The sequence below is a fragment of the Rhodobacter sp. SGA-6-6 genome, from assembly GCF_011043545.1.
Lineage (GTDB): Bacteria > Pseudomonadota > Alphaproteobacteria > Rhodobacterales > Rhodobacteraceae > Pseudogemmobacter.
In genome coordinates this window covers 164,009-264,366 of record NZ_JAAKGP010000006.1, presented here as the reverse complement: position 1 = coordinate 264,366, position 100,358 = coordinate 164,009, and the positions used below count along the sequence as shown (strand labels likewise).

Here is a 100,358-nt window from a genome sequence, read left to right as displayed (position 1 = left end):
GTCCTCCCCTCCCGCCGCTGGCTCATTTTCAGAAAATGGTCGGGGCGAGAAGATTCGAACTTCCGACCTACGGTACCCAAAACCGTCGCGCTACCAGACTGCGCTACGCCCCGACGAGGCCCCCTTAGCGCGGAACGGGGCGGAGGGAAAGCGGCTCTTGCGGGTCAGTCGCAGGGCCAGGCGGCGCCTGGGCCGATGGCGGGATGGCGCAGCTCGGCCCCCGGGGCCAGCCCCAGCCTTCCGGCCAGCCCGCCGTTGATCTCCAGCACGAAGCGCACCCCCTCGCCGCCGTCGATGGGGGTCTCGTCCAGCGGCACGGCCATGGAATGCACCGCCGTCACCCGCCCCGCCGCGTCGGCGAAGACCATGTCCAGCGGGATCAGCGTGTTCTTCATCCAGAAGCTGACCCGCCGCGGCGCCTCGTAGACGAACAGCATCCCGGCCCCGGGATCGAGGCTTTCGCGGAACATCAGCCCCTGCGCCCGCTCGGCGGCATCGTCGGCGACCTCGACGGCAAAGCTCTCGCCACCGCCGTCCCAGCGGATGTCCACCCGTCCGGGCGCACAGGGCGGCGCGGCCGGCGCCGGGGCGGCAAGCGCAAGCGCGGCCAGCAGGGGCAGAAGACCACGCCCCGCTGCCCGCTGCCCGCGCATCAGCCCTGCGCCTCGCGCCCGCGCAGGGCCGATTCCCAGGACGCCACCTGCACCGCCATCCGCCCGCGCTTGCCCTCGGCGATCCGCAGCGCCACCGCCTCGCCCGAGGCGAGATCGGCGAAGCCCGAGACCCGCAGCACCTCGATGTGGATGAACACGTCCTCGGGCTTGCCGAAGACATTGGCGAAGCCGAATCCCTTGGCCTTGTCGAACCACTTCACCCGCGACGGCTCCAGCGGCAGGGCCAGAAGCTCTTCGGGCGACATCTGCCCGGCCTCCTCGCCCAGGGGCACGACGATGCCCTCCGGCGGGTCGATCTTCAGCACCTCGACCGCCTGCACCCCGCGCTGCGTCTGCTGGACGCGCACCGTGATTCCGGCGCCGTCGGCGACGGAGCTTTGCCCGAAGTTACGCAATACGTTCGCGTGAAGCAGGATGTCGGAGGCGGAGCTGTCGGAAACGATGAAACCAAAGCCCTTGGCCGGATCAAACCACTTCACCCGGCCCTGCAACACTTGCATGGCCTTGTCATCTTCGCTCATGGAAGAGCCTTCTCCCCAGAATAAGCCCTGCCCAAGGAATGCCGGATTTCGCGGGAGAGGTTCAAGCACAAAAAGCTGCATACGCAAACAAACCTGTCCGGACAGGTAGCCGCTAGGGGCAGAGCCGGGCGACGCTCCAGCTTTCCCCCGCGGAAGGCCGGGTCCAGCGGAAGCGGTCGTGCAGGCGGAAGGCGCCGTCGGCCCAGAATTCGATCTCCAGCGGCCGGATGCGGAAGCCGCCCCAGAACGGCGGGCGGTGCGGCGCGGTGCCGTGACGCAGGGTCATCTTCGCCACCTCGGCCATCAGCGACTCGCGCGAGGCGAGCGGCTGCGACTGCCGGCTGGCCCAGGCCCCGAGCCGCGACTTCAGGCTGCGGCTGGCGAAATATTCGTCGGCCTGCGGCCCCTCCTCGCGGCTGACGAGGCCCCGCACCCGGATCTGCCGCCGCAGCGATTTCCAGTGCAGCACGAAGGCGGCCTTGCCCGCGCCCTCGATCTCGGCCGCCTTGACCGAGCCGTAGTTGGTGTAGAACACGAAGGCGCCGTCCGGCGCGCCGGAGGCATCGCCCCAGACCTCGATCTCCTTCAAGAGCACCATGCGGACATTGGGCAGGCCCGCCGCATCCACCGTTGCCAGCGCGATGGCGTTGGGGTCGTTCGGCTCCGAGGCCGTCGCCTCGTCCAGCCAGCGCTGCGCCAGGGCGAAGGGATCGTCGCCCGCGAAGATGCCCTGCCGGTCCGCCGCCCCGTTCCTCAGCTTGTCCATCCTTCTCTCCCGCCTCCGCCGAAGGGGCCGCGCCGGCGCGGGCCTGCCCTTGCGGCATCCCGGCTTTCCGCCTATTCGTCAGCCTTACCAGCGACAGGGTGGGCGGGGGAACGGGAATGTCAACCGGACTTATGGCAGGGAAGCGGGGCCTCATCATGGGCCTCGCCAACGACAAGTCGATTGCCTGGGGCATCGCGCAGGCGGTGGCGGCGCAGGGGGCGGAACTGGCGTTCTCCTACCAGGGCGAGGCGCTGAAGAAACGGGTGGAGCCCTTGGCGGCCAGTCTCGGCAGGCCGCTCCTTTACGAATGCGACGTGGCCAGCGACGACAGCATCGACGCGCTTTTCCAGGCGCTGAAGGCCGAATGGGGCCAGCTGGACTTCGTCGTCCATGCCATCGGCTTCGCCGACAAGAACGAGCTGCGCGGCCGCTACGTCGACACCTCGCGCGCGGGCTTCGCGCTGGCGATGGACATCTCGGTCTATTCCTTCACCGCGGTCTGCCAGCGCGCCGGCGCGCTGATGGGGCCGGGCGGCAGCCTGCTGACGCTGACCTATTACGGCGCCGAGAAGGTGATGCCGCATTACAACGTGATGGGCGTGGCCAAGGCCGGGCTGGAGGCCTCGGTCAAGTATCTGGCCGAGGATTTCGGCAAGGACGGCATCCGGGTGAACGCCATCTCCGCCGGCCCGATCAAGACGCTGGCCGCCAGCGGCATCGGCGACTTCCGCTATATCCTGAAATGGAACGAGCTGAACTCGCCGCTGCGCCGCAACGTCACGCAGGAAGAGGTGGGCAAGGCCGCGCTGTTCCTGCTCTCCGACCTCGGCTCCGGCACCACCGGCGAGAACCTGCATGTCGACTGCGGCTACCATGCCGTCGGCATGAAGGCGATCGACGCGCCGGACATCGACATCGTGTCCGGCAAGAAGGAAGGCGGCGCGTGACGCCGGCGGCCTTCCTGGCCTTTTCCGGGCTGGTGACGCTGGCCGCGATCTCGCCCGGTCCCGCGGTGCTGATGGCCGCGCGCACCGGCCTGACCGAAGGGTTCCGCACCGGCGCCATGCTGGCCGCGGGGATCGGCCTCGGCGCGGTGGTCTGGGCCTCGGCGGCGATGTTCGGGCTGAACATCGTCTTCGCCGCCGCCCCCGCCCTGCTCTGGGCGCTGAAGCTCGGCGGCGGGGCCTATCTGGTCTGGATGGGCTGGCACCTCTGGCACGGCGCCCGCACGCCGCTGGTGACCGAGGATGCGCGGCCGGTGCCGCGCTCGGCGCTGTCGGCCTTCCGGCTGGGGCTGTTCACCCAGCTGGCCAATCCGAAGCCCGCGGTGGTGTTCAGCGCCATCTTCCTCGGCACCGTGCCGCGGGGCACGCCGCTCTGGGTCTATGCCGCGCTGCTGGCGGTGATCTTCACCGCCGAGACCCTGTGGAACAGCCTCGTCGCCCGTATCTTCTCGCTCGACCGGACCCGGGCGCGCTATATCAGCCTGAAGACCATCATCGACCGCAGCTTCGGGGCGGCGCTGGCCGCGCTCGGGGTCAAGATCGCCGCCACCTGAGGAGAGCACCCATGTCCGCCGACCGCCTGCCGCACGAGAAGGGCTTCCACGTCAGCTGGGACCAGATCCACCGCGACGCAAGGGCGCTGGCCTGGCGGCTGGACGGCAAGGGCCCGGGCGAGGGCGGGACCTGGAAGGCTGTGGTCGGCATCACCCGCGGCGGGCTGGTCCCGGCGATGATCGTCTCGCGCGAGCTGGACATCCGGGTGGTCGACTCGATCAGCGTGAAGTCCTACCACTCCGGCGGCGGCAAGGCCGACCAGCGCCGCGAGGCCCAGGTGATCAAGTTCCCCGACGCCACGGTCATGGGCGACGGGACCGGCATCCTGATCGTCGACGACCTGGTGGACAGCGGCAAGACGCTGGAGCTGATCCGCGGCCTCTACCCCAAGGCGCATTTCGCCTGCGTCTACGCCAAGCCCGAGGGCGAGAAACAGGCCGACACCTATATCACCAGCGTCAGCCAGGACACCTGGATCTTCTTCCCCTGGGACATGGCGCTGCAATACGTGCAGCCGTTCCGCGGGCAGGATTGACCATCAGTCGTGCAGGTTCCGTTCGGTGTCCTGCGCGGAGTGGAGAACGCGGACGACTTCCAGCGCGTCACCCGTGTCGCGGAGCCAGATGATGTGCGACCCGGACGTGCATTTCATATATCCTGGTCGAACGGTGGATGGGCGGCCTCTCTTCTGCCCATTCGCAAGCGCGCGGCACACATCGCGTATGGCGGCGGTGTAACGCTCGGCCTGATCCGGGCCCCATCTGTCTGCGCTGTAGTCCCAGATTGCGCCGACATCCTCCGTGGCTTTCAGTGAGCAGGAAAGGACCTTCATTTCCGTTCATACTCGGCCCGTTTCTTTGCCAGAAAGACATCGAAATCGAAATCTCGCGCCGGTCCGGATTCCTCTCCCTCGATCAGCGCCGCCTCCAGCGCCTTCACCTTCGCCTCGTGCTCCTGCAACAGCCGCAGGCCCGCCCGCACCACCTCGCTGGCCGAGCCGTAGCGGCCCGCCTTCACCTCCGCGTCGATGAAGCTGGTGAAATGGTCGCCGAGGGAGACCGAGGTGTTGCGGGGCATCGGGTCAGCCTTTCCTTGTCCGCGGCCGAGGATATACCAACAGATACCGATATTCAATACACCCTGCCTGCCCGGAGGGGCTTGCCCCCCTGCCCCGGAACCTGCGATCAATCGGGAAAGCCCGCAAAGGACCGCGCCATGACCCTGCCCCTGAACCCCGCCTTCGCCGCCACCGAGCCGCCGCCGGTGATGGAGGCGCGGCGCTGGATCGCGGGCAAGAGCTTTCCGGCCGGCCGCCCGCTGATCAACCTCAGCCAGGCCGCGCCGGTGGACAGCCCGCCGCTGGCGCTGCGGCAGGCGATCGCCGAGGCGGCGCTGAACGACCCGCAGGCGCATCTCTACGGCCCCGTCCTCGGCCTGCCCGCCCTGCGCGAGGAGATCGCCGCGCAATGGTCCTCGGCCTATGGCGGCGCGGTCCGGCCCGGGCAGGTGGCGATCACGCAGGGCTGCAACCAGGCCTTCACCGCGGTGATGGCCACCCTGGCCGGCCCGGGGGACGAGGTGATCCTGCCCACCCCTTGGTATTTCAACCACAAGATGTGGCTGGACATGGCCTCGGTCACCGCGGTGCCGCTGGACACCGGCGCCGGCCTGATCCCCTCGGCGGAGGCCTGCGCGGCGCTGATCACCCCGAAGACCCGCGCCATCGTGCTGGTTTCGCCGAACAATCCCGGCGGGGTGGAATATCCGGCCGAGACCCTCGCCGCCTTCCGCGACCTCGCCCGCGCCCATGGCCTCGCGCTGGTGGTGGACGAGACCTACCGCGATTTCGACTCCCGGCATTCCATCGAGACGGGGGGGCGCCCGCACGACCTGTTCGCGGACCCGGACTGGGACGGCGTGCTGATCCAGCTTTACAGCTTCTCCAAGGCCTACCGGCTGACCGGCCACCGGGTGGGCGCGATCTGCGCCTCCGAGGCGCGGCTGGCGGAGGTGGAGAAATTCCTCGACACCGTGGCGATCTGCCCGGGCCAGCTGGGCCAGATCGGAGCGCTCTGGGGGATGCGGAACCTGTCGCAATGGCTGGCGGGGGAACGCGACGAGATCCTCGCCCGGCGCAAGGCAATGACCGGCGGCTTCGCGGCGCTGGAGGGCTGGAAGCTCTTGGGCTGCGGGGCCTATTTCGCCTATGTCGAGCATCCGTTCGGAATGGGCTCCGAGGCCCTGTGCAAGCGGCTGGTGGACGACTGCGCCATCCTGATGCTGCCCGGAACCATGTTCCAGCCCGAAGGCAGCGCCGCCGGGCAACGCCAGCTGCGCATCGCCTTCGCCAATGCCGACGCCGCCGGCATCGCCGAGATGTTCCGCCGCCTCGCGGCCTTCCGGCCCTGACCCCACCCGATCCGTAGGGCGGGGTTCACCCCGCCGCCCCTTCGGTATCCGCGGGCGGGAACAGGCGAGGCACTGCCTCGCCCCGCCCGTGCGCGGCGGTTGTAACCGGAAACATGTCGGCAGGAGACCCCGAGAGGCCAGCGCCCGACCCGGCGGGCGAGAAGCGCCTGGCCCAAGGGGGGGGCGGGCGCTGGCCGGGACTTATGGTCCCGGCCGGGACAAGGGGAAGCGTGACGCTGTGGCGAAGGCGGCGGCCTTCGCCAAGGCAGCGGGGTGGAACGACAGGGAAGCAGAACCCTCCCACCATCCCGACTTGCCCCCTGCCCCCCTTCCCACTAGACAGGCGGGCAACCCTAGAAACGCAGGCTCCCGATGTCCAAGAACGCCCGCCCCCACACCGACGAAGACGAGCGCCGCAAGCCGCGCAACAAGGGGCAGCAGGTCGCCACCTGGATGATGATGGGGATGCTGATCGTCGGCCTCGGCGGCTTCGGCGTCACCAATTTCTCCGGCTCGGTCTCCTCCATCGGCTCGGTCGGACCGGTCGGCATCCCGACCCGCGACTATGCCCGCGCCCTGCAGCAGGAGGTCGCCGCCTTCTCGCAGCAGGTCGGCACCCAGATCGGCATCAGCGAGGCGCTGGCGCTCGGCCTCGACCGCAAGGCGCTGTCCTCGGTCGTCACCCGCACCGCGCTGGACGCCGAGGCCGCCCGGCTGGGGCTGTCGATCGGCGACGCCTCGGTCGCCGCCGAGATCCGCAAGTCGGATGCCTTCCAGGGCGTTTCCGGCGGCTTCGACCGCGAGGCCTATGCCTTCGTGCTGAAACAGGGCGGCTGGAGCGAGGCGGATTACGAGACCGCGCTGCGCCGCGACGTGTCGCGCCAGCTGTTGCAGGGCGCGGTCGGCGGCGGCGTCAGCGCGCCGCAGGGCATGGTGGACGCGATCTACCGCTATGTCGGCGAACGCCGCAGCCTGTCGATGATCCGCCTGACCGCGGCCGACCTGACCGCCCCGCCGGCCGAGCCGACGGAGGAGGAGCTGAAAGCCTGGTATGACGGCCATATCGCCGATTTCACCAGGCCGGAGGCCAAGCGCATCGCCTATGCCGCGCTTTTGCCCGAGGACATCGCCGCCGACCAGCCGGTGGAAGAGGAGCTGCTGAAGAAGATCTACCAGGACCGCATCGACGAATACGTCCAGCCCGAGCGGCGGCTGGTGGAACGGCTGGTCTTCCCCGACCAGGCCGCCGCCGATGCCGCGAAGGCGAAACTGGACGCCGGCGAAAGCTTCGAGGCTCTGGTGCAGGAGCGCGGGCTGGAGCTGACCGACATCGACCTGGGCGACGTGTCGAAGGAAGACCTCGGCCCGGCGGCCGAGGCGGTCTTCGCCGCGGCCGAAGGCGCGGTGGTCGCCGCCGAAAGCACGCTCGGCCCGGCGCTCTACCGGGTGAACGGGGTGCTGGAGGGCGAGGAAGTCCCGTTCGAGACGGCCCGGCCGGAGCTGGCCGCCGAACTGCAGGCCGAGGCCGCGCGCAAGGTGATCGCCGACAAGGTGGACCAGATCGACGACCTCTTGGCCGGCGGGGCCGAGCTGCAGGACCTCGCCGCCGAGGCGGGGATGACCCATGCCACGCTGGACCACGTGCCGGGGCAACAGGGTGCGGAGAAGCTGGAAGGCTATGCCGCCTTCCGCAACGCCGCCGATGCGGTGACCGCCGAGGACTTCCCCGAGGCGATCCTGCTGGATGACGGCGGCGTGGTGGCGCTGCAATTCGTCGAGACCGTGCCCGCCGCGCCGATCCCCTTCGACGAGGCTCGCGAGACGGTGGCCGAGGCCTGGCGCAAGGCGCAGCTGGACACGGCACTGGCCGAGCGCGCGGTGGCGATCAAGGCGACGATCGAGGGCGGCGCCTCGCCCGGCGCGCAGGGGATCGTCGACCAGACCCCGGAAATCGCCCGCAACGGCTCCATCCCCGATGCGCCGCAGGCGGTGGTGGCGACCGGCTTCGAGATGCAGCCCGGCGAGATCCGCGTGGTCGAGGAGGGCGATTTCACCGCCGTGCTGATGCTGAACCAGGTCATCCCCGCCGAGGAGACCGGCCCCAACGCCGATGCGCTGAAGGCCGGGATCGCGGCGCAGGTGACCCAGGCGCTGTCGGGCGACCTGTTCGCGGCCTATGCCGACGCGCTGATCGCGGCGACGCCGGTCACGCTGGACCAGAACGCCATCACCGCGGTGAACACGAGCCTGCAATGAAGCTGGAACCCTCTTTCGAGGTCTTCGAGGCGGCCTGGGCCCGCGGCGAGAACCAGGTGCTCCATGCCCGGCTCGCCGCCGACCTCGACACCCCGGTCAGCCTGATGCTGAAGCTGGGCGAGGCGCGGTCGGACACCTTCATGCTGGAATCGGTGACCGGCGGGGAAATCCGCGGCCGCTATTCCATCGTCGGCATGAAGCCCGACCTGATCTGGCGCTGCCGCGGCGAGGCGTCGGAGATCAACCGCGAAGCCCGCTTCGACGCGCAGGCCTTCCACCCGCTGGAAGGCCACCCGCTGGATACCCTGCGGGCGCTGATCGCGGAGTCGCGGATCGCCCTGCCCGAGGGGCTGCCCGCCATCTCCGCCGGTCTCTTCGGCTATCTCGGCTACGACATGATCCGGCTGGTCGAACACCTGCCCGGCGTGAACCCCGACCCGCTCGGCCTGCCGGATGCGGTGCTGATGCGGCCCTCGGTGGTGGCGGTGCTGGACGGGGTGAAGGGCGAGGTGACGGTGGTCGCCCCGGCCTGGGCGGCCTCGGGCCTTTCCGCCCGGGCGGCCTATGCCCAGGCGGCGGAGCGGGTGATGGACGCGCTGCGCGACCTCGACCGCGCGCCGGCGGCGGCCAGCCGCGACCTCGGCGGCGCGGCGCTGGTGGGCGAGCCGCGGTCGAACTTCACGCATGAGGGCTACAAGGCCGCGGTGGAGAAGGCCAAGGAGTATATCCGGGCGGGCGACATCTTCCAGGTGGTGCCCAGCCAGAGATGGGCGCTGGACTTCCCGCTGCCGCCCTTCGCGCTCTATCGCTCCTTGCGGCGCACCAACCCCTCGCCCTTCATGTTCTTCTTCAACTTCGGCGGCTTCCAGGTCGTCGGCGCCTCGCCGGAAATCCTGGTGCGGCTGCGCGACGGCCAGGTGACGGTGCGCCCCATCGCCGGCACGCGGAAACGCGGCGCCACCCCGGAAGAGGACAAGGCGCTGGAACAGGACCTGCTGGCCGACCGCAAGGAACTGGCCGAGCACCTGATGCTTCTGGACCTCGGCCGCAACGACGTCGGCCGGGTGGCGAAGGTCGGCACCGTCAGGCCGACCGAGCAGTTCATCATCGAGCGCTATTCCCACGTCATGCATATCGTGTCGAATGTGGTGGGGGACATCCGCGAGGGCGAGGATGCGCTGTCCGCCCTGCTGGCCGGCCTGCCGGCGGGCACCGTCTCGGGCGCGCCGAAGGTGCGGGCGATGCAGATCATCGACGAGTTGGAGCCCGAGAAGCGCGGTGTCTACGGCGGCGGGGTGGGCTATTTCGCCGCCAACGGCGAGATGGACTTCTGCATCGCGCTGCGCACGGCGGTGCTGAAGGACGAACAGCTCTACATCCAGGCCGGCGGCGGCGTGGTCTACGACAGCGACCCCGAGGCCGAGTATCAGGAAACCGTGAACAAATCCAACGCGCTCCGCCGCGCGGCCGAGGACGCGGGCCTCTTCACCCGCCGCGGCAACTGACCCGCTGCCGGATTGCGCCGCGGCAAGCGGCCTTCCTTTCGTTGTGGCTGGCGGAGTCTCCTGCGGCTGCTGTGGCTGATGGGGGCATTCTGCCCCCAAACCCCCTGAGGATATTTAAGTCCAGAAAGAGGATAAGACCTTCCCTCTTTCTGGATGATAAATATCCCCGCCGGAGGCAAGCCCGAGCCGGTTGCGCCTGAAAGGCGCAGAGGCGAGACGGAAGGCTTGCGGCGAAGCCGCTCCATTTCGCAACGGCGGCACCGGGCGCCGCCGCCCCTTGCGCCTGCCCCCTGCCCCGCATAAGACACCGGCGGATTTGAAGGGCCGTGGGAGGGCTCCATGCCGCTTCTGGTGATGAAATTCGGCGGCACCTCGGTCGCCGATCTGGCGCGGATCGAGAATGCCGCGAAGAAGGTGCAGGCCGAGGTCGAGCGCGGCTATGACGTGATCGTCATCGTCTCCGCCATGTCCGGCAAGACCAACGAACTGGTCGGCTGGGTCGAGCAGACCTCCAAGCTCTACGACGCCCGCGAATACGACGCCGTGGTCGCCAGCGGCGAGAACGTCACCGCCGGGCTGATGGCGCTGCGGCTGCAAGAGATGGGCGTGCCGGCGCGCAGCTGGCAGGGCTGGCAGGTGCCGATCAACACCACCTCGGCCCATGGCTCGGCCCGCTTCGTGTCGATCCCGCGCGAGAACATCGACCGCAAGTTCGCCGAGGGCATGAAGGTCGCCGTAGTGGCGGGCTTCCAGGGCATCAGTCCTGAGGGCCGGATCACCACGCTCGGCCGCGGCGGCTCCGACACCACCGCGGTGGCCTTCGCCGCCGCCTTCGGGGCCGAGCGCTGCGACATCTACACCGATGTGGACGGCGTCTACACCACCGACCCGCGCATCACCTCGAAGGCCCGCAGGCTGGACCGCATCGCCTTCGAGGAGATGCTGGAACTGGCCTCGCTGGGCGCCAAGGTGCTGCAGACGCGCAGCGTGGAACTCGCCATGCGCTACAAGGTGAAACTGCGCGTCCTCTCCTCCTTCGAGGAGACGGACGAGACTTCTGGAACCCTGGTCTGCGACGAGGAGGATATCGTGGAATCGAAAGTCGTCTCTGGTGTCGCCTACAGCCGCGACGAAGCGAAAATGACGCTGATCCGGGTGGCCGACCGCCCCGGCGTCGCCTCCGCCATCTTCGGCCCGCTGGCCGAGGCCGGGGTGAACGTCGACATGATCGTGCAGAACATCTCGGAAAAGGCCGCCGGCCATTCGGGCGCCACCACCGACATGACCTTCTCGGTCCCGATCAACCAGGTCGCCCGCGCCCGCAAGGCGATGGAGGAGGCCCGCGCCTCGGGCATCATCTCCTACGACGAACTGGTCGAGGACACCGAGGTCGCCAAGGTCTCGGTCGTCGGCATCGGGATGCGGTCGCAGGTCGGCGTGGCCGCGCGGATGTTCGCGGCGCTGGCGGCCGAGAACGTGAACATCAAGGTCATCGCCACGTCGGAGATCAAGATTTCCGTGCTGATCGACCGCAAATACATGGAACTGGCGGTGCAGGCCCTGCACGACGCCTTCGAGCTGGAAAAGGGCTGAGGGAAGCCTCAGGTCACGCCAGACAGCGCGCCCCGAGGCTTGGCCCGGGGCGTTTTGCTTTTGCGGCGACGAAGCGGTTTGCAGGACATTGCGGTCATCCGCGCGCAACGGAGGCCGGTGCCCGACCGCGGGTGGGCGCCTCCAACGGTTCGCGGACAGCGCTTTATGGTGCGGCCTCTCCTTCGGGTGGAGCGGAGAACCGGCGGCGCAGAAGCGCCCGCCCGGGGGGCGGTCGGGCCGCTGGCCGGGGGCGCTGACGCGCCTGTTGACCCGGCTGGGCAACTCCTGCGGCGCGCGCAGGCGCCCCGTTCCTGATGGCGGCCATGGCCTCATCCCGACAGCCCTTCGGCAGACACCACCCCTGCCGCTTTCCCCGGCATCCCCGCCCCCCGTGCCGCTTTTCCCGGCAACCGCGTCGAAATCCCGCGCTTTCTCCTCTCCCCAACCCGGGACCGCTCGCCTATAGAGGAGGGGCGCCCCACAAGCGGATCATGATGCCCGAACGGACCGAAAGCGAAAGCCGCAAGCTCCTGCGCCGCCTGCGCGATGTCCTGGCCGTGCCCGGCAAGGGCCAGGACCGGCTGGACGCCATCACCCATCTGATCGCCGATTCGATGGGGACCGAGGTCTGCTCGATCTATCTCTTCCGCGACGAGGACACGCTGGAGCTCTGCGCGACCGAGGGGCTGAAGAAGGCCGCCGTCCACCAGACGCGGATGAAACTGGGCGAGGGGCTGGTCGGCCGCGTCGCTCGCACCGGCCAGCCGGTGAACACCGCCAATGCCCCGGCCGAGAAGGGCTTCCGCTACATGCCGGAGACGGGGGAGGAGATCTTCTCCTCCTTCCTCGGCGTGCCGATCCAGCGGGTGGGCGAGAAGCTGGGCGTCCTCGTGGTGCAGTCGCGCACCGGGCGGCTGTTCTCGGAGGACGAGGTCTATGCCGTCGAGGTCGTGGCCATGGTGCTGGCCGAGATGACCGAGCTCGGCGCCTTCACCGGCGACGACGGCGCGATGCGGGCGCTGCACAAGCAGCCAGCGATGTTCCGCGGCGCCACCGGGCAGGAGGGCGCGGCCGAGGGAAGGGTCTGGCTGCACGAGCCGCGGGTGGTGGTGACCAACCCGGTGGCCGACGACCCGCTGACCGAGATCGACCGCATCCGGGGGGCAGTCGGCGAATTGCGGGTCTCGATCGAGGACTTGCTGGAAGCCGAGGAACTGGACAAGGAGCAGAAGCAGGTCCTGGAAGCTTACCGGATGTTCGCCCAGTCCCGCGGCTGGCTGCGCCGGATGGAAGAGGACATCATGCGCGGCCTCTCGGCCGAAGCGGCGGTGGAGAAGGAACAATCCGCCGCCCGCGCCCGGATGGAACAGGTGCCCGACGCCTATCTGCGCGAGCGGTTGCAGGACCTCGACGACCTGTCGAACCGGCTCCTGCGCATCCTGACCGGACAGGGCGCCGATACCGGCGCGCAGATGCCCGACAACCCGGTGCTGGTGGCGCGCAACATCGGCCCGGCGGAACTGCTGGACTACGGCCGCAAGCTGAAGGGCGTGGTGCTGGAAGAGGGCTCGGTCGGCAGCCACGCCGCCATCGTGGCGCGGGCGCTGGCGATCCCGCTGGTGATCCACGCCGCCCGCATCACCGGCGAGGCGCTGAACGGCGACCATATCCTCGTGGACGGCGACCAGGGCATCGTCCACCTGCGGCCCGAGGAGACGGTGGCCCGCGCCTTCCGCGACAAGATCGCCATGCAGGCCGAGGCGCAGAAGCGCTACGCCTCGCTCCGCGGCCTGCCCGCCCAGGCGAAATGCGGCACCACCATCCACCTGCACATGAACGCCGGCCTGATGGCCGACCTTCCCTCGCTGGAAGGCTCGGGGGCCGAGGGCGTGGGCCTCTTCCGCACCGAGTTGCAGTTCCTGATCCGCAACAAGATGCCGCAACGGGCGGAGCTGGCGGCGCTCTATGCCCGGGTGATGGATGCCGCGGGCGGGCGGCGGGTGGCCTTCCGCACGCTGGACATCGGCTCGGACAAGGTGCTGCCCTACATGAAGCCCAACGACGAGCCGAACCCGGCCATGGGCTGGCGGGCGCTGCGGGTGGGGCTGGACAAGCCGGGCGTGCTGCGGATGCAGGTGCAGGCACTGATCCGGGCGGCCAACGGCCGGCCGCTGACGATCATGTTCCCCTTCGTCACCGAGCACGGCGAATTCGCCGAGGCCCGCGGCCATGTGCTGCGCGAGATCCACCGCGAGAAATCGCTGGGCCACCGGGTGCCCGAGCGGCTTGAGATCGGCGCGATGTGCGAGACCCCCAGCCTCGCCTTCGCGCCGCAAGCCTTCTTCGAGCTGACCGATTTCGTCTCCATCGGCGGCAACGACCTGAAACAGTTCTTCTTCGCCGCCGACCGCGAGAACGAAAGGGTGCGGCGGCGCTACGACACGCTGAACCTGTCGTTCCTGGCCTTCCTCGAACAGATCGTGGCGCGCTGCGCCGTCTCGGACACGCCGCTGTCGTTCTGCGGCGAGGATGCCGGCCGGCCGATCGAGGCGCTGGCGCTGGCCGCGCTCGGCATCGGCACGCTGTCGATGCGCCCGGCCTCGGTCGGCCCGGTCAAGGCGCTGATCCGCCGGGTGGACCTGACCGAGGCCCGCGCCGTGATCGACCGCGCCCGGGCCGAAGGGGCCGAAAGCGCCCGCCCGGCGCTGATGGACTGGCTGGCCGCCCAGCCGGAGTGAAGCAAAGGCGCGGCTGCCGCCGCATTGCTTTATCGTTGTGGCTGGCGGAGGCTCCTGCGGCTGCTGTCGACCGATGGGGGCATTCTGCCCCCAAACCCCCTGAGGATATTTATGGCAGGTGAATTTGAAGAAGACCTCTTCTCCATTTCACCTGCCCCAAATATCCCCGCCGGAGGCACCTCCGAGCCGGTTGCGCGCTTGCGCGCAGAGGCGAGACAAAAGGCTCGCGCCGCAAGGCGCGCAATTGCTTCCCGCCGCTCAGGCCCGGGTGACCGGGGGCGGGGCAGCGGCGGCGGTGAAGGCCAGCAGCACCGGCTCCACGCCATGCTGTTCGGAAAGCCGCAGCAGCGCGAAGCGGATTGCCGCCAGTTCGCGGTAGTAGCGCAGGTAGGCCGCATTCAGCGCCGCGCCCGCCGCCGCGCCGAGCACCGGCACCGCCTGCGCCGCCAGCTTCTGGCTCAGGGCCGTCGCCAGTTTGGGCGCCACGCGCTGGATCAGCTGCTGGATCGCCGGGCCGGTCAGCGTCAGCCGCGCCGACAGGAAAGAGGTGTCCACCCCGTCATCCGCCGCCAGCGGGCTGCCGGCGGCGAAGACTTTCAGGCATTCGGCGCGGATCGACGGCTCCTCCGGGTCGTAGCCCGCCGCCACCGCCTCGGCGCGGATGGCGTGCAGGATCACCGTCACCGTGACCGGCAGTTCCGCCACCGAGGTCGCAAGCCCCCCGGCCCCGCCCGCCGCGCCGGAGGCGACGGCGGCAACCATCGACCCGCGCCGCCCGGCCCCGGGCAGCGCCCGGCCGCCGAGGTCGGCCAGGGTCCAGGAGGTGAGCAGCGCCTTCTCGGTGAGCTCGCCGATCCGGGTCCGCAGCCCGGCGGGCAGCGCCGCCAGATGCCGCTCCAGCCGGCCGCCGAGCCGGGTCATCACCGCGATCACCGGGCCGCCGGCGCGGCGGTAGCGGCGGGCCAGCGCCGCGATCTCGGCGGCGAGGGCATCGGGGTGAAGCATCGGCAGGGTCTGGTCCATGCCCCTCATATCGGGACCGGGGGCGCCTTCTGCAATCCCCCCTCAGGTCGCCTTGGACACCCGGCCGGTCACGCCCTTCCAGGCCCCGGCCTTCAGCTCCAGCCCCAGCACCCGTTCGGGGTTGGTGGGGGGCGGCATCTCCACCCCCTCCAGCTTCCTGAACCCGAAGCGCGAGTAATAGGGCGCGTCGCCGACCAGCAGCACCCGCTCCCACCCCAGCCGGCGGGCCTCGGCCAGACTCTCGTTGATCAGGAGGCCCCCCAGCCCCTCGCCCTGCCGGGTCGGGTGGACCGCGACGGGGCCCAAGAGCAGCACGTCCTCCTCGCCGATCAGCGCCGGCCAGTAGCGGATCACCGCCGCCAGCGTGCCGTCGTCGTCGCGCAGGGTCAGGCACAGCGGCGCCACCGTCGGCACCCCCTCGCGCAGCCGGTAGGAGGACAGCGCCGTCCGCCCCGGCGCGAAGCAGAGGTCGTAAAGCGCCTCCACCTCCCACCAGTCGGCTTCGGTTTCCTCTTCAAGACGATAGGCCACGCCGCGCTGCCCCCCGAAGCTGCCCCCGAATCTTTCCGCCCCGGCCGTAACATGCGCCAACCGCCTGTGGTAGGGGCCACCGGACCCGCTTGCGCCCGCGCGCCGCGCCGCCGATAGTCGCGCCACCATGCTGGTCCTTGCCGAGATCCTCGCCGCCCCCACCGCCGCCGAAGCGGCGCTGCTGGCCCATGCCGGGGCGGGCACGCCCTGCCAGTTCGGCACCGCCCTGCCCGATCCCGCCGATGCCGGCGCGCCCCGCATCCGCGCCGCGCTGCTGGCCCATCTGGTCACCGGCGGCTCGGCCGAGGCGCCGGTCGCGCCGCAGGGCCTGCGGCTGATCGGGGCGGTTGTGGAAGGGCCGCTGAACCTGTCCTTCCTGGAGGCCCGCGGCGAGACCGACCTGCGGCTCTGCGCCTTCACCGATGCCATCGCCGCCCGCCGGGCGCGGCTGGTGCAGCTGGTGCTTTCCGGCTCGTGCTTCCCGGCGCTGACCTGCGAGGGTGCCACCATCGAGGGCTCGGTGTTCCTGATCGGCATCGCCTGCCCCGGCCGCATCTCCTTCGCCACCGCGCAGATCGGCGGCCAGCTGGCGCTGCACGGTGCCGAGACCGGCCCCTTCACCGCCCAGGGCGCGCGGATCGGCGCCTCGGTCTACCTGCGCGCCAGCCGCGAGGCGCCGTTCCGGGCCCGCGGCGAGGTCTCGCTGGCCAATGCCCAGATCGACGGCCAGCTGGCGCTGGACGGGGCGACGCTGGACAATTTCGACGGCATCGCGCTGAACGCCCAGGGCGCGCGCATCGACGGCGACGTCTTCCTGCGCGACCAGGGTCCGCACCCGTTCCGCGCCCGCGGCGAGGTCCGGCTGGCCGCGGCCGAGATCGCCGGCCAGCTGGATTGCTCCACCGCCGCCTTCGCCGCGCCCGAGGGCCGCGCCGCCTTTGCCGCGCAGCGGATGCAGGTGGAGGCCGAGTTCTTCTGGCAGAAGGTCGACATGCCCTCCGGCAGCCTGCACATGCCCTCGGCCAAGGTCGGCGATCTGGTGGACGATCCCGCCTCCTGGCCCGGGGCGGGGCGCAGCTACATCGACGGCTTCGGCTACGACCGCATCACCCGCGACGCGCCGGTGGATGCGGCGACCCGGCTACGCTGGCTGGCGCAGGTCAGCAGCCACGACGGCCGCTTCCTGCCGCAGCCCTATGCGCAATGCGCCGCCACCCTGGCCCGGATGGGCCACGAGGCCGAGGCGCGCGAGATCATGGAGGCGCAGGCCCGCCGCAAGGGCATCCAGCGCCGCCGGACCCGCGCCGCCCTGCCGGACGGCAGCCCCCGCCGCGGCGCCTCCCGCGCATGGGCCGAGGCGGAGAACCTGATCGACTGGCTCTGGGACCGCGCGGCCCAAGGGATCGTCGGCTACGGCTATGCGCCCTTCCGCGCCCTCGGCTGGATCACCGCGCTGGCGCTGCTGGCGGGCTTCCTGGCGATGCAGGCCTGGAACGAGGGCTCGATGGCGCCGAACAACGACCTGATCGCCGCCTCGGAGGGCTGGCAGGAGCTGCTGGCGCAGGACTGCATCCCCGATCCCTTCCCCGGCTGCACCGCCAATCCGGCCGCGCTGTGGAACGGGGTGACCGGGCCGGGGCTGGACTGGGAGAGCTTCCACCCGCTGGCCTATGGCGTGGACACGGTGCTGCCGGTGGTCGGCATCGGCCAGACCGCGGCCTGGTCGCCGTCGAAGGACCGCGGGCCTTGGGGGTTCACGCTCTGGTGGGCGCGCTGGCCGCTGATCTTCGCCGGCTGGCTGGTCTCGGCCCTCGCCGCCGCCGCCGCGACCGGGATCATCCAGCGCGGGACGCCGACCTGAGCGCAGAGCGAGGTTCAGCCTTGTTTCCGGCCTCCTTGGCGAAGGCGCGTGCCTTCGCCACAGCGCAACGGTTCGGCATGGACCGGCCGGGCCCCCAAGGCCCGGCCAGCGCCCGCCCCGCCCTCGGCGGGCGCTTCTCGCCCGCCGGGTCGGGCGCTGGCCTCTCGGGGTTTCGCGTGACCGATGTCTCCGGGTGCCGCTGCTGCGCACGGGCGGGGGCGAGGCAGTGCCTCGCCTTCTCCCGCCCGCCGAGGCTTCGGGATCGCGGGTGCCTCCGCCCCCGGCGGGTTTCCGCCGCGCGGCCCCCTTTCGCCCTCTGCCCCGCCGGTCTATCTTCCGGCCCGGCCCGCCCCCGAAGGAGACCCGATGCAGACCCTGGCGAAATCCGGCCTCCTCCGCCGCGCGCGGCAGGCGCTCCGCGCCCTGCTGCTGGCGCTGCCGCTCGCCGCCGCGGCAGGGGCGCAGGAGAGCGACGGCATCGCCGCCGACCGGCTGCTGTCGGACCGCGAGTTCTTCCGCCTCACCACCTGCGGCGCCCCGCCCGGCGGCGACTGCGCCGGCCCGGTGCTGCGCTGGCCGAAGCGGCTGGTGACGGTGTCGCTGCTGCCCGGCGACGTGCCCCTTCCCGAGGGCTTCGCCGAGAACCTCGACGCGGCGGTGGAGGCGGCCATCGCCCAGATCAACCGCGCCGGCGCCGGCATCCGCCTGCGCCGGGTCGAGGGGCGGAAGGCGGACATCCGCATCATCCCCACCGCGGCCATCGACGGCGACCTGCTGGAGGACGTGCCCGGCATCTCGGCCGCCGGGGTCATGGGGGTGGGCTACATGACCTACTGGTGGAACGGCCGCAGGCAGATCACCGAGGCGACGATCCTGATCTCCACCGCGATCATCCCCTCCGACATGCGCTCGGTGGTGCTGGAAGAGACCTTCCAGACCCTCGGCCCCCGCTTCGACATCGAGGGCGAGCCCTACGAGGGCGTGTCGATCCTGTCGCAGACCTCGAACGAGACGACCGTGATCCGCGGCCAGGACGCCCGGCTGCTGCGCTGGCTCTACCCGCCCGAGCGGCCATGACGCGCTTGTGGCGGCGATCCGGCTGATGGTATCGAAACCTGCGCTTTTCCGAGGGGACCATGGCCAAGACCGTCAAGGACTACATCCGCACCATCGTCGACTTCCCGCATGAGGGAATCCTGTTCCGCGACGTGACCACGCTCTTCGCCGATCCGCGCGGGTTCCGCATGTGCGTGGACCAGCTGCTGGCCCCCTATGCCGGAATGCGCATCGACAAGGTGGCGGGGCTGGAGGCGCGGGGCTTCATCCTCGGCGGCGCGGTGGCGCACCAGCTGTCCACCGGCTTCGTGCCGATCCGCAAGAAGGGCAAGCTGCCGGGGCGCACCATCGCGCAGAGCTACCAGCTGGAATACGGCGAGGCGGTGGTCGAGATCCACGACGACGCCCTGCAGCCGGGCGAGAAGGTGCTGCTGGTCGACGACCTGCTGGCCACCGGCGGCACCGCCGAGGCCGGCATCCGCCTGATCGAGGCCCTGGGCGGCGAGGTGGTGGGCTGCGCCTTCGTGGTGGACCTGCCCGACCTTGGCGGCCGCGAGAAGCTCGTGTCGCTGGGGATGGAGGTCCACAGCCTCTGCGCCTTCGAGGGGCTTTGAGCGGACCTTGTTGCGCGGCTGCCGCCGCAAGCCTTTCGTGGTGGCCGGCGGAGTCGCCTGGGACTGCTGTCGGTCGATGGGGGCATTCTGCCCCCAAACCCCCTGAGGATATTTATAGGCAGGTGAAAGGGAGAGGCGCGCTCCTCCAATTCACCTGCCTATAAATATCCCCGCCGGAGGCAGCCCCGAGCCGGTTGCGCGCTTGCGCGCAGAGGCGAGACGAAAGGCTTGCGGCGAAGCCGCGCGATGTCTCAGCCGGTCCGCAGCACCGCGCCGGGGTTCATGATGCCTGCCGGGTCCAGCGCCGCCTTGATCGCCCGCAGCGCCGCCAGCCGGGCGGGATCGCCATAGCGCTCCAGGTCGGCCACCTTGGCCCGGCCGATGCCGTGCTCGGCCGAGACCGAGCCGCCGAGGCTGTCGACCAGATCGTGGACCAGCAGCTGCACCCCGGACCGGAGGGCGTCGTAGTCGGACCGGCTGCGGCCGGGGGCGGGGAAGACGTTGTAATGCAGGTTGCCGTCGCCGAGATGGCCGAAGGCGTTGATGCGGAACGCCCCCAGGGCGGCCAGCCTTTCCCCCGCCTCCTCCAGGAAGCCGGGGATGGCCGAGAGCGGCAGCGAGATGTCGTGGCTCGCCACCGCGCCGATGCGGCGGTTGGCCTCGGGGATCGCCTCGCGCAGCGTCCAGAGGGCATCGGCCTGGGCCTCGGAGGCGGCGATCACGCCGTCCAGCACCAGGCCCGCCTCCGCGGCCTCTTCGTAGAGCCCGGCCAGGGCGGCCTCCGGCTCCATCGCCTGCGGCAGGCCGAGTTCCAGCAGCACCGACCAGTCCGGGCGGTCGGCGAAGGGCATCCGCACCTCCGGTCCCGCCTCGGCGAGGAAGTCCAGCCCCACGCCCGAGATCAGCTCGAAGGCCGAGACCAGCCCGGCCAGCCGCGCCTCGGCCAGCGCCAGCAGGCGCTGCGCCGCCTCCGGCGAGGGCACGGCGAGCAGCGCCACCAGCCGGTGCGCCGGCCGCGGGAACAGCCGCAGCGAAGCGGCGGTGATCACCCCCAGCGTTCCCTCGGCCCCGATCAGCAGGTTCCGCAGGTCGTGGCCGGTGTTGTCCTTCCGCAGCCGCTTCAGCCCGCGCCAGACCGAGCCGTCGGACAGCACCGCCTCCAGCCCCAGACACAGGTCGCGGGCATTGCCGTAGCGCAGCACGCCGGTGCCGCCGGCGTTGGTGGAGAGGTTGCCGCCGATCGTCGCCGTGCCCTCGGAGGCCAGCGACAGCGGGAACAGCCACCCCGCGCCTTGCGCCGCCTCCTGCACCGTCCGCAGGGTCGCGCCCGCCTCGGCCACCAGCACGCCGTCGGCGGCGGAGACCTCGCGCACCGCGGCCATCCGTTCCAGCGACAGCAGCAGCGGCAGCGGGCCTTCGGTCATCACCTGCCCGCCCACCAGCGAGGTGCCGCCGCCCCAAGGCACCACGCCGACCCGCGCGGCGGCGCAGGCGCGGATGATCTCGGCCACCTCCTCCACGTTTGCCGGCCGCGCCACCGCGCCTGCGCGGCCCTGCCAGCGGCCGCGCGGTTCCTCCAGATAACGCGGCTCGGGCGGGCGCAGGCAGCCCGCGGGCAGCCGGGCGGCCAGCGTATCGAGGAAAGCGGCGTCGCAGGGGTTCAGCATCGGGGCCTCCAGTCCTGCCCCTTCCCTAGCGCCCGGGGGATCAGTCGTCCAGCAGCCGCGGCTCCAGCACCAGGATGGTGGGCTGCGCAGGCAGGCTGTGGCGGTCGAAGACCATCTCGTTCAGCCCGGTTTCCACCACGTCGAACTCCCCGGCCATCTCGTCCAGGAACACCCGCAGCGAGGCGCCCGAGAACCAGTGCATCGGGATCACCACCGAGGCCTTCAGCCGCCGCACCACGCCGATCATGTCCTCCAGCCGCAGGGTATAGCCGCCGTCCACCGGCACCAGCAGGATGTCGACCCGGCCGATGGCGGCGTATTGGGCCGGCGAGGGGATCTGGTGCAGGTGGCCGAGATGGGCGATGCAGAGCCCCGCCGCCTCGAAGACGAAGATCGAGTTGCCGTCGGCCCGGGCGCCGTCGCCGAAGGGGCCGCGGGTGTCGGTGGTGACGTTCCTGACCAGCATGGAGCCGAGGTCCAGCCGGTGGTCGGCGGGGCCTTCCGCCCCGGGCCAGCCGTCCAGCACATGCGGGATGCGCGGGTCGGGGTCAGGCGTCCAGTGGGTGGAATGGGAATTGTTCATCGTCACCACGTCGGGCACCAGATCGGTGGCGCCGAGCCGCCCGGTGTAGTCGGTGACCGCGACGATACCCTCGGGCGTGACGATGGCGAAGCTGGCGTGGTGCAGGTAGCGGATCAGCACATGGTCGGCTTCCAGCCCCTCGCCCAGCCTGACAGGGATCGCGGCGGCCGGACCTTCGGCCAGGGCGATGCAATGCGAGGCGAGGCGGTCCTGCGCCAGGCCCGGCAGGGGCAGCGTCAGGGTCACGGCCAAGATCAGCTTATGGGCGGCGGCAAGGCGGGTCATGCTTCGGCCTCCCGGGAGGATGGCGAAGTGTAGCCCGGCGTCACCCCGCCCCGTCTTCACGGCTGCGCGAGCGGAGCAGGCCCGCCAGCGCCGCCACCGTCTTCAGGTTGCGCGCGGTCTGCGGCGTCCTCAGCGCCCGCGGCAGCGCCGCGGCCGGCTTCGACCGGCCGAGGCCGGAGGGGGTGTGCAGCAGCAGGAGGCCGGGACGCAGGCACCAGGCCTCGTCCTGCCGCAGGGCCAGCAGGCGGGCCTCGTCGAAGGCGGGGGCGGGGTCGGCGAGAAAGACCGCATGGATGCGGGCGGGATCGGCCTCCGGGCCGAACGGGTGGTCCAGCGCCGCCTCCAGCGCGGGGAGGCGGAGGAGGAAGACCTCCGGCGCGAAGCCATGGGCGGCCCGGATTGCCTCGCGGATGGCCGGGGCAAGGGCCGCGTCCGGCGGGCCGCCGGCGAAGACGGCGTTGCCGGACTGGATGAAGGTTTCGACATCCCGCAGGCCGAGCGCTTCCAGCAGGCCGCGGAACCCGGCCATCGGCAGCCGGTTGGCGCCGCCGACATTGACGCCGCGCAACAGCACGGCCCGCGCTTCGGTTTGGTTCATCCTTGCCTCCGCTTCGCCTTGGCGGGCAGCATAGCGGGCTTGGGGCGATTCTTCAGGAGGCGGACATCCCGCCGTCACCCATGGGGAAATGTCACCCCGCCATCCCGGCCTCCGCGGGCGGGAGAAGGCGAGGCATTGCCTCGCCCCCGCCCGTGCGGATGGGTTCACCCGGAGACCTGTCAGCCCCGAGAGGCCAGCGCCCGACCCGGCGGGCGAGAAGCGCCCGCCGAGGGCGGGGCGGGCGCTGGCCGGGCCTTTGGGGCCCGGCCGGTCTCAGTTGAAAACGGTGCGCTATGGCGAAGGCACTTGCCTTCGCCAAGGAGGCCGGGAACGCCCTCAGGCCTGCCCCACGTCCGTCCTTCCCCGCCGGTCGCCGCGGAGGTTGGCGTAGAGGACGTGGTTGCGCCAGCGGCCGTTGATCTGCAGGTAGCTCTGCGCCACGCCCTCGTATTTGAAGCCGCATTTCTCCAGCACCCCGCGGGAGGCGGCGTTCTCCGGCAGGCAGGCGGCCTCGATCCGGCTGAGGTCCAGCACGGTGAAGGCGTGGTGGACCACCGCCTGGATCGCCTCGCGCATGTAGCCCTGGCGGGCGTGGGGCTGGCCGACCCAGTAGCCCAGCGTCCCCGCCTGCGCCGGGCCGCGGCGGATGTTGTCCAGCGTGATCGCACCCAGAAGCGCCCCGGTCTCGCGCAGGAACAGCAGGAGCGGCAGCGCGGTGCCCTGCGCCTCGGCCCGGGTGGCCCAGTAGACGCGGGAGGTGAAGGCGCGGCGGGACAGGTGGTCGGTGCTCCAGACCGGCTCCCAGGGTTGCAGGAAGGCGATGCTGTCGCGGCGCAGGCCGGCCCAGGCGGGCCAGTCGGCATGGGCGGGCAGGCGCAGGGTCATCCGCTCGGTCTCGATGCGGATACGGCGGCGCAGCCCCAGCATCACGCCGCAAGTCCCTTCAGGATTTCCTCCACGCCCGGGGCGCCGGCGACGGGGCCGTAAAGCGCCAGCGCAGCCTTCGGCGCCAGCAGTCCGCCGCCATAGGCGCGCAGGCCCGGCACCGTCACCGCGTCGATCTTCGCCACCGCCTCGTCGAGGTCGGGCACCCTGCCCCAGATCGACAGCAGCCGCGCGTTGCGTTCCGCCCGCGAGGAAGGGCTTTCGAGGCCCATCAAGAGGCCGGCCTTCAGCTGCGCCTTGGCGCGGTCGACCTCGGCCGCGGTCATGTCCCCGGCGGCGCGCTTCATCTCCTCGACCGTCAGCCGGGTCAGTTCGGCGATCTCCTCGGCGGAGGTGCCGGCGTAGATGGTGATCTGGCCGGTGTCGTCATAGGCGGCCGACTGCGCGTAGATGGTATAGCAGAGCCCCCGCTCCTCGCGGATCTTCTGGAACAGCCGGCTGGACATGCCGCCGCCCATCGCCATCGACCAGACCTGCGCGGTGTAGACCGCATCGTCGCGGTAGCCCGGGGCCTCGAAGGACAGCGCGAAGTGCACTTGCTCCAGATCCTTCACCTCGCGCCTTTCGCCGCCGACGAAGCGGGCGGCGTCGGCCGGGCGTTCGCCCACCGGGGCGAGGCCGCCGAAGATCGCCTCGGCCTGCGCCACGATGGCGTCGTGGTCCACTCCGCCGGCGGCCGAGAGGATCATCCGGTCCGGCCCGTAGTGCGCGGCGGTGAAGCCGCGCAGGTCCTGCTCGCGGAACTTCGACACCTTTTCCTCGGGGCCGAGTATGGTGCGGCCGAAGGGCTGGCCGGGGTAGGAAACCTCGTGCAGCCAGTCGAAGATGATGTCGTCGGGCGTGTCGGCGGCCTGGCCGATCTCCTGCAGGATCACATGGCGCTCGGTCTCGATGTCGGCCTTGTGGAACACCGGGTTCAGCACGATGTCGGAGATGACGTCCAGCGCCCGCGGCACGTCCGGGGTCAGGCAGCGGGCGTAATAGGCGGTCATCTCGCGCGAGGTATAGGCGTTGATGTAGCCGCCGACATCCTCGATCTCCTCGGCGATCTGCAGGGCGCTGCGGGTCGCGGTGCCCTTGAAGGCCATGTGTTCCAGGAAATGCGCGATGCCGTTCTGCGCCGCGGTCTCGTGCCGTCCCCCTGCCCCGACCCAGAGGCCGCAGGAGGCGGATTTCAGGCCGGGCATGGATTCGGTGACGATGCGGAAGCCGTTGGACAGGCTGTGCAGGCGCAGGCTCACGCGGGGACCCTCCCGGCGATGCGGTCGCGGATCAGGGTCTTCAGCGCCTCCAGGTCGTTCGGCACCCGCGTCACCCGCTCGGGCCGGTCGAACAAATCGGCCATGCGGGCGGGCAGCGCCGGGCGCAGGCCGGTGGCCTGCTCCACCGCATCGGGGAACTTCGCCGGATGGGCGGTGGCGAGGGTGATCATCGGCACGGCGCCGAGGTGTTCCCCGGCCACCTTCACCCCCACGGCGGAATGCGGGCAGAGCAACTCGCCGGTCGTCTGTCGCAGCGCGGCGATGGTGGCGCGGGTCTCCTCCTCGGAGCAGCGGCCGCTGTCGAACTCGGTCCGCAGCTTCTCCATCGCCGCCGGCGGGATGGTGAAGCCACCGGATTGCTTCAGCCCGTCCATCAGCGCCTGCACGGCCGCGCCGTCGCGGCCGAGGGCGTCGAACAGCGCGCGCTCGAAGTTGGAGGAAACCTGGATGTCCATCGAGGGGCTGATCGAGGGGCGCACCCCGACGGTGCGGTAGTCGCCGCCCTTCATCGCCCGGTCGAGGATGTCGTTCTGGTTGGTGGCGATCACCAGCCGGTCGATCGGCAGGCCCATCCGCTTGGCGATATACCCCGCGAAGATGTCGCCGAAATTGCCGGTCGGCACGGTGAAGCCGACCCTGCGGTGCGGGGCGCCCAAGGACACGGCGGCGGTGAAGTAATAGACCACCTGCGCCAGCACCCGCGCCCAGTTGATGCTGTTCACCCCCGCAAGCCGCACCCCGTCGCGGAAGGCGAAGTCGTTGAACATGTCCTTCAGCCGGGCCTGGCAATCGTCGAAATCGCCATCCAGCGCCAGCGCGTGGACATTGGCCTCCGACGGCGTGGTCATCTGGCGGCGCTGCACCTCGGACACGCGGCCATGCGGGAAGAGGATGAAGACATCGACGTTGGAGAGGCCGCGGAACGCCTCGATGGCGGCGCTGCCGGTGTCGCCCGAGGTGGCGCCGACGATGGTGATCCGCTCGCCGGTCCGGGCCAGCGCCGCCTGCATCATCTGGCCGATGATCTGCATGGCGAAGTCCTTGAAGGCCAGCGTCGGGCCGTGGAACAGCTCCAGCAGGAAATGGTTGGGACCAAGCTGCACCAGCGGCGCGCGGGCGGCGTGGCCGAAACCGGCATAAGCGCGGGCCAGCAGGGTCTTCAACTCGTCGTCGGAGAAGAAGCCGGCGACGAAGGGGCGCATCACCCGGAAGGCAGCCTCCTCATAGGGCAGGCCGGCGAGGGCGGAGATCTCGGCGGCACTCATCTGCGGCACGGTTTCCGGGACGTAGAGCCCGCCGTCGCGCGCCAGCCCCGTCATCATCGCCTCGCCGAACCCAAGGGCAGGCGCCTGGCCCCGCGTCGAGATGTATTTCATGTCTTCCCCTCAGCCCCTCAGACCGTCCGCTGCCTGATACGCCACAGAAGGTAGAGAGTCATCACCCCCCAGACGACCGCCAGCGAAAACCACTGGATGGCATAGCCCCAATGGTCGTTGGGGATCGAGGAGGTGTCCACCGGCACCGGCGCGATGCCGTCGCCGGTGGGGGCACGGGCGACAACCAGCAGCGGCTCTGTCCCCAGCTTTTCCGCCATGGCGGGCAGGTCGCGGGCAAACCAGAGCCCGGTCTTCGGATCGGGCGGCGGGGTGAAGCTGTCGCTGTCGTCGGGCCAGAGCAGGTTGCCGGTGACCTGCGTCGCCCCCCCGGTCCGCGGCGCGGCGCGGGCGGCGTCTTCCAGGAAGCCGCGGTCCACCAGGATGCGGCGGCCATCCGCGGCGGCGAAGGCCTCGATGATGCGGACGCCGGGGCTGGTGCCCTTCTGGCCGGCCAGCAGTTCGATGAATTCGCCGGTGAAGCCGCCCTCGACGATGACGGCGCGGTATTCGTCCTCGGCCTCGGTCAGCCCGGCGCTGGCCGGCAGCGCCACCGGATCGCCGTGGATCTTCGCCTCGATCCGCGCCAGCACGCCCTCTTTCCAGTGCATCCGCTGCACCTGCCAGACTCCCAGGCCGATCAGGAAGGCGCAGCCCACGATCCCCATCAGGATCGGAAAGAACATCCGGCGCAGCATTCCGGTCTCCTTCAACGAAAACGCGGGCCCGGGGGCCCGCGCAGCGCCCTTGCGGGCAGGTCGCCGGGACTAGCGGCCCCAGACGTAGATGGCGAAGAACAGGAACAGCCAGACCACGTCGACGAAGTGCCAATACCAGGCGGCGGCCTCGAAGCCGATGTGCTGCTTCGGGGTGAAGTCGCCCTTGATCGCCCGGATCAGGCAGACGGTCAGGAAGATCGTGCCGATGATGACGTGGAAGCCGTGGAAGCCGGTCGCCATGAAGAAGGACGCGCCGTAGATGTTGCCGGCGAAGCCGAAGGCGGCGTGGCTGTATTCATAGGCCTGCAGCAGGGTGAAGATCGCGCCGAGGACGATGCCGATGGTCAGGCCGGTGATCATGTCCCGGCGGTTGTTCTCGTGCACCAGCGCGTGGTGGGCCCAGGTCACGGCGCAGCCCGACAAGAGCAGGATCAGCGTGTTGATCAGCGGCAGGTGCCAGGGGTCGAAGGTCTCGATCCCGGCGGGCGGCCAGACACCGTCGGTCCAGGGGGAGTCCGGCCCCATCGGATACATGCGGTGCTTGAAGAAGGTCCAGAACCAGGCCAGGAAGAACATGACCTCGGACATGATGAACATGATGAAGCCGTAGCGCAGGCCGATGCGGACGACCGGGGTATGGTCGCCGGTATTGGCCTCGTGCACCACCTCGGACCACCAGGCGAACATGACGTAGAGCACCAGCGCCAGGCCGATCAGGAACACCCAGGGCTGGCTCAGCGCGCTGGAGCTGTCGATCTGCGGCGAGATCCAGAGCACCAGGCCGAACAGCATGATGAAGGCCCCGAGCGAACCCATCAGGGGCCAGATCGAGGGCGGCAGGACGTGGTAGTCGTGGTTCTTTTCGTGGGCCATGGCGTCTTGGGTTCCCTCGTTTTCCGTCTTGTTCTCAGTTGGCGGCGGCCGCGGCCGCGCCCTCATCCGTTTCCGGGTCGGTTTCCAGCGCCGCCTGCCGGTCCGGCAGCGCGGTGTCATGGAAGGTATAGCTCAGCGTGATCGCCTTGAGGAAGCGTGCATCCGGGTCGTCGACGATGGAGGGGTCGACGTAGAAGCTGACCGGCATCGACACCCGCTCGCCGGGTTGCAGCACCTGCTGGGTGAAGCAGAAGCAGTCGATCTTGGTGAAATAGCCCCCGGCGGAATCGGGCGAGACGTTGAAGCCCGCGGTGCCGGCGATCACCCGGTCGGTGGGATTGTAGGCCTCGTAGAAGGCGAGGTTGGTCTCGCCGATCCGCACCTCCATCTCGCGCTGGACGGGGCGGAATTCCCAGGGCATCCCGGCCTCCAGCGAGGCGTCGAAGCGGATCTTGATGGTGCGGTCGAGGACGACCTCGGACCCGGCGGCCGAGACCGAGGTGGTGCCGGCGTAGCCGGTGACCTGGCAGAACCAGCGATAGAAGGGGACGGCGGCGAAGGACAGCGACACCATCACCGCCACCACGCCGACCAGCAGGGTCAGGGTGCGGTTCTCGGGGCGCATCCGGGCCAGGACGCCGGGCATCCTCATGGCTGGCCCTCCGCTTCGGCGGGCGTCTCGCCCCCCTTCGCCGGCAGGTGGGCGGCCGAGGGCACATGGTCGTAGCCCTTCATCGGGTCGCCGCGGGTGATCTTGACCACGCTCAGCGCGAAGACCAGCACCGCGAAGGCGGCCAGCACCAGGCCGAGGCCGACGTTGCGGCTGAAGCGGCGCTGATGCATCTCGTGCGGCGGGCGGAAGTCCATCTCACCAGCCTCCCAAGCCGTAGGGCCGCAGCAGCGCATCCGCGAGGAACGCCCCGAACTGCAGGAAAAGGTAGAGGATCGAGAAGGCGAAGAAGCGCTTCTCCACCCGGTAGCCGTCGGCCTGCGCCATCTCTTCGTCGCGGCGCCAGATGCGGACCGCGCCGATCACGAACCACAGGTTCAGCGCGCCCGCCACGGCCAGCGACAGGGGCCCGCCGATCGAGGTCAGCGCGGCGGCGACCGGCACCGGGACCAGCGCCAGCGTGTAGCCGAGGATATGCGCCCGCGTCACCTTGCGGCCATGGGTCACCGTCAGCATCGGCACCCCGGCGGCATGGTAGTCCTCCTTCATGAACAGCGCCAGCGCCCAGAAATGCGGCGGCGTCCACATGAAGATCAGCGCGAACATCAGCACCGCCTCGATCCCGACATGGCCGGTGGCGGCGACCCAGCCGATCATCGGCGGGAAGGCTCCGGCGGCGCCGCCGATCACGATGTTCTGCGGCGTCCAGCGCTTCAGCCCCATGGTGTAGATCACGGCGTAGAAGAAGATGGTGAAGGCCAGGAGCAGCCCCGCGGCGATATTGGTCGCCAGGGCCAGCATCATCACCGACAGGAACGACAGCGCCAGGCCCAGCATCATCGCCTCGCCCGCCGGGATGCGGCCCGAGGGCACCGGGCGGCTGCGGGTGCGCTTCATCACCGCGTCGATGTCGGCGTCCCACCACATGTTCAGCGCGCCGGAGGCGCCGGCGCCGAGGGCGATGAACAGGATCGCCGCGAAGCTTTCCACCGGATGCAGCCGCACCGGGGCCACCATCAGCCCGACGAAGGCGGTGAAGACCACCAGCGACATCACGCGCGGCTTCAGAAGCTGCACATAGTCGCCGAAGCCCGCCTCGTGCGGCAGGCTGTCGGGCTTGTCATATGCGCTGATGTCGCTCATTTCCTACCTCGGTTCGCTGCGGGCCGCATCCCGAAGGACCCGCCCGCCGCCTGCCTTGGATCGTGAAGCCCGGGCCTCAGTCGGCCGCGGCCACCTGCACCGGCGAGGCGCCGGCTTCCATCGTCTCGGCGGTCAGCACCACGTTGCCCGCCTTGGCCTGCTCCAGCCATCTCGCATAGGCCTCTTCCGACACCACTTTGACGGTGATCGGCATGAAGGCGTGGTCCTTGCCGCAAAGCTCGCTGCACTGGCCGAAGTAGATGCCTTCGCGGTCGGCGCGGAACCAGGACTGCGCCAGGCGGCCGGGCACGGCGTCCTGCATCACGGCGAAGGCCGGGATCTTCCAGGCGTGGATCACGTCGGCGGCGGTGATCTGCAGCAGCACGGTCTTGCCCACCGGCACCACCATGGCGGTGTCGGTCGCCAGCAGCCACTGGTCGCGGCTGTAGCCGGCTTGGGTCAGCTGCGTCTCGACCTCGGGGGTCAGGGTGTTGTTGCCGTCCAGCGGGATGCCGCCGATCATGTAGCTGTCGAAGGCGATCCCCTCGTCGGGATATTCGTAGTTCCAATACCACTGATTGCCGGTGATCTTGATCACCACGTCGCCCTCGGGGAACTCCTGCTGGTTGAACAGCGCCGGCAGCGAGAAGAAGCCGATGAACACCAGCACGATGATCGGGATCAGCGTCCAGGCCACCTCCAGCGGGGTGTTGTGGGTGAAGGTGCGCGGCGTCGGGTTGGCCCGGCGGTTGAAGCGGACGATGACGTAGAGAAGCAGCGCGCAGACGAAGACCACGATCACGGTGATGATATAAAGGATCATGTGGTCCAGCCACTGCTGCTCGACCGCGAGGCTGGTCGAGGCGGGCTGGAAGCCGACCGCCTTGTCCTGCGGCTGGCCGACGATCTCCAGCCCCTGGGCCAGGGCGGCCCCGGCGGAGGTGGAGGCCGCAAGGGCCGCAGCCCCGAATCCCTTGAGGTAAGTCGAAAGGCGCATATCTCTTCCCGTTTGCAGGCGCGACCTTGTGCCGCTTGTCCCTTGGTATCCGGGGAATCCCCCGGAATCCCGTAGTTTCCTGCTGCGTTCAAACCATATCGGGCGGGGAACGACAAGAGAAACCGTTGCGACAGATCGGCGCTGCTTGATCCAGATCAAGGACGATGCTGCGGGTGCGAAAAGGCCCCCTCGGCCGGCCCCGGCGGTTGCAACCGCGCCGCCCTGCCGCAATATGCCTGTCCCGTCCTGCCGGAGCCGCCCATGCGTATTGCCCTCGTCGCCCTTGCCGTTCTTCTCGGCCTCTACCTCGCCGCCGTGGCGGCGATGTTCGCCTTCCAGCGGCAGCTGCAATATTTCCCGACCCACCGCGCGCCCTCTCCCGCCGATGCAGGCTTCGAGGGTGCCGAGGAGCATGTGCTGACCGCCGCCGACGGCACCCGCATCCTGCTGTGGTATGCGCCGGCGCCGGAAGGGGCGCCGACGGTCCTCTTCTTCCACGGCAACGGAGGCGAGGTCGCCGACCGCGGCGACCGCTGGGCCTTCTACCGCGACGCCGGCTTCGGCACCGCCTTCCTGTCCTGGCGCGGCTACGGCGGCAGCGAGGGCAGGCCGACCGAGGCCGGGCTGCATCAGGACGCCGCCGCCGCGCTGGCCTTCCTGTCGGCGCAGGGCGTGGGGCCGGGCAGCATCGCGCTGGTCGGTGAATCCCTAGGCACCGGGGTGGCGGTGCGGCTGGCGGCCGGGCAGCCCGCGGACGCCCCCTTCGCGGCGCTGGTGCTGGAGGCGCCCTATACCTCCACCGCCGATGTGGCGGCGCGGGCCTATCCCTGGCTGCCGGTGCGGCTGCTGATGCTGGACCAATACCGCTCCATCGACCTGATCGGCCGCATCGACGCGCCGCTCTTCGTCTTCCACGGCGAGGCCGACCGCACCATCCCCTTCGACCTCGGCCTCGCGCTGTTCGAGGCCGCCCCGGCGCCGAAGGAATTCTCCCCCGCCCCCGGCCGCGGCCACGAGGCGATCTACGACCCGGCGACCTGGCAGCAGGAGGCGGGGTTCATCTGGCGGGCCTATCTGAGCCCTTGATCGCCGTCTTCACGGCCAAGGCCGGGCGGGAACAGGCGAGGCATTGCCTCGCCCCGCCCGTGCGCAACGTGCCAACCGGAGACGCTGGCAGCGCGAGACCACGGGAGGCCAGCGCCCGCCCGGGCGGGCGCTGGCCGGGCCTTTGGGACCCGGCCGGTCAGGTTTGAACCGTTGCGCTGTGGCGAAGGCGATGGCCTTCGCCAATGGGAACGTCGGGGTGCCCCTCCCCGCCTTGCGGCCCGCCCGCCCGCGCCCTACCTTGGCCCCGACCCTGGCCCCTGCCCAGAAAGGCCCGCCATGACCGACGCCCCCTTCCGTCCCTTCGACAGCCATCTCGACGAGGCCGCCGCCCTGCGCCTGCTGCGCCAGGCCACCGCCGGGGCCGAGGATGGCGAGCTGTTCCTGGAACGCCGCCGCGGCGAGAGCCTGGTGCTGGACGACGGCCGCATCCGCACCGCCAGCTACGACGCCTCGGAAGGCTTCGGCCTGCGCGCGGTGAAGGGCGAGGTGGCGGGCTATGCCCATTCCACCGAGATCAGCGAGAACGCCCTGAAGCGCGCCACCGACACCGCGCGGCTCGCCGTGGGCGACGGCGGCGGCATTCTGGCCGAGGCGCCGCCGCGCACCAACCGCCATCTCTACACCGACGCCGACCCGCTGGCCGACGCCACCTTCGCCGCCAAGATCGACATATTGCGCGAGATCGACGCCCATGCCCGCGCCGCCGATCCGCGGGTGGTGCAGGTGACCGCCAGCCTCGCGGCCTCGTTGCAGGAGGTGGAGATCCTGCGCCCCGAAGGCCTGCGCTTCGCCGACATAAGGCCGATGGCGCGGCTGAACGTCTCGGTGATCCTGGAACAGGACGGGCGGCGCGAGACCGGCACCGCCGGCAGCGGCGGGCGGCACGGGCTTGCGGGACTGCTGGATCCCGCCCGCTGGAAGCCGATGGTGGAAGAGGCGATCCGCATCGCCCGCGTCAACCTGACGGCGCAGCCGGCGCCGGCGGGGGTGATGGACGTGGTGCTCGGCCCCGGCTGGCCCGGGATCCTCTTGCACGAGGCCATCGGCCACGGGCTGGAGGGCGACTTCAACCGCAAGGGCACCTCGGCCTTCGCCGGGCTGATGGGACAGAGGATCGCCGCCCCCGGCGTGACCGTGCTGGACGACGGCACCATTCCCGACCGTCGCGGCAGCATCACCTTCGACGACGAGGGCACGCCCTCGGGCCGCAACGTGCTGATCGAGGACGGCATCCTGACGGGCTACATGCAGGACCGCCAGAACGCCCGGCTGATGGGGGTTTCCGCCACCGGCAACGGCAGGCGCGAAAGCTTCGCCCATATCCCGATGCCGCGGATGACCAACACCTACATGCTGGCCGGCAAGGACGACCCGAAGGACATCCTTGCCGATCTGCGGGACGGCATCTGGGCCGTGGGCTTCGGCGGCGGCCAGGTCGACATCACCTCCGGCAAGTTCGTCTTCTCCTGCACCGAGGCCTACCGGGTGCGGAACGGCCAGGTCGGCGAGGCGCTGACCGGCGCCACGTTGATCGGCGACGGCGCGACGGCGCTGAAGGGCATCCGCGCCATCGGCAGCGACATGGCGATGGACCCCGGCATCGGCAATTGCGGCAAGGCCGGGCAATGGGTGCCGGTGGGCGTCGGCCAGCCGACGCTGCTGATCGGCGGGTTGACGGTGGGCGGCCGGTCGCTGGGCGCCGCATGAGCCTGCTGACCTCGCCCGCCGACGGCTTGCAGCAGATCGGCTGGCGGCGGATCGTGGTGACGGCGCTGGCCTTCTGCCTTGCGCCGGCGGCGATCGGCGGGGCGGCGCTGGCGGCGATCATGCTGACCGGCATCGGGTCGCTGCAGGCCGAGGGGCTGGCGACCTTCGCCCTGATCTCGCCCCTGGTCGGCCTGCCGGTCTGGGGCGCCATCGCCGCGGGGGCGTTCTGGCTGTTGCGGAGGGGCAGCTTCGGCTGGCTTCCGGCGGCCTTGCTCGGCGGGCTGGTCTTCGGCGTGCTGATGCGGGCGGGGCTGAGCAGCATCGTCCTGCCGGTCGGCGCACTCTCGGCGCTGCTCTACCGCATGGCGCTGGCGCTGCAACGGCCCGAGGCGATCTGAACCCCGGCCCGCAAGAGCCCGATTTTTCGGCGAAAAATCGTCAGCGGCCGAACTTGCCTTTCAGCGCATCGGCAAAGGCATTGCCCCCGCCGCCTTTCGGCGCCGCCTCCATCCGCCCCTTCGGCGCCGGCCCCTTGGCCCGCTCCTCGCGCGAGGGCGCCGGCCCGCCGCCGTCCTTGCGCATGGTCAGGCCGATGCGCTTTCGGGCCGCATCCACCTCGACCACCCGCACCTGCACCACATCGCCTGCCTTCACCACCTCATGCGGGTCCTTGACGAAGCGGTCGGCCAGCTGGCTGACATGCACCAGCCCGTCCTGATGCACGCCGATGTCGACGAAGGCCCCGAAGGCCGCGACATTGGTCACCGTGCCCTCCAGCAGCATCCCCGGCCGCAAGTCGCCGATCTCGTTCACCCCTTCGGTGAAGGTCGCGGTCCTGAAGCTGGGCCGCGGATCGCGCCCGGGCTTTTCCAGCTCGGACAGGATGTCCCTCACCGTCGGCAGGCCGAAACGGTCGTCCACGAAGCGCGCCGGGTCCAGCTTCTTCAGCGCCGCGCCGTCGCCCATCAGGCTGCGGATGTCACGCCCGCAGGCGGCCACGATCCGCCGCGCCACGTCATAGGCCTCGGGGTGGACGGAGGAGGCGTCCAGCGGCTCCTTCCCCTCCGGGATGCGCAGGAAGCCCGCCGCCTGCTCGAAAGCCTTGGGGCCGAGCCGCGCCACCTTCAAAAGGTCACGCCGGCTCTGGAACGGCCCGTTCTGGTCGCGATGCGCGACGATGCTTTCCGCCAGCCCCGGCCCGACGCCGGAAACCCGGGCCAGCAAGGGCGCCGAGGCGGTGTTCAGGTCCACCCCGACCGCGTTCACCGCATCCTCGACCACGGCGTCCAGACTGCGGGCCAGCCGGTGCTGGTCCACGTCGTGCTGATACTGGCCGACGCCGATGCTCTTCGGTTCGATTTTGACAAGTTCTGCCAGCGGATCCTGCAATCTGCGCGCAATCGAGACCGCGCCGCGTAGCGAAACGTCAAGTCCGGGAAACTCCCGCGCCGCCAGTTCGCTGGCGGAATAGACCGAGGCCCCGGCCTCGCTGACCACCACCTTCACCGGCTTCTCCACCCCCGCCGGCAACAGCGCCAAGAGGTCGGCCACCATCTTCTCGGTCTCGCGGCTGGCGGTGCCGTTGCCGATGGCGATCAGCTTGACGCCATGGCTGCCGATCAGCTTCGCAATCGTCCCCTGCGCCCTGCGCAGGTCGTTCTTCGGCTGGAACGGATAGACGGTATCGGTAGCGACCAGCTTGCCGGTGCCGTCCACCACCGCGACCTTGACCCCGGTCCTGATCCCCGGGTCCAGCCCCATCGTCGCCTTGCCGCCCGCCGGCGCCGCCAGCAGCAGGTCCTTCAGGTTGCGGGCGAAGACCCGGATCGCCTCGGCCTCGGCCGCCTCGCGCAGCTCCGCCATCAGGTCCAGTGTCAGCGAGGTCTTCAGCTTGACCCGCCAGGCCCAAGCCGCCGCCTCGCGCAGCCAGCGGTCGCCGGCCCCCTGCCCGCCCGCCGAAAGCGCCGCCCCGCAGGCCCGCTCCGCCGGGCTTTCGCCGCGCGGGGCCTCGGCGTCGACCTCCAGATCGACCGACAGCACCTCCTCGTTCCGCCCCCGCAGCATCGCCAGCACCCGATGCGAGGGCGCACCGGCGAAGGGCTCGGAATGGGCGAAATAGTCCGAGAACTTGGCCCCCGCCGCCTCTTTCCCCGCCACCACCTTCGCCACCAGCCGCCCGGCCTTGCGCATGTGGTCGCGCAGCCGGCCCAGCAGGGCGGCATCCTCGGCCAGCCCCTCGGCCAGGATGTCGCGCGCGCCCTCCAGCGCCGCCTTGGGGTCAGTGAAGCCCTCGGTCACGAAGCCCGCGGCCAGCGCCATGGGATCGGCCGAACGGTCGGCCAGGATGGCATCGACCAGCCCCTGCAACCCGGCCTCGCGGGCAATCATCGCCTTGGTGCGGCGCTTGGGCTTGTAGGGCAGGTAGATGTCTTCCAGCTCGGCCTTGGTCCCGGCCCCGGCGATGGCGCGGGCCAGATCGTCGGTCAGCTTGCCCTGCCCGGTGATCGACTCGAGGATCGCCGCCCGCCGCGCCTCCATCTCACGCAGATAGGCCAGCCGCTCCTCCAGCTTGCGCAGCTGGGTGTCGTCCAGGCCCCCGGTCGCCTCTTTCCGGTAGCGGGCGACGAAGGGGACGGTGGCGCCGCCGTCCAGCAGCTCCACCGCGGCATTGACCTGGCCGGGGGCCGCGCCGATCTCGGCGGCGATGATCTGGGAGATGCGGGACGAAACTGCGGCAACCGACATGCGAATCCTCTGGGTCCGGGGGCCGCGACCTTAGCCGCCCACGCCGGCCGGTTGAACCCCTGCCGCTTCGGCAGGCCGGGCCGGGAAGATCACGATGTCGGGGAAGGATGGTACAGCCTCCCCGGCTCGAACGGGGGACCCCCAGATCCACAATCTGGTGCTCTAACCAACTGAGCTAAGGCTGCACTCGGGGCGGATTTAGCCCCCCCGGCCCGGGATTGCAAGGGCATCCTGCGATGGCGGCCGGGGCATTTTCCCTTGCACCCGGGGGGAGGCCGCGCTAGCCCCGGCAGGACCCCGGAGGCGAACATGGGCATCAACAAGCAAAGCGACATCGCGGCGGACATCCAGATCGGGCCGACCGACCAGGGCATGGTGCGGATCTACATCGAGGCCGAGGGCGGGATCGAACTGCCGCTGGACTTCGACCCGGAAGAGGCCGAGGAGATCGCCGAGGAACTGCGCGCCGCGGCCGAAGCCGCGCGCGAGATGGCCGGCAGCCGCGGCAAGCGCCGGTAAGCCCCGGATTTTCGGCGAAAATCCGTTACGGGTTTTCGGCGAAAACCCGCCCCGGGTCGCGCAGGCCCTGCAGCCGCAGCGCCGCATGGCGGGCGAAACGCTGCGTCACCGCCTTGCGCCGCGCGCCGGCCAGCGGCACCTCCGGCCCCATCCGCAGCACCTCGCCGCCCCAGGCGTCGGCGACGATCAGCCCGGTGCCCTCGGGCAGCAGCTCGGCCGGGAAATCGGCGTCCACCGCCCAGAAGAAGCGGTCGCACCAGTCCAGATAGCCCTGCCACTTGCGGTCCGCCCGGTAATCCGCCCGGCAGGACTTGCATTCGATCACCCAAAGCTCCCCCCTGGGGCCGAGCGCCATCAGGTCCACCCGCAGGCCGGTGGCCAGCACCATCTCTTCCACGCAGGCGAAATCCAGGTCGCGCAAGGCGCGCGCCACGCCGCGGGCGAGCTTCTGGCCCGGCATCGGCGGCAGGGGTTCGGGCGGAATCTCGACGGATTGATCCATGGCGGAAACATGAACGAAAGGGAAACAGATGTCCAGCCCGGGCGACCCGGCGATGGCGGTCCTTGCGGCGCGCCGCCCCCCGCCCTACATTGCCTTTCGGCGGGTGCTGCTCCTCGCGTGGCAAGGGCCCAATTTCCAGTGGCCGATAAGCAAGCGAACGGGGGCTGGCTCTGCCCGGATCCTGGTCCGGGTATCTGGCGCCCACCTGAGACCTCTGGCTCTCGGGAAACCCCGGCCCTCACGGTTGCTGCGGGCCCGCCACCCCGAAACGAAAAGGGGGACAGGTTGCCCTGCCCCCAAGTTCATATCCTTGAATCGACGGTCGTCGGTCGCCGGCCCTAGAAGCCCATGACCAGCGAGATGCCCACCCGGTTGTCGGTGCGGATCGGGCGGCTGTCGTTGTATTCGGTCAGATAGCTGACGCGGGTCGACAGGGTGTCCGTCAGCTTGACGTTGACGCCGAAATCGTTGTTGGCCCGCAGCGCGGTGTCCGAGGACAGGATGTCGGTGTCGTTGGTCAGGAAGACGTTGTCGTTGATCCGGGCGTAGAAACGCGAGGCTGCCAGATAGCCCGTTTCGGTGTAGGAGGTGTCGTCACCGTATTTCAGGTAGCTGACTCCGATGCCGGCCTGCACACGCCAGGTCATGTCCGGCGTGTTGATGACGCGGTAACCCGGACCGATGCCGACATAGGCATCGCGCTGGACCTTGTCGGCCAGCACCACGCCATTGGCGATGTCCTCGGTGGTCAGCGTGTCGCCCAGGCCGTCCTGCTCCAGCCGGGCCAGACCGAAGACGTAGAAATTGTCGTTCAGGTAGTAGTTGGCGTCATAAACCACGAAGATGTCTTCCTTGGTCTTCTCGACCGAGTTCTCGGAGAAGTCGAGAACCGCACCGATGGTCTGCACGAAGGGCCCGGAGGCATTGCGCAGCCGGAAGCCGATCGCCAGATCCTGGCTTTCGTTGTTGCCGGTCTTGCCCGAATAGCCCAGCGAGACGCTGCCGCTCAGCCCCTCCTCATACTCCGGCGATCCGAAGCGGGCGGAATCCTCGGCCCGGGCCATGTCTTCGTTCACGTCCCGCTCGATGTCCTCGATCCGGTCGTTCAGCGCATCGGTCCCGGCGAGGTTGTCCTGCGCCAGGGCCGGCACGGCCACCGAGAGGGCCAGGACGGAGGCGGAAACAAGATTGAGAGCTTTCATCTCGTCATTCCTTTCACTCATCATCAGCGAGCCAGGCAGCGGCGCCGCTTTCGTGAGGCAAGAGGTAAGGCCATGATCCGACGAAGAAAAATTTGGAATACTTGAGACGGTCTCAAGTATTTCTCGTGACCTGCGCCCCTTGAAATCCGCAAGCGAAACCCCCTGCCGCGGCGGGCGGCAGGGGGTGCGGCACATTGTGCAGGAAAACGGGCGGGTTGCGCGGCGGGGCCGGCCCCGCCGCGGAGGGGTCAGAGCTGGTCCAGCACCTCGGCGGTCTCGCCCTCGGCCTTCGCGACGGCCTCGAGGAGTGTCCGGGAGGCAACATCGCGCATCTGCTGATCCATGTCCTCGCGCCAGGTGGCCCAGGCGGTGTGGGTGAAGGTGGGGGCGTCCTTCACCAGGAACAGCGTCCCCTCGGCGATCGGCTTCCGGGTGTAGCGCGCCGGCAGGAAGGCGGCGAGGGGCCGGTTGCGCAGATACCAGGCGGCCAGCGTGCCCATCCCCAGCACCAGCTGCGGCTCGGCCAGGCCGGGCAGCGCATCGTCGTGGAAGCGGCGGAACTCCGGCCCCCAGTCGATCAGCGCATAGCGGCCGGCCAGCCCGTCCACGGCGGTGTCCTCCCAAGGGCTGACCAGCACCAGATGGTCTTCCATCAGCCGTTCGTTGGCGAGGCCGGGGCGGGTGACCGGATCGTAGCTGAGCACCGCCTGCAGCGCGCCGGACAGCAGCAGGTCGGTCAGCGCCTCGGGCCGCGCCATCTCGGCCCGGATCGCCACCTCGGGCAGGGCGGCGCGCAGCCGGTCCAGCCAGCCGAAGCCGAAGCGCGGCCAGAGCGAGGGCTGCGCCCCCACCGCCAGCGCGAGCGGCATCCCGTCCAGCGCGCTGACCCGCTGCCGCGCCTGTTCCCAGTTGCGCAGGATCGCGGTGGCGAAGCCGCGGAACTCGCGCCCCGCCGGGGTCAGGGCGACGCCGCCCTTGCCGCGCTCGAACAACGGGCGGCCGAGCTGTTCCTCCAGCCGGTGGACCCGCAGCGAGACCGCCGACTGGGTGACGAAAAGCCGCCCCGCCGCGGCGCCGAAAGAGCCGGTGGCGGCGACTTCAAGGAAGGTTCTCAGCAGTTGCAGGTCCATGACGCATCCCCCTTTGCCGGCACCTCGGGCGCCGGCCCATCGTTACCGGGGGCAACAACTCATCCCGCGGGGGGAATGCCAAGGGGAAGAAGCGGCGGAGGCCGGACCCGGTCGGCGGACCGCCCATCGGGGCGGGCACGGGTTCACGAAGACGCCGCCGCCTGCAACCGGAGTTCGCAATGCGTGATCGGAAGGCGCGTCAGCGCCGCGCGCCGCGGGCCTCCACCCGCACGGGAACCGGCGCGGGCACCGCCGCGTCGTGCTGGCGCAGTCCGCCCTTGGGGCCCTCGTCCTCGGCCATCAGCATCACCCGCAGGCCGAACTGGACGCCGGCGAAGATGATGCCGTTGAAGACGAACAGCATCAGCGCCGCGATCCAGCCCTGCGGCGAGGCCAGCACCAGCCGGCCGATCCCCATCACGTCCTGCCAGACCAAGAGCACGGCGAAGCCGGCCGAGATCGCGAAGCCGATCGCCACGGACTGGATGTAGAGGCGGATCAATGCGGGCATCGGCTTCTCCTTGTCGCCGGAAACTCTAGGCCGCGCGGCGGGCGCTGACCAGCCCCCTGCGACAATCCGCACCTTTCGCCGGCCAAGGCCCGCCGGTCAGACCGAGATCCGCGCGAACCCCTCGCGCAGCGCGTTCGACCAGGCCTCGGACATGGCGCGGAACTGCGGGTCGCCGGCCTCGATCCGGCGGCGGTGGCCGACGCGGCAGGCGTCGCGCTCGATCACGCAGAGGTCGAGCGGCATCCCCACCGACAGGTTCGACCGCAGCGTCGAATCCATCGACAGCAGCACCGCCTTCTGCGCATCGGCGAGGCTGGTGTCCGGCCGCACCACCCGGTCGAGGATCGGCTTGCCGTATTTGTGCTCGCCGATCTGCAGGAAGGGGGTGTCCTCGGTCGCCTCGATGAAATTGCCCTCGGGGTAGATCAGGAACAGCCGCATCGCCCCGCCCCGGCGCTGGCCGGCGACGATCATGCTGGCGCTGGCGCCCTGGCTGGCCGAGAGCTTGTGGTCGATCTCCTCGCGCACCGCCGCCAGCCGGTTGCCGACGATCCCAGCCACCTGCAGCAGGGTCGGGGCCAGCATGATGCTGGTCTCCTCGGTCGCGTCCGGTGCCTCGATCGCCTCGCGCAGCTGCGCCAGCGTGGTCTGGCTGACCGAGAGGCTGCCCGCGGTCATGATGACGATGACGCGCTCGCCCGGGTCCTCGAAGGTGAACATCTTGCGGTAGGTCGAGATGTTGTCCAGCCCGGCATTGGTGCGGGTGTCCGACAGGCAGACGATGCCGGCGTTCAGAAGAAGTCCCACGCAATAGGTCATGTCGCCTCCCGGTCCGGCGGGATTCCCCCGCGCGGCCCCTTGCTAGCGGCTGGGGCCGGGCCTGAAAAGCCCCGGGCCCGCCGTTTCCGCCGCGGTTTCCGCCAAAGCGCGCGCGCCGCGGCCACTATTGCTCTCCCGTCAGCACCGCGACCCGCACGTCCAGCGCCTCCCGCCCCGCGGGCCCGCGGGCGATGCCGCGGATCGGCGCTGCCGCCTGCGCGTCGAAGCCCGAGCCGAGGCGGATGTAGCGTGCGTCCGGGCAGCAGCGGTTGGCCGGATCGAAGCCGACCCAGCCGAGGCCGGGCACATGCAGCTCGGCCCAGGCATGGGCCGCCTCCTGCGCCGCGCCCTCGGCATCGGCGAAGAGATAACCCGAAACGTAGCGCGCCGGGATGTCCTGCGCCCGGGCGCAGGCGATCAGGGCATGGGCGTGGTCCTGGCAGACCCCCTCGGCCAGGGCCAGCGCCTCGGCCGCGGTGGTATGGGCATGGGTCGCGCCCGGCGCATAGGCGATGGCGCCGGCCACCGCGCCCGCCAGCTGGTGGCAGAGGTCCAGCCGGTCCGCGGCCTGCACCGACAGCGCCAGGTCGCGCAGGCCCCGGTCCAGCGCCGTCGCCGGGGTTTCGCGCAAATAAGCCTCCGGCGGCACGCTTTCGCGCAGGCCGCGCAGCACGCCGGCGGTGTCGCGGGTCTCCACCCTGCCCCGCACCGTCACCGCGATCTCCGAGACCGGCCCGGCCACCGTCCAGCCCTGCACGAAATCCCCCGCCCCGTCGCGGAACCCCGCCCCCGGGGTGCCGCCGGTCACCGTCACCTCCCAGTCCAGCACCCGCTGCCCCTCGCAAAGCGAGGGCGTCAGCCGGTGGCTCTGCACCGCCGAGCGCACCGGCGCCTCGTAGCGGTAGGTGGTGACGTGGTCGACGTGCAGCAGCATCAGCGCATCTCCCCGCTGAAATAGGCCTCGTGCACCGCATGGCCCAGGGCCGCGGCCTCGCCGATGAAGCGGGTCAGGTATTCGTGCAGGCCCTCCTCGAAGACCCGCTCCACCGTCTCGCCCTCCAGCCCGGCCAGCATGTCGCCGGCCCGCGCCTGCACCGGGGTCTCGCGGCCATAGGCCTTGGCGATGCGGGCCAGGTGGTTGGCGATGCCGCCGACGCAGGTGATCAGCGAGCGCGGGCTCTGCGGGTTCAGGATCAGGAAATGCGCGATCTTCGCCGCCGTCACCTCGCCGCCATAGGCCCAGTGGAAGGCCCGGTGCGCCCCCATCGCGCGCAGAAGCGTGGTCCACTGGTAGTTGTCGAGACCGGAGCCGACGAATTCCACCCGCGGCAGCAGGACATAGTATTTCACGTCCAGCAGCCGGGCGGTGTTGTCGCCGCGCTCCAGGTAATAGCCGATGTTCAGGAAGTTGAAGCCGTCGTTGCGCAAGAGCGTGGCGTCGATGGCGCCGCGCAGCATGGCGGCATGGCGCATCACCCAGTCGGTCAGGCGGCTGAGGTCCAGCCGGGAACGCTCCTCCCGCTCCAGCTGCTTCAACTCCTGGAAGGCGGTGTTCAGCGCATCCCAGACTTGGGTGGTCAATGCCGTGCGGACGATCCGCCCGTTCTCGCGCGCGGCGGTGATGCAGCTGGCGACCGAGGAAGGGTTGTCGCGGTCGAAGAACAGCCAGCTTTCCAGGTTGCGCTGCACCGGGTCGCCGTATTTGGCCGCGAAGCCGGCGGCCATGCCGGTGGCCTGCAACAGGCTGTCCCATTCGCTGCGGTAGCCGTGGGCGGTGGGGATCAGGCTGATCCGGCTGCCCACCTCCAGCAGCCGGGCGGCGGTGTCGGCGCGCTCCATGTAGCGGGCGATCCAGTAGAGGTTCTCGGCCGTCCGGCTCAGCATTGCAGATCACCCCTCACGCAAACCCCCGATTTTTCGCCGAAAAATCGTGCCATCATTCCGCCAGCACCCAGGTGTCCTTGACGCCGCCGCCCTGCGAGGAGTTCACGACCAGCGATCCCTCCTTCAGCGCCACCCGGGTCAGCCCGCCGGGCACCAGTTCGATCCGTTCGCCCACCAGGCAATAGGGCCGCAGGTCGACATGGCGCGGCGCCACGCCTTCCTCGACGAAGGTCGGCACGGTGGACAGGGCCAGCGTCGGCTGGGCGATGTAGTTGCCCGGGTCGGCCGTCAGCAGCGCCCGGAACCGCTCAACCTCCTCGCGGCTGGCCTTCGGGCCCACCAGCATCCCGTAGCCGCCGGAGCCATGGACCTCCTTCACCACCAGTTCGGGCAGGCGGTCCAGCACATAGGCCAGGTCCTCCGCCTTGCCGCATTGCCAGGTCTGCACGTTCTCCAAGAGCGGCTCCTCGCCCAGGTAGAACCGCACCATCTCGGGCACATAGGTATAGACAGCCTTGTCGTCCGCCACCCCCGCCCCGGGGGCCGAGCAGATCGAAACGCCGCCCGAACGGTAGACATCCATCAGCCCCGGCACGCCCACCATGCTGTCGGGGCGGAAGCACAGCGGATCGAGGAAGGCATCGTCGATCCGGCGGTAGATCACGTCCACCCGCTTCGGCCCCTCGGTGGTGCGGGCGTAGACGTATTCGCCCTCGACGAACAGGTCCTGCCCCTCGACCAGGTCCACCCCCATCAGGTCGGCCAGCAGGGAATGCTCGTAGTAGGCGGAATTGTAATGGCCGGGCGTCAGGATCACCACGTTCGGATCGCCGTCGCATTTCAGCGGCGCGACCGAGGCGAGTGTCCGGCGCAGCACCTCGGAGTAATTGTCCACCGGCTCGATCCGGTTTTCCCGGAACAGGTCCGGGAACATCCGCATCATGATCTCGCGGCTCTCCAGCATGTAGCTGACGCCGCTCGGCGTGCGGCAGTTGTCCTCCAGCACATGGAAACGGTCCGGCCCGGTGCGCACGATGTCGATGCCGACGATGTGGGAATAGACCCCCTTCGGCGGCACGAAGCCCGCCACTTCCTTCTCGTAGGCCTCGTTCCGGTAGACCAGCCGCGAGGGGATGCGCCCGGCCCGCACGATCTCGCCCCGGCCGTAGACATCGACGAGGAAGGCGTTCAGCGCCCGCGCCCGCTGCTTGATGCCGCGCTCCAGCCTTGCCCATTCGGCGGCGGAGAAGACGCGGGGGAACATGTCGAAGGGGATCAGCCGGTCGGGGTCGCCGCCCTCGCCATAGACCGCGAAGGTGATGCCGATGCGGCGGAACAAGGCCTCGGCCTCGGCCTGCTTCAGGGAGCGGAGTTCGACCGGCATCGCCTGCACCCAGTCCTGCAGCCGGGCATAGGGTTGTCGCAGATCGCCGCCGGTTCCGGTCATCTCGTCGAAGCCGTCACGCCTGCCGATGCTGTCCACCCCGAACCCCCTTGCACTTTTCCCCATCCAACCGCCCCGCCCGGTGCCGGTAAAGCCCTTTCCGCGCCGGAACGCCCCGATTTGCCGCCCGGGGGCTGCGCAACTGCCCAATCCTTGGGCATTCCCCGCCGCCGGCGCCCCCGGGGAAGTGAAGCGGGCGGGGTTGAAGCCGGGGCATCGCCGGGCCTAGATGGCGGCAGAGCCAGAAGAGGATGTGCCGATGACCCTGCCCCTGCCCCGCCCCGTCTTCGACGCCAACAGCTCGGCCGGGGGCTTCGGGCGCCTGCCGGAATGGGACCTGTCGGACCTTTACGCCGGCCCCGACGCGCCGGAATTCGCGGCCGACATGGATTGGCTGGAGAAGGCCTGCGCCGATTTCGCTGCCGCCTACGAGGGCAAGCTGGCGACGCTGGACGCGGCGGGCCTGCTGGGCGCCGTGCAGGCCTACGAGCAGATCGACATCGCCGCCGGGCGGATCATGTCCTTCGCCGGCCTGCGCTACTACCAGAACACCATGGACAGCGAGCGGGCGAAGTTCATGGCCGATGCCGAGGGCCGCGTCACCGACGCCACCACGCCGCTGGTATTCTGGAGCCTGGAGTTCAACCGGCTGGAGGATGCCCATCTGGCCCGCCTGCTGGCCGCGAATGCCGACCTCGCCCGCTACAAGCCCGTCTTCGACCGGCTGCGGGCGATGCGGCCGCACCAGCTGTCGGACGAGTTGGAGCGGTTCCTGCACGACGAGTCGGTGGTGGGGGCTTCAGCCTGGAACAAGCTGTTCGACGAAACCCTAGCCGGGATGATGTTCAGCGTGAAGGGCGAGGAGGAGGCGCTAAACCCGGAGGCGACGCTGAACCTGCTGACCGACGCCGACCGCACGAAGCGCGAGGCGGCGGCGCGGGCGCTGGCGGAGGGCTTCGGCAAGCAGATCAAGCTGTTCTCCCGCGTCCATAACACGCTGGCGAAGGAGAAGGAGATCCACGACCGCTGGCGCAAGATGCCCTCGCCCCAGCACGGCCGCCACCTGTCGAACCATGTGGAACCGGAAGTGGTGGAGGCCCTGCGCAACGCCGTGGTCGCCGCCTATCCGAAGCTGAGCCACCGCTACTACCGGCTGAAGGCGAAATGGATGGGGCTGGACAAGCTGCAGGTCTGGGACCGCAACGCGCCGCTGCCGATCGAGCAGCCGAAGACGGTGGACTGGGCCAGTGCCGAGCAGACGGTGATGGAAGCCTATGCCGCCTTCGCCCCCGAGATGGCCGAGATCGCCCGGCCGTTCTTCCAGAAAGGCTGGATCGACGCCGGGGTGAAGCCGGGCAAGGCGCCCGGGGCCTTCGCGCACCCCACGGTGACCACCGTGCATCCCTATGTGATGCTGAACTACCTCGGCAAGCCGCGCGACGTGATGACGCTGGCGCACGAGCTGGGGCATGGCGTGCATCAGGTGCTGGCCGCGGGCCAGGGGGAACTGCTGTCCGCGACGCCCTTGACGCTGGCGGAAACGGCCTCGGTCTTCGGCGAGATGCTGACCTTCCGGCGGCTGCTGGCGGCGGCGAAGACTCCTGCCGAGAAGAAGACCCTGCTGGCCGGCAAGGTCGAGGACATGATCAACACCGTGGTCCGCCAGATCGCCTTCTACGATTTCGAGTGCAAGCTGCACGCCGCGCGGGCCGAGGGCGAGTTGACCCCGGACGACATCAACGCGCTGTGGATGTCGGTGCAGGCGCAGAGCCTGGGCGATGCCTTCGAGTTCATGGACGGCTACGAGACCTTCTGGGCCTATATCCCCCACTTCGTCCACTCGCCCTTCTACGTCTATGCCTATGCCTTCGGCGACGGGCTGGTGAACGCGCTTTACGCGGCCTACGAGGGCGGGCTGCCCGACTTCCAGGCCAAGTATTTCGAGATGCTGAAGGCGGGCGGGTCGAAGCACCACAAGGAGCTGCTGGCGCCCTTCGGGCTGGACCTTTCCGACCCGGCGTTCTGGGGCAAGGGCCTGAACATGATCGCCGGCTTCATCGACGAGTTGGAGAAGCTGGAGGCCTGAGGCGGGGCAGAACCGATCCGCGATATGGCCGGGCGGGAGAAGGCGAGGCACTGCCTCGCCCTCGCCCCTGCGCGACATGTCACCCGGAGACGGCAGTCACGAGAACCCCCGAGAGGCCAGCGCCCGACCCGGCGGGCGAGAAGCGCCTGGCCCAAGGGCGGGTCGGGCGCTGGCCGGGCCTTGAGGGCCCGGCCGGTCTAGGCTGAACCGTTGCGCTGTGGCGAAGGCACACGCCTTCGCCATGGGGATGGCAGGAGGAGGCTTCCGCGCGGGGAACCCGGCGTCAGATCTCCACCGCCCCCTCATAGGCCATGTCCATCATCCGCTGCGTCCCCCGCACGAATTCCAGTGGGCAGGGCCAGGGCGCGCCGTCGCGGATCGACCGGCCGAAGGCTTCCACCTGCAGCCGGTATTGCGGCGCGGCGGGGAAGCGGTCCACGGTCACGCGGTTGCCCTGCACATGCAGCTCCACCTCGGCCATGTCGTTGACATTGGCGTTGAACGGCCCGCCCTCCAGCCGGATCATCCCCCTGTCGCCCTGGAACGTCACCACCTGCCGGTTGTAGAGCCGCATCGAGGTGGTGGAATGGTAGGTGAAGGCACGGCCGTTGCCCGCCATCGTGCCGAAGACCAGCGCATAGGTGTCGATGCCGTTCTCGCGCACCACCCGCGCCTCCATCGCCACCGCCTCCGCCCCGGTCACGAAGCGGGCCGAGCCGAAGGTGTAGACGCCGATGTCGCGCAAGCTGCCGCCGCCGGTCTCGGGCCGGTTGCGGATGTTGCCGGCATCGGTCAGGTTGAAGGAAAAGGCCGCATCGACATGGCGCAGGGTGCCGATCTCGCCCGCCTGCAGCCATTCCTTCGCCCGCTGCCATTGCGGATGGTGGACGATCATATAGGCTTCGGCGGCCAGCAGGCCCGTCCGGTCGCGCTCGGCGATGATCGCGTCGATCTCCTCGGCCTTCAGGGCTATGGGTTTCTCGGTCAGCACATGCTTGCCCGCCCGCAGCGCCTTCAGCGTCCATTCGACATGCAGATGGTTGGGCAGCGGGATGTAGACCGCGTCGATGCCCGGATCGGCCAGCAGCGCCTCGTAGCTGTCGTGCAGCCGCAGCGCGGGGCAGAAGGCCCGGAAGCCCTCGGCCTTGGCCGGGTCCGAGGTCGCCAGCGCCGCCAGTTCCGCGCCGTGGGCGGCATGGATCGCCGGCCCCATATGCTCGCGCGCGAATTTCGCCGCGCCAAGGATGCCCCAACGGATGGTCTTCATGCGCGCTCTCCCCGGTTTTGATGGGCGAAGGCTAGGGCCTATCGGCATTCTCCGCAACCAAGGGGTCGGGCGGGAAAAAGGCGAGGTATTGCCTCGCCCCCGCCCGTGCGCGGCGGTGGCATCCGGAGACCTGTCGGCACGAGACCACGAAATGCCAGCGCCCGCCCGGGCGGGCGAGAAGCGCCCGCCAGGGGGCGGGCGGGCGCTGGCCGGGCCATTGAGGCCCGGCCGGTCCGGTTGACATGGTGCGCTGTGGCGAAGGCGATGGCCTTCGCCAAGCTCAGGCCCTTTCCCCGCCCTTGCGCAGCCCGGCCAGCGCCAACGCCAGGATCGCGGCCAGATAGGCCAGCGACAGCACCAGCAGGGTCAGCCAGGGATAGGTGATCAGCGCCGCCACCCCGGCCACCGCCGCCACCAGCGCATAGCGCGCCCAGGAGGCCGCGATGGTCATCCGCTTCAGGCTGGGGGTGCGCAGGCGGCTGATCATCAGCGCCCCCGCCGCCACCATCCAGGCCGCCACCACCAGCGGCGGCAGCTGGACGTCGGTCACGTTGCTGAGATAGATCGGCAGCAGCGCCAGCATCGCTCCGGCGGGGGAAGGCACGCCGATGAAGGCGGTCTTCTCGGCCGGATCGGCGGTGCGGCTGCCGACGTTGAACCGCGCCAGCCGCAACATGCAGCAGACGGCATAGACCAGCACCGCGATCCAGCCGATCTCGATTTCACTTCTCAGGCCCCAAAGGTAGAGGACCAGCCCCGGAACCACGCCGAAATTGACGAAATCGCACAAGCTGTCCAGCTCGGCGCCGATGGCGCTCTCGCTTTTCAGCATCCTGGCCAGCCGCCCGTCCAGCCCGTCCAGCGCCGCGGCCAGCGCGATCAGGAACACCGCCTCGGCGATGCGGCCCGAGATGGCGAGGCGGATCGCGGTCAGCCCGGCGCAAAGCGCGAGGATCGAGACCAGGTTCGGCAACAGCTTCAGCAGGTGAAGCTGGGGGTCCGAAGGCTTGTCCCCTTGCAGGGCCGGGTCGCGCGGGGCCTTCGGCGCGCGGGCCATCAGTCGATCCTCACCGAACGGGCGGGGGCCTCCTGCCCGATCAGCGCGATCACCGTCTCGCCGCCCACCATGGTCTGGCCGAGGGCAACCTGCGGCTGCACCCCCTCGGGCAGGTAGACGTCAAGCCGGCTGCCGAAGCGGATCAGGCCGAAACGCTCGCCGGTGCGCAGGGTCTGGCCGGGTTTGGTCCAGCAGACGATCCGCCGCGCCACCAGCCCGGCGATCTGCACCACGGCGATCTGGCGGCCGTCGTCCAGCCGGATCGCCAGCGCGTTGCGCTCGTTGTCCTCGGACGCCTTGTCGAGCGAGGCGTTGAGGAACTTGCCGGGCCGGTAGGCGACTGCCGTCACCTCCCCCGCGATGGGGGCACGGTTCACATGGCAGTTGAACACCGACATGAAGACCGAGACCCGCAACAACGGCTGCGGTCCGAGGCCGAGTTCCGGCGGCGGCACCGCGGGGCCGATCAGGCTGACCACGCCGTCGGCGGGGCTGACCAGCAGGCCGCGGTTCTGCGGCACCGCCCGCTTCGGATCGCGGAAGAAGTAGTAGCACCAGACCGTCAGGCCGAGGCCGATCCAGCCGAGCGGCTGCCAGATCAGGAACAGCACCAGCGTCACGGCGGCGAAGACGGGAACGAACTTCCACCCCTCGGGGTGCATCGGCTTCAGGAAGGTTTCGGTCATTTTCATGACGCGCCTCCTACAGTCCTGCGGGCGGCGGAGCAAACGAAAAGCCGCCGCGCGGAGGCCGGGAGGGCGGAGTTTTCGCAAACCCCGCCGCGGAGCCTTCAAGGGCTCCGTCCCGATTTCGGTGCAGGCTTACGCCGGCACCGCCATGCCCTTGCCCTTGGCCAGCTCGCGCATCTTCGCCTGCAGCTTCTCGAAGGCGCGGACCTCGATCTGGCGGATGCGCTCGCGGCTGACGCCGTAGCTTTCGGACAGGTCCTCCAGCGTCTTCGGCTCGTCGGCCAGGCGGCGCTGGATCAGCACGTCCTTCTCGCGGTCGTTCAGCACCGACATCGCCTGCGCCAGAAGCGCGCGGCGGGTGTCCAGCTCGTCCTTCTCGGCATAGGCGCCGGCCTGGTCGCTGTCCTCGTCCTCCAGCCAGTCCTGCCATTGCGCACCGCCGTCCTCGGACCCGACGGTGGCGTTCAGCGAGGCGTCCGAGCCGGCGAGGCGGCGGTTCATCGCGATCACTTCGTCTTCCGACACCGACAGGTCATGGGCGATCTTGGCCACATTCTCGGGGCGCAGGTCGCCTTCCTCCAGCGCGCCGACCTTGGCCTTGGCCTTGCGCAGGTTGAAGAACAGCTTCTTCTGCGCCGAGGTGGTGCCCAGCTTCACCAGCGACCACGACCGCAGGATGTATTCCTGGATCGAGGCGCGGATCCACCACATCGCATAGGTCGCCAGCCGGAAGCCCTTCTCGGGATCGAAACGCTTGACCGCCTGCATCAGGCCGACGTTGGCCTCGGAGATCACCTCGGCCTGCGGCAGGCCATAGCCGCGGTAGCCCATGGCGATCTTGGCGGCCAGCCGCAGGTGGCTGGTCACCAGCCGGTGGGCGGCGGCGCTGTCCTGCCTGTCGACCCAGGCCTTGGCCAGCATGTATTCCTCTTCCGGCTCCAGCAGCGGGAACTTGCGGATTTCCTGAAGGTAGCGGTTCAGCCCCTGTTCGGGACTGGGCGCGGGAAGGTTTGCGTAGGTGCTCAATTCTGCCCCCTATTGTTCGCCCCGGTGCCATCAGCCCCCGGGGACCGGATTACCTAAAGTGACATCTTCCCCTTTGCAAGGGCAGGGCCTTCGTGCCCGTATCACCAAGGTGTCAACGGGATATGTGGGCGGAACCGTCGCCCCGCCAGAATTGTGACCTTCCCATCACGGGAATGTCAGCGCAAACATCGACGGGCGACGGGCAGATCATCGGAGCCTGCAGGGACACAACCGCTCAGATCGCAACACGTTCCCCAAGTTCCACAACGCGGTCGCGCGGCAGGTGGTAGAAGTCGGTCGGATCGGCGGCGAAGCGGCTCATCGCGACATAGGCGCGGTCCAGCAGCAGCTCCAACCCCTGGCCCGTCGCCACCGCCCGGCGGCGGCCGAGAAAGAAGGTCGAGGCCATCACGTCGAACCTCAGCCCGGCGCGGCGGGCATGGGCCATGGCGCGGCTGACGTTCGGCGTCTCCATGAAGCCGAAGCGCAGGGTCAGCCGCAGGAAGCAGCCGCCCAGCAGCTCGACCGTGGCGCGTTCCTCGGCGGTGGCATAGGGGACACGCAGCGTCTCCACCGTCAGGAGCACGGTCTGCTCGTGCAGCACCCGGTTGTGCTTGAGGTTGTGCAGCAGCGCCGAGGGCACGATGTCGGGGTCGCCGGTCAGGAAGAAGGCGGTGCCGGGGATGACATGGGCGGAGCTGTCACGCATCATCCGCACGAAGGAGGGGACGGAAACCGCCATCCGGTGGACCCGCACCCGCACCGCCTGCGCGCCCCGCCACCAGACCCACATCAGCGCGCCGATCCCGGCGGCCACCAGCACCGGCACATAGCCGCCATCGGCGAACTTGGTCAGGTTCGAGGACAGGAACACCGACTCGACCGCCAGGATCGGCGCGGCCAGCAGCACCGCCAGCGGCGGCGCCAGCTTGCCGGAGCGGATCAGGTAGAGCACCCCCAGGATGGTGGTCAGCACCATGGTGCCGGTGACGGCGATGCCATAGGCCGAGGCCAGCGCCTCGGAGGACCGAAAGGACACCACCAGCCAGACCACCCCGGCCAGCAGCAGCCAGTTGACCGCGCCGATGTAGATCTGGCCGCTTTGCCCTTCCGCCGTGTGCAGGATGCGCAGCCGCGGCAGGAAGCCCAGCTGGACCGCGGCGCGGGCCATGGAATAGGCCCCGGTGATCACCGCCTGCGCGGCGATGACGGTGGCGGCGGTGGCCATGGCGACAAGGAAGGGCAGCGCCGGCTCCGGCGCCATGGCGAAGAAGGCATTGCCCGCCCGCTCGGGGTGGGCCAGCACCATGGCGCCCTGGCCGAGGTAGTTCAGCACCAGCGCCGGCAGCACCAGGCCGAACCAGGCCCAGGTGATCGGCCGGCGGCCGAAATGGCCCAGGTCGGCATAGAGCGCCTCGCCCCCGGTCACCGCCAGGAAGACCGCGCCGAGGACGACGAAGGCGACGCCGGGGTGGTTCAGCAGGAAGCCGACGCCCCAGACCGGGCTGAAGGCCGAGGTGACCCAGGGCGTCTCCATCAGGTGCCAGAGGCCGAAGCCGGCGAGGACCAGGAACCACAGCACCGTCACCGGGCCGAACAGCCGCGCCACGCTGGCGGTGCCCCGCCGCTGCACCGCGAAGAGCGCCACGAGGATGCCCAGCGTGACCGGCAGCACATAGCTTTCCAGCGCCGGCAGGACGAGGCCCATCCCCTCCACCGCCGAGAGGACCGAAATCGCGGGGGTGATCGCCGCATCGCCGGCGAAGAGCGCGGCGCCACCGACCGCCAGCAGCAGGATCGGGATCGACCGCCGCCCCACCGCCAGCCGGACCAGGGTATAGAGCGAGAGGATGCCGCCCTCGCCCCGGTTGTCGGCGCGCAGGAGGAAGAAGACGTATTTGACGGTGACGATCAGGATCAATGTCCAGATCAGCAGCGACAGGATGCCCAGCACCTCGGGCGGGCCGGGGCGGGCGACGCCGGTGGCCCGCAGCGCCTCGCGGAAGGCATAGAGCGGCGAGGTGCCGATGTCGCCGTAGACGACGCCGACCGCGCCGAGCGCCAGCGCGGCAAGGCCCTGGCGGCGGGTATGGTCCTGGTGGATGTCGGCCTCGGCATCCGCCTCGGCACGGAGATAATCGGCGATGTCCAGCGCCTCTTCGTCGAACAGCGGAAGCGAGGGCTGGTCCGCGATGCGGACGGGATCATGGATCATGGGTGTCACCGGCGCGTGGGGCGACCGGGTCCTGAATGCTGGGGATGGGGGTCGAAGGGGGACGGGGGCAACGGCAGGCGTCGCTGATGTCCGGTCTCCCGCCTGGCAGGGGGGATGAGCTTTGGCTCCGAAACCATGCCGAACGAGTCGGCGATGGCGGGAGGTTACGCTTCCGTGATCGCCCGCGCAAGATGCTGCACCTGCACGGTGGGGGTGTCCGCCGATCCCGAAGGCGCCGCTGCCGCGGCATTGCTTTCGTGGCAGCTGGCGGAGTCGCTTGCGGCTGCTGTCGAGTGATGGGGGCATTCTGCTCCCAAACCCCCTGAGGATATTTAGGGACAGATGAATTTGAGGAAGAGCGCATCTTCCATTTCACCTGTCCATAAATATCCCCGCCGGAGGCACGCCCGAGCCGGTTGCGCGCTTGCGCGCAGAGGCGAGACAAAAGGCTTGCGCCGCAAGGCGCTCGACAAGGCGACGGTTCAGCCCGCGCGCAAGGCGGCAAGGAGGGATTCCATGTCCTCCGGCAGGGGTGCTGCGAATTCCAGTCTTTCGCCAGTCGCCGGATGCACGAACCCCAGCGTCGCCGCGTGCAGCGCCTGGCGGGGGAAGGCGTTGCCGAGGGCGGCGCCCTGCCCCAGGGCGCGCTCCGACAGCCGGCGCTTGCCGCCGTAGGTCTGGTCGCCGAGGAGGCCGTGGCCGGCATGGGCCATGTGGACGCGGATCTGATGGGTGCGGCCGGTCTCCAGCCAGCATTCGACCAGCGCGGCCTGGTCGGCGAAAGCCTCCAGCACCCGGAGCCGCGTCACCGCCGGGCGGCCCTGCCCGTCCCAGACCACCGCCTGCCGCTGCCGGTCGGTGCGGTGGCGGGCGAGGCCGGTGGCGATGCGGATCACCCCGCCGGGCTCGAAGGTCACGCCGCGCACCCCGCGCAGGCGGGGGTCGGCGGGTTGCGGCACGCCATGGACCAGCGCCAGATAGCGGCGCGTCACCGTATGGGCGGCGAATTGCGCGGCAAGGCCGTGATGCGCCCGGTCGGACTTCGCCGCGACCAGAAGGCCGGTGGTGTCCTTGTCGATGCGGTGGACGATGCCGGGCCGCCGCTCGCCGCCGATGCCGGAAAGGCTGTCGCCGCAATGGTGCATCAGCGCATTGGCCAGCGTGCCCGAGGGGCTGCCGGGGGCGGGATGCACCACCATCCCCGCCGGCTTGTTCACCACGATCAGGTCGGCGTCCTCATGCACCACCGCCAGCGGGATCGCCTCCGGCCGCAGGTCGGCCTCGGCCGAGGGGGCGAGGCGCAGGGTGAAGACCTCGCCCGGCAGCACCTTCTCCTTCGGGTTGGTCACCGCCTGCCCGTCGCGGAAGACCGCGCCTTCGGCGATCAGCCGGGCAAGACGGGACCGCGACAGCGCCGCCGCCTCTGGCACCGCGGCGGCAAGCGCCTTATCAAGGCGCTCGGGCGCATCGCCGGCAAGGGTGACGCTCAGGGCCGTGGTCTCGTCCTCGTTCCCGTCATCGAAAGGGTCCTGCATGGAAGAAGCTCCGGCCGGGGAAGGCCTGCCGCCTTCGCTGAGATTGCTGAAAGCACTGGTGATCGTGCTGACGCTGGTGATGATCGGCGGTGTCATAACCGTGGTGGCGCTGCTTGTCACCCGGATGCCGCAGGTGCTGCAGGGGGTGCCGAAGCTGCCGGAGGGGATCGAGATGCCCGAAGGGACGCAGGCAGAGGCGGTGACCTTCGGCAAGGGCTGGATCGCGGTGGTCACGCAGGACGGCCGTATCCTCGTGTTCAATGCCGAGGGGCGGCTGCGGCAGGAGCTGCGGCTGGACGCGGCCGATCCCTGATACAATCTCGCCGGACTGCCTCTCGCGCGCAACAGAGGCCGGTGCCCGACCGCGGGTGGGCGCTTCCGACGGCGCGTAGCCGGCGCTTTATGGGGCGGCCCCTCTCATGACCCGAGCGGAGAACCGACGGCGCAGAAGCGCCCGCCCATGGGGCGGTCGGGCGCTGGCCGGGGGCGCGTTCCGCGCCTGTTGACCCGGCCGGAGCTTCATCGGGTAGGTGGCGCGAAGGCTCATCTCGGCAGGGCTCACCCCCTCGAGCGCCGCGCCCGCTCCGCATCGCGCCAGGCCACCCAGTCGGCCGCGGCCGCTTCCACCGCCTGCCGGACGCAGGCGCCGATGGCCTCTCCCACCGCGGTGTGCAGGCCGGCATAGCGGCCCTGCCCCGCCTTGCAGGCCAGCGCCAGGCAGTCGGTCCCCGTCCCGGTCGCCTGCCCGGTCGCCAGCATCAGCCCCGCCGCCATCACCCCGGCGGTGCGGGCCTGCACGGCGATGGTCAGCGCCTCCAGCTGCGCCGTCTCGGTCAGGGCAGCGTCGGTGGCGGCGAGGATGTTGATGGTGCCGTAATCCGCCGGATGCCAGGGTAGCCGCCGCCCGACCGATTCCGCGTTGGAAAGGCCCAGCGTCACCACGCAGGCGGCGCGGATGTCCTGCACCTGCGCCGCGGCCTGCCGCCAGGTGCCGACATCGCGCGAGGTCAGCATCCCCACCGCCCCCGGCGCCCGGGCCATCTGGTCGGCGAACCAGTCCTCGACCGGGAAATCCGGGGTCAGGTCGGCGTTCCGGACCTCGCGCCACAGCACCGTGTCGGTGGTGCGGTAGCCGGCGCCATAGGGGGCATGGGACAGGATGCGCATCGGCGCGGGCAGGCGGGCCGCCAGCCAGGGCCGGTCCAGCGCGACCTCGATCACCGCACCACCCCGGTCGGCTGGAACACCGGGCCGTCGGGGGTGTCGGCGTGGAAGCCGCGGATGCCAAAGACCTCGGCCAGCCGCCGGTCGGTCAGCACCTCGGCCGGCGGCCCGTCCGCCACCAGCTGCCCGCGGTGCAGCATCAAAAGCCGCGAGCAATGGCGGGCGGCGAGGCCGAGGTCGTGGATCGAGGCGACCACGGCGCGGCCCTCGGCGGCGAGCCCCGCGAAGACCTCCATGGTGCGGATCTGCGCCTCGGGGTCGAGGCCCGCCACCGGCTCGTCGGCCAGGAGCAGCGGCGTCTCCTGCGCCAGCGCCCGGGCGATCAGCACCCGCGCCTGTTCGCCGCCCGACAGCGCGGTGGCGATGCGGTGGCGGTAGGCGTGCAGGGCCATCCGGTCCAGCGCATCGTTCACCGCCGCCGCACCCGTCCCGCCATGCGGGGCGCGGCCCAGGGCGACCAGCGTCTCCACCGTCACCGGCCAGGCGATGTCGCGGCCCTGCGGCAGGAAGGCGGCAGCCTTGGCCCGCGCCTTCGGCGGCAGCGCCGACAGCGAGGACCGGCCCTGATGCGGCAGCAGGCCGAGGGCGCCGCGCAGCAGGCTGGTCTTGCCGGCGCCGTTGGGGCCGATCAGGCCGACGAATTCGCCCTCGCCGATGGTCAGGGTGACGCCATCCACCACCGGGCATTCGCCGCGGCGCACGGTCAGGTTCTCCAGCGCCAGCAGGGTCATGCCTCCACCCTCCGCATCCGCCAGATCAGGTGCAGGAAGAAGGGTGTGCCGACGATGGCGGTCAGCACCCCCAGCTTCAGGTCCTTGTCCGGAGCGATCAGGCGGGTGGCGATGTCGGCAGCCAGCAGCATCGCCGCGCCCCCGAGCGCCGCCGCGGGCAGCAGCCGCGACGGCCGCGCGCCCACCAGCGGCCGCAGGATATGCGGCACGACGAGGCCGACGAAGCCCACGGCGCCGGCCACCGCGACCGAGGCGCCGATGGCGGCGGCGGTGCCGAGGATCAGCGTCCAGCGCAGGCGGCCGAGGTTCACCCCCATCGAATGCGCCGCATCCTCGCCCAGCGTCAGCGCATCGAGGCCGGGACCAAGCGTCAGCAGCGCGCCCATGCCGATCAGGATGAAGGGCGCGGCCAGCCAGACATGGGTCATCGAGCGGTCGGCCAGCGAGCCCATCATCCAGTAGACGATCTCCATCGCCGCGAAGGGGTTGGGCGAGAGGTTCAGCACCAGCGAGGTCAGCGCCGCGGCCAGCGCCGAGATGGCGATGCCCGCAAGGATCAGCGCCAGCGCGCCGCCGCGGGGACCGGCCAGCAGCAGGATCACCAGCACCGACCCGGCCGCCCCGGCCAGCGCCGCCAAAGGCAGGGCCAGCGCGAAGCTGGCGGCAAGGCCGGTCTGCAGGGCGAGGACGGCGCCCAATGCAGCGGAGGAGGAGACGCCGATCAGCCCCGGCTCCGCCAGCGGATTGCGCAGGTAGCCCTGCATCGCCGCCCCGGCCAGCCCGAAGGCCGCCCCGGTCAGCAGGCCGAGGATGGCGCGCGGCAGCCGGATCTCCTGCATCACCAGCACCACCGGCCCGCCCTCGCCGCGGAACAGCGCCGCGAGGCTTTCGCCGAGGCCGAGGCCCGCGGGGCCGATCAGCAGCGAGGCGGCGAACAGCGCCGCGACCAGCAGGGCCAGCAGCGGGAAAAGCATCTTCATTCCAGCGCCTCCCGCGCGGTCCGCATCGCCCGCATCGCCCGCAGGACATGCGGGGTGCCGCAGATCCAGTCGGCATCGGTGGTGGTGGCGATCCCCGCCCTCTGCCGCAGCACCGCCAGCGCCGGATGGGTCAGCAGGTCCTCGGACCGCGAGGCGCCGGGATAGGGGGTCGAGGTGACCACCACATCCGGCTCGGCCAGCACCAGCCGCTCCAGCGGCAGGGTGCCGCCGCCGGTCAGCCCGGCACTGGCGGCGACGTTGCGGAATCCGGTATGGGCCAGCACGTCGTCCGCCAATGTGCCCTCGCCGGCGGTATAGCCGTTGGGGTAGTAGAGCGCCGCGGTCGCCTCCGGCCCGGTCCAGTCCAGCGCGGCGACCCCGGCGCGGAACTCCTCGGCCAGCGCCTCGGCCTGCGGCTCGCGGCCGAGCGCGCGGCCGATCAGCAGGATCTGGTCGGTCACCTCGTCCAGCGAATTCACTGGCGCGACCTGCACCACCGGCACGCCGAGGCGGCGCAGCAGTTCCACCGAGGGGACCGAGGTATAGGTGCCGGCCAGCACGAGGTCGGGCTTCAGCAGGAAGATCTGCTCGGCCTGCCCGCGGTTCTCCGGGTAGGCCGCCGCCTCCGCCACCATCGAGGAGGACAGCGGGTCGCGGGCCAGATGGCTGACCGAGACCAGCTGCCCCGGCGCCGCCAGCAGCATCGCCAGCTGGTCGGTGCAGAGGTTCATCGAGACGACGCGGGCGGGGGCGTCGGCGAGGGCCGGGGGGGCGAGGAAGGCGGCAAGGGCCAGCGCGCGGAGAAGGCGCGGCCCGCTCCCTGCCCTGCCTGCCCGGCCCTTGCCCATGATATCGCCCTTTCGTGAGACGGGGCCGGAACGCGATGGCATCCGGCCCGCGGGGGATCAGAACTTCATCTGCAGGCCGAGATAGGCTGCCCGCCCGGAAGTGCCATAGCCCGGCAGGATCTGGTAGTCGCGGTCGAAGACATTCTCGACCCGCATCGAAAGCTCGGTGGTTTCGGTCAGGTCGTAGCTCGCCCCGACATTGACGACCGTATAGTCGTCGAGCGGCGTGCCGAACTCGGCGGGCCGCCCCGAGACGTGCTGCAGGCCGACATGACCCGACAGCCGGTCGGAGAGGTCGCCCGTCAGCGTCAGGGCAAGGCTGTGGAACGGCACCCGGCCGAGACGCGCGCCGGTCGGGCCGCGCGCATCGGTGTAGGTGTAGGACAACCCGAGGCTGGCCGCATCCGACAGGGCGACATCGCCCGAAAGCTCGATCCCGCGGCGCTTCGAGGTGCCGGGGACGTTTTCATACATGTTCGTGCTGCCGGGGGGCAGCGTGCCCAGGCAGGCCGGAGCCCAGTCCCCGCAGTAGGTGATCGCGTCATCCGTATCGACGGCGAGCAGGGTCACGCTCAGATCGGCCCTCTCCCCGACGCGGTAGTCGGCTCCGATCTCGAAACTGCGGCTTTCCTCTGCTGTCAAATCAGGGTTGGGACCAATGCTCCAACTGGGATCACCATAGAGTTCGTAGAGGGAAGGTGCACGGAACCCCGTGGACGCGGCGGCGCGCAGGGTCAGGTCGGGCATCGCCTGCCAGGCCAGCGCGATCCGCCCGCTGGGCTGGCTGCCAAAGGACGAATGCTCGTCATGGCGCAGGCTCAGCGACAGGTCCAGCACGTCCGAGGGCGACCAGATGCCCTGCAGGTAGATCCCGCCGATACGGGTAGACTCGCCGGCGGGCAGCGCGGCGTTGGTCGCCGTCTCCTCCATCCAGTCCGCCCCGTAGACCAGCGTCAGCGTCTGCGAGATTTCGGTGGTGCCGCGATAGCCGAAGCCGAGCCTTTCGCCGGTGAAGGTGCTGACAAGCCCTGCAGCTTCGTCGTCCCGGGAAATCCGGTAGCGCGTCGCCTCGAACAGATGCTCGGAGTTGCCCATTTCGTATTCGGCGAATAGACGGCCGCCGAACTCACGGCGGTCCTGCCGTTCTGTGGTCGTATCGGTAAACTCCTCCCAGCCATCGCCGTCGATATCGGCATAGCCATCATACTCATTCTCGGCATCCTGCCCGAACACCGAGAAGCCGATGGCCAGCGTGTCGCTGACCCGGTAGCGGGTCGAGAACGACAGCCGGGTGGCGTCGTAGCCGTCGGCTTCGAGCGAAGGATCGCGCGGCTTGGTGTCGTAGGAGGAGAAGCCGTCGCTGTGGATGCGCGAGGCGGTGAAGGCGGTCTCGATCCGGTCGTCCTTGTAGCCCAGCGAATAGCGCAGGCTGGCGGTGCCGTAGCTGCCCCCCTCGACGGCGACGGACTGGTGCAGCCCGCCTTCCAGCGCGGCGCGGGTGGTGATGTTGATCACCCCGCCCACGGCCGAGCCGCCCCAGAGCGCGGATTGCGAGCCGCGCAGCACCTCCACCCGGCCGACATCGGCGGTGGAAAGCGCGCCGAAGTCGAACTCGGTGGCGATGCCGGTGGGATCGTCCACCCGGATGCCGTCGATGTAGACGGCGACGTAGCGCGAGGAGGCGCCGCGGATGCCGAGTTTGGTCTGCGTTCCCATCGGGCCGTTCTGCACCACGCTGATGCCGGGCAGGCGCGAGAGATAGCTGGAAAGCTGGATGTCGCCGGCCTCCTCCAGGTCTTCCTCGGTCACCACGGAAACGGAAACGCCGGTGCGGATGTCCTCGAAGGCCGTGCGCAGGGCCGTCAGCGTGATGGTGCCGAGAAACGTCTCCTCCTCCTGCGCCAGGGCGGGAGTGGCGGCAAGCGCGGCCCATAGGGCCAGTCTGGAGATGCCTTGCATGTGGCGTCCTTTCCCTTGCGGGACCATCCGGCCCCTGCGATGCGTTTTCCGGGAAAGGTCGCCCCTTCCGCCGGCGGTGAACGTCACCTCTGGCGGAAGCCGCCTGCCTCCGCGCCCCTCGCGCGGAAGAAAGGGTGATCACCCGGGCAGGTCTCCTGGCTCGCGGGTCGGGGCGCGGACGGGCCTTCCCGGTTTCCCAGTGGCATATGCCGTCCTTGCTCGCCGCTTACAGTTGCGGGGGCAGCTGCGGAATCGCACCGCATTCCCTTTTCATCCGGGGTGTGACGCCCGGAAACCAAGGCAGGTTCTCCATATCCGGGGCGCCGGGCCTGTCAAGGGAAAGCTGCGCCCCCGGGTCGGGGAGCGTCATCGGGATGTCGCAAAAGCGCGGAGAGGCTGGACGGCGCGGCGCGGGGCGGCCAGCATGGGGCGGAAGGCTTGGGAGAATCGGATGATCGGCGACCTTGGCGCGCGGGATGCGACCGCGCTGGCGGAAATGGTGGCGGCGGGCGAGGTCTCGGCCACCGAGCTGCTGGACGCGGCGCTGGCGGCGGTCGAGGCACGCAATCCGGCGATCAACGCCGTGGTGCAGATGCAGGAAGGGGCGGCGCGCAAGGTGATCGCGCAGGGCCTGCCGCGGGGGCCGTTCCGCGGGGTGCCGTTCCTGTTGAAGGACCTCGGCGCCGAAGCGGTGGACTATCCCGGCCACAACGGCAGCCGGCTCTTGCACGACACCCGCTGGACCAGGGATTCGGCGATCTGGGAGCGGATACGGGCCACCGGCGTGGTCTGCTTCGGGCGGACCACCAGCCCCGAGGGCGGCATCGGCGCGGCGACCGAGGCGGCGGTCTACGGCGGGCCGACGCGGAACCCCTGGAACCTCGACCATACCTCTGGCGGCTCTTCCGGCGGGGCGGGCGCGGCGGTGGCGGCGGGGATCGTCGCCATCGCGCACGGCTCGGACGGCGGCGGGTCGGTGCGGATACCGGCGTCCTCCTGCGGGCTGTTCGGGTTCAAGCCGACGCGGGCGCGGCTGCCGGACGGGCCCTTCGTCGGCGAAGGCTGGGCCGGGATGGCGATCGACGGTTTCCTGACGCGGAGCGTCCGCGACACCGCGGCGATGCTGGACGCCTGCGAGGGCGCCGACCTCGGCGCGCCCTACTGGGCGCCGCCGCTGGGGCGCGGGCACATGGCGGCGATCTCGCGGCCCGTCGCGCCGCTGCGGGTGGGGATCGTGGAGGGCACCTTCACCGGAGAGCCGATCCACCCGGAGGTGGCGGAGGCGGTGCAGGCGGCGGGCCGGCTGCTGGAAGACCTCGGGCATGCCGTGGAGCCGGTGACGGTCGGGGCCGACATCGCCGGCATGATGCGGGCCTGGACCGACATCGTGGCGGTGGGCACCGCTCTGGGCATCCGGCGGGCGCTGAAGGGGCGGCCGCTGACCGGGGATCTGGTCGAGGGCGTCGGCCGCGGCGCCTGCGCCCATGCCGAGACGCTGCATCCGACCCGCTATCTGGAAGCCGTGGGTGCGATCCATGCCTTCGGCCGCGAGATGGCAGCGGTCTTCGCCCCCGAAACAGGCAGCGGCCCCGACATCCTGCTGTCCGCCACCCTGGCCGAGCCGCCGGCGAAGGTGGGCCGCTTCTCGCACACGACCGAGGATTACGTCGGCTACCGCATGGGGCCGCAGGGAATCTTCGCCTATTCCCCCTTCTGCGCCGTCTTCAACGCCTCCGGCCAGCCCGCCGCCAGCCTGCCGCTGGGATGGTCGAGAGAGGGCCTGCCCATCGGCGTGCACCTGGCCGCGGCCTTCGGCCGGGACGAGCAATTGATCGGCCTTTGCGCCGATATGGAGCGAGCGGCGCCCTGGGCGGGACGGCGCGCGCCGATGGCGGGATGAGGCCCGGGCTCGTCGGGAACTTCGTTCCTCCTCGCACGATGCGGCGACGAGGAGGCGAAGCCGAACGAGGAGCGGGGGCAAGAATCGCTTGTCAGGCGGGAAGACCCCTGCCCAATATGATCAAAACGAAAACGACGGGGGACTGGCGGAGTGACCGATGACGTGACGATCTCGGCAAGGGGCGTGGTCAAGGCCTTCGGGCAGGGGGCCACGACGGTCCGGGCGCTGGACGACGTTTCGGTGGACATCCGCAGGGGCGAGTTCTTCACCCTGCTCGGCCCCTCGGGCTGCGGCAAGACCACGCTCCTGCGGCTGATCGCCGGGTTCGAGATGCCCACCGGCGGCACCATCCTGCTGGACGGGGCCGACATCACCACCCTGCCGCCGAACCGGCGGCCGGTGAACACGGTGTTCCAGAGCTATGCCCTCTTCCCGCACCTGACGGTGGCGCAGAACGTGGCCTTCGGGCTGCAGATGCTGGGCAAGCCGGCGGCGGAGGTGAAGGATCGCACCGAAAAGATGCTGGCGCTGGTCAAGCTGGCGGCGATGGCGGGGCGCAAGACCGCGCAGCTGTCGGGCGGCCAGCAGCAGCGGGTCGCACTGGCCCGGGCGCTGGCGCCGCAGCCGAAGGTGCTGCTGCTGGACGAGCCGCTGTCGGCGCTGGACCTGAAGCTGCGCAAGGAGATGCAGATCGAGCTGAAGCGGCTGCAGACCGAGACCGGCATCACCTTCGTCTTCGTCACCCACGACCAGGAAGAAGCCCTGACGATGAGCGACCGCATCGCGGTGATGTCGGCGGGCAAGATCCAGCAGGTCGGCACGGCCAAGGAGATCTACATCCACCCGAGGAACCGCTTCGTCGCCAGCTTCATCGGCGAGACCAACTTCCTGACCGGCGCCGCCGAGGACGGCGCCTTGCGGCTGGCGACCGGCGAGCGGATCGACGCCCCGGGCCTGCGGGCGGCGCCTGGGGCCACCACGGTTTCGGTGCGGCCGGAACAGCTTCGGCTGGGCAATCCGGCCGATGGCGGGTTGCAGGCGGTGGTGAAGGCGCTGGTCTATTTCGGCACCGACACCCATTGCCACCTGCATCTGGCCGACGGCACCGAACTGGTGGCGCGGCTGCAAAGCCCCGCCAGCGGCGAGGCGGGCCTGACCGAGGGCGAGGCCGTCGGCATCCGCTTCGCCTCCGGCGCGGTGCAGCGGGTGGAGGACTGACGATGAGCCCCGCCGAGGAAACCGCGATCAGGACATCGGCCCGCAACGGCTGGCTGCTGTCGCTGCCCGCGCTGGTGCTGCTGATCGGCGCTGCAGCGGGGCCGCTGCTGATCGTGCTGGTCTATTCCTTCCTGTCGTCCGGCCAGTATGGCGGGGTGATCTGGGAATTTTCCACCAACGGCTGGCGCGGCATCCTGTGGTCGAAGGACATCTTCACCGAGGAATGGGTGCTGGCCGATGCGCATCTGACGATCTTCTGGCGTTCGGTCAGCCTGTCGCTGCTGACCACGATCTTCACCTTCATCCTGGGCTTCCCCACCGCCTGGTTCATCGCCACCCGGCCGCCGCAGCAGCGGGCGATGTGGCTGTTCCTGATCACCATCCCGTTCTGGACCAACCTGCTGATCCGCACCTATGCCATCAACGAGGTGCTGCGGAAGGAAGGGCTGGTCAACCTGGTGCTGCTGAAGCTGGGCGTGATCGAGACGCCGCTGGACATGCTCTACGGCCCCTTCGCCATCTTCGTCGGCATGACCTATGTCTACCTGCCGCTGATGGTGCTGCCCTTGTTCGCCGCCATCGACCGCTTCGACATGAAACTCCTGGAGGCCGGATACGACCTTTACGCCAGCCGCTGGCAGGTGCTGCGCCGGGTGATCCTGCCGATCGTCAAGCCGGGGATCATCGCCGGCTCGATCCTGGTCTTCGTGCCCTCGCTCGGCGCCTATGTCACCCCGCGCGTCCTCGGCGGCGGCAAGCAGATGATGATCGGCAACTTCATCGAGCTGCAGTTCCTGCAGGGCAAGAACTGGCCGCTGGGTGCTGCTCTGTCGATGCTGCTGCTGATCATCGTGACCGTGGCGCTGCTGGTCTATGTCCGCTACGCCAACCGGGATGCGAGCCATGGCTGAGCGGTCCTTCCACGTCGCCCGCCTGCCCGGCTTCGCCACCATGGCGGTGGCGGTCTTCCTGGCGCTTTACCTGCCGATCTTCACCCTGGTCGCCTACAGCTTCAACGCCTCGGTCTCTGTCGCGGTCTGGGGCGGGTTCAGCCTCGACTGGTATGCCAAGGCCTGGGCCAACACCCAGGTGAAGGATGCCACGATGCGGTCGCTGATCATCGCCTGCTTCGCCGCCGCCATCTCGACCGTCGTCGCCACGATGGCGGCGCTCGGGACGACCCGGCGCAGGGCGTTCCGGGGCCAGACCTTCATCTACGTGATGATCAACCAGCCGCTGATGGTGCCCGAGATCGTCACCGCCGTCGCCCTGATGATCCTGTTCGGGGTGATCAAGCAGGCGACCGGCATCCACGGCCTGGGCTATCTGGTGCTGGCGCATTCCGCCTTCTGCATCCCCTTCGCCTATCTGCCGATCCGAGCCCGGCTGGAAGGCATGGACAACGCGCTGGAGACCGCGGCGGCCGATCTCTACGCCACGCCCTGGCAGACCTTCCGCCGCGTCACCCTGCCCCTGCTGGCGCCGGGGATGGTCGCCGGCGCCATGCTGGCCTTCGTGATCAGCCTCGACGACGTGGTGATCACCGAATTCGTGAAATCCGGCGGCGAGGACACCCTGCCCACCTACATGCTGGGCCAGCTGCGCCGGCAGATGACGCCCGAGATCAACGCCGTGTCCACCATGCTGCTGGCGGTGACCGTGGTGCTCTTGACCGCCTTCTTCCTGCTGACGCGCAAGAAAGACTGAAACACCAACCTGGGAGACGACAATGAAAAGACTGCTGACCGCAACCGCGCTGCTTCTGGCATCGACGGGCCTCGCCTCGGCCGAAGGGGTGCTGCAACTCTACAACTGGGGCAACTACACCAGCCCGGAGCTGCTGGAGAAGTTCAAGGCCGAGACCGGGATCACCGTCACCGTGACCGACTACGACGCCAACGACACCGCGCTGGCCAAGATCCGCGCCGGCGGCCACGGCTTCGACCTGGTGGTGCCCTCGGCCAACTACATCCCGATCTTCCGCGACGAGGGCCTGATCGCCGAACTGGACCATTCCCGCCTTGCCAACATCGGCAACATCGACCCGCAATGGGTGGATGTCGCCTGGGATCCGGGCCGCAAGTTCTCGATCCCGTGGCAGTGGGGCTCCACCGGCATCGTGGTGAACACCAAGGTCTACGGCGGCGACATCAACACCTCGGCGGTGTTCCTCGACGTGCCGGACGAGTTGAAGGGCAAGATCAACGTCACCCCGGAGATGAACGACATCGTCAACCTCGCCATCTGGTATGTCGGCGGCGAGGCCTGCACCGAGGACACCGAGGTGCTGAAGAAGGCGCGCGACGCGCTGATCGCGGCCAAGCCCGACTGGCTGTCGATGGACTACGGCGCCACCGAGCGGATGTCGAACAACGACTGGGCGGCCTCGGTCTACTGGAACGGCGCGGCGATGCGCATCCGGCTGGCCAATCCCGACGTGGCCTATGGCTACCCGCGCGAGGGCTATCCGCTGTTCATGGATTCGGTGGCGCTGCTGAAGGATGCGCAGAACGTCGACGAGGCCTACAAGTTCCTGGACTTCATCATGCTGCCCGAGAATGCGGCGATGATCTCGTCCTTCGCGCGCTATGCGAACGGGATCAAGGGGTCCGAGGAATTCATGCCCGAGGACATGAAGACCGCGCCGGAAGTGGTCGTCCCGGAAGAGTTCAAGGCGGCCGGGCATTTCCTGCCCACCTGCTCGCCCAAGGCGCAGGAATACATGACCGCGATCTGGACCGAACTGCAGAAGTGATTCCTGCGGCATGAGACCGTGCCGGGGCTGTTCGCGGCCCCGGCATTTCCGTTTGGCCGGCCGCCGGGGGTTTCACACCCCCGGACCCCCGTGGAGTATTTGGGCCAAGATGAAGTGGGCAGATGTTCTTGAGTTTTCGGCGACGGAGCTTTCGGCGCTGATCCATGCCCGGAAACTGGCGCCCTCCGAGGTGATGGCGGCGCATCTGGCGCAGGTGGCGGCGGTCAATCCGGCGGCGAATGCCATCGTCTCGGCCCGCGACCCGGACGCGCTGATGGCCGAGGCCCGCCGCCTGGACGATGCAGAGCCGAAGGGCTGGCTGCACGGGATTCCGCTGGCGGTGAAGGACCTGGTGGCGACGGCGGGGCTGCGGACGACCTGGGGCTCGCCGCTCTACGCCGGTCATGTGCCGGCGCAGGACGACATCCTTGCCGCGCGGATGCGGGCGGCGGGCGCCGTTTTCACCGGCAAGACCAATGTGCCGGAATGGGGACAGGGGTCGCACAGCTTCAACCCCGTCTTCGGGGTGACGCGAAATCCCTATGACCTGTCGCGCTCCGCCGGCGGCTCTTCCGGCGGGGCGGCGGCGGCGCTGGCGACCCGGATGCTCTGGGTGGCGGACGGGTCCGACATGATGGGCAGCTTGCGCAACCCGGCCGGCTTCTGCAACGTCTACGGCTTCCGCCCGACCTGGGGGCTGGTGCCCGCGGATGCCGAGGGCGACACCCATCTGGCGACGCTGGCGACCGAGGGGCCGATGGCCCGCACGGTGGAGGATGTGGCGCGGCTGCTGCAGGTGCAGGCGGGCGAGAACCCCGAGGTCCCCTTCCCCCGCGCCGTGCCCGATCTGCTGTCGGGGCTGGAGGCCGGGGTGAAGGGCAAGCGCATCGGCTGGCTGGCCGACTGGGGCGGCGCCTATCCGATGGAGCCGGGGATTCTGGAGGCCTGCGAAGGGGGTCTCAAGGTGCTGGAGTCCCTGGGCGCGGTGGTGGAGCCCCTGCCGCCGCCCTTCCCGGCCGAAAGGCTGTGGTGGTCCTGGGCCACCCTGCGGGCGATGCTGAACGCCGGCGCCAAGCGTGCCTTCGCCGAGGACCCGGCAAAACGGGAGAAGACCAAGCCGGAGACGATCTGGGAGATCGAGCAGGGCCTCGGCCTGACCGCGCAGGCGGTGCATGAGGCCAGCCTGATCCGTAGCCGCTGGTATAAACACGCGGCGCGGATGTTCGACCGCTTCGACGCCGTGGTGCTGCCCACGGCGCAGGTCTGGCCCTTCCCGGCGGACTGGCGCTGGCCGCAGGAGATTGCGGGCAGGCAGATGGACACCTACCACCGCTGGATGGAGGTCGTGGTCCCGGCCAGCCTGATCGGTCTGCCGGCGCTGTCGGTGCCGCTGGGGTTCGGGCCGCAGGGCCTGCCCTCCGGGATGCAGATCATCGGCCGCTCGGGCGATGACGCCGGCGTGCTGGCGATCGGGCAGGCCTGGCACCGGGCGACCGCATGGCCGCAGAAGCGCCCGCCTCTGGTGGAGGCGGCGGTTTCGCGCTAGCCATGTCCCGAAAGGGGAAATCCATGCGGGTTCTGGTGATCGGGGCCGGGTCCATCGGGCGGCGGCATCACGGCAATCTGGGCGCCCTGGGCGCCGAAACCGAGCTGCTGTCCTGGCGCGAGGCCGGGCTGGCCGGGGCGCTGGCGGCGATGGACCGGGCCGAGGCGGTGGTGGTGGCGACCGCGACCGACATCCGTCTGCCGCTGGTCGAGGCCGCGGCGGCACGGCGCCTGCCGATCTATATCGAGAAGCCGCTGGCCTTCGCGCCCGCCGAGGTGGAGGCGATTGCCGCCGCCGCTGCCCCGGTCGCCGGCCGCTCGATGCTGGGCTACATGATGCGCTACCACCCGGCGCTGCGGGCGCTGGCGGCGATGGACCTCAGCGACGTGTTCCAGTTCGCCCTGACCATCGGCCATGACGTGACGCAATGGCGGGCGGACTGGCGCTTCTCGGACAGCTACGCCGCGCGGGCGGAAGGTGGCGGGGTGCTGCTGGACCTGTGCCACGAGCTGGACATGGCGCTCTGCCTGTTCCCGGGGCTGGAGGTGGTCTCGGTCGAAAGCCTCGGCCATGCCGCCTTCCCCGGGGTGGACTTCGCCAGCCGGATTTCCTTGCGGCGTCAGGGGCTTGTCGGCGATGTCTCGATGGACTACCTGACCCCCGGCCTGCACCGGCGGGCGCATCTGCGCGGGTCCGAGCGGATGCAGGACTTCGACTTCGCCGCGCAAGCTTATCGGGTGACCGATGCCGCCGGCCCGCGGCTGCTCGACCTGCCGCTGGAGCGGAACGCGATGTTCCTCGACGCCATGCGCGACTTCCTGGCGCTGGCCTCGGGCGAGGAGACCTCGGGCAACCCGCTGACGCCGGTCCTGTCCTCTTGCCTCGACTCGGCGCGCCTGGTGGCGCGGGCCTGGGCGGCGCGGCAGTTCGTCGGCGAAATCACCAAGGAGATCCCATGATCCTGGGTCACATCGGCGCCCGCAAGGGCAGCAAGGGCGTGCCGCGCAAGAACTTCCGCCCGATCTGCGGCAAGCCGCTGATCGACTGGTCGCTGGATCAGTTGTTCGCGCATCCGCAGGTGGATGCGGTGGTGGTCAGCACCGACGACGCGGAAATCTACGCCCATGCGGTGGCGAAGGGGGCGCTGGAGATCGGGCTGCGGCCTGCGCATCTGGCGACCGACACGGCGGGGAAATGGGGCGTCTGGCAGCATGCGCTGGAGGCATCGGAGGCCATCATCGGGCCGGTCGATGCCTTCCTCGACCTCGACTGCACCTCGCCGCTGCGCCTGCCCGAGGATATCTCCGGCGCGCTAGCGCTTTACGAAAACGAACATCCCGACATGGTGATGAGCTGCTGCGAGGCCCGGAAGAATCCCTATTTCAACCTCGTGGAGCCGGATGCCTCCGGCGCGCTGCATGTGTCGAAGCCGCTGCCGGGCGGCGTGGTCGCCCGTCAGCAGGCGCCCACAGTCTACGAACATGCGGCCAGCACCTATGTCGTCTCGCCCGCCTATCTCAAACGGTCCAAGGGGCTGTGGGAGGGCCGCGTCATCCCCTTCCTGATGCCGCCGGAGCGTTGCGTCGACATCGACAGCCCCTTCGACTTCCGCCTTGTCGAATTCCTCCTCTCCGAAGCCCAATCCAATCCCGCGCAAGAGGCCCGCAATGACTGACCAGCTGAAAGGCCGCACCGTCTTCATCACCGGCTCGGGGGGCGTCCTCGGCTCCACCTATGTCCGCCGGATGCTGGCCGAGGGCGCGCGGGTGATCGCCTCCGACCTGCCGGGAAAGCGGGCCGACGCGCTGGTCGAAGCGCATGGGAAGAACGCGAACTTCCGCTTCTATCCGCTCGATGTGTCTGACGAAGATCAGGTCACCGAGATCTTCGCCCGCATCCTGAAGGACGGCTGGGAGCCGAACGTGGTGCTGAACAACGCCGCCATCACCGGCGAGTTGCTGATGGGCGCGGGCCAGCCCTTCCCGGATTTCGCCGACCTCAAGGTCAGCGACTGGGAGAAGACCATGCGCACCAACCTGACCGGCCCCTTCATGGTGGCCCGGCAGATGGACCGCGACATCGTGGGGAAATGGCCCTGCACGCTGATCAACGTGGCCTCGATGTATGCGCTGAACGGGGCGCATCACCGGATCTACGAGGGGATGCCGTTCAAGAACTTCTCGGCCTATGGCGTCAGCAAGGCCGGCATCCACGGCCTCACGGTCTGGCTGGCCGGCTATTGGGCGAAGCGCGGGGCGACGGTGAACACCATCGCGCCGGGCGCCGTCTTCAACGGCCATTCCGAGGAATTCCAGCGCCGGGTGGGCGAGTTGATCATGCTGGACCGGATGGCGAAGCCGGACGAGATCGCCGATGCGATGCTGTTCCTCGCCTCTCCAGCGGCGGGCTACATGACCGGGCAGCTTCTGAACGTCGACGGCGGCTTCAGCGGCTGGTGAGCAGCGGCTCCAGCGCCTGCATCGTGCGGGCGGTGGCGCCGGAATGCTCGGCAAGGAAGGCCCGGATTTCGGCCTCCGCGGGGCCGGGCCAGCCGGCGGGAGACAGCGCGCGGGACAGGTCTTCCGGGCCCCGCGCGTGGAAGCAGACCCCGGCGGCGATGGCCTCCCCGGCCGGGTATTCGATGGTGTGGATCGCCGGGCCGACGATGACCGGGCGGCAAAGCGCCAGGGGCTCGATGATGTTGTGGGCGCCGTGCGGGGTGAAGCCGCCGCCGGTGACCACCCGGTCGGCGAGCGCGAGGTAGAAATACATCTCGCCCAAGCTGTCGCCGATCAGGATGTCGGCCTGCGGCATCGGGCGGGGACACAGATTTTCGTCGAAAATCTGGCTGCGGCGGGTTGCGCGCAGGCCCCGGTCGGCGATCAGCCGCGCGGTGTCGTCGAAGCGTTCGGGCTTGCGCGGGACGTAGACGATGAAGGGCGGGTTGGGGCCTTTCAGCGCGGTCTCGATGGCGGCGAGGTAGGTGTCGTCCTCGCCCTCCACCACCGAGGCGAAGGTGATTACCGGGCGGGCGCCGGCCAGCAGCGGCCGGGCGGGCGCGGCGGCAGCGAGTAGCGCGGGCGGCACCGGCTGGTCGAAGCGGAGCTCCCCGGTGACCTGGATGTTCCGCACACCGATGGCGGCGAAGCGCCCGGCCTGCATCCGCGATTTCACCAGCGCCCCGGCGAAGCCGCGCATCACCGCGGGCCGCAGGGGGAACTTCCGGTCGCGGGCCAGCGATTTCGACGGGTAGCCGGCATTGCACATGAACAGCGGCACCCCGTTGTCGCGGGCGGCGAAGACCATGCGGGGCCAGATCTCCACCTCCATCACCAGCCCGAGTTTCGGCCGGAAGGCGCGGAAGAAGCCCTTGAAGCACCAGGACAATTCCAGCGGCACCCAGACCGCGGCCATGCGGCCGGCGGCGATCTCGGGCGCGAAGACCCGCATCGCCTCGCGGCGGCCGGCGGGGGTGAAATGGGTGGTGACGACGGTCTCGCCGCGGTCGAGCAGCGCCCTGACCAAGGGGACGGCAGAGCGCATCTCGCCCAGCGAGACGGCATGGACCCAGACCGCGCCGGGCAGCGGGGCGTAGCGGCCGAAGCGCTCGGCCAGATGCTGCGCGTAGAGCGGGTCCTTGCGGCCGCGGCGGCGGAGGTAGAGCAGGATCGCCGGCAGCGCGACGGTCCAGAGCAGCGACCAGAGGGCGAGGAACAGCCTCATCGCATCAGCCCCAGCAGATCGGCGGCGAGGGGGGCGAGGCTGCCGCCGGCGGCCCGCGACAGGGCGGCGGCGCGGGCGGTCCTGTCGGAATGATCCTGCGCAAGGGCCTGCGGCAGGGTCCCGGCCGTGACCGGCAGCGCAGCCCCTGCCCCGTCGAGCTGCGCGAAATCGGCGGCGAAATTGGCGGTGCGGGGGCCGTGCAAGATGGCGCAGTCCAGCGCGGCGGGCTCCCAGGGGTTGTGGCCTTCGGTCGGGCCGAAGGTGCCGCCGATCAGCGCCAGCGGGGCGAGGCGATACCAGAGGCCGAGTTCACCGAAAGCGTCGGCGACATGGACCTGCGCCGTCGGGGCCGGATGCGGGGCCAGCGATTTGCGCGTGACGGTCAGGCCGAGCGCCTCGGCTGCCGCGCAAATCGCAGGCCCCCGCGGCGGATCGCGGGGAACGATGACGAGGAGGGTTTCCGGGGCCGCCACCAGCCTTTCGCCATGGGCGGCGAGGGCCACCGATTCATCCTCTTCATGCGAGGAGGCGAGCAGCCAGATCGGCCGTCCGGCCAGCGCGCGCTGCATCGCCTCCAGTTCCGCCGGATCGGCGGCAAGCGGCGGCGCGGCGGCCTTGAGCGATCCGGTGACGCGCACTTGCCCGGCCCCCAGGGCGGCAAGGTTGTCCGCCGTGGCCCGGTCCTGCGCGGCGATCAGCCGGAAGCGGGAGAGGAGGCCGGCATAAAGCCCCCGCACCCGGTTGCGGCGGACGAAGGCGGCGGCATTCATCCTGGCATTGACCAGCGCCAGCGGCACCCCTGCCCTGTCGGCCTCCAGCACCGCCCCGGGCCAGAGGTCCTGCTCGGCCCAGACCGACAGACCGGGCTGCCAGTGGGCGATGAAGCGCCGCAGGTAGCGCGGGGCATCGACCGGCAGGAACTGGTGCGTCGTCCGCGGCGGCAGGTTGGCCGCCATCACCTGCGCCGAGGATCGGGCGGAGGAGGTGACGAGGAAGCTCAGCTCCGGGCGCTGCGCCGCCATGGCGGCGATCAGGCCGCGCAGCGCCAGCACCTCGCCCAGCCCGACGGCATGGAGCCAGACCAGCGGTCCCTCCGGCCGCGGCACCGAAGGTTCCCCCAGCTTCTCGCGCCAGCGGGCCGGGTCCTCCTTGCCGCGCGCCAGCCGGCGGCGCAGCAGCACAGGCGCCGCCAGCGGCAGGGCGCGGGACAGAAGCCGGTAGGTGGCAAGCTGCCAGCCCATCAGCCGGGGTCCTGGAAGGCCTTTTGCAGCGGCCGGTCCCAGAAGGCGGGGTCCGCCAGCACCTGCACGAAGCGCCCCGCCGCGCTGCCCTGGCCGAAGCCCGCATCCGGCGCGTGCCGCCGCCCCCATTCCCGGGCGAGGAACCCCGCGATGGCGGCGGTGTCCTCCGCCTCGCAGGCGGTGACCGAGGAGGCGTCGGAGCGGTTCGACTGCCGCGTGCCGATGTCCAGCGAGGGCAGGCCGAGAAAGGGCGCCTCGCGCACGCCGGCGCTGGAATTGCCGACCATGCAGGCGGCGTTCTTCATCAGTTCGGAGAAATGGGCGAAGCGCATAGACGGCAGCACGCGGAACCGCTCTTCCGGCAGGTGGTCCAGCACGGCGAAGATCGCGTCCGAGCCCGGGTCGTTGTTCGGCGCGATCACCACGAAATGCCGCCCCGAGGCCTCCAGCGCGCCGAACAGCGCCGCGGCCTGCGCCCCCATGGTGGCCTGTTCCGAGGTGACCGGGTGGAAGGTGGCAATGCCGTAATCGGCGAAGGGGATGGCGTAGCGCGCCTTCACCTCCTCCAGCGTCACGCCGGAGGGGCGGGCGTGGAAGTCCAGCTCGGGCGAGCCGATGACATGGATGCAGTCCTGCGGCTCTCCCAGGGCCATCACCCGGCGGGCGGCGGCCTCGGAGGAGACGAAGTGATGGGTGCAGAGCTTGGTGTTGCAGTGGCGGAACACCTCGTCGATGGTGCCCGAGACCTCGCCGCCCTCGACATGGGCCGAGCGGACGTAGTTCATCGCCGAGACCAGCGCCCCCGCCAGCGCCTCCACCCGGTCGCCGTGGATGACGATCAGGTCGGGGCGGTGCTCGGCGACGTAGTCGGAGAAGCCGGTGACGGTCTTGGCCAGCACCGCATCCTGCGGATCGCCGGGGCGCTGGTTGACGAAGTCGTGCACCGCGACGCCGGGCATCCGCGCCACCTCCATCTTCGTCAGCCCGTAACGGTCCAGCATGTGCATCCCGGTGACGAAGAAGCCGACCTTATGCCCGGCATCCCGCGCGGCAGCAGCAAGCGGCTCCAGCTTGCCGAAGTCGGCGCGGGTGCCGGTGAGGAAGAGGATGCGGCGGGTCATGCGGTCAGGGGTCTTCCGGCTGACGGGATCATGTCGATATGGACAGGACGCTGCGGATTGTCTAGCCACGGCGGAAATCGTCCCAGATCGGGTGTCCCTTTCCATGACTGTCAGTCGCACCGTCCTTTGCATGAAATGGGGCACGCTCTATCCTGCGGATTACGTCAACGTCCTGTTCAATGCCTGCCGTGCCCACATCCCGGCCCCCTTTCGCTTCGTCTGCCTGACAGACGACGCCACCGGCTTTCTCGCCGGGATCGAGGCGCTGCCGATTCCCGACATCGGGCTTTCCGCGCAGGACTGGTTCCTGCCCGGCATCTGGCCGAAGCTGGCGATCTATGGGGCCAACCTGCACGGGCTACGGGGGCGCTGCCTGTTCATCGACCTAGACATGATGGTCTTTGCCGGGCTGGACGATCTTTTCGACTGGGGCCAAGGCTTTGTCGCCACGGATATGGGACCGGCCTGGGAACAGCCACCGCGCGATGGGCCGGACAAGGCGGTCGCCACCTCGATCTTCGCCTTCGACTTCGGGGCCGAGACGCAGATTCTCGATGCTTTCCTTGCCGATCCTGCGGGTGCAATGGCGCGGTTTCAGAACGAACAGGATTTCGTTGGCGCCCATGCGCGCAGCCTGGACTTCTTTCCGCCCGGCTGGGTGCTGTCGTTCAAACGCCATTTGCGGCGGCCTGTCGGGCTGGACCTGGTTCTGCCCCCCAGGGCGCCACCGGCATCGGCCCGCGTCCTGGCCTTCCACGGCCGGCCACGCCCGGCCGATCTGATCCGCCCAGGCACCGGCTTCTGGGACACGCTGCCCCATCTGGGGCATGGTCAGGTGCAATGGGCGGTCGATTACTGGACGGGTCACGGCGGCCGGCTCACCCCGGATGCGCTGCGCAGCCGATAGATATTTAACGGAGCGGGGCATGGGTTTCATCAAGGCGATACAGGAACTGCTCCGGCGGCGCAGGCTCTCGATCCATTCGCCGCAGGAAATCTTTTCGGATTATTTCCGGCGGAACAAATGGCGCGACCCCGACAGCCGTTCGGGCAAAGGTTCCAACCTGAAGGCAACCGCCGAGCTTCGCCCGCAGTTGCCGCCTCTCCTGGCCGAGCTGGGCATAAGGCGGCTGGTCGACGTGCCCTGCGGCGACTTCTTCTGGATGCAGCATGTCGATCTGGACGGGATCGAATATCTCGGCGGCGACATTGTGCCGGAGCTGATAGCCGCGAACACCGCGCGCCACGGCGGGCCGGGACGCAGTTTCCAGGTAATCGACCTGATCGCCGGCCCGGTGCCGAAGGGGGACATGGTGTTTACCCGCGACTGCCTGGTCCATCTGTCGCATGAGCATGTGAAGCGGGCATTGGACAATATCCGCGCCTCGGGATCGACGTGGCTGCTGACAACGATCTATCCTTCGACACCCGCGAACGAGGACATACTGACCGGGCAATGGCGCGCGCTGGATCTGACCAAGGCGCCCTTCAACCTGCCGGCACCAGTCCGGCTGATCGCCGAGGGCGCCGCTGCCGAAAAAGGCCAGGGGCCGGGCAAGTATCTCGCGCTGTGGCCGGTCGCCGATCTTCCGTCTTTTGTGGGCTGAGACGTCGGTTCAGCCCTTGCGACGCTTGCGGCGCGCCCGGTTCCATTCCCTGAGCCGGGCATAGCGGTCCTCGCCGACCAGCGCGCGCAGGGCGTCTCCCAGTTTCTTGCCCGTCCGTCGCTTTGCCGCCACCCGGGCGGCAGCGGCCTTGCCGCGCGCCAGCAGGTCGGCCGGGGGCTCTCCGGCAGTCGGGGCCGTCTTGACCATCGCCCAGCTGGGATGGCCGGCGTAGTTCACGCTGTCCTCGACCTCGGTCGTGCAGCACAGATCGAAGCCGGTCTGCGCCGCGAAGGCCTCCACCGCCTCCATGACCATGGGCCAGTCGGGATGATAGTCGTCGCCGGCGATCAGCCCGCCGACCCTGACCTTGCGCGCCCATTGCCAGATCGTCTCGCCGCCTTCCTGGCCGGTATGGGCGTAGCCGTCGATATAGATGAAATCCAGGCTTTCGTCGGGGAACAGGTCCCAGGCCTCGGCAAAGGTCATCCGCAGCAGCTTGTAGGGGCCGATCAGCCCGACACGCAGCAGCGCCTCCTTGTATTGGGCAACGTCATGGGTGTCGGCATACATGTCCACGCCGAAGAAGGTGGAAAACTGCCCGGAGGCGGTCATCCGGCGCGAGAATTCTCCGGCCGCCACCCCGAGTTCCACCCCGACCAGACCCGTCCTCCCGTCGAGAAGACGCAGCACGTCATGGCGGTGCCAGCCTTCCAGCCTGCGCGCCGTCACCCCAGATCCCCCCACTTCAACTGCGTGTTCCGCGTCACCGCCCGCAGCAGCCGCTTCCCCACCACCTTGTCGAAATCATAGGCCGCGATCTCGCCCGAGCCCGGCCGTCGCGCCCAGATGTCCTCTTCCCGGATCACATGGCCCTCCGGCAGGTCGGCGTCGGCCACCACCGAGCCGCGGGCGAAGCGGTAGACGTCTTCCTCGGGGGCGCTGCGGCTCTTGGGGTTGTTCGCAGCGATCCAGATCTCCCGCGAGCGGTCCACAAGGAAGCGCAGCTCCGCCGGGTCCATCGAGTTGATGATGTCCGGGCCCTTGCGGTAGCGGCTGTCGGTGTAGTGCCGCTCCAGGATCGCGGCGCCGAGGGCGACCGAGGCCAACGCCATCTCCGGGCCGATGGAATGGTCGGAGAAGCCGACCACCGCCTTCGGGAAAGCCTCGCGCAGATCGGTCACGCCCCGCAGCGAGACGATCTCCGGCGGGCTGGGGTAGAGGTTGGTGCATTCCAAGAGCGCATAGGGCACCCCGGCGGCGTCGAGGATGTCGACCGAGGCGCGGAGGGTGTCGATGGTCTGCATCCCGGTCGACAGGATCACCGGCTTGCCCTTGCGGGCGATGTGGCGGATCAGCGGCAGGTTGTCGGCCTCGCCGCTGCCGATCTTGTAGGCCGGCACGTCCAGACCCTCCAGATAATCCGCCGCCGCCCGCGAGAAGGGGGTGGAGATCCAGATCATGCCGAGGGATTCGGTGTAGCGCTTCAGTTCCGCCTCTTCGTCCAAGGACAGGGCGCAGCGTTCCATCACATGCCAGATCGAGACATCGGCATTGGGGGGGAAGATCGACTTCGCCTCCTCGGTCATCTCGTCTTCGATGATATGGGTCTGGTGCTTCACCATCTCGCAGCCGGCGCCGGCAGCCAGGCGGACCATCTCTTTCGCCACGGCAAGGTCGCCGCCGTGGTTGATGCCGATCTCGGCGATGACCAGCGGCGGATGGGCAGGGCCGATCTTGCGGCCGGCGATGGTGATTTCGTTTTGCAGCAGTGGGGGCATGGGTGGCGCTCCTTTGGCCCCGGGATGGCGAAGGCCGCGGGCGTTGTCAAGAAAACGGGTAGCGGGCGAGTTCCTCGTAGCGCGGGCCCTTCGGGGACAGGTGGCTTTGCCACAGCACCATGTCCTGCACCTGCCACGGCCCGGCGGCGAAGGGCGTCTCCGCCACCGCGCGCTCCAGCGCCGCGGCCTGCGCGAAGGCAGGCGGCGGGAAGCGGCCGAGGGTGACGTGCGGTGCGAAGCGGCGATGCTCGGGCGCGAGGCCGGCCTGGCGGGCGGCGTGCTCGGCCCTGGACTGGAGGCGCATCAGCGGCTCGGACGGGGCCACCCCGGCCCAGGCGACCTTGGGCCGGGTGCCGCCGAACAGGCCGAGGCCCTGCAAGGCCAGCGGGAAAGGCGCGACCTTCAGCGCCGCGAAGCCCTCATGCGCGGCCTCCAGCGCCGGCTCCGGCACCTCGCCCAGGAAGACCAGCGTCAGGTGCATCAGCGCCGGGTCCACCCGGCGCGGCAGCGGCAGCAGGAACTGCTGCACCGCAAGGGCCGAGCGGATGTCGCCGGGCAGGTCCAGCCCGAGGAAGGCGCGGATCATCGCCCCGCCCCTTACGGCAGCAGCGCCTCGATCGCCCCGGTGATCGCCGGGCCCGAGGGGCTGACCGCGGCGCCCCAAGTGCCGGCCACCTCTCCCTTCGGCCCGAGCAGCACCTTGTTGAAGTTCCAGCCCGGCTCGAACCCCTGCTCGGCCTTCATCCACTGGTAGAACGGATGCGCCTCGGGGCCGCGGACATGGGAGATCGTGGTCATCGGCAGGGTCAGGTCGAAATTCGTCGCGCAATAGTCCTTCACCTCGGCCTCCGACCCCAGCTCCTGCCGGAAGTCGTTCGAGGGCACCGCCAGCACCAGCAGCCCGCGCGAGCCGTAAGTCTCATGCAGCGCCTGCAACTCCTCGAACTGGGGCGCGAAGCCGCAGAGCGAGGCGGTGTTGACCACCAGCACCGGCTTGCCCGCCCAGTCGTCCAGCGCGATGTCGCCGCCGTCGATGGAAGAGAAGCTGAACCCCGCCCAGGCGGGCGCGGCCGAGACTGCCAGGATGAAAGCCGCCAGAACAGTGTTGCGCATCGCCTTGCCCTCCCGCTTTCGTCCCAGAATGCCACCGAACCGCAGGCAAGGGTGGGGAATTCCGTGCCCGAATGGCCGCAAGGGGCGGAAATTCGCCACCCGGCCTATGACTTTTCGCCAAAGCATGATTATCTGTCCAGTCAAGGCAGGGCCACCGCGAATGCGGGGCCGGAATGCGGGCAGGGTCGCGGGCAAGACATGGGCAAGCAGGACAAAGTTCTCAGATCGGCAATCGCCGAGGGGCCTTGCGGCATGGCGGCGCGCAACCAGATCGGCGCGCTGTGCTGGCGGCCGCATGGCTCGGGGCACGAGGTGCTCCTGATCACCAGCCGCGACACCGGGCGCTGGATCATCCCCAAGGGCTGGCTGGTGCAGGGGTTGACCGCGGCGGGATCGGCCGCGCGCGAGGCCTGGGAAGAGGCCGGGATCGAGGGCCGGCCGGAGGAACAGGCGCTCGGCTATTTCGCCTATCGCAAGGGGCTGGACGAGGGCCGGGCGATCCCCTGCGTGGTCGAGGTCTTCGCGCTGAAAGTGGACCGGCTGACCGACCGCTACCCCGAGAAGGGCGAGCGGCGGCGCAAGTGGTTCCGGCCGGAGAAGGCGGCGAAGAAGGTGGACGAGCCGGAACTGCGGCAGCTGATCCTGTCCTTCGCGCCCCCGGTCGAGGACGGGCGCAAGCCGACGAAGCGCGCCGCCTCCGGCTGAGGACGGGCCGGGGCCGGGGCTTGAACCCGGCGCGGCAAGGCTTAGGTTGCAGGTATCCCCGCCGGCCCGGCGGGAGGGAAAACCCGGATGATCCGCTACAGCCTCCATTGCGGCAAGGGACACGGCTTCGACAGCTGGTTCCAGAACGCCGATGCCTTCGACGCGCTGGCCCGCGCCGGACAGCTGGCCTGCCCGGTCTGCGGCGACACGGCGGTGGAGAAGGGGCTGATGGCGCCCTCGGTCACCCCGGCCCGCAAGGCCGAGGCGGCGCAGGCGGTCGCGGCCGGGAAGCCGGGCCTGACCGCCCCGGCCTCGGAACTGGAGGAGGCGCTGGCCGAAATCCGCCGCCGGGTGGAGGCCAATTCCGAATATGTCGGCATGAACTTCGTCGCCGAGGCGAGGGCGATGCACGAGGGCGAGGCGCCGGAACGGTCGATCTACGGCGAGGCCAGGCCGGAGGAGGCGCGGAAACTGCTGGAAGAGGGCGTCCCCGTCGCCCCCCTGCCCTTCCTGCCCAGCCGGAAGGCGAACTGAGGGCGGGATCCGAAGGCGCGGCTGCCGCCGCAAGCCTTTATCGTTGTGGCCGGCGGAGTCGCTTGGGGCTGCCGTCGACTGATGGGGGCATTCTGCCCCCAAACCCCCTGAGGATATTTTTCATCCAGAAAGAGGAGCGGACCTTCCTCCTCTTTCTGGACTCAAATATCCCCGCCGGAGGCGCGTCCGAGCCGGTTGCGCGCTTGCGCGCAGAGGCGAGAGGAAAGGTTTGCAGCCGCGCGCCTGCGCGGCTGCGCTTTCCGACAGGTCAGTAGATATACCGGATCTGTTCGGTCCAGAACCGCTCCATCCGTTTCAGCGCCACGTTGATCTCGTCCATGCCGTTCAGGCCGACCAGCGCCCGCCGTTCGATCGCCTCGGCGTGGCGGGCGAACAGCCCGGCCAGGTGGCTGCGGACCCGGCGGCCCTTCTCGGTCAGTTTCACCCGGACCGAGCGGCGGTCGATCTCGGACCGCTGGTGGTGCATGTAGCCGAGGTCTACCAGCTTCTTCAGGTTGTAGCTGACGTTCGAGCCCTGGTAGTAGCCGCGCGATTTCAGTTCTCCGGCGGTCACCTCGTTCTCGCCGATGTTGAACAGCAGCAGCGCCTGGACCGGGTTGATCTCCAGGATCTGCAACCGCTCGAATTCGTCCTTGATCACGTCGAGCAGCAGCCTGTGCAGGCGTTCCACCAGCGACAGGTTTTCCAGATAGCAGGCAAGGAACGCTTTCTGCGAACCATCGAGAAGGGGCTGGTGAACCGACATCGTGAAACTCCACCTCGTTGGGAACGGGGGGAGAATCGGCGCAAAGCCCAAACATCCGGTAAACCCGCGCCGGTTTTGCCGCAAATGCGCGGCAAATCCTCGGCGCCCGTCCTCAGCGGGCGCGGGCGAAGGCGGCGATCTCGGCCAGGAGCCCCGCCGCCCAGTCCGGCGTGGGCACCTGCCCCAGCAGCCAGGCCATCAGGTCCTGGTCGTTCTCTTCCAGCAGCCGGTCGTAGAGCGCCAGCCCCGCCGCGTCCATCGCGGCAAGGCGGGCGTCGGCGAAGGGGCCGAGCACGATGTCCATCTCCTTGGTGCCGCGCCGCCAGCTGCGCATCCGCATCCGCTTCAGCCGCGCCTCCGCCGTCTCGCCCGTCATGCGACCTCTCTCTGCATCGCGTCCAGAAGCTGCTTTTCCACCCGCGCCAGGTCTTCCGCAAGCCCTGCGGCACGGGCACGCAGGCGCCGCAGCTCGGCCAGCGCCTCCGCCGCGCCGCGCGCGCCGCCATCCGCCGGGGTGTCCAGCCCGTCGCCCTCGGCCGTCAGGAGCCAGGTCAGCGAGACGTTCAGCATCCCGGCCAGCATCTGCAGCCGGTTGCCCCTGGGTTCGGCCATGTCTTCCTCCCAGGCCTGCACCGTGGTGAGCCGCACGCCCAGCCGCTGCGCCATCTCTTCCTGCGTCAGCCCGGCCGCCTCGCGCGCGCCGGCCAGCCGGTCTCCGAAAGTCGCCACATCCGCCGCGAACCACTTGCCGCTTTCCGCCATCCGGCCTCTCCTTCTCTCGATATCGCTTGTATGAACGGGGCGGCAAGCCTAAGACCTGCGGCCGGAAATGACAAACAGCCCTGCCGGAGTTCCGCCCATGGCCCTTCTCTCCGACACGCTTTCCCGCGTGAAGCCCTCGCCCACCATCGCCGTCACCACCAAGGCGCAGGCGCTGAAGGCGGCGGGCAAGGACGTGATCGGCCTCGGCGCCGGCGAGCCGGATTTCGACACGCCGGAGCATATCCGCGAGGCGGCGAAGCGCGCCATCGACGCCGGCCGCACCCGCTATACCGCGGTGGACGGCATCCCGGAATTGAAGGCGGCGATCTGCGCCAAGTTCCTGAAGGAGAACGGGCTGACCTATACGCCGCAGCAGATCAGCGTCGGCACCGGGGGCAAGCAGATCCTCTACAACGCGCTAATGGCGACCTGCAATCCGGGCGACGAGGTGATCATCCCGGCGCCCTACTGGGTCAGCTACCCCGACATGGTGCTGCTGGCCGGGGGCACGCCGGTCTGCATCACCTGCGGCATCGAGACCGATTTCAAGCTGACGCCCGCGCAGCTGGAAGCCGCGATCACGCCGAAGACCAAGTGGTTCATCTTCAACTCGCCCTCGAACCCCACCGGGGCGGGCTACAGCCGCGACGAGTTGAAGGCGCTGACCGATGTGCTGATGCGCCATCCCCATGTCTGGGTGATGTCGGACGACATGTATGAGCACCTGGTCTTCGACGATTTCCGGTTCTGCACCCCGGCGCAGGTGGAGCCCGGGCTCTACGACCGCACGCTGACCTGCAACGGCGTCTCCAAGGCCTATGCGATGACCGGCTGGCGGATCGGCTATGCCGGCGGGCCGGTGGCGCTGATCAAGGCGATGGGGACGATCCAGTCGCAATCGACCTCGAACCCCTGCTCGGTCAGCCAGCACGCCGCGCTGGAGGCGCTGAGCGGTCCGCAGGACTTCCTGGCCGACTGGCGCCGGGTGTTCCAGGGCCGCCGCGACCTAGTGGTGTCGATGCTGAGCCAGGCCCCCGGCATCCGCTGCCCGCGGCCGGAGGGCGCCTTCTACGTCTATCCCGACATCTCGGGCTGCATCGGCAAGGCCACGCCCTCGGGCACCGTCATCTCCAACGACGAGGTTTTCGCCACCGCGCTGCTGGAAGAAACCGGGGTCGCCGTGGTCTTCGGCGCGGCCTTCGGGGTTTCGCCGAACTTCCGCGTCAGCTACGCTACTTCCGACGAGGTGTTGCGCGAGGCCTGCGCCCGCATCCAGCGGTTCTGCGCCGCGCTCGTCTGAAGGGGGACCATGGCCGACCGGATCACCGCCAACCTGCCCGCCCGCGACTTCGCGGCGACCTCGGCCTTTTACGGCGCCCTGGGGTTCGCCGAGACCTTCCGCGACGAGGGCTGGATGATCCTGCGCCGCGGCGGGCTGGTGCTGGAGTTCTTCCCGCATCCCGGGGTGGACCCCTGGTCCAGCTGGTTCTCGGCCTGCATCCGGATCGACGACCCCGACGCGCTGCTGGCCGAATGGCGCGAAACCTCGGGCTTGCCCGCGGACCACAAGGCGATCCCCCGACTGACCGGCTTCTTCAAGCACGCAGGCGCGCCGCGGATGTTCGCGCTGGTGGACCCGGACGGCTCTCTCCTGCGGGTGATCGACAACCGCGACGCCGGCGAGGTGCCAGATGTCGGCTGAGCTGCCGGACTACTACTTCCGCATCCGCGAGAACGGCGCCGCGGTGTTCCGGGTGGACACCGAGAACCGCCAGCGCCGGATCGAGCTGGAAGAGATCGCCACCGTCAACGTCAAGAACGGCAACATCAAGCCGCATGGCGAGGTGAAGCTGACGCCCGAAGACCTGAAGGTGATCGGGGACTGGCTGGCCAAGCGCCGCGCGCTCCTGGAGGCGCGGGACGTGGACGACATCCTGCGCACGGTGGACCACCTGAACCTGACCGCGCAATGGGTGCAGTCGCGGGCCTCGGAGGCGCAGCTGGAGGAAGTGACCGACACGCTGCTGCTGGCGATGCACGACCTGCGCTTGGTGCTGGTGCGCAAGAAGGCCGAGCGGCTGACGAAGGGCGAGGCGGCGGAATAGGGATCCGATTTTTCGCCGAAAAATCGTGCCCTTATGCCGGGTGTCTCAGATCTGTTTCTCCGGCATCTGCACCACCAGCCCGTCCAGATCCGGCGTCACCTTGATCTGGCAGGTCAGGCGCGAGCGCACCGGATCGGGGTTCCAGGCGAAGTCGAGCATGTCCTCTTCCATGCTGTCCTTCTTCGGCAGCTTCTCCACCCAGGCCGGGTCGACATAGACATGGCAGGTGGAACAGGCGCAGGCGCCGCCGCAATCAGCCTCGATCCCCGGGATGCCGTTGTCGCGGGCGCCTTCCATCACGGTCAGGCCGTTCGCAACCTCGACCTCGTGCCGCTTGCCGCTGTGTTCGACGTAGGTGATCTTCGCCATCGCTTGCCTCGGGAACCCTTGCTTCCCCCGCGACATAGGCCAAATCGCGGGGGTTTGCCAGAGGGGCCCGTGCCCCGAAAGCCACGCCCCGCGGCCGCGCCGCAGGCCCCGGGTTCCCGCGCCGCGCCATCCGCGCTATGGTCCCGCCCTGACAGGCCCGGCGGCAGACCGGGCGCAACCGCCGCTCCGGCACGGGCAGATGAACGAGCGAGCCTTCCCCGCAGTCCTTCTGGCGCTGGCGCTGGCCGGCTGCGTCGATCCGTCGGCGCAGCCCCCCGGCCGCGGCGATTTCTCGGCCGACCTGATCGTCCGCAAGGAGCCGGGGCCGCCGCCCGGCCCGAAGGGCGCCTGCTGGCAGGCCGACATCCGCCCGGCGGTGATCGAGACCGTCACCGAGCAGGTGCTGCTGGAGCCCGAGCGGCCCGGCCCGGACGGCACCCCGATCCCGGCGGTCTACGGCACCGAGACCCGCCAGCGCATCGTCTCGGACCGCGCCACGGTCTGGTTCCGTGCCCCTTGCCCGGCCGAGATGACGCCCGAGTTCATCGCCACGCTGCAACGGGCGCTGAAGGCGCGCGGCTTCTACCTGCTGCCGCTGACCGGGGTGCTGGACGGCCCCACCCGCGACGCGATCCGCCGCTACCAGAGCAGCCGGGGGCTGGACAGCGACCACCTGTCGCTGGCCGCGGCGCGCGAACTGGGGATCGTGGCGGCGGACCCCGCGCGGCTGTAGGCAAAGCGATTTCCGCGCGGAAATCGCAGCGGATTTCGCGCGAAATCCGCCTGCAACGGCAAACGGGCGGCAGGTCGCCCCGCCGCCCGCCCCTGCCCTGTGAGGGGGCCTATTCCTCGACCGACAGCGCCACGAAGCGCGGGTCGCCGCCGCGGCGGATCAGCAGCAGCAGCGATTTGCGCCCGGCGTCGCGCGCCTCCTGCACCCGGTCCTGCAGGTCCTTCAGCCGCGTCACCCGCTGCTGGCCGGCCTCGGTGATCACATCGCCCTCGCGCAGGCCCTTCACATAGGCTTCGGAGGACGGATCGACCTGGCTGACCACCAGCCCCTCGTCGCCCGGTTGCAGGCCGAGTTGCTTGCGGATCTCGGGGGTCAGCGGCTGCAGGGTCAGGCCCAGCATGTCCATCTGCTTCGGCTCATCCGGCGTCGCGCCCGAGGCCGGCAGCGTCTGCGCCTCGGCTTCCTCGCGGCGGCCGAGCGTGACCTGCAGCGTCTCGGTCTTGCCGTCGCGCAGGATCACCACCGGCACCGCCTCGCCCACCGGGGCGTCGGCCACGCGGCGGGTCAGGTCGCCGGCATCGCCGACCGGCTGGCCGTTGAACATGGTGATCACGTCGCCCGCGACGATACCCGCGGCCTTCGACGGCCCGTCCGGCACGTCGGTGACCAGCGCGCCCTTGGCCTCGGTCAGGCCCATCGACTCGGCGATGTCGGGCGTCACGTCCTGGATGCGCACGCCCAGCCAGCCGCGCCGGGTCTCGCCGAATTCCTTCAGCTGGTCGACGACCTTGGTCACCACGTTCGAGGCCATCGAGAAGCCGATGCCGATCGAGCCGCCGTTGGGCGACAGGATCGCGGTGTTCACCCCGATCACCTGCCCGTCCATGTTGAACAGCGGCCCGCCCGAGTTGCCGCGGTTGATGGCGGCGTCGGTCTGCAGGTAGTCGTCATAGGTGCCGGAGAGTTCGCGGTTGCGGGCCGAGACGATCCCGGCCGAGACCGAGAAGCCCTGCCCCAGCGGGTTGCCCATGGCCACCACCCAGTCGCCCACCCGCATCAGGTCGGAATTGCCGAAGCTGACGAAGGGCAGCGGCTTCGCCGCCTCCACCTTCAAAAGCGCGATGTCGGTCTTGGGGTCGGTGCCGATCAGCTTCGCCGGCAGCTTCTCGCCGCCGAAGAACTCGATCATGATCTCGTCGGCGCCCTCGATGACGTGGTTGTTGGTGACGATATAGCCGTCCTCGCTGATCACGAAGCCGGAGCCGAGCGCCTCGGAGCGCTGCGGCGCGCCGTTCGGGTCGTCGAACTGGTTGAAGAAATCCTCGAACGGGCTGCCCTCCGGCACCATCGGGCCGCCGGTGGCGGGGCCGGAGACGATGGAAGAGGTGGTGATGTTCACCACCGCCGGGCTGATCTTCTCGGCCAGTTCGGCAAAGCTTTCGGGGGCGCCGTAGGCAAGCACAGGGGCGGCGGGCGCCGCCAGCGCAAGGCCGGCCGCCAGCGCGAGGGCGGAGGCCACCGAGGCCGCGCCGCGGCGGCGGGGGCGGTGGCAGGCGCGGTCGGGGGGGGAAAGGACTGCGGGCACGGGTCGAACTCCTCTATCGTCCGTCATGGCGCGCGGGGGCCTGGACCCCGCCGGCGCCTTGGGCATGACAGAACAATCGGGCAAAGCCGGAGGCAATGCAAACCCCGTCGCGCGGAATCAATGCCTCGTGAAGGCATTTGTCATCCGGGGGTGGCGGAGGACGGTGGAAGGTATGTTTGGCGAAAGCCAGCCGGGCGGGAAAAGGCGAGGCACTGCCTCGCCCCCGCCCGTGCGCGGCGGTTGCACCCGGAGACGGCAGTCACTCTGAACCCCGAGAGGCCAGCGCCCGACCGGGCGGGCGAGAAGCGCCCGCCGAGGGGCGGGCGGGCGCTGGCCGGGACTTATGGTCCCGGCCGGGACAGGGGGAAGCGTTGCGCTGTGGCGAAGGCGGTGGCCTTCGCCATGGTAACTTTGGAGGGCTGGGACCGCGGAAGCGCATCCCCCTACCCCGCCAGCCCCCGCGCCAGCCAGCACAGCGCCACGCCGAGCGCCAGACTGGCCAGGCCCAGCATCCGCCGCCGCTCCGGTCCCATCTCCGCAAGCAGCCGCAGCGCCTCCTCCATGCGCGAAGGGGCCAGCGCAAGCGCCAGCCCCTCCACCGCAAGCACCAGCCCGAGGGCCAGCAGCACCCAGGTCACGGCGCCGCGGGCGCGGCTGTCGGGGCCGCGGGAGCTGCCCCGGCTGCCCCGGCCTCGCTGTTCAGATAGTCGAAGAACTCGCTGTCGGGCTGCATGACGATGGTGGAATTCTCGCCCCGCAGCGCCTTGCGGTAGGCATCCATCGAGCGCATGAAGGCGAAGAACTCGGGGTCCTGGCCATAGGCCTCGGCCAGGATGCGGTTCCGCTCGGCATCGGCCTCGCCGCGGATGGTCTCGGCCGTCCGCCGCGCCTTCGAGGTCTCCTCGACCACGGTCCGGTCGGCCGCCGCGCGCACCCTCTGCGCCGCCTCGCCGCCGCGCGCCACCTCGTCCGCCGCCTCGCGCTCGCGCTCGGCCCGCATCCGGGCGTAGGTGGCGTTCAGGTTCTGCTCGGGCAGGTCGGTGCGGGTCAGCCGCACGTCGATGACGGTCACGCCAAGCGCCTCGGCCTCGCGGCGGGCGATGTCGCGGATGTCGTTCATCAGCCCGGTGCGGTCCTGGCTCAGCACCCGGTCCTGGGTGGTCTTGCCCAGCACCTCGGGGATTGCCTGTTGCAGGATGTTGCCCAGCAGCACCTGCGCCCGTTCCTCGCCGCCGGCGCCGGTGGCCTGGCGGAAGGCCTTCAGGTCGGTGATCCGCCAGCGGGCGAAGGCGTCGACGACCAGCCGGCGCTCGCCCAGAAGCGTCACCTCGATCGGCGCGGTCTGCAGGCCGAGGATGCGGTCCTCGTAATAGACCACCTCCTGGATGAAGGGGATCTTCCAGCCGAGGCCGGGGGTTTCCTTCTCCTGCATGATCTCGCCGAACTGCAGGACCAGCGCCTTCTTCCTTTCGTCGACGATGAAGACCGAGGACAGGAACAGCACCAGCAGGATGAAGAGGACGGGAAGGATGTAGATCGGACGCATCAGTTGGCCCCCCCGGTCGCTGCCGGAGCCTGCGCCGGAGCGCGGCCGCCCAGCCGGTCAAGCGGCAGGTAGGGCAGCACGCCCCCCTCGCCGGTCACGCCATCGAGGATCACCTTGTCCACTCCGCCAAGCACGGTTTCCATCGCCTCCAGATACAGCCGCTTGCGGGTGATCTCGGGCGCCTTGACATATTCGGCATAGACCGAATTGAAGCGCGCGGCCTCGCCCTCGGCGCTGTTGATCGCCTGGGCGCGGTAGGCCTCGGCCTCCTCGACCAGACGCGCGGCCTCGCCGCGGGCGCCGGCGGTGACGCGGTTGGCGTAGCCGTCGGCCTCCTTCTCCAGCCGGTCGCGTTCCTGCTGGGCGTCCTGCACCGCGCGGAAGGCGGCGGCCACGTCCGCGGGGGGCTGCGCCCGCCGCAGGTTGACCCGGATCACCTGGATGCCGGCGTTATACTGGTCCAGCGTCGCCTGCACCGCGGTGCGCAGGTCCGCCGCGATGGCGCCGCGCTCGCGGTTGAGGATCGGCGACAGTTCCGACCGGGCGATGATGTCGCGCATGGCGCTTTCGCTGACGGCGCGGATGGTCTCCTCGGGGTCGGCGAGGTTGAAGAGATAGGCCTCGGGGTCCGAGACGTTCCACTGCACCTGGAAGCCGATGTCGACGATGTTCTGGTCGCGCGTCAGCATCAGCGCGCCGGTGTTGCCGTCGGCGCTGCCGATGTCGGTGGTGCGCTCGCCGGTGACCTGCACCTTCTCGTAGGTCACGATCGGCCAGGGGGCGAAGTTCAGACCCGACTCGCCGATGCCCGAGGCGCGGCCGAGCGTCAGCTCGACCGAGCGTTCCTCGGGCCGGACCGAGTAGAAGGACATGAAGGCCCAGCCGGCGACCAGCGCCAGCGCGCCCAGGAGAAGGCCCTGTCTGGTGAAGATCGGTCCGGTGGAGGGCCCGCGCGGGCCGCCGCCGCCGTTCTGGCCGCCGCGGCCGCGGCCGCCCATCAGCACCCGCAGCTGTTCCTGCCCCTTGCGCATGATCTCGTCGATCTCGGGGATCTGCGGGCCTTCGCCGGGCCGCCGCCCGCCGCCGCGCCGCCCGTCGTCGTCACGGCGGTCCTCGTCGTCGGGCCCGCGCCCGCCGCCTCCGCCGCCCCCCCAGGGACCTCCTGCCATGTGGCCTGTTCCTCTCTGTTCCTACGTTCCGTCTAACCTGTGCATCCGCACGGCGAATTCAAGCGCAAACCGCCCCGGAAGCCGCCCCCGCGGGCGGTCCGGGCCGCTTTGCCGCACCGCAGCTACCCTAGGCCGGATCGGCGGGGGCCGCAACCGAGGGACGGGCGCGGGGGCGGCGGGCGGGAAAAGGCGAGGCGCTGCCTCGCCCCCGCCCGAGGGGGCGGGTTCCCCCTGTAGACCTGTCAGCCCGAGACCACATAGGCCAGCGCCCGACCCGGCGGGCGAGTAGCGCCCGCCGGGGGCGGGGCGGGCGCTGGCCGGGTGCTTGTGAAGCACCCGGCCGGCCAAGGGGAACCGTTGCGTCGTGGCGAAGGCGATGGCCTTCGCCAATGCATCGGCGGAGCGGCGGGGTGAACCCCGCCCTACGGGACCATCCCCGCCGTCGCCTTTCCCCCTACCGCACCGGCTTTCGCATGGTCACCAGTTCCTCGGCCACGGTGGGATGCACGGCGACAGTGCGGTCGAAATCCTCTTTCGTCGCCCCCATCCGGATCGCCACCGCCGCCAGCTGGATCAGCTCTCCCGCGCCCTCGCCGACGATGTGGCAGCCCAGCACCCGGCGGCTGTCGGCGGCGACCACCAGCTTCATCAGCATCCGGTCCTGCCGCCCGGCGAAGAGCGACTTCATCGGCCGGAAGGTCGCGGCATAGATCTCCACCGGCCCGGCCGCCCGCGCCTCCTCTTCCGTCAACCCAACCGTGCCCAGTTCCGGCTGGGTGAAGACGGCGCTGGCCACCAACTCGTGGTCTGCCCTGGTCGGGCGGCCGAGGAAGACGGTATCGGCGAAGGCATGGCCCTCGCGGATCGCCACCGGGGTCAGGTTCACCCGGTCGGTCACATCGCCGACGGCATAGATCGAGGGCACCGAGGTCTGGCTGTAGCCGTCCACCTCCACCTGCCCGCGCGCGCCGATGCGGACGCCCAATGCCTCCAGCCCCAGCCCGGCGCTGTTCGGCACCCGCCCGGTAGCGTAGAGCACCAGATCGAAGTCGCCGGCCGTGCCGTCGGTGGCATGGGCGCGGATGCCGCCCGCGACCTTCTCCAGCCGGGCCACGTCGGCGTTGCAATGGATGGCGATGCCTTGCGCCTGCATCGCCGCCGCCACATGCTCCCGCGCCTCGGCATCGAAGCCGCGCAGGATCTGCGGGCCGCGGTAATACTGCGTAACCTCCACCCCCAGCCCGTTGAGGATGCAGGCGAATTCCGATGCGATATAGCCGCCGCCCACCACCAGCGCCCGCTTGGGCAGGGCGTCGAGATGGAACATAGCGTTCGAGGTGACGGCGAGGTCGGCCCCCGGGATGTCGGGCACGAAGGGCCGGCCGCCGGTGGCGATCAGGATATGCCTGGCGGTGATCCGGGTTCCATCGGCCAGCCGCACCGCATGGGCATCCTTCACCACCGCGCGGGCATCGTGGATGGTCACGCCCGCCCCGGTGAGGGTGTTGCGGTAGGCATTCTCCAGCCGGTCCAGCTCCGCCTCCAGCGCCTTGCGGAAATGGCCCCAGTCGAAGCCCCCGGCCTGCACCTGCCAGCCATAGGCCTTGGCATCCGCGACCGCCGCGCCCAGCACGCTGGCGTTCACCATCAGCTTCTTCGGCACGCAACCGCGGATGACGCAGGTGCCGCCCATCCGGCTTTCCTCGGCCAGCGCCACCTTGGCGCCGCCCTCGGCGGCAGCGATCCGCGCCGCCCGCACCCCGCCCGAGCCGCCGCCGATGACGAAAAGATCAACGTCGAAGGACATTGGTGAACCCCCTGAAAGATTATCCCGAGGGTATCCCATGGAGGCCCGGGAAAGGCCAGAGGGGGGAACAGGAGGCTCATGGCCGCCATCGGGAAGGAGCACCTGCGCACACCGCCGGACCGAAGTCCCGGCCGGGTCAACAGGCGCGGAACGCGCCCCCGGCCAGCGCCCGACCGCCCCCCGGGCGGGCGCTTCTGCGCCGTCGGTTCTCCGCTCCATCCGGGGGAGAAGCCGCCCCATGAAGCGCTGCCCACGCACCGTTGGCAGCGCCCACCCGCGGTCGGGCGCCGGCCTCCGTTGCGGCGATGACAGCTCCGTCCGAAGCGGCCTTCCCCGCCCCGACTTCACTCCAGATCGGCGAAGATGTTGTCGCTCGGCGCGAAGTCCACCCGGTCGTCCTCGACCCTGCCGGTGTTGATGTCGCGCACCGAGGCCCGGCCGTCGGCATGGCCGATCACCACGATGTCGCAGATGTCGATGAAAAGCCCGTTCTCCACCACGCCCGGAATCTGGTTCAGCACCAGCGCCAGTTGGCGCGCGTTGCCGATCCGGTTCAGGTGCAGGTCGAGGATGTAGTTGGCCTCGTCGGTCACCAGCGGCTTGTCGCCGTTCATCCGCAGGGTCACGTCGCGGCCGAGCACATCCATCGACACCAGCGTCTCCTCGACCAGCGCCTTGGTGGTCTGCCAGCCGAAGGGGATCACCTCCACCGGCAGCGGGAAGGCACCCAGCTGGACCACCTCCTTGGCCGCATCGGCGATCACGATCATCTGATCCGAGGCGGTCGCCACGATCTTCTCCTGCAACAGCGCGGCGCCGCCGCCCTTGATCAGGTTCAGGTTGGGGTCGAACTCGTCGGCGCCATCGATGGTCAGGTCCAGCCATTTCACGTCGTCCAGCGTGGAAAGCCGGATACCGAGGCTGGCCGCCAGCTCCGCCGTCCGGCTGGAGGTCGGCACGCCGACCACCCGCAGCCCCTCTTCCCGGATGCGCTCGGCCAGGCAGCGCACCATCCAGGCGGCGGTGGAGCCGGTGCCGAGGCCCAGCTTCATCCCGTCCTCGACGAATTCCACCGCACGCTTCGCCGCGATGAACTTGGCCTTGTCGATGGGGTTCAGATCGGCGGGCATCGGTCTTCCTTCCGTCCTTGGCGTCCGCCCTCCGATTAGCGCAAAGCCCCGGCTGGGGCGAGAGGCAATCGGGGAAACAGTCGCGGGCCGGCGGTTCCGATCCACCGCCCGGCCGGGCGGGAGAAAGCGAGGCATTGCCTCGCCCCCGCCCGTGCGCGACATGTCAACCGGAGACGGTGGCAGCGCTAAACCCGGAGAGGCCAGCGCCCGACCCGGCGGGCGAGAAGCGCCCGCCGAGGGCGGGGCGGGCGCTGGCCGGGCCTTAAAGGCCCGGCCGCGACAAGGGGAAGCGTTGCTCCGTGGCGAAGGCGCGCGCCTTCGCCAAGGAGGCCTCGCCACCGCGCTGCCACCCCCCATGTCAATCCCCGCATCCCTTATGTCGGTTTCCGCCTGTTCAGCGCCCCCGCGCCGCCCCATATTCTGCCGGCGCACAGGAGACACCCGGAGATGTTCGTCCTCCACCATACCCCCGACACCGCGGCCACGCCCGTCCGCATCCTGCTGGAAGAGCTGGCCCTGCCCTACACCGCCCGTCGGGTCGACCGCGAGGGCGGCGAACTGGCCTCGCCCGGCTACCGGGTGCTGCATCCGCTGGGGAAGATCCCGGTGCTGGAAACCCCGGAGGGACCGCTGGTCGAGACCGCCGCCATCCTGCTGTGGCTGGCCGACACCCATGCGCCCGGCCGCTTCGCCCCGGCGCCCGGAACCGGGGACCGCGGCGCCTTCCTGAAATGGCTGTTCTTCGCCACCTCAAACCTGCATCCGCCGGTGATGGAGATCTACTACTCCGACCGCGTGGCCGGGCCCGCGGCCTCGGAGGCGCTGGTCCCGCTGGCCGCCGCCCGGGCGAAAACCGTGCTGGACGCGCTGGAGACCGGGGCGAAAGCCGCGCCGGCGCTGTTCCCGGCCGACCGGCCCTCGCTCCTCGGCCTCTACATCGGCACGCTGATGCGCTGGCTGGGGCAATTGCCCGACGGCCATCCCGGCCTGATCCGCGCCGCCGACTATCCCGTCCTGCACGCCACCCTCGCCGCCTGCGAAACCACCGCGGCCGCGGCCCGGGTGGCAGCGGCCGAGGACCTCGGCCCGACCCTCTTCACCCGCCCCGCCCGCTGAAAGCCAGGCCCAGATGTTCCTTTCCGTCTTCGACATGTTCAAGGTGGGCATCGGCCCCTCCTCCAGCCACACGATGGGGCCGATGGTCGCCGCCGCGCGCTTCCTCGACCGGCTGCGCGCCTCGCCCTTCCACCCGAAGGGGCTGAGGGCCTCGCTGCACGGCAGCCTCGCCTTCACCGGGGTCGGCCATGCCACCGACCGGGCGACCATTCTCGGCCTCGCCGGCTTCTCCCCCGACACCTACGACGCCGAAAAGGCCGAAGCCGCGCTGGCGCGGATCAATGCCACCAAGACCATCGAGGCCCCCGGCCTGCCGCCCTTGCAGTTCGACCCCAACGCCGACCTGCTGTTCGACTACGGCCCCGCCCTGCCCGGCCATGCCAACGGCATGATCCTGAAGGCCACCGACGCCGAGGGCGACGTGATCCTGGAGGAGACCTATTACTCCATCGGCGGCGGCTTCGTGCTGACGGCAAGCGAACTGGCCGAGGCCGGCGCCGGCAAGGCCAAGGCCCGCGCCGACGTGCCTTACCCGTTCGAGACCGGCGCCGAGATGCTGGAGATGGCCCGGAAATCCGGCCTCTCCATCGCCGCGATGAAACGGGCGAACGAGCTGAAGTTCCGCTCCGCCGCCGAGCTGGACCGCGGCATGGCCCGGATCTGGGAAGTGATGAACGCCTGCATCTCGCGCGGGATGGAGGGCACCGGCATCCTGCCGGGCGGGCTGAAGGTGCGCCGCCGCGCCAAGGGCATCCACGACGCGCTGATGGCCGAGCGCGGGCTGAACCTCGCGCCGCCGCATACGATCAACGACTGGATGAGCCTCTACGCCATGGCGGTGAACGAGGAGAATGCCGCTGGCGGCCAGGTGGTGACGGCGCCGACCAACGGCGCGGCCGGCGTGGTGCCGGCGGTGATCCGCTACTGGCTGGACCATGTGCCCGGCGCCACTCCGGCGCGGGTGGGCGAGTTCCTGCTGACCGCCGCCGCCATCGGCGGCCTCTGCAAGCACAACGCCTCGATCTCCGGCGCCGAATGCGGCTGCCAGGCCGAAGTCGGCTCGGCCTCGGCCATGGCCGCCGCCGGGCTGGCCGCGGTCCTGGGCGGCACGCCGGAGCAAGTGGAGAACGCCGCCGAGATCGCGCTGGAGCACCACCTCGGCATGACCTGCGACCCGATCAAGGGGCTGGTGCAGGTGCCCTGCATCGAGCGGAACGGGCTGGGGGCGATCAAGGCGGTCTCCGCCGCCTCGCTGTCCCTGCGCGGCGACGGGCAGCATCTGGTGTCGCTGGACGCCTGCATCGAGACGATGCGGCAGACCGGCCACGACATGCACGAGAAATACAAGGAAACCAGCCTCGGCGGCCTTGCGGTGAACGTGCCCAACTGCTGATCCCGCGATCCGAAGGCGCGGCTGCCGCCGCATTCCTTTTCGTGGTGGCTGGCGGAATCTCTTGCGGCTGCTGTCGTCCGATGGGGGCATTCTGCCCCCAAACCCCCTGAGGATATTTAAGTCCAGAAAGAGGAGCAGGCCTTTCTCCTCTTTCTGGACTTAAATATCCCCGCCGGAGGCATCCGCCGGGCGGGGCCGGGAGACCGGCGCCCGGGGAAGCGCCCTCCCCGCCCCTCCATTTTCCCCGGCCCCCCTTCCCCCCCGCGCCGGCATCCGCTATGGGGCTGGCGCAATTCCTGGACCGGGGAAGGACCTCAGCATGGCCAACGTAGTCGTCGTGGGCGCCCAGTGGGGCGACGAGGGCAAGGGGAAGATCGTCGACTGGCTCTCCGAGCGCGCCGACATCGTCGCCCGCTTCCAGGGCGGCCACAACGCCGGCCATACGCTGGTGATCGACGGGGTGACCTACAAGCTGTCGCTGCTGCCCTCGGGCATCGTCCGCGGCGGCAAGCTGAGCGTCATCGGCAACGGCGTGGTGCTGGACCCCTGGGCGCTTCTGGCCGAGATCGACAAGCTGGCGGCGCAGGGCGTCGCCGTCTCGCCCGAGACGCTGATCATCGCCGAGAACACCCCGCTGATCCTGCCCGTCCATGGCGAGCTGGACCGCGCCCGCGAATCGCAGAACGCGGTGGCGAAGATCGGCACCACCGGCCGCGGCATCGGCCCGGCCTATGAGGACAAGGTCGGCCGCCGCACCATCCGCGTCGCCGATCTGGCCGACGAGGCCACGCTGGACACCCGCATCGGCCGGCTGCTCGGCCACCACAACGCGCTGCGGGCGGGCCTCGGCCTGCCGGCGGTGGACGAGGCGGCGCTGAAGGCGCAGCTGATGGAGATCGCGCCGAAGATCCTGCCCTATGCGCAGCCGGTCTGGAAGGTGCTGACCGAGGCCCGCCGCGCCGGCAAGCGCATCCTGTTCGAGGGCGCGCAGGGCTCGCTGCTGGACGTGGACTTCGGCACCTACCCCTACGTGACCAGTTCCAACACCCTGGCCGGCATGGCGGCCACCGGCACCGGCCTCGGCCCGACCTCGATCGACTTCGTGCTCGGCATCGTCAAGGCCTATACCACCCGGGTTGGCGAAGGCCCCTTCCCGACCGAGCTGCACGACGCCGATGGCCAGCGGCTCGGGGAACGCGGGCATGAATTCGGCACCGTCACCGGGCGCAAGCGCCGCTGCGGCTGGTTCGACGCCGTGCTGGTGCGGCAGACCTGCGCCACCTCGGGCGTCTCGGGCATCGCGCTGACCAAGCTGGACGTGCTGGACGGGTTCGAGACGCTGAAGATCTGCACCGGCTACATGCTGGACGGCGAGAAGCTGGACTACCTGCCCACCGCCGCCAACCTGCAGGCCCGCGTCACCCCGGTCTACGAGGAGATGAAGGGCTGGAGCGAGTCGACCGCCGGCGCGCGGTCCTGGGCCGAGCTGCCCGGCGCGGCGATCAAGTATGTCCGCCGGATCGAGGAGCTGATCCAGTGCCCGGTGGCGCTGCTGTCGACCAGCCCGGAACGCGACGACACCATCCTGGTGACCGATCCCTTCGCCGACTGACCCCTGCTCCCCCCGACGCGCGTCGCGACGACGCGCCGGAGGCGAAGGAGGAGCGGACCGGAGGAGCCCATGGCCCTGAGCTACAAGACCCGCAAGCGGCTGGCATTGCTGATCCTCCTGGTCGGAATGCCGCTTTACGTCATCGCCGCGGTCAGCCTGGTCAACTGGGCCGATGCCCGCTGGGGCCGGCTGCCGCTCTGGGGCGAGTTCGCGGTCTATGTCGGCCTCGGCCTCCTTTGGGCGCTGCCGTTCCGCGGCATCTTCCGCGGCATCGGCCAGGAGGACCCGGACAAGGAAAAGGCGGGCCCCGAGGACCCGCCCTCCTGATCCTCCTCTCCCAGCCTCAGCGCGCCAGCTTGCGCGCCTCGGCCAGGTAGCCGGAATCGCCCGCCAGCACGAAATGCCCGCGCCCGACCTTGGCGATCCGGCCCTCGCGCAACAGCGTGCCGAAACCGCGCAGCCCATCCTCGCGGGTGAAGCCCGCCCCCAGCCGACCGGCCTCGACCTGCCGCATCAGGAAGGGACGGGTGAAATGGTCGCGCTTCTCGACGCAGGTCGCATAGGCCGCGGCCGCCTCCAGCATCTGCGGCAGGCCGGTCGCGCCCAGCCGTTCGGCGAATTCGGCGAAGCCGCGGCTGTCGTCGAAGATGTTGCCCGGCCCCGAGTCTGCCGCATCCTCGGCCGCATCCGCCTCGTCGTCGGCAAGCGCGGCGACCAGCGCGGCATCGGCGGCCAGGCCGGCCTCCTCCGCCGCCGAAGCGGTGTCGTCGCCGCGCATCATCGCCTGCAACTCGGCCTCCAGATCGGCATCGGTCTCCGCCGCCGCCATCGCCGCCGCACCGCCGGCCACCCGGCGCGGGCGGACCGGGGCGATGCGGGCGGGCGCGGGGGACGTGCGGTCAATCCGCTGTTCCGAGACCAGCACCAGCGGCGCCGGACGGTCGCCCGGGGCGGCTTCGGCCGCCGGCTCGCGGGCGGGACGGGCCGGGCGGACGCCGCCTTCTGCATGGCGCGGGCGCACCGGGCGCACGGCGCGGGCGAGGTCGGCGCGATAGGGATCGGCGCGCTCCTCGTCCGAGGGCTCCTTCACCCCGGCGCGGCGCTCGGCCACGGTGGCGGCGACGGCGGCCTTCAGGTGCTGGATCGCGGCCAGACGGCGGCGGTTCTCCGGCTCGGACATCTCGTCGTCGGCCTGGCGCATCAGCCGGGCCATGTCCTCGTCGGGGCTTTCGGGCGGGGCCTGCGGCGCCTCCGCGGCGGCCGGAGCCTCCGCAGCCGGCGGCAGCGCATCGGCGCGGCGGATCTTGATCACCCGGGCACGGGCGCGCTGCGCCTTCTCGGCGATTCCCGGCGCGGCGGCGGAGGTCTCCTCCGCCACGGCTTCGGGCGCAGCCTCGGCAGCAGGCGGCGCAGGCGCTTCAGCGGCTTCGGCAGGAAGCTCGGGGGAAACCTCGGCCACGGGAGCGGGCTCTTCGGCCGCCTCGGCCTCCGTCTCTTCCGCAGCCTCGGCGGCCACGGGCTCCGCAGCCGGTTCCTCTGCGGCGGGCTCGTCGTCCCAGCCGCCCAGCAGTTCTTCCGGCAGGTCGTCGTTCAGGTCGCCGGTCACCACCGGCTCGGGCACTTCCGGCGCCTCTGCCAGTTCGAACAACTCCTCGTCGATCAACTCCAGATCCTCGGCGAAGGGATCGGCAGCCTCCTCCGGGTCTTCGGCCTGCGCGGGCGCGACCACATCGGCCTCCGCCCCGGCCCCGCCGGACAGCGAGGCGATCAGGCCGGCCAGCCCGTCGTCTTCCTCCGCAGGTGCGGGCTCGGACGCTTCCGGCCCGGCAACGGCCTCCTCCTCGTCCTCGGCCTCGACCGAAGTCAGGACCTCTTCCTCATCGACCAGCAGCCCGCCCAGCCGTTCCAGAACGCCGGCATCGTCGTCCCCGGCAGCCGCGATCTCGGCGGGCGCCTCCTCCGCCGCCGGTTCGGCGGCAGCCTCGTCCAGCGCCTCCGGCAGGTAATCCTCCGCCGCGGCGAAGGCTTCGGCGAGGCCCTCCGTCCCGCCGACCGCGCCGGCATGTTCGTCCTCGAAATGCTCGGGCATCGCCGCGGCCGCAGCCACGGGCGCGAGCGCCTCGCCGCCGGCGGCCGAGACCGCCTGCCGCAGCCGCGCCAGCTTGGCCGCCACGCCTTCGGGCATGGCGGCGGCCAGGGCGGGCCGCGGGGTCAGGTCTTCCTCGGGCGGCTCTTCGGCGGGGTCTTCCGTCGCGAAGAACTCCTCCGCCGGCGCATTCCCTTCGGCGCTCCCGGCAAGTTCGGGCTCGGCGGCGGTTTCGGGCTCGGCCTCCGCCTCGGGCGCAACCTCGGCGACATCCTCGACGGGCTCGGGCGCGGCAGCCTCGGGCTCCGCCACGATTTCCGCCCGCTCGACCGCGGCCGGTGTCTCCACCGGCGCGGCGACGGGCGCCGCCACCGCCGGCTCCTCGGCCGCGCGGAGAATCACGCCGTTGTCCTGCACCCGGGCCTCGACCCGGCGCTGGACCTCGCGCTCGGCGATCCGGTGCAGCATCGCGGCGTCGGGGGTGGGCGGCTCGGCGCCGAAATAGCGGTCCTCGGCAGCCAGGTCGCGGAAATATTCCGCAATCGCCTTCATGGTGTTGAACGGGTCATCGAAACCTTCCAGCGTGCAGCTGAAGGTTCCGTAGGACACGGTCAGGATCTTGCTTGCACCATTCATCGGCTGTCTGCCTCTCGCACTACTCGTTCCCGCCATCCTATCGGCCGGTTGTCCGAATCCATGGACAGACCGGGGTAATTTGAAGGATTGATTGTGGCCCGCAGCCATCCGATTGCCATATTTCGAACAGTATCCGCATGAATCCGCCGATTGTCCAATCCCGCACCGCCGTTACCCTGGCCGGAGGCGGCGCGCTTCCCGCCCGCGACCTGAAACTGGCCCTCGCGCGGGCTCCGGTGGCCGTGGCGGCGGACAGCGGCGCCGACCAGCTCTTGGCCGCGGGCGTGATGCCCGAGGCGGTGGTCGGCGATTTCGACTCGATCTCGGCAGCGGCGCGGGCGGCGATTCCACCCGGCCGGATGCATCCCACCCCGGACCAGGACCGCAGCGACTTCGACAAGGCGCTGCAGGTGATCGAGGCGCCGCTGATCCTGGCCGTCGGCTTCACCGGGGCGCGGCTGGACCACGGGCTGGCGGTGATGAACGCGCTGGCCCGGCTGCCGCACCGGCGCTGCATCGTGATCGGCCCGAAGGACATCGCCTTCGCCGCCCCGCCGCGGCTGAGCCTGCGGCTGCGGCCGGGCGATCTGCTGTCGCTGTTCCCGCTGGCGCGGGTGGCGGGGACAAGCGAGGGGCTGCACTGGCCCTTGCACGGCCTCGACTTCGCGCCCTGGGGGATGATCGGCACCTCGAACCGCGTCACCGCGCCGCGGGTGCAACTGGCCTTCGACCGGCCCGGAATGCTGGCGATCCTGCCGCGGGCGCGGCTGGACCGGGCGATCACGGCTCTTCTGGCAGCACCAGCGTGGTCCGCACCTTATGCGCCAGCCGCTCGCGGTGGATGATGTAGAGACCGGAGCCGACGATGATCACGATGCCGGCGATGGTCAGGCTGTTCGGCAGGTCGCCGAAGATCAGGAAGCCCAGCAGGACGGCGACGACGATCTCGAAGTAATGCAGCGGCGCCAGCGTGGCGGCGGGCGCCCAGGCCAGCGCCTGGGTCATGCACATGTGGCTGACCGCCGCCCAGAAGCCGACGCCGAACAGCCAGAGCCATTGCCAGCCCTGCGGCATCACGCTGTCGAGGTCGGGGATCGGCCCGTCGTTCATCGCCAAGAGGATCGGCAGGCAGATCAGGATGCCGGTCCAGCTGGTGTGCACCTGCATGACGACCGGATGCATCATCGTGGACACCCGTCGTGTCACCAGCATGTAGAAGGCGAAAGAGAAGGCGGTGCCGAGCGGCCAGAGCGCGATCAGCCCGAAGGCCTGCAACGAGGGCTGGATGACCAGCAGCGCGCCGCCGAAGCCCACCACGCAGGCGGCGATCCGCCGCGGGCCGACCTGGTCGCCGAACAGGAAATAGCCCAGGATCAGCAGGATGAAGGGCTCGACGAAGGCGATGGCCAGCGCATCGGCCAGCGGCATGACGGCGATGCCCGAGACGAAGGAGAAGGTGGAGAACACCAGCAGCGCCGCCCGCAGCGTCACCAGCGCCAGCGCCCGGCCGGCCAGCCGCAGCGACAGGCCCATGATCCAGGCGACCGGCAGCATCAGCGCGCATTGCACCAGGAAGCGCGCGGCGGTGACCTGGCCCACCGGGATGCCGCCCTCGGCCGCCAGCTTGGAGCAGACGTCCAGAAGTGGGGCGAGGACGCAGAAGGCCAGCATCAACAGGATGCCGGGCAGGATGCGGTCGGTCTGGGCGGAGGGGGCGGCGATGCTCATGCCCCATGGCTAGCCGCCCGGCCGCCGCCCCGCCATCCCGAAAGCGACATCGCCGGCGAAGCAAAGGCGCGGCTGCCGCCGCAAGCCTTTATCGTTGCGGCCGGCGGAGTCTCCTGCGGCTGCTGTCGGCTGATGGGGGCATTCTGCCCCCCATGCCATCGGTTTCTCGAACCGATGGCGAAACCGCTGGCATACCCCCGAGGATATTTGGAGCAGGTGAATTTGAAGAAGACCTCTTCTCCATTCACCTGCCCCAAATATCCCCGCGCGGCGCGCATCCGCCGGGCGGGGCCGGGAGACCGGCAGCCGCTGCTTTCCGCGGCAGCGCCGCCGAGCGGGGGCTCGAAGCCCCCCGAGGCGGCTCCTCCCCGCCGGCTTTCCCGCATCATGCCTTGCGCCGCCCGCCGCTTGCGCCTAAATGGCCGCGCAAGACTTGGCCCCGGGAACAGCGCCTCCATGGAAACCGTCGTCCTTACCATCCACCTGATCCTCGCCCTTCTGCTGATCGGCGTCGTGCTGCTGCAGCGCAACGAGGGTGGCGCGCTTCTTTCCGGCGGCGGCAACATGCAGGCCCGCGGCCAGGCCACCGGGCTGACCAAGCTGACCTGGATCTTCGCCACCGCCTTCATCTGCACCTCGATCGTGCTGGCGGTGATGGCGGCGCGCAACAGCGGCGGCGGTTCGGTCGTCGACACCACGCCCGAGGCGGCGGCCCCGGCCGAAACCGCGCCGGCGCCCGCGGATGCCGACAGCCTGCTGCCGCCCGCGCCCGCCGACGAGGCGCTGACCCCGCCGCCGGCCGGCGAACCCGCCCCGGCGGAAGCGCCTGCTCCCGCCCCCGCCGACACCGAGGCCAACTGATCCACAACCTTTTGTCGCAGCCCCGCCCCCGCAAACATCATCTTGCGGGGCCCGGGTTGTGCAGATCGCCGGGACAGGGTATATCCCGACTCCCGTGGTGCAGCGATTCCACCGCTCCGAATCGCGCTTGAAACACGGGGGCCTGCGTGGCGCGTTACATCTTCATCACCGGCGGCGTCGTCTCCTCCCTCGGCAAGGGCCTGGCCTCCGCCGCGCTCGGCGCATTGCTGCAAGCCCGCGGCTATACCGTCCGGCTGAGGAAGCTCGACCCCTACCTGAACGTCGACCCCGGCACGATGTCGCCC

The 100,358-nt window shown here is 70.0% G+C and carries 100 protein-coding genes, 2 tRNA genes and 1 riboswitch (1 of these 103 cut by a window edge); of the genes, 42 read left to right on the top strand and 60 right to left on the bottom strand.

What is annotated here, in order from left to right:
* Positions 1-36: 36 nt before the first annotated feature.
* The 4 genes from G5B31_RS13605 to pdxH form a co-directional block, all read right to left on the bottom strand.
* Positions 37-113, bottom strand: a tRNA-Pro gene (locus tag G5B31_RS13605).
* Positions 114-164: 51 nt separating this feature from the next.
* Positions 165-653, bottom strand: a complete 489-nt coding sequence (locus G5B31_RS13600; protein WP_165018542.1) for a DUF192 domain-containing protein — start codon at positions 651-653, stop codon at positions 165-167.
* Positions 653-1,195 (bottom strand): cold-shock protein, encoded by a 543-nt coding sequence (locus G5B31_RS13595; RefSeq protein WP_165018540.1) that lies wholly within the window; start codon positions 1,193-1,195, stop codon positions 653-655. The genes G5B31_RS13600 and G5B31_RS13595 overlap by 1 nt, the downstream gene beginning before the upstream one ends.
* Positions 1,196-1,307: 112 nt before the next feature.
* Positions 1,308-1,961, bottom strand: coding sequence for a pyridoxamine 5'-phosphate oxidase (pdxH, locus tag G5B31_RS13590; RefSeq protein ID WP_165018538.1), 654 nt, complete (start codon positions 1,959-1,961; stop codon positions 1,308-1,310).
* A 116-nt stretch (positions 1,962-2,077) separates the two neighbouring features.
* Here pdxH and fabI point away from each other — a divergent pair, with 116 nt between their 5' ends.
* The 3 genes from fabI to gpt are packed head-to-tail and all read left to right on the top strand — an operon-like array spanning position 2,078 to position 4,055.
* On the top strand, positions 2,078-2,908 hold the full coding sequence (fabI, locus tag G5B31_RS13585; RefSeq protein ID WP_165018536.1) for an enoyl-ACP reductase FabI: 831 nt from the start codon (positions 2,078-2,080) through the stop codon (positions 2,906-2,908).
* Complete coding sequence (locus tag G5B31_RS13580; protein WP_165018534.1) at positions 2,905-3,519, top strand: LysE family translocator; 615 nt, start codon at positions 2,905-2,907, stop codon at positions 3,517-3,519. Before fabI ends, G5B31_RS13580 begins: the two co-directional genes overlap by 4 nt.
* A gap of 11 nt (positions 3,520-3,530) precedes the next feature.
* Complete coding sequence (gene gpt, locus G5B31_RS13575) at positions 3,531-4,055, top strand: xanthine phosphoribosyltransferase (RefSeq protein ID WP_165018532.1); 525 nt, start codon at positions 3,531-3,533, stop codon at positions 4,053-4,055.
* Positions 4,056-4,058: 3 nt separating this feature from the next.
* Here the strand turns inward: gpt and G5B31_RS13570 are convergent, their stop codons facing one another.
* Positions 4,059-4,352 (bottom strand): type II toxin-antitoxin system RelE/ParE family toxin, encoded by a 294-nt coding sequence (locus G5B31_RS13570; RefSeq protein ID WP_165018530.1) that lies wholly within the window; start codon positions 4,350-4,352, stop codon positions 4,059-4,061.
* Positions 4,349-4,597 carry a type II toxin-antitoxin system ParD family antitoxin gene (locus G5B31_RS13565; protein WP_165018528.1) on the bottom strand — a complete coding sequence of 83 codons (249 nt, stop codon included), beginning with the start codon at positions 4,595-4,597 and terminating at the stop codon, positions 4,349-4,351. The genes G5B31_RS13570 and G5B31_RS13565 overlap by 4 nt, the downstream gene beginning before the upstream one ends.
* A 138-nt stretch (positions 4,598-4,735) precedes the next feature.
* Here G5B31_RS13565 and G5B31_RS13560 point away from each other — a divergent pair, with 138 nt between their 5' ends.
* The 5 genes from G5B31_RS13560 (at position 4,736) to ptsP (ending at position 14,021) form a co-directional block, all read left to right on the top strand.
* Complete coding sequence (locus G5B31_RS13560) at positions 4,736-5,929, top strand: aminotransferase (RefSeq protein ID WP_165018526.1); 1,194 nt, start codon at positions 4,736-4,738, stop codon at positions 5,927-5,929.
* A 372-nt stretch (positions 5,930-6,301) separates the two neighbouring features.
* Positions 6,302-8,185 carry a peptidylprolyl isomerase gene (locus G5B31_RS13555; RefSeq protein WP_165018524.1) on the top strand — a complete coding sequence of 628 codons (1,884 nt, stop codon included), beginning with the start codon at positions 6,302-6,304 and terminating at the stop codon, positions 8,183-8,185.
* Entirely contained in the window at positions 8,182-9,690 is a 1,509-nt protein-coding gene (gene trpE, locus G5B31_RS13550; RefSeq protein WP_165018522.1) for an anthranilate synthase component I, read from the top strand. The genes G5B31_RS13555 and trpE overlap by 4 nt, the downstream gene beginning before the upstream one ends.
* 339 nt (positions 9,691-10,029) lie before the next feature.
* Positions 10,030-11,283, top strand: a complete 1,254-nt coding sequence (locus tag G5B31_RS13545; RefSeq protein WP_165018520.1) for an aspartate kinase — start codon at positions 10,030-10,032, stop codon at positions 11,281-11,283.
* Positions 11,284-11,777: 494 nt separating this feature from the next.
* On the top strand, positions 11,778-14,021 hold the full coding sequence (ptsP, locus tag G5B31_RS13540) for a phosphoenolpyruvate--protein phosphotransferase (protein WP_165018518.1): 2,244 nt from the start codon (positions 11,778-11,780) through the stop codon (positions 14,019-14,021).
* A 258-nt stretch (positions 14,022-14,279) separates the two neighbouring features.
* Here the strand turns inward: ptsP and G5B31_RS13535 are convergent, their stop codons facing one another.
* Positions 14,280-15,044 (bottom strand): EcsC family protein, encoded by a 765-nt coding sequence (locus tag G5B31_RS13535; protein ID WP_165018516.1) that lies wholly within the window; start codon positions 15,042-15,044, stop codon positions 14,280-14,282.
* 42 nt (positions 15,045-15,086) lie between these two features.
* Positions 15,087-15,575 (bottom strand): N-acetyltransferase, encoded by a 489-nt coding sequence (locus G5B31_RS13530; RefSeq protein WP_346763915.1) that lies wholly within the window; start codon positions 15,573-15,575, stop codon positions 15,087-15,089.
* 127 nt (positions 15,576-15,702) lie between these two features.
* Between G5B31_RS13530 and G5B31_RS13525 the strand changes: the two genes are divergently transcribed.
* The 3 genes from G5B31_RS13525 to G5B31_RS13515 all read left to right on the top strand — a co-directional run bounded on the left by G5B31_RS13525 (position 15,703) and on the right by G5B31_RS13515 (position 19,106).
* The gene (locus G5B31_RS13525; protein WP_165018512.1) at positions 15,703-17,436 is read left to right on the top strand and encodes a hypothetical protein; all 1,734 of its coding nucleotides are present in this window, start codon (positions 15,703-15,705) and stop codon (positions 17,434-17,436) included.
* Between the two features lie 366 nt (positions 17,437-17,802).
* Positions 17,803-18,513 (top strand): DUF2927 domain-containing protein, encoded by a 711-nt coding sequence (locus G5B31_RS13520; RefSeq protein WP_165018510.1) that lies wholly within the window; start codon positions 17,803-17,805, stop codon positions 18,511-18,513.
* Positions 18,514-18,572: 59 nt separating this feature from the next.
* Positions 18,573-19,106, top strand: a complete 534-nt coding sequence (locus tag G5B31_RS13515; protein WP_165018508.1) for an adenine phosphoribosyltransferase — start codon at positions 18,573-18,575, stop codon at positions 19,104-19,106.
* Positions 19,107-19,357: 251 nt separating this feature from the next.
* Here G5B31_RS13515 and G5B31_RS13510 read toward each other — a convergent pair whose 3' ends face one another.
* From G5B31_RS13510 to coxB, 12 genes are all read right to left on the bottom strand, one after another.
* Entirely contained in the window at positions 19,358-20,773 is a 1,416-nt protein-coding gene (locus G5B31_RS13510) for an FAD-binding oxidoreductase (protein ID WP_165018506.1), read from the bottom strand.
* A 40-nt stretch (positions 20,774-20,813) separates the two neighbouring features.
* Positions 20,814-21,641, bottom strand: a complete 828-nt coding sequence (locus tag G5B31_RS13505; RefSeq protein WP_165018504.1) for an MBL fold metallo-hydrolase — start codon at positions 21,639-21,641, stop codon at positions 20,814-20,816.
* 40 nt (positions 21,642-21,681) lie between these two features.
* Positions 21,682-22,239, bottom strand: coding sequence for a DUF1697 domain-containing protein (locus G5B31_RS13500; protein ID WP_165018502.1), 558 nt, complete (start codon positions 22,237-22,239; stop codon positions 21,682-21,684).
* A 336-nt stretch (positions 22,240-22,575) separates the two neighbouring features.
* A complete protein-coding gene (locus tag G5B31_RS13495; RefSeq protein WP_165018584.1) occupies positions 22,576-23,166 on the bottom strand; it encodes a GNAT family N-acetyltransferase in 591 nt (196 codons plus the stop codon).
* Positions 23,166-24,425: a pitrilysin family protein gene (locus G5B31_RS13490; RefSeq protein ID WP_165018500.1), complete on the bottom strand. Its 1,260-nt coding sequence runs from the start codon at positions 24,423-24,425 to the stop codon at positions 23,166-23,168. The genes G5B31_RS13495 and G5B31_RS13490 overlap by 1 nt, the downstream gene beginning before the upstream one ends.
* Positions 24,422-25,822 (bottom strand): threonine synthase, encoded by a 1,401-nt coding sequence (thrC, locus tag G5B31_RS13485; protein ID WP_165018498.1) that lies wholly within the window; start codon positions 25,820-25,822, stop codon positions 24,422-24,424. Before thrC ends, G5B31_RS13490 begins: the two co-directional genes overlap by 4 nt.
* Positions 25,823-25,839: 17 nt before the next feature.
* Positions 25,840-26,517 (bottom strand): SURF1 family protein, encoded by a 678-nt coding sequence (locus G5B31_RS13480; protein WP_165018496.1) that lies wholly within the window; start codon positions 26,515-26,517, stop codon positions 25,840-25,842.
* Between the two features lie 69 nt (positions 26,518-26,586).
* Positions 26,587-27,411 carry a cytochrome c oxidase subunit 3 gene (locus tag G5B31_RS13475; protein ID WP_165018494.1) on the bottom strand — a complete coding sequence of 275 codons (825 nt, stop codon included), beginning with the start codon at positions 27,409-27,411 and terminating at the stop codon, positions 26,587-26,589.
* Positions 27,412-27,445: 34 nt separating this feature from the next.
* Entirely contained in the window at positions 27,446-28,036 is a 591-nt protein-coding gene (locus G5B31_RS13470; protein WP_165018582.1) for a cytochrome c oxidase assembly protein, read from the bottom strand.
* A 23-nt stretch (positions 28,037-28,059) separates the two neighbouring features.
* Positions 28,060-28,278 (bottom strand): hypothetical protein, encoded by a 219-nt coding sequence (locus G5B31_RS21215; RefSeq protein WP_240904408.1) that lies wholly within the window; start codon positions 28,276-28,278, stop codon positions 28,060-28,062.
* A gap of 1 nt (position 28,279) precedes the next feature.
* The gene (cyoE, locus tag G5B31_RS13460) at positions 28,280-29,224 is read right to left on the bottom strand and encodes a heme o synthase (RefSeq protein ID WP_165018492.1); all 945 of its coding nucleotides are present in this window, start codon (positions 29,222-29,224) and stop codon (positions 28,280-28,282) included.
* A 76-nt stretch (positions 29,225-29,300) separates the two neighbouring features.
* A complete protein-coding gene (gene coxB / locus G5B31_RS13455; protein WP_165018490.1) occupies positions 29,301-30,221 on the bottom strand; it encodes a cytochrome c oxidase subunit II in 921 nt (306 codons plus the stop codon).
* Between the two features lie 261 nt (positions 30,222-30,482).
* Between coxB and G5B31_RS13450 the strand changes: the two genes are divergently transcribed.
* From G5B31_RS13450 to G5B31_RS13440, 3 genes are all read left to right on the top strand, one after another.
* The gene (locus G5B31_RS13450; protein ID WP_165018488.1) at positions 30,483-31,307 is read left to right on the top strand and encodes an alpha/beta hydrolase; all 825 of its coding nucleotides are present in this window, start codon (positions 30,483-30,485) and stop codon (positions 31,305-31,307) included.
* 297 nt (positions 31,308-31,604) lie between these two features.
* On the top strand, positions 31,605-33,035 hold the full coding sequence (gene tldD / locus G5B31_RS13445; protein WP_165018486.1) for a metalloprotease TldD: 1,431 nt from the start codon (positions 31,605-31,607) through the stop codon (positions 33,033-33,035).
* The gene (locus G5B31_RS13440; RefSeq protein WP_165018484.1) at positions 33,032-33,433 is read left to right on the top strand and encodes a hypothetical protein; all 402 of its coding nucleotides are present in this window, start codon (positions 33,032-33,034) and stop codon (positions 33,431-33,433) included. The genes tldD and G5B31_RS13440 overlap by 4 nt, the downstream gene beginning before the upstream one ends.
* Positions 33,434-33,473: 40 nt before the next feature.
* On the opposite strand, the gene G5B31_RS13435 is transcribed toward G5B31_RS13440, so the two are convergent.
* Both G5B31_RS13435 and G5B31_RS13430 read right to left on the bottom strand, forming a co-directional pair.
* Positions 33,474-35,780, bottom strand: a complete 2,307-nt coding sequence (locus G5B31_RS13435; RefSeq protein ID WP_165018482.1) for a Tex family protein — start codon at positions 35,778-35,780, stop codon at positions 33,474-33,476.
* A gap of 108 nt (positions 35,781-35,888) precedes the next feature.
* Positions 35,889-35,965 (bottom strand) — tRNA-His (locus tag G5B31_RS13430).
* A gap of 124 nt (positions 35,966-36,089) precedes the next feature.
* Here G5B31_RS13430 and G5B31_RS13425 point away from each other — a divergent pair.
* A complete protein-coding gene (locus G5B31_RS13425) occupies positions 36,090-36,299 on the top strand; it encodes a DUF6324 family protein (RefSeq protein WP_165018480.1) in 210 nt (69 codons plus the stop codon).
* A 25-nt stretch (positions 36,300-36,324) separates the two neighbouring features.
* Here the strand turns inward: G5B31_RS13425 and G5B31_RS13420 are convergent, their stop codons facing one another.
* The 8 genes from G5B31_RS13420 to G5B31_RS13385 form a co-directional block, all read right to left on the bottom strand.
* Positions 36,325-36,801, bottom strand: coding sequence for an MmcB family DNA repair protein (locus tag G5B31_RS13420; RefSeq protein ID WP_165018478.1), 477 nt, complete (start codon positions 36,799-36,801; stop codon positions 36,325-36,327).
* Between the two features lie 338 nt (positions 36,802-37,139).
* Positions 37,140-38,003: a YdiY family protein gene (locus tag G5B31_RS13415; RefSeq protein WP_165018476.1), complete on the bottom strand. Its 864-nt coding sequence runs from the start codon at positions 38,001-38,003 to the stop codon at positions 37,140-37,142.
* Positions 38,004-38,251: 248 nt separating this feature from the next.
* Positions 38,252-39,133, bottom strand: coding sequence for a LysR family transcriptional regulator (locus tag G5B31_RS13410; RefSeq protein WP_165018474.1), 882 nt, complete (start codon positions 39,131-39,133; stop codon positions 38,252-38,254).
* 199 nt (positions 39,134-39,332) lie between these two features.
* A complete protein-coding gene (locus tag G5B31_RS13405; protein ID WP_165018472.1) occupies positions 39,333-39,644 on the bottom strand; it encodes a hypothetical protein in 312 nt (103 codons plus the stop codon).
* Positions 39,645-39,740: 96 nt separating this feature from the next.
* Positions 39,741-40,463, bottom strand: a complete 723-nt coding sequence (locus tag G5B31_RS13400; RefSeq protein ID WP_165018470.1) for a proteasome-type protease — start codon at positions 40,461-40,463, stop codon at positions 39,741-39,743.
* A gap of 124 nt (positions 40,464-40,587) precedes the next feature.
* Positions 40,588-41,397 carry a transglutaminase family protein gene (locus tag G5B31_RS13395; protein ID WP_165018468.1) on the bottom strand — a complete coding sequence of 270 codons (810 nt, stop codon included), beginning with the start codon at positions 41,395-41,397 and terminating at the stop codon, positions 40,588-40,590.
* Positions 41,397-42,347: an alpha-E domain-containing protein gene (locus G5B31_RS13390; RefSeq protein ID WP_165018466.1), complete on the bottom strand. Its 951-nt coding sequence runs from the start codon at positions 42,345-42,347 to the stop codon at positions 41,397-41,399. Before G5B31_RS13390 ends, G5B31_RS13395 begins: the two co-directional genes overlap by 1 nt.
* A gap of 52 nt (positions 42,348-42,399) precedes the next feature.
* Positions 42,400-43,794 carry a circularly permuted type 2 ATP-grasp protein gene (locus G5B31_RS13385; protein ID WP_165018580.1) on the bottom strand — a complete coding sequence of 465 codons (1,395 nt, stop codon included), beginning with the start codon at positions 43,792-43,794 and terminating at the stop codon, positions 42,400-42,402.
* Positions 43,795-44,050: 256 nt separating this feature from the next.
* Between G5B31_RS13385 and G5B31_RS13380 the strand changes: the two genes are divergently transcribed.
* The gene (locus tag G5B31_RS13380; protein ID WP_165018464.1) at positions 44,051-45,877 is read left to right on the top strand and encodes a M3 family oligoendopeptidase; all 1,827 of its coding nucleotides are present in this window, start codon (positions 44,051-44,053) and stop codon (positions 45,875-45,877) included.
* Between the two features lie 283 nt (positions 45,878-46,160).
* Here G5B31_RS13380 and G5B31_RS13375 read toward each other — a convergent pair whose 3' ends face one another.
* From G5B31_RS13375 to G5B31_RS13355, 5 genes are all read right to left on the bottom strand, one after another.
* Positions 46,161-47,144, bottom strand: coding sequence for a Gfo/Idh/MocA family protein (locus G5B31_RS13375; protein WP_165018461.1), 984 nt, complete (start codon positions 47,142-47,144; stop codon positions 46,161-46,163).
* A 280-nt stretch (positions 47,145-47,424) separates the two neighbouring features.
* The gene (pssA, locus tag G5B31_RS13370) at positions 47,425-48,201 is read right to left on the bottom strand and encodes a CDP-diacylglycerol--serine O-phosphatidyltransferase (RefSeq protein ID WP_165018459.1); all 777 of its coding nucleotides are present in this window, start codon (positions 48,199-48,201) and stop codon (positions 47,425-47,427) included.
* The gene (locus tag G5B31_RS13365) at positions 48,201-48,929 is read right to left on the bottom strand and encodes a phosphatidylserine decarboxylase (RefSeq protein WP_276616175.1); all 729 of its coding nucleotides are present in this window, start codon (positions 48,927-48,929) and stop codon (positions 48,201-48,203) included. Before G5B31_RS13365 ends, pssA begins: the two co-directional genes overlap by 1 nt.
* Positions 48,930-49,022: 93 nt before the next feature.
* Positions 49,023-49,916 (bottom strand): RNA polymerase sigma factor RpoH, encoded by an 894-nt coding sequence (rpoH, locus tag G5B31_RS13360; RefSeq protein WP_165018455.1) that lies wholly within the window; start codon positions 49,914-49,916, stop codon positions 49,023-49,025.
* A gap of 235 nt (positions 49,917-50,151) precedes the next feature.
* A complete protein-coding gene (locus tag G5B31_RS13355) occupies positions 50,152-52,131 on the bottom strand; it encodes a potassium transporter Kup (RefSeq protein WP_165018453.1) in 1,980 nt (659 codons plus the stop codon).
* 114 nt (positions 52,132-52,245) lie between these two features.
* On the opposite strand from G5B31_RS13355, the gene G5B31_RS13350 reads away from it, so the two are divergent.
* Complete coding sequence (locus G5B31_RS13350) at positions 52,246-52,428, top strand: hypothetical protein (RefSeq protein ID WP_165018451.1); 183 nt, start codon at positions 52,246-52,248, stop codon at positions 52,426-52,428.
* A 185-nt stretch (positions 52,429-52,613) separates the two neighbouring features.
* Here G5B31_RS13350 and G5B31_RS13345 read toward each other — a convergent pair whose 3' ends face one another.
* A complete protein-coding gene (locus G5B31_RS13345; RefSeq protein WP_165018449.1) occupies positions 52,614-53,666 on the bottom strand; it encodes an RluA family pseudouridine synthase in 1,053 nt (350 codons plus the stop codon).
* On the opposite strand from G5B31_RS13345, the gene G5B31_RS13340 reads away from it, so the two are divergent.
* Positions 53,665-53,979: a DUF6476 family protein gene (locus G5B31_RS13340; RefSeq protein WP_165018447.1), complete on the top strand. Its 315-nt coding sequence runs from the start codon at positions 53,665-53,667 to the stop codon at positions 53,977-53,979. The genes G5B31_RS13345 and G5B31_RS13340 overlap by 2 nt on opposite strands.
* Before the next feature lie 245 nt (positions 53,980-54,224).
* Here the strand turns inward: G5B31_RS13340 and G5B31_RS13335 are convergent, their stop codons facing one another.
* Genes G5B31_RS13335 through G5B31_RS13315 form a run of 5 tightly spaced genes read right to left on the bottom strand, consistent with a single transcriptional unit; the run spans position 54,225 to position 59,408 of the window.
* Positions 54,225-54,887, bottom strand: coding sequence for an adenosylcobinamide amidohydrolase (locus tag G5B31_RS13335; protein WP_165018445.1), 663 nt, complete (start codon positions 54,885-54,887; stop codon positions 54,225-54,227).
* Complete coding sequence (locus G5B31_RS13330) at positions 54,884-55,621, bottom strand: ABC transporter ATP-binding protein (RefSeq protein ID WP_165018443.1); 738 nt, start codon at positions 55,619-55,621, stop codon at positions 54,884-54,886. Before G5B31_RS13330 ends, G5B31_RS13335 begins: the two co-directional genes overlap by 4 nt.
* On the bottom strand, positions 55,618-56,601 hold the full coding sequence (locus G5B31_RS13325) for an iron ABC transporter permease (protein ID WP_165018441.1): 984 nt from the start codon (positions 56,599-56,601) through the stop codon (positions 55,618-55,620). The genes G5B31_RS13330 and G5B31_RS13325 overlap by 4 nt, the downstream gene beginning before the upstream one ends.
* Positions 56,598-57,449, bottom strand: a complete 852-nt coding sequence (locus G5B31_RS13320; RefSeq protein WP_165018439.1) for an ABC transporter substrate-binding protein — start codon at positions 57,447-57,449, stop codon at positions 56,598-56,600. The genes G5B31_RS13325 and G5B31_RS13320 overlap by 4 nt, the downstream gene beginning before the upstream one ends.
* A gap of 57 nt (positions 57,450-57,506) precedes the next feature.
* Entirely contained in the window at positions 57,507-59,408 is a 1,902-nt protein-coding gene (locus G5B31_RS13315) for a TonB-dependent siderophore receptor (protein ID WP_165018437.1), read from the bottom strand.
* 127 nt (positions 59,409-59,535) lie between these two features.
* A riboswitch (cobalamin riboswitch) is annotated at positions 59,536-59,723 on the bottom strand.
* Between the two features lie 136 nt (positions 59,724-59,859).
* Here G5B31_RS13315 and G5B31_RS13310 point away from each other — a divergent pair.
* The 9 genes from G5B31_RS13310 to G5B31_RS13270 all read left to right on the top strand — a co-directional run bounded on the left by G5B31_RS13310 (position 59,860) and on the right by G5B31_RS13270 (position 69,286).
* Positions 59,860-61,308: an amidase gene (locus G5B31_RS13310; RefSeq protein WP_165018435.1), complete on the top strand. Its 1,449-nt coding sequence runs from the start codon at positions 59,860-59,862 to the stop codon at positions 61,306-61,308.
* A gap of 150 nt (positions 61,309-61,458) precedes the next feature.
* Complete coding sequence (locus G5B31_RS13305; RefSeq protein WP_165018433.1) at positions 61,459-62,526, top strand: ABC transporter ATP-binding protein; 1,068 nt, start codon at positions 61,459-61,461, stop codon at positions 62,524-62,526.
* Between the two features lie 2 nt (positions 62,527-62,528).
* Positions 62,529-63,437 (top strand): ABC transporter permease, encoded by a 909-nt coding sequence (locus G5B31_RS13300; RefSeq protein ID WP_165018431.1) that lies wholly within the window; start codon positions 62,529-62,531, stop codon positions 63,435-63,437.
* Positions 63,430-64,233: an ABC transporter permease gene (locus tag G5B31_RS13295; protein ID WP_165018429.1), complete on the top strand. Its 804-nt coding sequence runs from the start codon at positions 63,430-63,432 to the stop codon at positions 64,231-64,233. Before G5B31_RS13300 ends, G5B31_RS13295 begins: the two co-directional genes overlap by 8 nt.
* A gap of 22 nt (positions 64,234-64,255) precedes the next feature.
* Entirely contained in the window at positions 64,256-65,281 is a 1,026-nt protein-coding gene (locus tag G5B31_RS13290) for an extracellular solute-binding protein (RefSeq protein ID WP_165018427.1), read from the top strand.
* A gap of 109 nt (positions 65,282-65,390) precedes the next feature.
* Positions 65,391-66,827, top strand: coding sequence for an amidase (locus G5B31_RS13285; protein WP_165018425.1), 1,437 nt, complete (start codon positions 65,391-65,393; stop codon positions 66,825-66,827).
* Positions 66,828-66,850: 23 nt separating this feature from the next.
* Entirely contained in the window at positions 66,851-67,786 is a 936-nt protein-coding gene (locus tag G5B31_RS13280; protein WP_165018423.1) for a Gfo/Idh/MocA family protein, read from the top strand.
* Positions 67,783-68,502, top strand: coding sequence for a cytidylyltransferase domain-containing protein (locus G5B31_RS13275; RefSeq protein WP_165018421.1), 720 nt, complete (start codon positions 67,783-67,785; stop codon positions 68,500-68,502). The genes G5B31_RS13280 and G5B31_RS13275 overlap by 4 nt, the downstream gene beginning before the upstream one ends.
* Entirely contained in the window at positions 68,495-69,286 is a 792-nt protein-coding gene (locus G5B31_RS13270) for an SDR family NAD(P)-dependent oxidoreductase (protein WP_165018419.1), read from the top strand. The genes G5B31_RS13275 and G5B31_RS13270 overlap by 8 nt, the downstream gene beginning before the upstream one ends.
* On the opposite strand, the gene G5B31_RS13265 is transcribed toward G5B31_RS13270, so the two are convergent.
* The 3 genes from G5B31_RS13265 to neuC are packed head-to-tail and all read right to left on the bottom strand — an operon-like array spanning position 69,273 to position 72,912.
* A complete protein-coding gene (locus G5B31_RS13265) occupies positions 69,273-70,550 on the bottom strand; it encodes a 3-deoxy-D-manno-octulosonic acid transferase (RefSeq protein WP_165018417.1) in 1,278 nt (425 codons plus the stop codon). The genes G5B31_RS13270 and G5B31_RS13265 overlap by 14 nt on opposite strands.
* Entirely contained in the window at positions 70,547-71,791 is a 1,245-nt protein-coding gene (locus tag G5B31_RS13260; protein WP_165018415.1) for a 3-deoxy-D-manno-octulosonic acid transferase, read from the bottom strand. The genes G5B31_RS13265 and G5B31_RS13260 overlap by 4 nt, the downstream gene beginning before the upstream one ends.
* Entirely contained in the window at positions 71,791-72,912 is a 1,122-nt protein-coding gene (gene neuC / locus G5B31_RS13255) for a UDP-N-acetylglucosamine 2-epimerase (protein ID WP_165018413.1), read from the bottom strand. Before neuC ends, G5B31_RS13260 begins: the two co-directional genes overlap by 1 nt.
* Positions 72,913-73,042: 130 nt before the next feature.
* On the opposite strand from neuC, the gene G5B31_RS13250 reads away from it, so the two are divergent.
* Both G5B31_RS13250 and G5B31_RS13245 read left to right on the top strand, forming a co-directional pair.
* Positions 73,043-73,819 (top strand): hypothetical protein, encoded by a 777-nt coding sequence (locus G5B31_RS13250; RefSeq protein ID WP_165018411.1) that lies wholly within the window; start codon positions 73,043-73,045, stop codon positions 73,817-73,819.
* Positions 73,820-73,838: 19 nt separating this feature from the next.
* Positions 73,839-74,519 carry a class I SAM-dependent methyltransferase gene (locus G5B31_RS13245; RefSeq protein WP_165018409.1) on the top strand — a complete coding sequence of 227 codons (681 nt, stop codon included), beginning with the start codon at positions 73,839-73,841 and terminating at the stop codon, positions 74,517-74,519.
* 9 nt (positions 74,520-74,528) lie between these two features.
* Here the strand turns inward: G5B31_RS13245 and G5B31_RS13240 are convergent, their stop codons facing one another.
* Genes G5B31_RS13240 through G5B31_RS13225 form a run of 4 tightly spaced genes read right to left on the bottom strand, consistent with a single transcriptional unit; the run spans position 74,529 to position 77,410 of the window.
* A complete protein-coding gene (locus G5B31_RS13240; RefSeq protein WP_165018407.1) occupies positions 74,529-75,248 on the bottom strand; it encodes a class I SAM-dependent methyltransferase in 720 nt (239 codons plus the stop codon).
* Complete coding sequence (locus G5B31_RS13235) at positions 75,245-76,297, bottom strand: N-acetylneuraminate synthase family protein (RefSeq protein ID WP_205911933.1); 1,053 nt, start codon at positions 76,295-76,297, stop codon at positions 75,245-75,247. The genes G5B31_RS13240 and G5B31_RS13235 overlap by 4 nt, the downstream gene beginning before the upstream one ends.
* A gap of 46 nt (positions 76,298-76,343) precedes the next feature.
* The gene (gene thpR, locus G5B31_RS13230) at positions 76,344-76,883 is read right to left on the bottom strand and encodes an RNA 2',3'-cyclic phosphodiesterase (RefSeq protein WP_165018405.1); all 540 of its coding nucleotides are present in this window, start codon (positions 76,881-76,883) and stop codon (positions 76,344-76,346) included.
* Positions 76,884-76,894: 11 nt separating this feature from the next.
* The gene (locus G5B31_RS13225; RefSeq protein WP_165018403.1) at positions 76,895-77,410 is read right to left on the bottom strand and encodes a glutathione peroxidase; all 516 of its coding nucleotides are present in this window, start codon (positions 77,408-77,410) and stop codon (positions 76,895-76,897) included.
* A gap of 252 nt (positions 77,411-77,662) precedes the next feature.
* Here G5B31_RS13225 and G5B31_RS13220 point away from each other — a divergent pair, with 252 nt between their 5' ends.
* Positions 77,663-78,115 carry an NUDIX hydrolase gene (locus G5B31_RS13220; protein WP_165018401.1) on the top strand — a complete coding sequence of 151 codons (453 nt, stop codon included), beginning with the start codon at positions 77,663-77,665 and terminating at the stop codon, positions 78,113-78,115.
* Between the two features lie 87 nt (positions 78,116-78,202).
* On the top strand, positions 78,203-78,649 hold the full coding sequence (locus G5B31_RS13215) for a DUF1178 family protein (RefSeq protein WP_165018399.1): 447 nt from the start codon (positions 78,203-78,205) through the stop codon (positions 78,647-78,649).
* A 268-nt stretch (positions 78,650-78,917) separates the two neighbouring features.
* Here G5B31_RS13215 and G5B31_RS13210 read toward each other — a convergent pair whose 3' ends face one another.
* The 3 genes from G5B31_RS13210 to G5B31_RS13200 form a co-directional block, all read right to left on the bottom strand.
* Positions 78,918-79,415, bottom strand: coding sequence for a MarR family winged helix-turn-helix transcriptional regulator (locus G5B31_RS13210; protein ID WP_165018397.1), 498 nt, complete (start codon positions 79,413-79,415; stop codon positions 78,918-78,920).
* A gap of 112 nt (positions 79,416-79,527) precedes the next feature.
* Positions 79,528-79,791, bottom strand: a complete 264-nt coding sequence (locus tag G5B31_RS13205) for a succinate dehydrogenase assembly factor 2 (RefSeq protein ID WP_165018395.1) — start codon at positions 79,789-79,791, stop codon at positions 79,528-79,530.
* The gene (locus tag G5B31_RS13200) at positions 79,788-80,177 is read right to left on the bottom strand and encodes a helix-turn-helix domain-containing protein (RefSeq protein ID WP_165018393.1); all 390 of its coding nucleotides are present in this window, start codon (positions 80,175-80,177) and stop codon (positions 79,788-79,790) included. Before G5B31_RS13200 ends, G5B31_RS13205 begins: the two co-directional genes overlap by 4 nt.
* 97 nt (positions 80,178-80,274) lie before the next feature.
* Between G5B31_RS13200 and G5B31_RS13195 the strand changes: the two genes are divergently transcribed.
* Genes G5B31_RS13195 through G5B31_RS13185 form a run of 3 tightly spaced genes read left to right on the top strand, consistent with a single transcriptional unit; the run spans position 80,275 to position 82,282 of the window.
* Positions 80,275-81,477: a pyridoxal phosphate-dependent aminotransferase gene (locus G5B31_RS13195; RefSeq protein ID WP_165018391.1), complete on the top strand. Its 1,203-nt coding sequence runs from the start codon at positions 80,275-80,277 to the stop codon at positions 81,475-81,477.
* A 9-nt stretch (positions 81,478-81,486) separates the two neighbouring features.
* A complete protein-coding gene (locus G5B31_RS13190; protein ID WP_165018390.1) occupies positions 81,487-81,879 on the top strand; it encodes a bleomycin resistance protein in 393 nt (130 codons plus the stop codon).
* Positions 81,869-82,282 (top strand): hypothetical protein, encoded by a 414-nt coding sequence (locus tag G5B31_RS13185; RefSeq protein ID WP_165018388.1) that lies wholly within the window; start codon positions 81,869-81,871, stop codon positions 82,280-82,282. The genes G5B31_RS13190 and G5B31_RS13185 overlap by 11 nt, the downstream gene beginning before the upstream one ends.
* 45 nt (positions 82,283-82,327) lie before the next feature.
* On the opposite strand, the gene G5B31_RS13180 is transcribed toward G5B31_RS13185, so the two are convergent.
* Complete coding sequence (locus tag G5B31_RS13180; RefSeq protein ID WP_165018386.1) at positions 82,328-82,651, bottom strand: 2Fe-2S iron-sulfur cluster-binding protein; 324 nt, start codon at positions 82,649-82,651, stop codon at positions 82,328-82,330.
* 199 nt (positions 82,652-82,850) lie between these two features.
* Between G5B31_RS13180 and G5B31_RS13175 the strand changes: the two genes are divergently transcribed.
* Positions 82,851-83,384 carry a peptidoglycan-binding domain-containing protein gene (locus G5B31_RS13175; RefSeq protein ID WP_165018384.1) on the top strand — a complete coding sequence of 178 codons (534 nt, stop codon included), beginning with the start codon at positions 82,851-82,853 and terminating at the stop codon, positions 83,382-83,384.
* A gap of 109 nt (positions 83,385-83,493) precedes the next feature.
* Here the strand turns inward: G5B31_RS13175 and G5B31_RS13170 are convergent, their stop codons facing one another.
* The 6 genes from G5B31_RS13170 to rpiA form a co-directional block, all read right to left on the bottom strand.
* Entirely contained in the window at positions 83,494-85,035 is a 1,542-nt protein-coding gene (locus tag G5B31_RS13170; RefSeq protein ID WP_394352131.1) for a DegQ family serine endoprotease, read from the bottom strand.
* Between the two features lie 377 nt (positions 85,036-85,412).
* Positions 85,413-85,607, bottom strand: coding sequence for a DUF2065 domain-containing protein (locus tag G5B31_RS13165; RefSeq protein WP_165018380.1), 195 nt, complete (start codon positions 85,605-85,607; stop codon positions 85,413-85,415).
* Positions 85,604-86,515 carry a protease modulator HflC gene (gene hflC, locus G5B31_RS13160; RefSeq protein ID WP_165018378.1) on the bottom strand — a complete coding sequence of 304 codons (912 nt, stop codon included), beginning with the start codon at positions 86,513-86,515 and terminating at the stop codon, positions 85,604-85,606. The genes G5B31_RS13165 and hflC overlap by 4 nt, the downstream gene beginning before the upstream one ends.
* Positions 86,515-87,684, bottom strand: coding sequence for an FtsH protease activity modulator HflK (gene hflK / locus G5B31_RS13155; RefSeq protein ID WP_165018376.1), 1,170 nt, complete (start codon positions 87,682-87,684; stop codon positions 86,515-86,517). Before hflK ends, hflC begins: the two co-directional genes overlap by 1 nt.
* A 454-nt stretch (positions 87,685-88,138) precedes the next feature.
* The gene (gene gor, locus G5B31_RS13150) at positions 88,139-89,491 is read right to left on the bottom strand and encodes a glutathione-disulfide reductase (RefSeq protein WP_165018374.1); all 1,353 of its coding nucleotides are present in this window, start codon (positions 89,489-89,491) and stop codon (positions 88,139-88,141) included.
* 344 nt (positions 89,492-89,835) lie between these two features.
* Complete coding sequence (rpiA, locus tag G5B31_RS13145; protein WP_165018372.1) at positions 89,836-90,621, bottom strand: ribose-5-phosphate isomerase RpiA; 786 nt, start codon at positions 90,619-90,621, stop codon at positions 89,836-89,838.
* 447 nt (positions 90,622-91,068) lie between these two features.
* Between rpiA and G5B31_RS13140 the strand changes: the two genes are divergently transcribed.
* From G5B31_RS13140 to G5B31_RS13125, 4 genes are all read left to right on the top strand, one after another.
* Positions 91,069-91,737: a glutathione S-transferase family protein gene (locus G5B31_RS13140; RefSeq protein WP_165018370.1), complete on the top strand. Its 669-nt coding sequence runs from the start codon at positions 91,069-91,071 to the stop codon at positions 91,735-91,737.
* A 13-nt stretch (positions 91,738-91,750) separates the two neighbouring features.
* Positions 91,751-93,130: an L-serine ammonia-lyase gene (locus G5B31_RS13135; protein WP_165018368.1), complete on the top strand. Its 1,380-nt coding sequence runs from the start codon at positions 91,751-91,753 to the stop codon at positions 93,128-93,130.
* A 319-nt stretch (positions 93,131-93,449) separates the two neighbouring features.
* Positions 93,450-94,742: an adenylosuccinate synthase gene (locus tag G5B31_RS13130; protein ID WP_165018366.1), complete on the top strand. Its 1,293-nt coding sequence runs from the start codon at positions 93,450-93,452 to the stop codon at positions 94,740-94,742.
* Positions 94,743-94,811: 69 nt separating this feature from the next.
* Positions 94,812-95,069 carry a DUF2842 domain-containing protein gene (locus tag G5B31_RS13125; protein WP_165018364.1) on the top strand — a complete coding sequence of 86 codons (258 nt, stop codon included), beginning with the start codon at positions 94,812-94,814 and terminating at the stop codon, positions 95,067-95,069.
* 16 nt (positions 95,070-95,085) lie between these two features.
* Here G5B31_RS13125 and G5B31_RS13120 read toward each other — a convergent pair whose 3' ends face one another.
* On the bottom strand, positions 95,086-97,464 hold the full coding sequence (locus G5B31_RS13120; protein WP_165018363.1) for a hypothetical protein: 2,379 nt from the start codon (positions 97,462-97,464) through the stop codon (positions 95,086-95,088).
* A gap of 137 nt (positions 97,465-97,601) precedes the next feature.
* Here G5B31_RS13120 and G5B31_RS13115 point away from each other — a divergent pair, with 137 nt between their 5' ends.
* Positions 97,602-98,309 carry a thiamine diphosphokinase gene (locus G5B31_RS13115; protein ID WP_165018361.1) on the top strand — a complete coding sequence of 236 codons (708 nt, stop codon included), beginning with the start codon at positions 97,602-97,604 and terminating at the stop codon, positions 98,307-98,309.
* Here the strand turns inward: G5B31_RS13115 and G5B31_RS13110 are convergent.
* A complete protein-coding gene (locus G5B31_RS13110; RefSeq protein WP_240904407.1) occupies positions 98,245-99,192 on the bottom strand; it encodes a DMT family transporter in 948 nt (315 codons plus the stop codon). The genes G5B31_RS13115 and G5B31_RS13110 overlap by 65 nt on opposite strands.
* Positions 99,193-99,648: 456 nt before the next feature.
* On the opposite strand from G5B31_RS13110, the gene secG reads away from it, so the two are divergent.
* Together secG and G5B31_RS13100 are read left to right on the top strand one after the other, a co-directional pair.
* A complete protein-coding gene (gene secG, locus G5B31_RS13105) occupies positions 99,649-100,053 on the top strand; it encodes a preprotein translocase subunit SecG (protein ID WP_165018359.1) in 405 nt (134 codons plus the stop codon).
* Between the two features lie 146 nt (positions 100,054-100,199).
* Positions 100,200-100,358 carry the start of a CTP synthase gene (locus G5B31_RS13100; RefSeq protein WP_165018357.1) on the top strand. Its footprint extends 1,485 nt past the window's final position, so 159 of the gene's 1,644 nt are visible here — the first part of the coding sequence; its start codon is at positions 100,200-100,202; its stop codon lies beyond the right edge, outside the window.

Excerpts from the sequence above, each read along its gene's own strand:
- coxB (WP_165018490.1), bottom strand. The coding sequence starts at position 30,221 with ATGCGCCTTTCGACTTACCTCAAGGGATTCGGGGCTGCGGCCCTTGCG.
- G5B31_RS13330 (WP_165018443.1), bottom strand. The coding sequence starts at position 55,621 with ATGACCCTGCTGGCGCTGGAGAACCTGACCGTGCGCCGCGGCGAATGC.
- G5B31_RS13220 (WP_165018401.1), top strand. The coding sequence starts at position 77,663 with ATGGCGGCGCGCAACCAGATCGGCGCGCTGTGCTGGCGGCCGCATGGC.
- G5B31_RS13505 (WP_165018504.1), bottom strand. The coding sequence starts at position 21,641 with ATGACCCGCCTTGCCGCCGCCCATAAGCTGATCTTGGCCGTGACCCTG.
- secG (WP_165018359.1), top strand. The coding sequence starts at position 99,649 with ATGGAAACCGTCGTCCTTACCATCCACCTGATCCTCGCCCTTCTGCTG.
- G5B31_RS13515 (WP_165018508.1), top strand. The coding sequence starts at position 18,573 with ATGGCCAAGACCGTCAAGGACTACATCCGCACCATCGTCGACTTCCCG.
- G5B31_RS13170 (WP_394352131.1), bottom strand. The coding sequence starts at position 85,035 with ATGCCCAAGGCGCCGGCGGGGTCCAGGCCCCCGCGCGCCATGACGGAC.
- G5B31_RS13295 (WP_165018429.1), top strand. The coding sequence starts at position 63,430 with ATGGCTGAGCGGTCCTTCCACGTCGCCCGCCTGCCCGGCTTCGCCACC.
- G5B31_RS13315 (WP_165018437.1), bottom strand. The coding sequence starts at position 59,408 with ATGCAAGGCATCTCCAGACTGGCCCTATGGGCCGCGCTTGCCGCCACT.
- G5B31_RS13555 (WP_165018524.1), top strand. The coding sequence starts at position 6,302 with ATGTCCAAGAACGCCCGCCCCCACACCGACGAAGACGAGCGCCGCAAG.
- G5B31_RS13285 (WP_165018425.1), top strand. The coding sequence starts at position 65,391 with ATGAAGTGGGCAGATGTTCTTGAGTTTTCGGCGACGGAGCTTTCGGCG.
- G5B31_RS13450 (WP_165018488.1), top strand. The coding sequence starts at position 30,483 with ATGCGTATTGCCCTCGTCGCCCTTGCCGTTCTTCTCGGCCTCTACCTC.
- G5B31_RS13290 (WP_165018427.1), top strand. The coding sequence starts at position 64,256 with ATGAAAAGACTGCTGACCGCAACCGCGCTGCTTCTGGCATCGACGGGC.
- G5B31_RS13595 (WP_165018540.1), bottom strand. The coding sequence starts at position 1,195 with ATGAGCGAAGATGACAAGGCCATGCAAGTGTTGCAGGGCCGGGTGAAG.
- G5B31_RS13560 (WP_165018526.1), top strand. The coding sequence starts at position 4,736 with ATGACCCTGCCCCTGAACCCCGCCTTCGCCGCCACCGAGCCGCCGCCG.
- G5B31_RS13570 (WP_165018530.1), bottom strand. The coding sequence starts at position 4,352 with ATGAAGGTCCTTTCCTGCTCACTGAAAGCCACGGAGGATGTCGGCGCA.
- G5B31_RS13350 (WP_165018451.1), top strand. The coding sequence starts at position 52,246 with ATGAGCTTTGGCTCCGAAACCATGCCGAACGAGTCGGCGATGGCGGGA.
- G5B31_RS13210 (WP_165018397.1), bottom strand. The coding sequence starts at position 79,415 with ATGTCGGTTCACCAGCCCCTTCTCGATGGTTCGCAGAAAGCGTTCCTT.
- G5B31_RS13375 (WP_165018461.1), bottom strand. The coding sequence starts at position 47,144 with ATGAAGACCATCCGTTGGGGCATCCTTGGCGCGGCGAAATTCGCGCGC.
- G5B31_RS13345 (WP_165018449.1), bottom strand. The coding sequence starts at position 53,666 with ATGCAGGACCCTTTCGATGACGGGAACGAGGACGAGACCACGGCCCTG.
- G5B31_RS13310 (WP_165018435.1), top strand. The coding sequence starts at position 59,860 with ATGATCGGCGACCTTGGCGCGCGGGATGCGACCGCGCTGGCGGAAATG.
- G5B31_RS13215 (WP_165018399.1), top strand. The coding sequence starts at position 78,203 with ATGATCCGCTACAGCCTCCATTGCGGCAAGGGACACGGCTTCGACAGC.
- G5B31_RS13115 (WP_165018361.1), top strand. The coding sequence starts at position 97,602 with ATGAATCCGCCGATTGTCCAATCCCGCACCGCCGTTACCCTGGCCGGA.
- G5B31_RS13180 (WP_165018386.1), bottom strand. The coding sequence starts at position 82,651 with ATGGCGAAGATCACCTACGTCGAACACAGCGGCAAGCGGCACGAGGTC.
- G5B31_RS13175 (WP_165018384.1), top strand. The coding sequence starts at position 82,851 with ATGAACGAGCGAGCCTTCCCCGCAGTCCTTCTGGCGCTGGCGCTGGCC.
- G5B31_RS13500 (WP_165018502.1), bottom strand. The coding sequence starts at position 22,239 with ATGAACCAAACCGAAGCGCGGGCCGTGCTGTTGCGCGGCGTCAATGTC.
- G5B31_RS13435 (WP_165018482.1), bottom strand. The coding sequence starts at position 35,780 with ATGTCGGTTGCCGCAGTTTCGTCCCGCATCTCCCAGATCATCGCCGCC.
- G5B31_RS13510 (WP_165018506.1), bottom strand. The coding sequence starts at position 20,773 with ATGCTGAACCCCTGCGACGCCGCTTTCCTCGATACGCTGGCCGCCCGG.
- trpE (WP_165018522.1), top strand. The coding sequence starts at position 8,182 with ATGAAGCTGGAACCCTCTTTCGAGGTCTTCGAGGCGGCCTGGGCCCGC.
- G5B31_RS13260 (WP_165018415.1), bottom strand. The coding sequence starts at position 71,791 with ATGGGCTGGCAGCTTGCCACCTACCGGCTTCTGTCCCGCGCCCTGCCG.
- G5B31_RS13325 (WP_165018441.1), bottom strand. The coding sequence starts at position 56,601 with ATGAAGATGCTTTTCCCGCTGCTGGCCCTGCTGGTCGCGGCGCTGTTC.
- G5B31_RS13600 (WP_165018542.1), bottom strand. The coding sequence starts at position 653 with ATGCGCGGGCAGCGGGCAGCGGGGCGTGGTCTTCTGCCCCTGCTGGCC.
- gor (WP_165018374.1), bottom strand. The coding sequence starts at position 89,491 with ATGTCCTTCGACGTTGATCTTTTCGTCATCGGCGGCGGCTCGGGCGGG.
- G5B31_RS13545 (WP_165018520.1), top strand. The coding sequence starts at position 10,030 with ATGCCGCTTCTGGTGATGAAATTCGGCGGCACCTCGGTCGCCGATCTG.
- pssA (WP_165018459.1), bottom strand. The coding sequence starts at position 48,201 with ATGGCCCGCGCGCCGAAGGCCCCGCGCGACCCGGCCCTGCAAGGGGAC.
- hflC (WP_165018378.1), bottom strand. The coding sequence starts at position 86,515 with ATGCGTCCGATCTACATCCTTCCCGTCCTCTTCATCCTGCTGGTGCTG.
- G5B31_RS13125 (WP_165018364.1), top strand. The coding sequence starts at position 94,812 with ATGGCCCTGAGCTACAAGACCCGCAAGCGGCTGGCATTGCTGATCCTC.
- G5B31_RS13520 (WP_165018510.1), top strand. The coding sequence starts at position 17,803 with ATGCAGACCCTGGCGAAATCCGGCCTCCTCCGCCGCGCGCGGCAGGCG.
- G5B31_RS13195 (WP_165018391.1), top strand. The coding sequence starts at position 80,275 with ATGGCCCTTCTCTCCGACACGCTTTCCCGCGTGAAGCCCTCGCCCACC.
- G5B31_RS13235 (WP_205911933.1), bottom strand. The coding sequence starts at position 76,297 with ATGCCCCCACTGCTGCAAAACGAAATCACCATCGCCGGCCGCAAGATC.
- G5B31_RS13245 (WP_165018409.1), top strand. The coding sequence starts at position 73,839 with ATGGGTTTCATCAAGGCGATACAGGAACTGCTCCGGCGGCGCAGGCTC.
- G5B31_RS13340 (WP_165018447.1), top strand. The coding sequence starts at position 53,665 with ATGGAAGAAGCTCCGGCCGGGGAAGGCCTGCCGCCTTCGCTGAGATTG.
- cyoE (WP_165018492.1), bottom strand. The coding sequence starts at position 29,224 with ATGAGCGACATCAGCGCATATGACAAGCCCGACAGCCTGCCGCACGAG.
- G5B31_RS13480 (WP_165018496.1), bottom strand. The coding sequence starts at position 26,517 with ATGCTGCGCCGGATGTTCTTTCCGATCCTGATGGGGATCGTGGGCTGC.
- G5B31_RS13470 (WP_165018582.1), bottom strand. The coding sequence starts at position 28,036 with ATGCGCCCCGAGAACCGCACCCTGACCCTGCTGGTCGGCGTGGTGGCG.
- G5B31_RS13495 (WP_165018584.1), bottom strand. The coding sequence starts at position 23,166 with ATGCTGGGGCTGCGCCGCCGTATCCGCATCGAGACCGAGCGGATGACC.
- G5B31_RS13140 (WP_165018370.1), top strand. The coding sequence starts at position 91,069 with ATGTTCGTCCTCCACCATACCCCCGACACCGCGGCCACGCCCGTCCGC.
- hflK (WP_165018376.1), bottom strand. The coding sequence starts at position 87,684 with ATGGCAGGAGGTCCCTGGGGGGGCGGCGGAGGCGGCGGGCGCGGGCCC.
- G5B31_RS13275 (WP_165018421.1), top strand. The coding sequence starts at position 67,783 with ATGATCCTGGGTCACATCGGCGCCCGCAAGGGCAGCAAGGGCGTGCCG.
- G5B31_RS13280 (WP_165018423.1), top strand. The coding sequence starts at position 66,851 with ATGCGGGTTCTGGTGATCGGGGCCGGGTCCATCGGGCGGCGGCATCAC.
- G5B31_RS13135 (WP_165018368.1), top strand. The coding sequence starts at position 91,751 with ATGTTCCTTTCCGTCTTCGACATGTTCAAGGTGGGCATCGGCCCCTCC.
- G5B31_RS13420 (WP_165018478.1), bottom strand. The coding sequence starts at position 36,801 with ATGGATCAATCCGTCGAGATTCCGCCCGAACCCCTGCCGCCGATGCCG.
- G5B31_RS13405 (WP_165018472.1), bottom strand. The coding sequence starts at position 39,644 with ATGCCCGCATTGATCCGCCTCTACATCCAGTCCGTGGCGATCGGCTTC.
- rpiA (WP_165018372.1), bottom strand. The coding sequence starts at position 90,621 with ATGCCCGCCGATCTGAACCCCATCGACAAGGCCAAGTTCATCGCGGCG.
- G5B31_RS13400 (WP_165018470.1), bottom strand. The coding sequence starts at position 40,463 with ATGACCTATTGCGTGGGACTTCTTCTGAACGCCGGCATCGTCTGCCTG.
- tldD (WP_165018486.1), top strand. The coding sequence starts at position 31,605 with ATGACCGACGCCCCCTTCCGTCCCTTCGACAGCCATCTCGACGAGGCC.
- G5B31_RS21215 (WP_240904408.1), bottom strand. The coding sequence starts at position 28,278 with ATGGACTTCCGCCCGCCGCACGAGATGCATCAGCGCCGCTTCAGCCGC.
- G5B31_RS13415 (WP_165018476.1), bottom strand. The coding sequence starts at position 38,003 with ATGAAAGCTCTCAATCTTGTTTCCGCCTCCGTCCTGGCCCTCTCGGTG.
- G5B31_RS13110 (WP_240904407.1), bottom strand. The coding sequence starts at position 99,192 with ATGAGCATCGCCGCCCCCTCCGCCCAGACCGACCGCATCCTGCCCGGC.
- G5B31_RS13475 (WP_165018494.1), bottom strand. The coding sequence starts at position 27,411 with ATGGCCCACGAAAAGAACCACGACTACCACGTCCTGCCGCCCTCGATC.
- G5B31_RS13185 (WP_165018388.1), top strand. The coding sequence starts at position 81,869 with ATGTCGGCTGAGCTGCCGGACTACTACTTCCGCATCCGCGAGAACGGC.
- pdxH (WP_165018538.1), bottom strand. The coding sequence starts at position 1,961 with ATGGACAAGCTGAGGAACGGGGCGGCGGACCGGCAGGGCATCTTCGCG.
- G5B31_RS13395 (WP_165018468.1), bottom strand. The coding sequence starts at position 41,397 with ATGCTGCTGCACGTCGACCACGTCACCACCTACCGCTACGAGGCGCCG.
- G5B31_RS13130 (WP_165018366.1), top strand. The coding sequence starts at position 93,450 with ATGGCCAACGTAGTCGTCGTGGGCGCCCAGTGGGGCGACGAGGGCAAG.
- G5B31_RS13190 (WP_165018390.1), top strand. The coding sequence starts at position 81,487 with ATGGCCGACCGGATCACCGCCAACCTGCCCGCCCGCGACTTCGCGGCG.
- G5B31_RS13440 (WP_165018484.1), top strand. The coding sequence starts at position 33,032 with ATGAGCCTGCTGACCTCGCCCGCCGACGGCTTGCAGCAGATCGGCTGG.
- G5B31_RS13300 (WP_165018431.1), top strand. The coding sequence starts at position 62,529 with ATGAGCCCCGCCGAGGAAACCGCGATCAGGACATCGGCCCGCAACGGC.
- thpR (WP_165018405.1), bottom strand. The coding sequence starts at position 76,883 with ATGATCCGCGCCTTCCTCGGGCTGGACCTGCCCGGCGACATCCGCTCG.
- G5B31_RS13250 (WP_165018411.1), top strand. The coding sequence starts at position 73,043 with ATGAAATGGGGCACGCTCTATCCTGCGGATTACGTCAACGTCCTGTTC.
- G5B31_RS13390 (WP_165018466.1), bottom strand. The coding sequence starts at position 42,347 with ATGCTGAGCCGGACGGCCGAGAACCTCTACTGGATCGCCCGCTACATG.
- G5B31_RS13380 (WP_165018464.1), top strand. The coding sequence starts at position 44,051 with ATGACCCTGCCCCTGCCCCGCCCCGTCTTCGACGCCAACAGCTCGGCC.
- gpt (WP_165018532.1), top strand. The coding sequence starts at position 3,531 with ATGTCCGCCGACCGCCTGCCGCACGAGAAGGGCTTCCACGTCAGCTGG.
- G5B31_RS13320 (WP_165018439.1), bottom strand. The coding sequence starts at position 57,449 with ATGGGCAAGGGCCGGGCAGGCAGGGCAGGGAGCGGGCCGCGCCTTCTC.
- thrC (WP_165018498.1), bottom strand. The coding sequence starts at position 25,822 with ATGAAATACATCTCGACGCGGGGCCAGGCGCCTGCCCTTGGGTTCGGC.
- G5B31_RS13355 (WP_165018453.1), bottom strand. The coding sequence starts at position 52,131 with ATGATCCATGATCCCGTCCGCATCGCGGACCAGCCCTCGCTTCCGCTG.
- ptsP (WP_165018518.1), top strand. The coding sequence starts at position 11,778 with ATGCCCGAACGGACCGAAAGCGAAAGCCGCAAGCTCCTGCGCCGCCTG.
- G5B31_RS13205 (WP_165018395.1), bottom strand. The coding sequence starts at position 79,791 with ATGACGGGCGAGACGGCGGAGGCGCGGCTGAAGCGGATGCGGATGCGC.
- fabI (WP_165018536.1), top strand. The coding sequence starts at position 2,078 with ATGTCAACCGGACTTATGGCAGGGAAGCGGGGCCTCATCATGGGCCTC.
- G5B31_RS13410 (WP_165018474.1), bottom strand. The coding sequence starts at position 39,133 with ATGGACCTGCAACTGCTGAGAACCTTCCTTGAAGTCGCCGCCACCGGC.
- G5B31_RS13525 (WP_165018512.1), top strand. The coding sequence starts at position 15,703 with ATGCTGGTCCTTGCCGAGATCCTCGCCGCCCCCACCGCCGCCGAAGCG.
- G5B31_RS13265 (WP_165018417.1), bottom strand. The coding sequence starts at position 70,550 with ATGAGGCTGTTCCTCGCCCTCTGGTCGCTGCTCTGGACCGTCGCGCTG.
- G5B31_RS13535 (WP_165018516.1), bottom strand. The coding sequence starts at position 15,044 with ATGGACCAGACCCTGCCGATGCTTCACCCCGATGCCCTCGCCGCCGAG.
- G5B31_RS13385 (WP_165018580.1), bottom strand. The coding sequence starts at position 43,794 with ATGACCGGAACCGGCGGCGATCTGCGACAACCCTATGCCCGGCTGCAG.
- G5B31_RS13425 (WP_165018480.1), top strand. The coding sequence starts at position 36,090 with ATGGGCATCAACAAGCAAAGCGACATCGCGGCGGACATCCAGATCGGG.
- G5B31_RS13565 (WP_165018528.1), bottom strand. The coding sequence starts at position 4,597 with ATGCCCCGCAACACCTCGGTCTCCCTCGGCGACCATTTCACCAGCTTC.
- G5B31_RS13120 (WP_165018363.1), bottom strand. The coding sequence starts at position 97,464 with ATGAATGGTGCAAGCAAGATCCTGACCGTGTCCTACGGAACCTTCAGC.
- G5B31_RS13200 (WP_165018393.1), bottom strand. The coding sequence starts at position 80,177 with ATGGCGGAAAGCGGCAAGTGGTTCGCGGCGGATGTGGCGACTTTCGGA.
- G5B31_RS13270 (WP_165018419.1), top strand. The coding sequence starts at position 68,495 with ATGACTGACCAGCTGAAAGGCCGCACCGTCTTCATCACCGGCTCGGGG.
- G5B31_RS13225 (WP_165018403.1), bottom strand. The coding sequence starts at position 77,410 with ATGCGCAACACTGTTCTGGCGGCTTTCATCCTGGCAGTCTCGGCCGCG.
- neuC (WP_165018413.1), bottom strand. The coding sequence starts at position 72,912 with ATGACCCGCCGCATCCTCTTCCTCACCGGCACCCGCGCCGACTTCGGC.